This window comes from Hugonella massiliensis, assembly GCA_001486445.1.
Classification (GTDB): Bacteria; Actinomycetota; Coriobacteriia; order Coriobacteriales; family Eggerthellaceae; genus Hugonella; species Hugonella massiliensis.
In genome coordinates, this window is record LN908986.1 from 57,672 (window position 1) to 169,879 (window position 112,208).

A 112,208-nucleotide genomic window follows, 5' to 3' on the forward strand; every position below is an offset into this window, starting at 1 on the left:
GATGGGCACGCGCCCGGCTGCTTGTCCTGCGTCTTCCCCGCCGTGCCGGCGGCGGTACCATAGGCCGATCACCATCGCCGCCGGAGCCAGCAAGAGCACGCGCGAGAGCTTGGTGATGATCGCCACGTCGAGGCTTTCGGACCCCAGGGCGCTGCCCGCCGCCACCGCATGGGCGATTTCGTGCAGCGACCCTCCCGCCAGGACGCCGAACTGCGATGAGCTCAGGCCCAGCAGAGGGCCAAGTGCCACGTCCACCAGGGTGAACACGGTGCCCAGGATCGCGACGACGGCCACGGCGACCACCTTGTTTTCGGACTGACGCACACGGTCGCGCTCGGTGGCGCCTTCGGGCAGCTGGGAAGAGATGCCCATCACGGCGGCGGCCCCGCAAATGCCGCATCCCGATGCGGTGAGAATCGCCAAATGGGAATCGACGCCCATCTTGCGCGCCAGCTTGTAGGTGAGCGCGATAGTCCCCGCAACGATCGCGCAGGCGAGCGCGATGGTCCGTACGCCCGAATCGGCGAGCACGAGCAGGTTGAGGCGGAAGCCCAGAAGGATGATGCCCGCGCGAAGGAACTTGTTGGAGATAAGGGCGATGCCACGGCTACCGAAAGCCACCGGGCGCCGCAAGGCCTGCGCCAGCATGCCCAGCAAGAGCGATATCACCATAGCGCCCACCACCTGCAGGTAGGGCAGCTTGGCGAGCAGGCTGCCCGCAAGCGAGCAGGCGAAGGTGAGCGCAAGCGCCACGAGAAAGCCTTTGGAGAAGACGACTTCTTTCATGCACGGTCCTTTCGATTGAATGCGGACCAAGTGTAGCGACGTGCGGCTATAATCTTTCCCAATAGTATGTTATCGATGCATTAGCATTGCTTATAAGATGAGGCTTCCATGTTCAACCTGCTCGACCACCGCCTTGCAACCCTCGCGGTCGTGGCGCGCACGGGATCCTATACCGCTGCCGCCGAAGAGCTCTTCATCAGCCAGCCGGCGGTATCGCAGCACATCGCCTCGCTCGCTTCCGAGCTGGGCGTCCGCCTGGTCGAGCGGCGCGGACGCCGCATGGAGCTCACCAGCGCCGCGCTCGAGCTGGTGGGCTACGCCAACCGCGCGGGCATCGACGGCACCCGCCTGGTCGAGCGCCTCCAGCAGGGCGCGCCGCAGCCCCTGGCCCTGGGTGCCACCCTGTCGATCAGCCAGTTCCTCCTGCCGCACTTGATCACGCGGGCGGTGGCCGCCGAGCGGCCCTTCAGCGTACGCGTCCTCAACACGGCGGGCCTGCTCTCCGGCATCGACGAAGGCACGATCGACCTCGCCCTCGTCGAGGGAAACTTCGACCGAAGCGCCTACGACTTCATCGACCTGGGCGCCGAGCCCTTCGTCGCGGTGCTGCCCGCAGGCGCCCCGCAGCCGACCGGTTTCGAGGACCTCCTCGACACCCCGTTGCTCCTGCGCGAGCGCGGGTCGGGCACGCGAGCCATTTTCGAGGACATGCTTTCCGCGCGCGGGCTCGCCCTGGCCGATTTCCACCATGTCGTCGAAGTAGGCAATCCCGCCACCATCATTGAAATGCTCAGGCAAGGCTGCGGAGCGTCCTTCATGTACCGCGCGCTCGTGACCGACCAGCTTTCGAACGGCACGCTTTCGGAAGGGCGCGCGGCCTGCCTGCGCTCCGAGCATTTGCTTTCGGCCGTGTATTTGAAGGGGTCGTCCGACGCCGCCCGCTACCGGGCCTTTCTCGACCTGTAGCGGGCATGCGCCAAGAGGCGGACGCGGCAAATAACGCACATTTCCGAACGACTGTTCTTCAATTCGGCTCATATGCTTCGAAATTGTGCGTTATTTCGGACGCAACACCCCGGATGCGTCCTGTGCCGCGCCCCACACGCGCCGGGCAAAAGGCGCACCCCCGTTAATTCCCCGCTCGGCTTGACACGAAAGCGCCTTCTTGCGGTAGACTCATGCGCGTACTTTATCACTCTAGTTCGCTAAAGTGCGCGCCGGCAATTCGGGCGCGCTGCGGAAGGACACCCCATGGCAGAAGCCCTCGCCCCACAGAAAGGCCAGCTCAAGCGCATGTTTGGTATGCGCGAAGCCGTCACCATCGCCGCTGGATCGGTAATCGGCGTCGGTCTCTTCACCACCGGCTCCAACGTGGTGGGCGATCTGGGACCCTTCGTGATCTTCGCCACCCTGCTGGCGCTCGCGGTGAGCGTCTACCCCTCGCTGCTCTATGCCGAGATGGGCGCCGAGTTGCCCTACGCGGGCGGCACCTACCAGTTCGCATCGATGGGCATCGGCCGCTGGGCAGGGGTCCTCGCAGGCTGGAACTTCATCATCTCCCTCGTGTCGGTGACCGGCGGCGAGGCCCTCGCCTTCAGCTACTACTTCAAGACGATCTTTTTGGCCCTGGGCATCGACCTGCCCATCGACGACGCCGTGCTTGCCGCGCTCGTGGTGGCCGGCTTCACGATTGTCAACGTCTTCGGCGTGGGGCTTTCGGGCCGCGTGCAGAACGCGTCGATGTTCTTCTTCTGGGGCGTGGCCCTCATCTGGTTCCTCACGATGATCCCCAACGTGAGCCTGCCCACCTTCATCACCACGCCCGACTTCATTTCCCAGACCACGCCGCTGTCGTTCTTCGCGGCCATGTGCATGATCTGGTGGTGCTTCGCCGGCTTCGAATCGGCCGTGTCGATGGGCGAGGAAATCAAGTACCCCCATATCAACATCCCCCGCGCCATGTTCCTCACGCCCTTCGTCGTGTTCGCCGTGAACGCCCTGTTCCAGTGGTTCCTGGTAGGCATCACGCCGGTCGACGCGATGGGCGCCCTCTCCGACGCCGACGCGCCCTTCGCCGAAGCCATGATCTCGGCCGGCATCATGGGCTTCCCGCTCATCCTGCTCTGCATCGGCATCGCCTTCGGCGGCGACTTCTCCACTCTCAACGCCTCGACCGCCACCACGGGCCGCTACCTCTTCGTGATGGCACGCGACGGCGCGGTGCCCAAAGTGTTCGCGAAAACGAGCAAGCGCTTCAGCACGCCCTATGTGGCCGTCCTCACGCTCGGCGCACTTTCGATCCTTCTGATTCTCACGAACTCACTCGACTACATCGCCAATCTGTCGCTGTTCGCCGACCTGTTCTACTACGTGATCGGCATCATCGCCGCGCTCTGCCTGCGCCAGCGGTTCCCGCAGATGGCACGCGCCTACCGCGCGCCCGCCATCAAGATCGGCGCGCCGGTGAGCGCCGTGATCTACGTGCTCATGATGACCCAGCTCGAGCCCGACGCCTTCACCACGGGCATCGTGTGGTGCCTGGTCGCGCTCGTCGTGTACGCCATCTGCCGCAAGGTGTACGGAACAGGCGGGGAATTCACGCTCGACTTGGCCGCATCGGGTGCCAACGACGAACCCGATGACGAAGAGCGGGCCAAAATGGACCGCGAGTACCGCCTGTGGAAGATCGTCGTGGGCGCTGCCTGCGTCCTCGCCCCCGTGCTGTTTGCCTTCCCCTACCTGCTGGTGTAGAAGAGCGCAGCAGAGCGGGCAAAGGTGGCGGGCTCACGTGCCGCCTTTGCTCGCTAGCGCTTGACGCGCGCGACGCGCTTGTCCGCCCGCGCGGGCGCGCGAAATAGGCGAGCAGCAGCGAGCCGCCCAGGGAGTGTGCACTGGGGCACCATGTCCTCGCTCGCCCCCAAGAGGCGGGCGACGCTTTCCATACAGGCGAAACCCGCCAACGCAAGCACGGTGCCGGCGGCAAGCGTCACGTAGACGATCAATGAGAGCAGGGTGTTGCCCTCCCCGACCCGCCTCGAGCGAGAGCAGGCCCTCGCGCACCATGCGATGCACGGCGGAGTTGATGGTCTGCTTGCCGTCGAAGCAGCGCATCACGAGCGCACGCAATCGCCATGAGCGTCGCATACAAGGCGGACACGCGAACGGCCGGCGGCGCATCCGCGCGCCAGCCGGCCGTTCGTCTCATGAGGGGTTCGCCCTTTGGCTTCCGCCCTATCCCTTGTTGGAATCATCCTTCTTTTCGAAGGTCATCGAGACATCGCTCTCGCTCAGGGTGAGCTTGCCGTCTTTCAGCGTTGCAGGCACCGAATCGCCTTCGACGGTAAAGGTGGCTTCGGTTGCGCTCTTCGCTTCCCAATCGCCCTTCTGGGACTCGCCGAAGAAGGTCAGATTGAAGGTGCCGTCCTCGTTGACGGTCAAGTCGATCGTCATCCCCAGCGAGTCGAGCATGGCCATGTCGTCGGCGCTCACGGGCTCGCCGTTTTCGGTCATCTCGGTGAGCTTCCACTGCCCGATATAGGCTTTCTTGGCATCGGCGCTCGATCCGCTGCAGGCGAACAAGCCCAGGCACAGCAGGGCCAAGGCGCATACCAGGACGATGCGGCCCGCCATTTTCTTCGTCGTCTCCATTTGAATCCCTTCCTTTCTGTCACCGCACAGGTGCTATACGCCCATGGCGCCGCCGCAGTATTCGCAGCGCCCGTTCGCGTCCGGAATGGTGGTGGCCCCGCAGAAGGGGCAGGTCTGCGCAACCTTGGGCTTGGCCGCCTCGGCTGCGGCGTCGCGCGTCTCCTGTCGCACCGTCGCGAGGGCCTCGCGGATCTCGCCCGCCTGGCGTTCGGCCTCGCGGAATTCAACCGACGTACGCTCTTCGATGCGACAGTCGTTGATCTTGAAGGTGATCTCGTCGAAGTAGGGCGTGTTCACATGGATGGTGAGGTACATGTCGTAGTCGACGTCGTAGCGGGGCGGTTCGTAGGAATGCTCGTTACCGTCGTCGTCTCGCCAGTGCAGCTCGGTGCGCGATTCGCGGATTTCGGTATCGCACCCGGTCACCTGCGAGAAATCGAGCACGTCGGGGTTGGCGTCGCGCCAACGGCCGCCCTTGGTGACAAGGAAGCGATGGGCGTCCTCGTCGAGCAGGACCTTCGTGTCGTTGCCAAGCGTGCGCGTGACGTTGAACTGCGCGACCCGTTCCTTGTTGGCCTCGCGCCATGCCAGCTGGTCGGAGATTTCCGCCACCGTCGAATGCCGTCGCTCGCTGAAAAACGGGGAAAGCTTCGACGCGCATTCCTTGCAGAGGTTTCCGTCCTCGAGCTTGCGATTGCCCAACAGCCCGATTTCGCCGCCGCAGATGGCACACGTCTTCTTTTCGAACATTTTCCCGAACAGGCCCATCGTCGACCCCCTTGCCTCAAAGGTTGCTTCCTACGTTTATTGTGGCGAAAGGGGCCCATCGCCAGAAGCCACCTGCGTCCCATTTAGCGGCTCTGCAGCGCGCCATGCGGCTCGACTGGGTCCGCTGCGGGAGCAAGCGAACCGCACACGCGGGTGCCACCGCCAGCGCGAGCGCATGCGGCGCCCGTACGCGGGCGATCAGGAAACGGCAGGAGACTCTGGCCCGATGGGCTCATCGGGCGCAAGCTGGGGGACGATGAGGCCACTGGCGACGGCGTGCACTGCCAAGCGCAGAATGCTGTCGTAGCCGGTTTTGGCGAGGATCTCGGATATGCGCCGCTTGACGGTCCCCTCGCTCATGTAGAGGTCGCAAGCGATTTCCTTGCGCGACTTGCCCTCGCAGACGCAGCGCAGGATGGCGATTTCGGTATCGGAAAGCTTGGCCGCACCCGACAGCATGCTCGCATGCGCATGGGGGAAGGTCGAGTAGCCCTCGGCGGTCGACGTGATGATCGCGGCGAGCTCAGCGGTGCCCACGTTCTTGTACACGAAGCTGTCGGCGCCGGCGCTTTTGGCCTGGTCGATAAAGGTAATTTCGGGCATTCCCGTCATGATTACGACTTTGACCTGGGGAAAGTCCCTTTTGATAGCGCGGGTGGCGGAAATGCCGTTCGCGTCGTGTTCCGTGCACACGTCCATGAGGACGACGTCGACATCGTGGGCGCGCACGGCGGCAAGCGCGAGCTCGGCGTTGCCTATACCGGCCACCACCTGCATATCGGGGCGGGTGTCGAGCGCGGCGGAGAGCGACTCGCGCAAGATTACCTGGTCTTCAACGATGAGGATGCGAATCATGGGAAGCCTCCTTTGGGTCGAGGGAGCGATCGCGGGCATCGCGCGGGGAAAGCGGTAGACGCGCGCGTAGGGAGAAAGGCGAGGTGGAAACGATCTCGAAGGTACCGCCCACCTCCTCGGCGGCCGCACGCATGCCCGGCACGCCAAGGCCTTCGGTCAGATGCGACGGCGCAGGGGCGCCGTTGTTCGAAACCGTGAGCGTGCACGCCTCCGACGTGAGGGAAATCGCAACGTCAACGCGGGCTGCCTGCCCGTGCTTGACGGCGTTGGTCGCCGATTCGCGCACGATGTCGACGACTGCGCGCGCAAGGCGCCGCTCGCGGGGCAGCGTGCCTTCCACAACAAGAGCGCACCTCACGAGCGAGAAGGCGTCGACGATGGAGGCGAGTTCGGCTACGGGATCCACCTCGTCGGCGACGGCGATGTCGTGGGTGATGTCGCGCAGGAGCTCCTTCACCTGCGCGAGCTCTGCGGCCGTAGGGTCGCTCTTTTCCAGATAGCGGTGCAGAATCGAAAGCTTCTGCCCGATCGTGTCGTGCACGCGCGAACGCATTTTGCGCTCGGCATCGGCCCGCGCGACCGCTCGCACGTCGGCAAGGGAGGCGGCGAGCTCGCGATTGGCCGTCGCAAGCAGATCGTTCGTGCGCGCGATAGCCCGGTTGAGCGACTCCTCTTCCGTCACGTCGGCGGCGGTGACGCAGCGGCAGTGCCTGGCACGCAGCATGACATGGCAGACATCGAACAGCAGCGTCGAGCCGTCCGGCATGACGACGCGCAGCTGGCGCAGCGCCTCGTAGGGATCTTCCGGCTGGGCATCTTGCTCGCTGTCGGGAGCCCCGCGTCCCGCCTGCACGAGAAACGCGGCTATCTCGTCGGCGGACGAGAGGTCGGCAGGCGCCCCCAAGCCGTTTAGGCAAGAGCGCATGCGGTTGTTCATGAACACGATGCGTCCGTGCATGTCTGCATACAGCACGCCCTCGGGCAGCACGTCGAGCGCATCGACGCACGAGAGCGGCGAGGGCTGGCGCTGGAGCACGACCCGGTCGACCGCCAGGTTGCTGGCCGTGCGGAACAGAACGTAGCCGCACTCCACGATGACCAGAACCACATAGGAATCGCCGAGTGCAGACACGAACGGCGGGGTAAAGCAGAGGAGCAGCACCGCTTCCACGCTCTCCCAGACACGGTGGCAGCGCACCGCCACGAGCAGCGCGAGCAGCGCGCATGGCACGCTCACGTACAGCAGCAGATCAGCCGGCACCTTGAGCGCGAAGAGGTACACGAACCCGCTCACGTTGCCAGTCACCGACAGCTGGACGAGCGCAACGCAGACAAAGAGCTGCACGACCAGGGAAAACTCGTACGCGCATCGCAGCGGCGACGAATCGGCGCGCTTGGTGCACAGCAAAGCGTGCACGAATTGCCCGCACACGAGCAGAAACAGGCATGCGTAGAGCGCATGGGCGACGGGAGTATGCACCGACAGAACGTTCACGAGCCCGTTTCCTCCCGCACGAGCAGCTCGACGCGCACAGCTGCGTCCTCGAAGGAAACCGAGGCCGACTGCCCCGCTTCATCCGGCGACTCCAGCAGCCGGCACGCCTTCCCCAACGCCTCCGCGCACGCCTCCGCGCACTGGAGCACGCCGCGGATGCGGACATCGCCCGGGGCAGGCGCCTGCTGCACATAGAGCATCACGACGGCATCGTCGAGGCCGCACGCAACGTCCGCGAGCTCGTACAGGCAATCGTAGACCGCGCTTGCAGCGTGCGTCGAGACCGGTCGGGCAACATCAACGAGCGTGCCGCATTCGATGCCGACCCCGCGCATATCGCTTGCAATCTGGCCCAAGCCGAGCCGCAAGCTCTCTGGGGTAACCGCAGAGCCCTCCTCGCCTCCAAGCGCGAGCGCCCCCTGCTGTTTGCACCAGCTCACGAGCAACTTGGCTTGGGCGAGTTGGCCGCGCGCCAGGGCCGGGTCGTCCGGCAGCGCGTCGAGCAGGCTGTCGATGCGCGCGACCTTTTCTGCCAGGGTCTCGGTGATGTCGTCTGCAATCCGCGCTTCCTCGCGCTGGCGCGCGAGCGTGCGTTCGAGCTCGCTTTGGTGGGAAAGCGCCCGGTTGCGACGCTTGAGCTGGGCGCGCTGGCGTTCGAGCTGGGCGCGCTGCTCCACAAGCGACGAGACGTCCTTTCTGGCGAGCGCGTATCCGCCCAGCACCGCATACACCGTATAGCTGGACCTCGGCGTCTTGGAAAGGTGCAGCGTCACGGGGCCGTCGGAATGCCCCGCTACGCGGACAGCGCGTGCGGCAAGGTGCTCGGGCAGAGGCTTTGCCGCATCCGACTGCGCGCAGACGCGCCCCTTCCCGTCGAGCACGCGCACGTCGTAGGGCACGGTCTCGAACAGCGCTCCGTACCATGTGTACGAGGGGAGTATTCCAAGCTCGAGCGCGCACTCCATCCCGATCATGACGAGCAGGGACTGCACAACGGTCAAGTTGAGCGGAAAGCTCGCCCCAAGCACATAGAGAATGCTGTAGGCCGCGCCAACGGCCAAGAAGAACCCCACCACTGCCAGCGTCTTGCGCAGGTCCTTGCGTGCGTTGACGAAGGCGATGATGAGAAAGCCCAGGTACTGGACGATAATCCAGATGTAGAGGACGACATACGCGGGGGCATAGGCATACGCAGATCTCCACTCGGGGTCGGAAAAGTCAAAGTCGAAGACCGCATGGTGGAGGTTGTTCGTGAGCACGAGCACAAGGAACATGCCGTCGATGGCAAAGCACGCCGCCCGCGCCCAGCGCGCCCGTGGAGAAGAGCCCCATTTGGTCTGCGGGACGATGGAAAACAGCACGAACGTGGGGACGGCCAGCATCGGAAGGTAGTACAGGTACCACATGATGCTTACGGCGATGCTGCTCTGGACATTCCACTTTGCGACGGTGAGCGCGAGCCAGAAGAAGAGCAGCGCCGCAACGGCAAGCAGGCAGCGCATCGTCTCTGCAGAGGAACAGCGCAAGCGGACTGAGTAGCCCCACCCGGTCACGGCAAGCGCGCAGAGGACCATGACGAGCTCCCTGTTGATGCTGCCGTCCGTGGGATACCGGGGCTCGACCTGGGACGGTGGCGTCGCCACCTGGCAAATGCACAGCACGGCGACCAGCACGACGGCGCACGAAGCGGCGGCCAGGCGAATGATGCGGATGCGCTTGGCAGCCGCCTGCGGCGTCATGCCGGCAAGGCCGCGTGTTTGGTATGTGCTCCGCCTCTCCACCAGCCTGCCGCCTTTCGTCCGAAACGACCTGCATTGAAGTATACGCGACACCTGAAACGGAAAAATCGGCTGGGCAGCTGCCGGGCGGGATACAGCTGGGACATTCGGCTCTCTTTTCACGCGAGAGCTGGCCAGATGTCTCAGCGAAATGCAGGCAAGCGGGGCACGGGGGTGTCTATTTCGAGAGGACTACCAGCTAGGATTTACGTTGAGCACGATTGCAGCACTCTCGGAAAGGGGCCTGTCATGGGACTTCTGAAAGCCGGCATAGGCGCAGCGAGCGGCGTTTTGGCCGATTCGTGCCGCGACTACTTCTACTGCACATCACTCGATGCCGACACCCTTGTTGCAAAGGGAGAAAAGCGCACGTCGGAGCGGAGTTCGAACGTGCACGGCGAGCAGAACATAATATCGGACGGATCGATTGTGGCGGTCAACGAGGGCCAGTTCATGATCATCGTCGAGCAGGGCGCGATCGTCGAGGCCTGCGGCGAGCCCGGCGAGTTCGTCTTCGATTCCTCCACCGAGCCGAGCCTTTTCTTCGGCGAGTCGGGGTCGCTGGGCGAGCGCCTGCGCCAGACCTTCGAGCGCATGGGCGCGCGATTTTCCTTCGGCGGCGACACCGGCAAGGACCAGCGGGTCTACTTCTTCAACACGAAAGAGATCGTCAACAACAAGTACGGAACGGCCTCCCCGGTACCTTTCCGCGTCGTCGACGCCAACATCGGACTCGACGTGGACATCTCGGTGCGCTGCAACGGATCCTACTCCTACCGCATCGTCAACCCGCTGCTCTTCTACAAGAACGTGTGCGGCAACGTTGAAGAGCCCTACCGGCGCGACCAGATCGACGGGCAGCTGAAAAGCGAGCTGCTCACCGCCTTGCAACCGGCCTTCGCCCGCATCTCGGCGATGGGCGTGCGCTACAGCGCCGTACCCGCGCACACCAAAGAGCTCGCCCAGGCGCTCAACGAAGAGCTTTCCGACACCTGGTCCGACCTGCGCGGCATCGAGGTGGCGTCGTTCGGCGTGAACTCGATCGCCGCGTCGCCCGAAGACGAGGACATGATCAAGCAGCTTCAGAAGGCGGCGGTCATGCGCGACCCCACCATGGCGGCGGCGAACTTGGCGGCGGCCCAAAGCGACGCCATGCGCGCGGCGGCAGCCAACGAGGCGGGAGCCGCCGTGGGCTTCATGGGCATGGGAATGGCAGGCGCCATGGGCGGCATGAACGGCGCCGACCTGTACGGACGCGGGAGTGCCGGAGGCGCTGCGGCGCCGCAATCCGCCTACCAGCAGGCTCCGGGCGGGGGCTTTGGCGCGGCGGCGGGCACGGCACGCGGGGGCAGGTGCCGCAGCGGGAGCCAACGGCTGGACCTGTCCGGCATGCGGCGTGGCCAACACCGGCAAGTTCTGCTCCGAGTGCGGCGCCCCGCGCCCGGCAGCGGCGCAGGGCGCATGGCACTGTCCGGCATGCGGCGCGGCCAACACCGGCAAGTTCTGCTCCGAGTGCGGCACCCCGCGCCCGTAACGCACGACGAGCAACCGGCGGGGCCGCAAACGCAGGGCACGCGGCCCCGCCTTGCGTGCCCGAAGGCGTTCCAGAGGGGCTTCGGGTGCAGGGCGCGCGCCCGTTTTGCAAGCGGAACGCGACCCACGGGAGGATCGATGGCACACTTCTTCGTCCCCTCCGCGGCTGACCGCGTCCCCCGAAAAAGCGCAAGCGCAGCGCCTCGTCCCGCATGTTGAGCGACCCGGCATAAGCAGCGCACACGTCCCGACCGAGCGGAGGCAGAAAGCCCCTTCCACCGGAGACGCCCTCCACCGAATCGTCCCCCGTCACGCCCAGAGGACGAAAATGGCATGCCGATCAAGTTTTCGAGAGAAATCGGCTTCGATACCTAATCGAACGTCACGTTATTGAACGAAACATCAATAGACGTTCACTAATTTTTCCGAACGACTCTGAAATGGCTCGAAAACTTGATCGGCGTGCCATGGAGGCGCCCGTTTCGTTTCCAGGCGCGCAAAGGGGGCGTACAGCCGCAGCGGAAAGCAGGGGGGTGTGGAAAGAAACGGCGACCGAGGCGAGACGGGCGCAGCGGAACGCGCGCGGCCCAAGGCGGAACGCGAGCATCGTGAAGCACGCTGCCCGAGGCGAGACGGACACAGCGGGAAGCACGAGGCCCGGGGCAAGGCGCGCACGAGGGAAAGCGAGCGCTCGGAGCGCGCAACAGCCCCAACGGGCAGTGGGCGGGCACGGTCACCGCAGCGACGGGCACGCAGGGAGCCAAGAAATGACGTAAATGTCTCTAATTCGCGAGGCCAAAGGTCATGATCGTCAGGATAGTGAACGGATTGTTGAATATCACCCGTCAATGAAGCTCCCAAACGCAGGAACGAGCATCACCCGCGCTTGAAATCCGCGAATGAGCGATATTTACGTCAAAACTCCCCTTCTGGCGTGCAAATGAGACCAAAAGCACGCGGGCGGGCGGGCCGGCGCCCCGCCCCGGCGTGAGGATTTCCTCTGCCCGTAATGGGAAAGCTTCTCAGGTGGGTGTAGCATGAACCCCAAGAGAAGAAAGAGGCTCCCATGACCGACCCCATCAGCACGCCCGCGATCGACGCGTCCACCCCCACCCCGGACGCCATCCGCGCCCTCGCCGCCTCCTACGAGCAGCAGATCGTCGAATGGCGCCGCCACTTCCATCGCCACCCCGAACTGGGCGCCCATGAAGTGCACACCTCGGAATTCATCCGCGCCGAGCTCGCCCGCATCGGCGTGCCCTACCGCCTCGTCCGCGGCGAGCGCCCGCAACGGTTCCAGCAAGAGCGCACCGATTTCATCGGCACGGGCATCATTGCCACGATTGCCGGCACCGCGCCCGACGCCTACGACGACAACGGCACCCCCACCCACCGCATCGCCCTGCGCACCGATATGGACGCCCTGCGCGTTCAGGAACGCACCGAGCTGGCCTTCGCTTCCGAAGCCGAAGGCCTCATGCACGCCTGCGGCCACGACTGTCATATGGCCATGATGCTCGGTGCCGTCCGCGTGCTCTGGGCCCTGCGCGACCGCCTGCACGGCGAGGTCCGCGTCATCTTCCAGCCCGCCGAGGAAATCTCGATCGGCGCGCGCGACATGATCGCCGCCGGCGCGCTCGACGGCGTCGAAGCCATCTACGGCGCCCACATCTGGTCGGAAGTCGACGCCGGCACCGTGTCCTGCCAGCCCGGCCCCCGCATGGCCAACACCGACTGGTTCCGCATCGACATCCAGGGGGCGTCGGCTCACGGGTCGATGCCGCACAAGGGCGTCGACGCCATCGTCATCGCCTGCAAGATCGTCGATTCCCTGCAGGTGCTCGTCTCCCGCGACACCTCGCCCTTCGAACCGATCGTCGTTACCGTGGGCGAAATCCACGGCGGCACCGCCCGCAACATCATGGCCGGCAGTTCTTACCTCACGGGCACCCTACGTACGTGGCACAAGAGCTCGAGAAAAAACGCGATCGAGGAAATCGACCGGATTTCGCGCAAGGTCGCCCATGCGTTTGGCGCCGAATACAACTTCACCTTCGAAGCGGGCAACCCCAACGTCGTCAATGACGCCCGCTGCAGTGAAATCGCCGGCTCCGCCGTCGAGAAGGTGCTTGGCGCGGACGCCCTGGCCACCTACGAAGGCACGCTCGCCGGCGAGGACTTCGCCGAATACCTGCAGATCGTTCCCGGCGTCTTCGCCTTCATCGGCACGCGCAACCCCGCAGTGGGCGCAAAGTTCCCCCAGCACAGCTGCTACTACACCATCGACGAAAGCGTGCTGGCCAAAGGAACTATGGTCGCCGCCCAATGGGCCTGCGACATGCTCGCTTAAACGAGCCCACGCCCGGGCAAATTTTGACCAACTGTAAAAATCACCTGACCGCGAATGGATACACTGAAAGTCACGAGCTTTGGATTGTCTAAAGGAGGCGTTGCATGACCCACTTGAAGTGGAACCACGAACTGCAAGGCAAAAAAGACGTGCTCATGCCAGAAATCGAGCGCGATGACGCCGAAGGCGTCGCCCCGATCGAATCGCGTCTGCGCCACAACATCCTGCGCGTACCCAAGGAAATCGAGCAGGCAAGCGGCATTGTGGTCTACGGCCGTCGCATCAAGAGCCTCCTTTTCAGCACCGACATCGCCATCATCCGCAACTGCGATGCCGACGCCGTGTTCTGCGTCTACCCCTTCACCGCCCAGCGCGCGATCAGCTCTGCCGTGGTGAGCGCGGCCGCCGTGCCCGTCTTCTGCGGCGTGGGCGGCGGCACCACCCAGGGCATGCGCGCCACCTACCTGGCCATGGACGCCGAAAACCAGGGCGCCATGGGCGTCGTAGTAAACGCGCCTTTGCCCAATCGCGATCTGCGCATGATGGCCCGCATCGTCGATATCCCGATCGTTGCCACCGTGGTATCGGAAAATACCGACGTGGGACGCCGCATGGAGTTCGGCGCCACGATCTTGAACGTGGCCGCCGGCGCGAAAACCGCCGAAGTTGTAGCCAAAATCCGCAAGGAGCATCCGCGCGCCCCCATCATCGCCTCGGGCGGCAAGACCCCCGAATCGATCACGAAGACGATTGAAGCCGGCGCCAACGCCATCGTCTACACGCCGCCTTCGTCCTCGCAGCTCTTCAGCACGATGATGGACGATTACCGCGCGATGTAGGCGCAACCGCGCACCCAAGCGGGAAGACGGAACGATCCGCCTTCCCGCTTTTTTTCGCCCGCCTACCGTGCGGCCGCGATCCGCGCCAGGCGCAATGCCACGTCGAGCTGCTCCATGTCGACGGGCTCGCGCGGGGCGAGTCCGGTGAGGCGCTCTATCGCATCGAGCCGGTAGCGCACCGTGTTCTGGTGCTGGCCGAGCGCCTTTGCGGTGCGGGCCACGCTGCAGCCGCACTCCGCAAAAGCTTCGAGCGTCGCCAAGAGCTGTCCATTGTGGGCAGCATCATGTGCGCGCAAGGGCTCGACGATCGCACGCGTGAAACCGGTGAGCTCGGGTTCGTCGGCGAAAGGGAGAAGCACCTTGTCGATGCCGAGCGCATCGAAGCTCACCGGAGCCCCGCCATCGGAAACCGACCGGTCGGCCGCCCACAAGGCTTCGCGCACGCAACGACCGAACCACTCGAGCCCCACCTGCACCGAGCTCGCACCGATGCCGCCTATTTGGGCAGGAGTTTCCGCAGCGTCGAGGGGCGCCAGGACATCGCGCTGGAAGGTGGCGAGGATTGCGCTCGTATCGAGGGCCTGTTCAGGGTCGCAAGTCGCAACGAGCAGGATTCCCCCGCGATAGGAGAAGACGGCAGTTCCGGGGCGGTGAAGGGAGCTCGCCAAAAAGGCGCGGTCGACCGCGCGGGCGCACGCAGCGCCGACGGTTCCCCCTACCACCGCGTAGGCGCACACCAAGCGCTCGTCGAACGAGGGGTTCACGGCCAGTGCGCATGCCCGCACCTCTTCGGCGGGGCAGGACCGTCGCCGCGCCGCATCGACGCGCCCTTGCACGAACGTCGACGAACCCATGTCGCGCACGCGTTCGGACACCTCGACGATCACATGGTCGAAGAGGAACCCCCGCCCGCTGGCCAAGATGAGGGGCAGGTTGCGCGCGTTCGCGTAGCGCAGGGCCGCATCGGGAACCTGCAGGTGCAGAACGTTTTTCACCACGAGCGCGCTCGCCCCGTTCGCCACCAACGTGCGCACCGCTTCGGTGATGAGATAGGGGTCGTCTTTGGCATAGAGGAAGGTCGACAGCACGAGCTGGTCTTCGGCGAGATTGAGCCGTTCGTACTTGTCGCGCAAGCCGGGCATGAGCTCGTAATCTAAGATGCCCACCTCGGAGATGGGGCGCGCCAAACCGCCCGCGCCCGCAACGAGGCGCACGGAGTCGCGATAGACCTTCATGAAATCGGATACGGTGAACGGCATAGCTTTCCTTAGCGATACCTCTGATTCTTATAAGGCCATTATAGAGTGTTCTACAAGATGATTAGAAGAGTATCGAAATAACTGGAATTATATTCTTAAAGCGGCCGCATATTGTTGGAGTATTCTCCATTATTCTCCCCTCGCTTTCCCCCGCGTTCGACCCGTAAGATGGCCCCATCCCGCAGAGGAAAGGATCCCACATGACACAGTTGCTCGTTCTTTCATCAGACGACATCGCCCGGACGTTCACGATCGCCGATGCAATCGACGCCGTCGAAGACGCCTACGTGCAGAAAGCCAAAGGCACCGGCGTCGCATGGCCCATGGTCTACGAAGCGTTCACGCCCGGCGAAGCCGATATGGACATCCGCTCGGGCGAGCTTGCGGGCAGCGGCCTGTTCGGCCTGAAGCTCACCGCCTGGTTCGGCGCCAACCCCCAGCGCGGCCTGCCCGAAATCTTCGGCACCGTCCTGCTCTGCGACGACCGCACCGGCGAGCCGCTCGCTCTGGTCAACGGCAGCGCGCTCACGGGCATGCGCACGGGCGCCGCGGGCGCCCTGGGCATCGCCCACCTGGCCCGCGCGGACGCGCGCACCCTGCTCGTCTGCGGTGCCGGTCACCAAGCCGCGTTCCAAATCGCGGCAACCCTGATCCTGCGCCCCGAGATCGCGAAGGTCATGGTGTGGGACCCCCGTCACGCAACCGCTCCCCTCGCCCGCGTCGAGCAGATCGGCGCCCAGGTCGCCCGCCTGCTCGCCGATGCCGGCGCCTCTTCCGAAACGCACATCGAAGCCGTTGCCGACGGCAAGGCGGCGGTGGGCGCCGCCGACGCGATCGTCACGGTGACGCCGGCAACCGAGCCTTTCATCGAAGCGGACTGGGTGCGACCGGGCACCCACCTGTCGTGCGTGGGGGCCGACATGCCCGGCAAGCAGGAAATCGCAAGCGACCTGGCCGCCGCCGCCCGCCTCTTCTGCGACGACCGTGCCCAGTCGATTTCGTCGGGCGAGTTCGAAGTGCCCATCGCCCACGGGGCCTTCGCCGCCGAACGCATTGTCGAAATCGGCGAGGTGATTGCGGGCACCGCACCCGGCCGCACGAGCGAAAGCGACATCACCGTCTTCGACACCTCGGGTATCGCCGTGCAGGATCTAGCCTCCGCCAAAACCGCCTACGACCGCGCCATCGATGCCGGCTTGGGCACCACCGTCAACCTGTAAGCCCCGCACCCTGCACCGTCACCGCAAGAAAGGACTCTCATGAACATCAAGGACTTCGCCGTCGAGCAATGGATGAACGAATGGGAAACCAAATGCACCTACAACGTCGCCGAGACCTGCACCTACTCTCTCACGCTCGACCAGCTCTTCGAGGTCTGCGGCGGCGACCGCGCCCAATTCATGAACGACTTCGCCCAGCGTAGGCTCACCTACGGCGACATCGAAGGCAACCCGGCCTTCCTCAAAGGCGTCTGCAACCTCTACGAAACCGTCGAGCCCGGCCACATCATCCCCACTCACGGCGCGGCCGGCGCCAACTACCTGGTGCTTTCCACCCTGTGCGGTCCGGGCGACCACGTGGTGTCGATCATGCCCACCTACCAGCAGCTCTATTCGATTCCCGAAATGTGCGGCGCCACCGTCGACATCCTCCATCTGGAAAAAGACGCGCACTACCATGTCGACGCCGAAAAACTCGCCGCGCTGGTGACCGACGACACCAAAGTCATCTGCATCAACAATCCCGACAACCCCACCGGCGCCCTGCTCTCGCGCGAAGAGATCGAAACGATCGTGGATATCGCCCGCGCGCACGGGTCCTGGCTCATGTGCGACGAGGTCTACCGCCTGCTCACCCAGGACGACGACGGCTTCACCACTTCGCCTATCGACCTCTATGACAAAGCCGTCGTGACGAGCTCGATGTCGAAGGTCTGGTCGCTGGCGGGCATCAGGCTGGGCTGGGCCATCACCAAGAGCCCCGAGCTGCGCCACGACCTGCTCTCCCATCGCGACTACGACCTCATTTCCTGCGGCATGTTCGACGAAGCCGTAGGCGCCTACGCCCTCGCGCACGCCGACAAGATCCTTGCCCGCAGCCGCCGTATCGTCCGCCAGAACCTGGCCGCCCTCGAAGCCTGGGTCGATTCCGAAGCGCACCTGTCCTTCGTGAGGCCCGAAGCGGGCACCACGGCGCTCGTCTACTACGACTACGACCTCGATTCCTACGAGTTCTGCACGCGCATGATCGAAACGACCGGCGCGCTCGTAACTCCGGGCGACGCCTTCGAGGAGCCCAAGAGCATGAGGATCGGCTACGCCTACAGCGACAACGTCGACGACCTGAAAAAGGGCCTCGCCGCCATCAGCACCTTTCTGCGCACGCTCGAATAGCCCCGCACTGCGCCCCGCCGTCTGGCGTGCGGTGCGGCCCGCGCAGCGGTTGTGCCGCGCGGGCCGCCCCTCGGCACAAGGCACCCGGTCCACCCTCCCCAAGGAGCAGCCATGAGCACCTTCTTCAACGAACGCTACGCGGGCATCGTCCCCTACGTGCCGGGCGAACAGCCCCACGACCGGTCCTACGTCAAGCTCAACGCAAACGAGACGAGCGTGCCCCCGGCCCCGGGCGTGCGCGCGGCCGCAAACGACGGCCTCTTCGCCTCCCTCGGCCGCTACGCCGACCCTGCTGCCCTGCCCTTCCGTCGGGCCGTGGCGCGCCGCTTCGGCATCGATGCCAGCTGGGTCTTCGCCGGAAACGGCAGCGACGAGGTGCTCGCCTTCTTCTTCCTCGCCTGCTTCGGGCCCCACGACCCCGTCTGCTTCCCCGACGTCACCTACGGGTTCTACCGCACCTACTGCGACGCCTTCGGCGTACCGTGCCGTGAAATCCCCCTGAACGACGATTTCACTCTCGACGTCGACGCTTTCTGCGCGGCGCCCGAGCACGTGGTCATCGCCAACCCCAACGCACCCACGGGCCTGCGCATTCCCCCCGCCGACGTCGCGCGCATCTGCCGGGCCCATCCCCATCGACTCGTGATCGTCGACGAAGCCTACGTCGATTTCGGAAACCCCACCTGCGCGCCCCTCGTGCACGAGTTCGAAAACCTTGTCATCGTGCAAACCCTATCGAAGTCGCGCAACCTGGCGGGCGCCCACATCGGCTTCGCCATCGCCCGACCCAGCCTGGTCGACGATGTTCGGAAGGTGAAGATGTGCTTCAACCCCTTCAACATGAGCGCGCCGACGATGGCCTTGGGCATCGCCGCCCTCGACGACCAGTCCTACTACGACGCGTGCATCGCCCGCACGATAGAAGAGCGCGAGCGCACGACCGAAGAGCTCGCCCGTCGGGGCTTCACGGTCCTGCCCTCGCATGCGAACTTCGTCTTCGCCACCCGCCCCGACCTCTCCGCCGCCGACTGGGCGGATTCCCTGCGCCGTCAAGGGGTGCTCTGCCGCCACTACGACGCGCCCCGCATCGCCGACTGGCTGCGCGTCACCGTGGGCACGCATGCCGAGATGGACGCTTTCCTTTCCTGCACCGACACCTTCCTGGCCGGCCGTTAGCCCCCGGCCCCCTGTGGGGGTTGCTCCTGCGCTTGTGCGCCCCACGGGCACGCGGGGCGCACAAGATGCTAGACTACGTGCGCACAGAAAACGAAGGAGCACACGTGTCCAAGCTATCCGACGAAATATCCGCGCGCCGCACGTTCGCGATCATCTCGCACCCCGACGCCGGCAAAACGACCCTGACCGAAAAGCTCTTGCTCTACACGGGCAGCATCCAGACCGCCGGCGCCGTGAAGGGCAAAGGGGCCGCGAAGCACGCCGTGTCCGACTGGATGGACATCGAAGCCGAACGCGGCATCTCGGTCACCTCGTCGGTGCTGCAATTCACCTACGAAGGCAAATGCGTCAATATCTTGGACACCCCCGGCCACCAGGACTTTTCGGAAGACACCTACCGCACGCTCATGGCGGCCGACTCGGTGGTCATGGTGATCGACGGCGCCAAGGGCGTCGAAGCCCAGACCATCAAGCTGTTCAAGGTGTGCACCCTGCGCCACATCCCCATCTTCACCTTCGTCAACAAGCTCGACCGCGAAACGCGCGATCCCTTCGACCTCATGGAGGAGATCGAAGACGTCCTGGGCATTTCCACCTATCCGGTGAACTGGCCCATCGGCTGCGGGCGCAACTTCCGCGGCGTCTTCGACCGCGAAACGCGCCGCGTGATCGCCTTCCAGGGCGACGGGCATGCCAACGCCACCAAGAAAGTCGCCGAAATCGAAGCCGAGCTGGGCAGCCCCGAGCTCGACGAGCTTATCGGCGCCGACAACCACGCCACCTTGGTCGACGACATCGAGCTGCTCGACGGCGCCGACAGCGCCTTCGACCTCGACGCCGTGCTCGCCGGCAAGCTCACGCCCGTGTTCTTCGGGTCGGCGCTCACCAACTTCGGCGTCGAGCCCTTCCTGCGGGGCTTCCTTGCCATGTCGCCGGGGCCCAAGCCCTACACCGACGTGCTCGCCAATGAGCCGGTCGACCCGGTCGGCCGCGATTTCTCGGGCTTCGTGTTCAAGATCCAGGCGAACATGGACAAGCGCCACCGCGACCGCATCGCCTTCCTGCGCATCTGCTCGGGCAAGTTCGAACGCGGCATGGCGGCCACCCACGTGCAGAGCGGCAAGAAGCTCAAGCTTGCCGTGGGCACCTCGATGATGGCCGAAGACCGCGCGATCGTCGACGAGGCCTACGCCGGCGACATCGTGGGCCTGTTCGACCCGGGCATCTTTTCGATCGGCGACACGATCTGCGCGGGCAAGGACCTGGTGCAGTACCCGCCCATGCCCACCTTCGCCCCCGAGCACTTCGCCCGCATCACCCAGATCAACACACTCAAGCGCAAGCAGTTCATGAAGGGTTGCGAAGAGCTCTCGCAAGAAGGCGCCATCCAGCTGTTCCGCCAGGTCGGCACGAGCACCGAGAGCATGATCGTGGGCGTGGTGGGCGTCTTGCAGCTCGACGTGCTCGAGCGGCGCCTACAGACCGAATACGGCGTCGACGTGCGCCGGCAGGGGCTCGGCTACACCCAGATCCGCTGGATCCTGAACGATCGGTCGACCTACCGCCTGAGCGATTTGAAGCTCACCTCGTCGACCTGCCAGGTGGAGGACATGCGCGGCAACCGCCTGCTGCTCTTCAACAGCCCTTGGGACGTCAACTTCGCCGTGGAGCACAACCCCGACATCGAGTTCTCGGAATTCGGCAACATCTCCTTTTAGCAACGAGCGCCCCGCATGAGCGGGGCGCTTTTCTGCGGCAGGTGCTACGCGAGCGGAACGCGATGCGGATTTGCGAGCGCCGATGCGCACCCGTGTAGCACGCGTGCGAGGCCGCGCACTCAACAAACGGGTAACCCTTGGCCGACGAATCGCCCTTCCCCGAAAAACCTCTTCCAACGGGGCGCCAAGGGACTACGATAGCGACGTTGTCAGGTTCCCAGGAAAAAAGGAGTCGCCCATGTGCACGGCAGCAACCTACACCGCGAAAGACCACTATTTCGGCCGCAATCTCGACCTTGAATACTCCTACCACGAGCAAGTCGCAATCACCCCGCGCAACTACCGTTTCGCCCTGCGCAACCTGCCCGACATGGAAACCCACTACGCCATCATCGGCATGGCATTCGTCGTCGACGGTTTCCCCCTCTACTACGACGGCATCAACGAAAAGGGCCTGGGAATGGCCGGTCTCAACTTCCCCGGCAACTGCCAGTTCCGTCCCGTCGAAGAGGGCAAGGACAACGTGGCCTCCTTCGAGCTCGTCGCCTGGATTTTGGGCACCTGCGCCAGCGTCGACGAAGCCCGCGCCAAGCTTGCCCATGCCAACATCACCGACCAGAACTTCACCGATGACCTGAAGGCCAACCCCCTCCACTGGATCATCGCTGACAAGGAGTGCCAGATCGTCGTCGAGCAAACGGCCACCGGCCTGCACGTCTACGACGACCCGGTGGGCGTGCTCACCAACAACCCCACCTTCGATATGCAGATGACCATGCTGGCCAACTACCGCAATCTCTCCGTCGACCAGGGCGACAACCGTTTTGCCCCCGGCGTTGACCTTGCCGCCTACAGCCGCGGCATGGGCGGCATGGGTCTGCCCGGCGACCTTTCGAGCGCATCGCGCTTCGCCAAGGTGGCCTTCACGCGCATGAATTCGGTGTCGGGCGAAAACGAATCGGAAGCCGTGAGCCAGTTCTTCCATATCCTGGGCAGCGTCGAACAGCAGCGCGGGCTCTGCAAGCTCGGCGAAGACTCCTATGAGATTACGATCTACTCGAGCTGCTGCAACCAGGACAAGGGGATCTACTACTACACCACCTACGAGAACAGCCAGATCACCGCGGTCGACATGCACAAGGAAGACCTCGACGGAGATAAAGTCGTCGCCTACGACCTGGTCAAGGGTCAGCAGATCAACTATCAGAACTAAGCGGCCGCCGCAGAGGCAACCGCATGCAGCCGGGCCCGCGCACGCGCGCGGGCCCGGTTTTTACTCCCGCAGCAAGGCGGAGGGGCGGGCGGCCGCTCTAAACGAGGCACCGCTACACGCCCGGACGCACAAGGGCGCACTTGAGGAAGGCGTTGCCGAAGGGCGCCCCCGTTGCGCACGCAGTAAGGGCGGCAGACGCGTCGCCCACGATGCGACCGGCCAACACGTCGATGCCGTAATCGAACAGAACGGGCAGCATTGGCGTCGTGGGGCCGGTGACCAACACGGTTGCATCCTTTGCCAGCTCGAGCAGGCGCGGCATGGTCTTGTTGGTGAAGGTTGTGCCCGTCATGAGCACGAAGTCCGCTTGAGGCAGCACGTACTCGCAGGCGGCATCGGGCAAATCGCCCTCGCGCGGGCGGCGTTCGAGGACCGTAAGGTCGCTCGCGGCCGCAAGCTCGTCCATATGTGGGAAGTGCCCGATCACGCAAGCCTTGGGGCAGCCGCCGCGCGCCTTGATGCGGTCCATGACGAGGGAAAAGCCGTCGGATCCCTCTCCCGTGAGCAGGTCGGGACCTTCCAGCTTTTGAGGCGAAGCGTACCAGGCGTTGAGGGCCGCAGCGCCCAGCGACGCATCTTCAAAGCACCACGATTTCACGAGCGCCGCCACGTCGCGCAGGCGGACACCTGCCACGTCGCGCGCGACCGCAGGGGCCGTCCCGCCATGGAAGGTGTAGGCCACGCCCGCCCCCGATTCCGCAGACACGCAGGTCCAGTGCGACCCAACGCAGGCCTCGATCACCCGGACGTCGGCGGGCACCCCTTCGATAAGGCGGTCGTAGATCTCCCACGGGTTGCGCACACCGGCCATAGCGGCCTCCTTCCCCAGCGCGGACGGTCCGCGCCGCTGCAATCGAAACGATGCGCCCGCTTCAAGCCGGGCGCTCCCACCCCACTATACGGCACGAACCCGCATCTGACACGCTTCTCACCTGGCATTTCGGCTCGAGCGAATGCCAGCGTTCGCATTCCCGAAACGCCGTTTCGCTTGACGCGAACACCCCTGCGGCATAACGTAGCACCTGAACTTATTCCTACCTTGTTACTAGGCATTGCAAACTCTACCTAGGGCAGCAAAGAGAGAGAAGACACGCATGACTGTGAAGGCAATCACCCGCATCGATCAGCTGATCGGCAACACCCCGCTCGTCAAGCTCAACGTTTCCGACAAGGCTAACGTCTACGGCAAGCTCGAAAAGCAGAACCCCGGCGGCTCCGTGAAGGACCGCATCGCCAAGGCCATCATCGACGACGGCATCGCCAAGGGCCGCATCAACAAGGACACCCTGATCATCGAATCCACCTCCGGCAACACGGGCGTCGGCCTGGCCATGATCGGCGCCGCCTACGGCCTGAAGGTCATCATCTTCATGCCCAAGAGCATGTCGGTCGAGCGCCGCAAGCTCATCCAGGCCTACGGCGCCGAACTGCGCCTGGTCGACGGCGGCGTGCCGCTGGCCAACGAAGAGGCCGCCAAGCTGCTGGCTGCCACCCCCAACAGCTTCGCCCCCAGCCAGTTCACCAACGAAGTGAACGTCCAGGCCCACTACACCACCACCGGCCCCGAGATTTGGCGTGACACCGAAGGTGAAATCGACGCCTACATCGCCGGCGTGGGCACGGGCGGCACGCTCACCGGCGCTTCCAAGTACCTCAAGGAGCAGAACCCCGCCATCAAGTCCTTCGCCGTCGAACCCGAAGAGTCCCGCATCCTCGAGGGCGGCGAAAACCACCCGCACAAGATCCAGGGCATCATGGCCGGCTTCATCCCCGACATCCTCGACCAGAACTACTACGACGACATCATCCACGTCTCCACGGAAGAGGCCTTCGCTTACCAGAAGAAACTGGCCGCCGGCCAGGGCCTGTTCGTAGGCATTTCCGCCGGCGCTGCCGCTGCTGCCGGCGCCAAGCTGGCCGAGCGCCCCGAATTCGCCGGCAAGAACATCGTGGTGATCCTGCCCGACACCGGCGAGCGCTACCTGTCGATGCTCGACTTCGACGAAGAGTAATCGCGCAATCGCTTCATATTCATGCGAAGAGCCGCTCCTTCGGGGCGGCTCTTTTTCATATTCGCTAGAATAGACGCGAACGCCCTGCGGCACCCCTTTGCAACGCCGCACCTTGCACGCTAGAACATCAGGAGGTTTCCCCCATGTCGGAATCGAACGAGCGCTATCTTTCCCTGCTCGCGAAAGGACTCCCTTCGAAAAGCGCCGTTCAGGCTGAACTCGCCCGCATCGCCGGCGAGCGAGCCCTGCCCAAGCCCCCGGAAGTCTACGTGTCCGACGTCCACGGCGAATACGGGGCCTTCTCGCACGTGATCCGCAACGGCGCCGGATCGATCCGCCGCACGATCGACGCCCTCTTCCCCGACATGAAGGACGCCGACCGCGCCGAGCTCGCCACCCTTATCTACTACCCTAGCGAGAAGATCGCCCTGTGGACCGAACGAGGCGCCAACGTGCAGAAACGCTGCGCGGCCGCAATCGAGCCGCTCGCCCGCGTGCTGGCCTCCTTCGCGAGCACCTACACCCACGAGCACGTGCGCAGCATGATCGAAGGCGAGCTCGCCCCCGTGGTCGAAGAGCTCATCTGCATGCCCCATTCCGCCGCCACCGCGGCCATCGTCGCAAGCGCCGCTTCGACCGGATGCGCCGATGCCCTCGTGCTGGCCTTGGCACGCGCGATCAAACGGCTGGCCGTGGCCCGCATCCACTTGGTGGGCGACATCTACGACCGCGGACCCGCGCCCGAGCGCATTCTCGACGCCGTGGGCAGCCTGCCCAACATCGACATCGAATGGGGCAACCACGACGTCGTGTGGATGGGCGCCGCACTGGGCAGCGCGGGCTGCATCGCCCATGTGGTGCGCAACTGCGCCCGCTACGGCAACCTGTCGGTGCTCACCGACGCCTACGGCATCAACCTGATCACCCTGTCGCTGTTCGCGCTCGACGCCTACCGCGACGACCCCTGCGTCGCCTTCGGGCTCAAGGGAGGGCGAGCGGCCTACCCCGAGCTCACCGACGCCGAATACGACCTCACCGTTAAGGTGCAGAAGGCCATGGCCATCATCGAGTTCAAGGTCGAAGCCCAGATCATCGCCCGCAACCCGTCCTTCCGCATGGAGGACCGCAACCTGCTCGGCGCCATCGATTTCGCCCGCGGCACGGTTGAGATCGACGGCACCGTCTACCCCCTGACCGACACGGTTCTGCCCACGGTCGACCCGGCACATCCGCTCGAGCTCACGCCCGCCGAAGCCTCGGTGGTCGAAAGCCTGCAGAAGGCCTTCACCAGCTGCGAGCGCCTGCAAGGCCACATGCGCACCCTGCTCGACAAGGGCAGCATGTACCGCATCGAGAACAACGTGCTCATGTTCCACGCCTGCGTCCCCCTGAACCCCGACGGATCGCTTTTGGCGGTCAACCTGTTCGGGGCGTCCTACAAGGGTCGCGCCCTCTTCGACGCGATCGACGGCTACGTGCGCGACGCCTTCGCGGCCACCGACGCCCGCACCCGCCAACGCGGAGCCGACCTTCTGTGGTATCTGTGGCTCGGCCAGGGATCCCCCTTGTTCGCCAAGAGCAAGATGGCCACCTTCGAGATCTATTTCGTCGACGACAAGAACGCCAAGAAGGAAGCGCGCAACGCCTTCTACACCCTTTACGAGGACAAGAACGTGCTCGACGACATCTTCCGCGACTTCGGCATGGACCCACAGAGCGCCCGCATCGTGTGCGGCCACGTGCCGGTGAAGGTGGCGAGCGGCGAGAACCCGCTCAAGTGCGGCGGCGTGGTGATCGATATCGACGGCGGCATGTCCAAGCCCTACCAGAGCAAAACGGGCATCGCCGGCTTCGCCCTGGTAAGCGACGGACGCGGCCTGGTGCTCAACGCCCTCGACCCGCTCGAATCGACCGAAGCGGCCGTGCGCGACAACCTCGACGTGCACCCCACCCCCACCGTGGTGAGCGATGCGCCCGTGCGCGTGGCCGATACCGACGAAGGCACCGCGTTGGCCCAGTGCGCCGAGAACATCAAGGCCCTGTTGAGCGTGTAGCCGCCCCCAGCACGCGCAGTGCTCATTTCCAATGCGCCGTTCGTTTTGCACAGCTCTTGCGCGCGGAGTGCTCATTTCGCTCGACCGTTGCTACTTTACGCTCATCCTGCAGGCTTGTTGCAAGGGATTTCGAGATCGACCCCCGTATTCGGGGTTCTCTGCACATTTTGCAGGGAAATGTCACGTCAAACGGGAATATCCTGCTCATCTTGCACGGTCGTTGCACGATTCTGCTCAACATGCACAGCCGTGGCAGATTTCGCCTGCTATAACCCTGCAAAACGAGTTTCCAGGTGCCTCTTTCCCGTTCGGCCTGCAACACCCCTGCATTCTGTGCAGCTAAGAAGCGAGAGGGCGAGGCGGGGCAGGGGGATAAGGGAGCAAGAGAAGATAGAGCGCGCCTCCCCTGTGCCACTGAATGGGCACGTTGATGCCCACACCAAGAGAGCGAGAGAAGATGGAGTGCGTCCCCTGTGCCACACCTGGAGCTTGGCACAGGGGGGGGTGCGACCTCGCTCGCGCATGTGCCGCCCCGGGGCATGGCACGCTTCACGCTCCCGGGGCTTGGCACAGCCTTACCGCATGGGCGCACCGCCACCCCGTTAGCGGGCGAAGACGTAGCAGTCGTAGCGAACGGCCTTGCCCTGCAGGGAATACGACGGCGCCGCCTCCGCCAGGTGAGGCCCCTTGGGCGGTCGCTTCACAACGATTTTGCGCGGGCCGGCCGCGCGCGCCGCAGCGAAAAGGTCCGCTTCGTCGGCGCAGGGCCGCTCGAGCCGATGGATGAGCTGGAACTTCTTCTTCACCGCTGCGCTCTTGCGGCGCGCCGGGAACATGGGGTCGAGAAGGACGACGTCGGGCGCCGGCGGGTCCCACCCCTCGAGCGCCGCGATGCTGTCGCCTTCGATGAAGGCAATGCGCGCCGCGATGGGCGCCAGGCAATCGTCGAGAGCGGCGCGGGCAAGCGCATCGGACAAGAGCGCCGCGATAACCGGGTCGCGCTCGAAAAGGGTCACGCGAAAACCGGCGGCCGCGAGAAGGAAGCCGTCCTCGCCCATGCCCGCGGTCGCATCGACGACGTGCGGGGCGGCTACCCCCTTCACGCGAGACGCCCGCACGAGCAGCTCGCGCGGCAAGTTGGCCTGACGCAGGCGCTTTTCCATCGCGGCGAAATCGCCTCGCATGCGCATCCCGTCGCCTGCGAGGAAGAGCCCGTCGGCGTCAAGGGCGAGGGCGAGCTCATCGTCTGCCGGAACGCCCTCCCGCATGGGAACGCCCAGCGAGGCCGCTAGACGCTCCGCGTGCGCACCGTCGCCACCCGGCGCGCACCGCACGCACGCCACCTGGCCGCTCGCAGCTCCCGTATTGCCCATCGCCGCCCTTTCCTCGCGTACTGGTCTTCCCCACCATACAGGAAGACCGTCGCCCGCGCATGCAGGGGCCGAGAATGCCCGACCCGCAGCCGTCGCCCGCGCACGAGAGGGGCCGGCGCTGCACACGCCGGCCCCTCGTCATCCATTGCGTCGCGCCCGTAGGCACCCGCGCCTTTGCGTCGATCGCAGCGCGCCCCCGCTAGTCGCGCGGCATGCGGGCGAGCTCGGCTTCGGTGAACACCGGCCCTTCAAGGCAGATGAACACGCCGCCCACGTTGCAGCGGCCGCACTTGCCCACGCCGCACTTCATGCGCGCCTCGAGCGTCGTCACGATGTCTTCGGGCGCGAAGCCCAGCTTCAGCAGGCTCTCGCGGCAGGTGCGGAAGAGGCTCGGCCCGCCGCAGAGCACCGCGCAGGCGTTTTCGGTCGACAGCCCCTCTTCGGCGAAGACCTTTTCCAGGTAGGGGGCCGTGTACGACACCGCCCCGTCCCAACCGTCGCCCTCCTTGGCGTGGTAGACGCTCACGTGCACATGGGTGTCGGGCTCGTTGGGCCACACGTTGAACAGGTCGTCCTTGCACACCAAGTCGTCGTAGGTGCTCGCCGAGTACACGAAGTCGATGCGACCGTAGTCTTCGCGATGCTCTAGGCAATGGCGCAGGAAGGCCCGCACCGGGGGCATGCCGATGCCGCCGCCGATGAAGAGCATGTCGCGCCCCTTGGCGGACTCGTAGGGGAACCAGTTGCCGTAGGGGCCGCGCAGACCCACCTCGTCGCCCACCGACAGCTCGTGCAGGTGGTTGGTGGTGAACCCCACGTTCTTCACGATGAACTCGCAGTAGTCCTCCCCCACGCCGGCCACGGCGAACATGCACTCGCCGTAGGGAGGGTCGCTGAACATGCCCAGCTGGCCCGGCTCGCAGGCGAAGGGCCGCTTGCCGTCGAGGGTCTGCAAGCGGAAGGACTTCACGTCGTGGGTCTGCTCCTGGATGTCGATGACCCGGCACACCTGGGGCACGTAGGGCTCGCCGTTGTTGCGCGCGCAGCCATGCTGCACTTCGATGGGCGTCTTAGGCATGCGCCATCGCCTCCTTTTCCTGCGCCGGCTCGCTGGCCGCGATGCGGTCGATGATCAGCGAGATGTCCACCGCCGCCGGACAGTCGCGCATGCAGCGGCCGCAGCCCACGCACAGGTTCATGTCGTAGCGGTCGTTGAAGTAGGAAAGCTTATGCATGAAGCGCTGGCGCACGCGGCTCTCCTTCGAAGCGCGCGGGTTGTGGCCGCCGGCCATGGCCGTGTAGTCGGTGAACATGCACGAATCCCAGCAGCGGAAGCGCTTGCCCTCGTCTTCGCGCACGTCCTGGTCGATGTTGAAGCAGTAGCAGGTGGGGCACACGAAGGTGCAGGTGCCGCAGGTGAGGCACTGGTCGCCGATGTCGCTCCAGATGGGGTCGTCGAACATGCCCTTGAGCTTTTCGGGCACCGTTGCCATGTCCACCTTGAGCGCACATGTCGCCTTGACGGGCTCAGCGTCGCCCTCTTCAAGATACGGCGCCCACGCCGCCACGGCTGCGGTACCCTTTTCGGTCTGGGGGGTCACGACCCAGGCGTCGCCCGCGTCCTCGAGCAGAACGTCGGCAGCGGGCGCCTCATGCGGGCTCGTCGCAATCGAATCGCAGAAGCATTCGCGCCCCGGATGCGCGCAGGTCGCCACGACGAAGGTCGCCGCCTCGCGCTTGGCCTGGTAGAACTCGTCGACGTAGCCCTTGGTGAGGAAGACTGCATCCAGGCGGTCGACCGAGGCCATATCGCAGGGACGCAGCCCGAACACGCAAAAGGGGTCGCTTTCCGAAAACGCGCTGTCGATGGACAGGTCGGCCCCGTCGCGCGACCATCTATAGAGGGTCTCGGTCGCCGGGAAGAGCAGGTCCTTGGGCGGCAGCTTGGTGTTGATCAGGTCGAAGCGCGGCGCAACGCCCTCCTCGTAGGCCACGAAACGCGAGGTCCCGCGGTCGTCGGCGGGCACGAATACGCGCTCGTTGGCGGCGATCGCATCGAGCAGCGCGCCCACGTTGGCTTTCTTCAAAAGCATGGCAGGGCCTCCTTACATGAATTCTTCGATATCGTCGGTCTTGTAGGTGCGCAGGGGGTCGGGGCCGCTATCGGTAATCCCGCCGCCTTCGTAGGGGCCGAAGAGCTTGTCGATGTCGCGCACCTGCTGGTGCATGATCACCATAAGCGGCAGCCCCATGGGGCAGGCGCGCTCGCATTCGCCGCATTCGATGCAGCGGTCGCCGGTGTGGAAGGCGCGGATCATGCCGTAGTAGCGGGCCTCGTTGACGTTGAAGGCCTTGCCCTGCCAGCCTACCTTGTCCTGTTCCACGAAGCACTCGCGACAGGTGCAGCAGGGGCAGGCGTTGCGACAGGCGTAGCAGCGGATGCATTTGCCGTACATCTCGTCGAAGAAGGCCCGGCGCTCCTCGCGGCTCATGGCCTCGACGCGGTCGACTTCGGCGAAGCGGTAGGGCTTGGGTTCGGGCACGGGGTCGCCCACGAGCTCATCGTGCACGACCGGGTTGCGCACCTGGCATTCGGCGCACCGCTTGAGCGTCTCGCCGGTGGCCGGATCGACCATGCCCGGGCAGGGCACGCCGATCACGTACACCTGGTCGCGCGCGAGCTGGTGGTCGGCGATGAAGCGATTCACCGCACGCGACTCGCAGCCGCGGGCCACGAGCGCCACCTTGCCCTCGCCCGTATGCTCGAGCAGGCGCTTGGCGGTCATCTGCACGCACGAGGAATCGAACACGAGCTTTTCCGCATCTTCGGCACGCTTAATCACCAGGGGGAAGCGGACCTCGTCGAAACGGCCGGCTCCCCAACCGATCACGGCGCTCACCGTGCCTGCGGAAAGCAGGGCGGCGGCGCGTTCGCGTATGACGGCTTGCACATCGGCCATTTAGATCGCCTCCTTAGCGGCTGCGGAAAGCTCCGCGTCGGCTTCGGGGGACGCCACGGTCCCCGCCACCTTCTCGATCGCCGCGCGGCTCGGCGCGTCGTTTTCCATAGGGCCGAGCGCGCGAATCTGTTCGGAGACCTCCACCACGGTGTCGCGGAACTTGCCCGCTTCCGAACCCGAGATCCAGCGGATCTGGAACCGCTCGGGAGACAGCCCCGCGAATTCCACCATGCGCTTGAAGATCATCATGCGGCGCTTGGCGTAGTAGTTGCCCGTGGAGTAGTGGCAGTCGCCCGGGTGGCAGCCGCACACGAGCACGCCGTCGCAGCCGCTCTGCAGGGCCTTCAGCACGTACTGGGGGTTCACGCGGCCCGAGCAGGGCACGCGTAGGACCTTGACGTCGGCCGGATAGTTCATGCGGTTCAAGCCCGCCAGATCGGCGCCGGCGTAGGTGCACCAATTGCAGCAGAACGCCAGAATCTTGGGAGTGAACCCGTTCGTTTGCTCCTTATCGCATGGCATAAGCTTCCACCTCTCGCATGATTCCCTCGTCGTTGAAGCCAAGCAGGTCACTGGCGCCGGGACGGCAGGCCACCGTGCAGGCGCCGCAGCCTTGGCAGAGGCCTTCGTTGACCTGCGCCACCGTGCGCGTGACCTTCCGCGAGTTCTCGCGCAGGGTCTTTTCTACGAGCGTGACGGCCGAATAGGGGCAGATGTCGACGCAGGCGCCGCAGCCCGAGCACTTGGCATCGTCGACATGGGCGACCATGGGGTTCGATTCGATCGACTGCTTGCACAGAAGGCCGATGACCTTGGCCGCCGCGGCGCCCGCCTGGGCCACCGTGTCGGGGATGTCCTTGGGACCCTGGGCGGTGCCCGCCAGGTAGAGGCCGCCCGTGTTGGTTTCCACCGGGCGCAGCTTGGGATGGGCTTCGGAGAAGAAGCCTTCGGGACCCAGCTGAGTGTTCACCGCCTGCGCCAGCTTTTTTTCGCCTTCGGGCGGCACCATCGCGGTTTCGAGCACCACCAGGTCGGCATCGACTTCGACCACGTTGCCCGAAAGCGTGTCCTCGCCCAGGCAGACGAGCTTGCCGTCGGACCGGCGCGTGATTTTGGAAATGCGGCCGCGAATGTAGTGGGCTCCTTCGTGCAGGGTGTTCATGTAGAACTCGTCGTAGTTCTTGCCGGGCGTGCGCACGTCCATGTAGAAGACGAAGCACTTCCCGCCGGGGATCTTGTCCATGAACTGATGGGCATGTTTGGCGCCATACATGCAGCAGGCGCGCGAGCAGTAGGGCACGCCCTTGTGCGGGTCGCGGCTGCCCACGCACTTCACGATGACCATGGTCTTGGGCTCGGTGCCGTCGGAGGGGCGCAGGATATGGCCTTCGGTGGGACCCGAAGCGTTCACCAGGCGCTCGAACTGCAGACCGCTGATCACGTCGGCGTAGCGCCCGCCGCCGTATTCGCCGTAGAGCTTGGTCCAGTCGATCAGATCGTAACCGGTGGCCAGCACGATCGCGCCGTAGCGCTCGGTGGTGACGCGGTCGACGTCCTGGTAGTTAATCGCCCCCGTGGGGCACACCTTGGCGCACACGCCGCATTTGCCTTCGGTGAGCATACGGCAGTGGGCGGCGTCGATCGTGGGCTTGTTGGGCACCGCCTGCGGAAAGGGCTTGTAGATCGCCGTGCGCATGCTCATCCCCTGGTTGAATTCCGAGGGGATCTTCTTCTGCGGGCACTTGGTCTCGCACATGCCGCAGCCCGTGCAGGCGTCGTAGTCGATGTACTTGGCCTTTTCGCGGATGGTCACGTCGAAGTTGCCGATGTAGCCCTCTACCTTCTCGACTTCGGAAAGAGTCTTGATCTCGATGAGGGGGTGCGCCTCGCATTCGCTCATCTTGGGCGTGGAAATGCAGGCCGAGCAGTCGAGCGTGGGGAAGGTTTTGTCGAGCATGGGCATCTTGCCGCCGATTGTGGTCTTGCGTTCCACGATGGTGACGGGAAAGCCCGCGTCGGCGATGTCGAGCGCCGCCTGGATGCCCGCGATGCCGCCGCCGATGATGAGGGCGCGTTTGGTCACGGGAATCTCGTGCGTGAACAGCTGGGTGTCGCAGTCGGCCTTGGCCACGGCCATGGCCACGAGGCTTATGGCCTTGGGCGTGCCGATCTGCTTGTCCTTGTGCACCCAGGAGCACTGCTCGCGAATGTTGGCCACTTCGAGCAGGTAGGGGTTGAGGTCGGTCTTTTCGGCCAGAACCTTGCGGAAAAGGCGCTCGTGCATGCGCGGCGAGCAGGAGGCGATCACCACGCGGTCGAGGTTATGTTCCTTGACCAGGTCGACGATGTAGTCCTGCCCCTGGGCCGAGCACATGTACTTGTTGGTGCCCGCGTAGACGACGTTGGGCATCTGGCGGGCGGCTTCGGCAACCGCTTCCACGTCGACCGTGCCGGCGATGTTGGTGCCGCAATGGCAGACGAAGACACCGATCCTACTCATGTGCCGCCTCCTTCGCTTCCGCAGGCGCCGCCGCGGCGGCGGCCTGGGCGGCCTTGCGCGCGGCCGCCTGCTTCTTGGCCGCGGCGATGCGGGCCGCCTTCTTCTCTTCCGGGGTAAGTTCGACGACGACCTCGCGCGTCTTCGCTTCAGCGAGCAGGGCGCCGGCGGGCACGAAGTTGCGCGCGATGCCGGCTTCCGCGTCGCTTGCCCCCATGGCACTCGCAAGCAGCTGGGTGAAGAAGTAGACGGGGATGTCGAGGGGCGCTTCGCCGCGGGCGGCCCGGGCCTTGTTGATTTCGGCCTCGCGCATGTCGAGGTTCATGTTGCACAGGGGGCAGGCCGTGGCGATGGCTTCGGCACCCGCGTCGATCGCGTCGGCCAGGATACGCTCGACGAGCGGCTTCATGGCCGCGGGATTGCTCACATGGTGCGAGGCGCCGCAGCATTCGGTCTTGCGACCCCACTCCACCGGGTCGGCGCCGGCGAGTTTCACGACCGTCTCCATCGACTGCGGGTTCTCCTCGTCATCGAAATCGGTGAGCGCGCGGGGCCGCACCAAGGCGCAGCCGTAGTAGCACGCCACTTTCAGGCCGTTAAGCGGCTGGGTCACGCGGGCCTTCACCGCATGCGCCGTCTCGGGCTCGAGGAAGGGGTCGATGCCGCAGACCACGTCGGCCTTGGCCTCGTAGGGCTGGCCGATAAGGGCTTCGATTTGACGGCGGCGGTCCTCACTTTCGCGAGCGTGGACCAGGGCGCGGCGCAGGTTGGAATAGCATCCGGCGCACAGGGCGAGCACGGGTTCGTCGCCGAAGGCGGCTTCCGCGTTCGCAAGCGACCGGGCGGGCAGGGCGTCGCCCAAATCATCGCTCTGCAGGCGGCCGGCCGAAGCGCCGCAGCAGTTCCAATCGGGCACTTCGTCGATGTCGATGCCCGCGCGACGTGCCACGAAGGAGAAGGATTCGGTATAGGCCTTGCCCGTCGTCGAAGCCGAGCAGCCCGGGAAATTCGCGTACCTCATTTGGTTCCCCCTTCGCCCGCACGGATATCGTGCACGATGCGTTTGACGTCGGGACCACCCGCCGGCTTGTAACCGTTGCCCGACAGCAGGCCGCGCGAAAGCATGCGCGGCGAGTTCGCGACGTCTTGGAAAAGGTGGCCGGTCTGCAGGTTGTAGCGCATCGCGAGCATGGTTTCGTCGGAGACGCCCTTAGCTTCCACATTGTCCAAGAAGATGTTCATGAAGGCCTCGCCTTCGCGTTCGGCCGCGATGCCCCGCTTCATCTCGTAGCGGCAGATGGCCGTGTTGAGCGCCGGCAAGTCGATGCTCTGCGGGCAACGCGCCAGGCAGACGCCGCACCCCAGGCAGAGCCAGGGCATCTGCAGGGTGAGCACGCGATCGACGTCGCCGATCTGCAGAAGGCGGATGACGCCGCGGCAATCGACGTCGGCCGACGCGGCCACGGGGCACCCGGCCGCGCATTTGCCGCACTGGTAGCACTCCTTCACGTCGACGCCCGATTCGGCGGCGATTTCGGAAAGAGCGTCTGAAGCGGCTCGATCGAGTTCCGATAGATTGCAGAATCCCATTGTGCAACCTCCTATCCGGGCAGAGCCCGAAATTTCGTCCTCTTTCCTATATACCCGTTCAAGGAGCTACCAGGTGCGACAGTTTGGGCCAACGGATGTATTTTTGTCCTAATTGACCGCATTTTATTCACTACTAGTTAGTAGGATTTAGGATATATGCAGTTTTGTTTACCCACATTAGGGAAGTTGTCTATAGTCGTTTTCCCCTGATGAAGGCATGCGGAGCCATTTGCCGGGCGAACGGAGGCGTTGTCGCCCGCGCCGAACGAGTCAGAGAGATGTGGTCCCTCCGACTCATCGCCCTTCGGCTATTTCGTAAGGATGCGTCCCGCATCGCCGCCGACCGCGCTGAAAGCGTGTATCCTTAAGCCATACGCGCTGTGACTGACGGTTCATGTGGGTCACCACAGGGGAGCAGCGCGCCCAATCCGCCGACCGTCTGGGCAAGCCGCGCACACCAGAGGGGGCTTGTCTACCTACGGCTCCTTCCGCGCCGGCTCGAGAGAGCATCTGGAAGGAGATGCGCATGCAAGATTTGGCAGCTATTCTTCGAACCAACCCCTACCCGGGGCGCGGCATCGTGGTGGGCCACGACCGCGTGTACTACTGGATCATGGGCCGCAGCGCCAACAGCCGCAACCGCGTGTTCGTGCCCACCGACGACGGCATCCGCACCGAAGCCCACGACCCCGCCCTGCTCGAAGACCCCAGCCTGATCATCTACCACCCCGTGCGCACCATGGGCGACGCGCTCGTCGTGACCAACGGCGACCAGACCGACACGATCGTCGAAGCCGGCTGCTTCCACAAGGGGTGCAAACAGCGCCGCTTCGAGCCCGATGCCCCCAACTTCACCCCGCGCATCAGCGCGATCGTCAGGCCCGACGGCAGCTTCCAAATCTCGATTCTGAAGCATGCGGAAGGCCCCGCCGACCGCTGCACCCGCGAGTTCTTCGCCTACGAAGGCGTCGACGAAGGCCAGGGCTACTTCATCAGCACCTACCAGGGCGACGGCAACCCCCTGCCCAGCTTCGCTGGCGAACCCCAGCTCGTGACCGTGCCCGACCCCGCCGCGGTGTGGGACGCCCTCAACCCCGACAACAAGGTGTCCCTCTACGTCAACGTGGCCGGCGACGTAACCCTCTTCAACAAGAACCTGGGCGACTAGGCCGGCGCCCGACGCGCCGTCCCGCGCAGACGCGCATCCTCAACCGCCCCATCCCACCGCACAGAGGAGGACCTGTGAATTCCCTTGAACTGAAATACGGTTGCAACCCCAACCAGAAGCCCGCCCGCATCTTCATGAAGGATGGCTCCGATTTGCCCGTCACCGTCGTGAACGGCAAACCCGGTTACATCAACTTTCTCGACGCCTTGAACTCCTGGCAGCTCGTCCGTGAGCTCAAGGAGGCCACCGGCCTGCCCGCTGCCGCGTCCTTCAAGCACGTGAGCCCCGCCGGCGCCGCCCTGGGCCTGCCCCTTTCCGACGTCGAGCGCCAGATCTACTTCGTGGACGACGGCTTCGACCCCTCGCCCGTAGCCGCCGCCTACATCCGCGCTCGCGGCGCCGACCGCATGTCGTCCTACGGCGACTGGGCAGCCGTATCCGACATCTGCGACGCCGACGTGGCCCGCGTGCTCCAGCACGAGGTGTCCGACGGCATCATCGCCCCGGGCTACACCGACGAGGCTATCGAGATTCTGAAGACCAAGAAGAAGGGCAACTACAACATCGTCGCGATCGATCCCTCCTACGAGGCGGCCGAAATCGAGCAGAAGGACGTCTTCGGCATCACCTTCGAGCAGCGCCACAACGACTACAAGATCTCGGCCGACCAGCTCGACAACGTCGTGACCGATAACAAAACCATCCCCGACGCCGCCAAGACCGACTTGGTGCTCGCCCTCATCACCCTGAAGTACACCCAGTCGAATTCGGTCTGCTACACCAAGAACGGCCAGACCGTGGGCGTGGGCGCCGGCCAGCAGAGCCGCATCCACTGCACGCGCCTGGCCGGCAACAAGGCCGATACCTGGAGCCTGCGCCACCACCCCAAGGTCTTGGGCCTGCAGTTCGTCGACGGCATCCGCCGCGCCGACCGCGACAACGCCATCGACGTCTACATCTCCGACGAGCACGACGACGTCCTGCGCGACGGCGCCTGGCAGCGCGTCTTCAAGGTAAAACCCGACGTGCTCACCGACGAAGAGAAGAAAGACTGGATCGCCCAGCAGACGGGCCTGTCGCTGGGTTCCGACGCCTTCTTCCCCTTCGGCGACAACATCGAGCGCGCCCGCAAATCGGGCGTGACCTACGTGGCCGAACCGGGCGGGTCGATTCGCGACGATAACGTGATCGAAACCGCCAACCGCTACGGCATGGCCGTGGCCTTCACCGGCATGCGTCTCTTCCATCACTGATCCGGCGCCCCGCAACGCTTGCGCACCGAGACCCCCGACCTGCCGCGCGCGGGCCGGGGGTCTCCTCGTTTTCGCCGCCCGCTTCTGCTAGGATGCTGCCTGCTCGATAGAAGGGATTGCGCATGACCCGTACCGCTCGCTCGCGCAAGCACAAAGGATTCGATCTGGAAAAGCGCCTGGCCGCCGCCGCTACCGCCGTGGAACGCGACCCCGCCCGCTGGCGAGGGCGCTGGCATACCTGGCACGCTGCCGAAACGACCGCCGGCGCCCGCCCCTGGCGCCGGGTCGTCGTCGATTTAGGCTGCGGAAAAGGCGCAGCGACCGTGGCCCTTGCCGCCGCGTACCCCGACACCTTGTTCGTGGGCATCGACGCCGAACCGGTGTGCACCCTGCAGTCTGCCGAGAAAGCGGTGGCCGCTCACCTGTCCAACGCCGTCTTCCCCCTCTGCGCGGACCCGCAGCTGCCCGACCTGTTCGCCCCCGGGGAAATCGATCGGCTCGCGATGAACTTCCCCACCCCGCATCCCAAGAAGAAGCACGCGCCCCTGCGCTTGACCCACGTCGATCGGCTGATCGCCTATCGGCCTCTGCTCGCACCGGGCGCCGTGCTCGCTCTGAAGACCGATAGCGACCCCTTCCTGCAGTTCAGCTTGGAAGAACTCGCACTCGCCCGCTACCGCGTCGTGCAGACCGCGCGCGACTGGCGTGCCGCCCACCCCGACGAGCCGGCGACCGAATACGAAGAAAAGCTGGTGGCCAAGGGCGCGCCCGTGCTCGGCCTTCTAGCCCTGCCCACCACCGAGCCCGCACCGCACCCCGAGGACATCGTGCAGACAGCCCACCTGAGCCTCTACGACTACCTGCCCGCCAACCTCGACGAGCTCGCTTACGTGGCCCACGGGATGGAGGGCGCCGTGGAGAACATGCGCAACCACGCCCGTCACCTGGCCGAGAAGCGTACCCGCGCCTAGCGGGGGCGCAACCGTCGCGCCCCCGCGCGCCCCGCATGAAAAAGCGGGCGCAAGCTCGCCGCTCGCGCCCGCTTCCCTTCGCTTTTAATGCGCGCCCTAGAGGTCGCTGCAGACCTTGCCCGGGTTGAGGATGCCCTTGGGGTCGAACACGTTCTTGATGCCCGCCATGAGCGCAATGGCCTCGTTGCCGAGCGACTCGCGCAGGTAGGCCTTCTTGCCGAAGCCGATGCCGTGCTCGCCGGACACCTGCCCGCCGAACTCCTCGGCCTTGGCGTAAGCGTCGTGCATGACCTTAGCGACCTTTTCCTTGAACTCGCCTTCGTCGATGTCGTTGCCGGCGCAGTAGATGTGCAGGTTGCCGTCGCCGGCATGGCCGAACGAGCGGATGCGCACGCCGTACTTGACGCCCGTTTCGTGCACGAACTTGAGCATGGCGGCGATCTTGTCGACCGGGACGCAGACGTCCATCTCGTCGAGCAGGTCGGCCTCGTCTTCGATCACAGTGAGGAAGGCGCTGCGGGCGGCCCACACCGCTTCCTTCTGGGACGGTTCGTCGACGACGAGCACGTCGAAGGCCCCGGCTTCATCGGCCACTTCGGCCAGGGTTTCGGCGCGCTGCATGATTTCGTCGAGGTCGTTGCCGTCGAGCGTGACCAGGATATAGGCGCCCGCTTCCTGCCCCTGCACTTCGGTGGGGAACACGTTGTTGCCCGTGGCCGCCGCCGAAGAGTCGACGATATCGCGTTCCATGAATTCGAGCGACTGGGGGTTCAGGCCGGCCAGCTTGATCTTCGGCACGGCGCTGATGGCCTCGTTGATGTCGGTGAAGGGAAGGATGAAGCTGATGTTCTCCTGCGGGTTGGGGATGAGCTTCATCGTGAGCTCGGTAATCACCGCGAGCGTGCCCTCGGAGCCCACGAGCAGATGCAGCAAGCTGTAGCCCGACGAGGACTTGGCCACCGCGCGGCCGATCTTCATGATGTGGCCGTTGGGCAGCACGGCGGTGACGGCTTCGACGTAGTCGCGCGTGGTGCCGTACTTGACGGCGCGCATGCCGCCGGCGTTGGTGGACACGTTGCCGCCGATCGAGCCGGTCTTCTCGCCGGGATCGGGCGGATACATGAGGTCATGCTCGAGGGCGTCGGCAGCCAGGTCGCACAGGCGCACGCCGGGCTGAACGCGCACGTTGAGGTTGTTCATGTCGTAGCCGATGATCTGGTCCATATGCATGGTGCACAGGATCACGCCGCCGGCAAGCGGGGTGCAGCCGCCGGCAAGCCCCGTGCCCGCGCCGCGCACGGTGACGGGAATCTCATGCTCGTTGCAGACCGCCATGATCTCGGACACCTGTTCGGTGGTAGCGGGGAACAGCACGAGGTCGGGCATGCGAGACCCGTAGATCGGCATCTCGTCGTGCGCGTAGTCTTCGTTGATATCCTCGTACTCGTAATTGTCTTCGCCGACGATCGACTTGAGCTTGGCCGCAAGTTCGTCGGTGAGCTCGTTGTAATGGGGCATATCGTCCTCTTTCCCGAAGTTAGACGTTTTCGTTTGTACCATTGGCCCCGCCGCGCGGCAGCAAGGATTCGGGGAACGCGCAACAAGGTCCTTAAGCGGCGCGAATACGGGGGCGAACGGAAAGCGATGCGGCTTGGGCGCATTTGGTAACGACTGGCGCGCGCCCCTTCCCGCGGGCCGCATCAGGCGTACACTTCACTCGAACGCACCGATACGCAAAGGAGTTCCCATGGCCGAAACCAAGGGCCCGGTGAAGATCATCCTGCTCACCGGTTATCTGGGAGCGGGCAAGACCACCCTGCTCAACCACATTCTGGCGAACGACGAGGGCATCCGCGCCGCCGTGATCGTCAACGACATCGGAGAGGTCAACGTCGACGCCGGCCTCATCGCCAACGGCGGCTATTCTCAGGCCGACGACATCATTCCCCTGTCGAACGGCTGCATCTGCTGCACGCTCGCCGACGACCTGGCCCAGCAGCTTTCCGACATCGCCGATTCGGGCGACTTCGACTACATCATCATCGAGGCTTCGGGCATCTGCGAGCCCATCCCCATCGCCTACACGATCCAGGCCTTCTGCGACGATTCCCAGCACAACGGCCACGCGCCGCTCGCCTTGGACAACATCGTCGCCGTCGTCGACTGCGCCCGCATGTTCGACGAGTTCCAAGGCGGGCGCGACCTGCTCGCCGACGACATCGACGAGGACGACATCGAGGCCCTGCTCATCCAGCAGCTCGAGTTCTGCACCACGGTCGTCCTGAACAAGACCGACCAGGTCACGCCCGACCAGATCGCCGAGCTCAAGGCCATCGTGCGCAGCCTGCAGAAGGACGCCGTCATCGTGGAGGCCGACCACGGCAACGTCGACATGGGCGAGCTGCTCAACACCGGCCGCTTCGACTTCGAGCGCGCCTACGACTCCGCCGCCTGGATCGACGCGATGGAACACCCCGAAGAGCACGACGACCCCGAAGTGCTCGAGTACGATATCGCAACCTTCGTCTACCAGCGCCGCCGCCCCTTCGACATCGAGAAGCTTTCCGCCTACGTGGAAACCTGGCCCGACGCGGTCGTCCGGTCCAAGGGCATGCTCTGGTCGGCAGAAGACCCCGACACCTGCTACATCTTCGAGCAGGCCGGCCAGCGGGTCTCGCTGATGGAGAACGGTCTCTTCGTCGATTCGGCCCCCGAAGAGGAAAAGAAGAAGATCATCGCCGAGAACCCCGAGCTGCTCGACAACTGGGACGACGAGGTGGGCGACCGCATGAACAAGATCGTCTTCATCGGGCGCCACATGGACCAAGACGCCCTGATCGAAGGTCTCGACGCCTGCCTGACCGACTGGATCCCCGACGAATTCGACGAGAAGGCGTAAGAGCCCCCGACGGCGCCCCGTCCCCTGGGGCGCCGGCTTGCGAAAGCCCCTCATGTCAACTTCCCGCATCTTCGACAATTGGAAGGCCCTCGGCCGGTTCATCGGCCGGCATATGGCCGTCGCGATCCTGTTCTGCCTGGCGGCGGGCATCTCCTTCCCCCAGGCCTTTTCCCCGCTCACCCATGCGGTACCGGCGCTCTTCGCCTTCATGACCTTCCAGAGCTCGCTGGGCATCACCCTGCGCAGTCTGAAGGACGCCCTCGCCCACCCGGCCGCCATCCTGCTCACGCTCGCCTTCGCCCATGTCGTCGTCCCCCTGCTCGCCTTCCTCGCAGGCAACCTCTTCTTCGGGTTCGATCCCACCATCGTGTGCGGCATCGTGCTGGAATACTGCGTGCCCGTCGCGACGAGCGCGATCATGTGGGTGGCCATGTTCCACGGCAACGTGTCCATAGCGCTCGCAACCCTGCTCGCAAGCGTCCTTATCTCGCCCTTCTCGATCCCCTTCACCCTGCAGGTTCTGTTGGGCACGTCGGTCGAGATCGACGCGGCGGGAATGATCGCCTCGATGGCGGGGATGGTGGCCCTGCCCGCGCTCGCCGGGCTCGCGATCAACGAGGGCACGAAAGGCTGGGGGGAGCGCAGCCTTTCACCTGCGATCGCGCCGGCGGCCCGCATCGTGCTCGTGACGATCGTGGCCACCAACTCGTCGGCCATCGCCGATTACGTGCGCCACCTCACGCCCGAGCTCGTGGGCGTGCTCGTCTTCGTGGGGCTCTTCGCCGTCTGCACCTTCTTCGCGGGCATGGGAATCGCCTGGGTCACGCGGCAGAAGCGCGACCGCTTCATCCCGATGACCTTCGGCTGCGGCATGCGCAACATTTCGGCGGGCGCCGTGCTCGCGATGCAGTACTTCCCCGCCGCCACGCTCTTCCCCGTTATGGCGGGCACGCTCTACCAGCAGGTCCTCGCCGCCCTGTTCAGCAAGCTGATGACGCGCGTCCTGCGCCAGGTGGCCAAACGCGAGGCGGACGAGGGCAAGACGGGTTCGGAAGGCTAGCCGCGCGGGCGCGCCCTACGCGACGGCCGCGGGCAACTCGACGACGAACGAGGCGCCGCCCCATTCGCTTTCCTCCACATGCACCGTTCCGCCATGGGCTTCGGCCGCATGCTTCACGATGGCCAGGCCCAGGCCCGTTCCGCCCGTTTCGCGCGAACGGCTTTCATCGACGCGGAAAAAGCGCTCGAAGATGCGCTCGCGATATTCCTTGGGCACGCCCGGGCCGTCGTCATCGACGGCAAGCACGACCGTATCGCCCGACCGCGCGATACGGACGCGCACGCGGCCGCCGTCGACCGAATAGCGCGCCGCGTTGTCGAGCAGGTTGTAGACGAGCTGTTCGAGCAGTGCCTCGTTGCCGCGCACGAGCGCCTCTTCGGGATGCTTGGACTCTTCGAGCAGCTGGGTCGACAGATGCTTTTCCTCGAACTGAGGGCGTAGGCGCACGCTCACGCGAATGGCCACCTGCGACAGGTCGACCAGAGGAGCGTCGTCGCCCACCATGTTCCCCTCGTCCAGGTGGGACAGGGTAAGCACGTCGTCGACCAGCGAGCGCATGGTCCGCGATTCGGCGAGGATAAGGCCGGCAAAATGCTTGACGTCGCCGGGAGGCACCATCCCGTTTTCCATGAGCTCGGCATAGCCGCCGATGACCTGCAGAGGCGTTTTCATCTCGTGGCTCACGTTGCCGGTGAACTCGCGGCGCAGGTTGGCCGCCCGCCTCAGCTCCTCGTTGGACTTGACCAGCTGGCGGCGCTGTTCGTCGATACGGTCGACCAAGGGCTGCATTTCCTCGTAGTAGGAGCCGACCGAAGGGTGCTTGAGATCGATGGCATCGAAAGGCTTGACGATGCTGCTCACGAGCATGCGGGCGATCAGGTAGGCCACGACGAATTCGACGGCAGTTCCAAGGAGCAGGGCGGGCAACATCGAGCTCACGAAAGCCGGGAAAGACCGCTTGACCTCGCCCAGCCGCACGACCTGGCCGTCGTCGAGTTTGACCGCGGCGAACATGAGGTCCTCCCCCACCGTCGCCGATTGGCGCGAGGACACCGACGAACCCTCGGTGCGCGCCCCCTCTATTTCGGGCCGCCCGTTGTGGTTTTCCATCGTGGAGGCGTCGGCTTCGGAATCGTAGAGAACCACTCCATCGGGGTCGACGAGGGTGCTGCGCACGTCGCTCATCGCAAGGCCCCCCAAATCGCGCACACGGTAATCGGCGTCGACGGCATCGAGCGACGCCGCGACCGCCTCGGTGCGGTCGAGCAGAGAATCGCTCATGTCCCGTTCGTAGGTTTGGTAACAGACCGCTGTGATGATGGTGGCGATCACGAGCGCCGCCGCCACTGCGAAGAGGAATAACTCGAGGAAGAGGCGGCGGGAGAGGTTTTTGCGGGCCACGGCGGACGCCTAAGAATCGCTGCGGGCCCGATAACCCACGCCGCGTACCGTTTGAATCACGTCGCCCGCACCTTTTTCGACGTCGTTGAGCTTCTTGCGCAGGGTTTGGACGTGGGTGTCGACCGTGCGCGTTTCGCCGACGTAGTCGGTATCCCAGACCTCTTTGAGCAGCTGGGCGCGGCTGAGCACATGCCCCCGGTTCTCGACGAGGGTGTATAGGAGGCTGAACTCCTTCAGAGTGAGTTCGACGGGCGCGCCGTTGACGCGCACGTCATGAGCGTCGGTGTCGATTGCGATGTCGCCGCAGCGCACCACTGCGTCGCGCGCGGCCTCGCCGCGCGACGCGCGGCGCAAGAGGGCGTTGCAGCGGCTCACAAGCTCCATCATGCCGAAGGGCTTGGCCAAGTAGTCGTCGGCACCGGCGTCGAGCCCGGTGACCTTGTCGATTTCGGTCCCCTTGGCCGTGAGCATCATGACGGGGATGTTGGCCAGGCGCGCATCCTGACGCAGCTGGCGCAGAATGGTGAGCCCGTCGGTGTGCGGGAGCATGATGTCGAGCAGGATAAGGTCGGGCACCGCTTCCCTGCAGGCCGCGTAGAAGGGTTCCGCTTCAGGAAAGCCCTTGGCTTCGAGTCCCGATTGAGCGAGCGCGTAGAGCGCTAGCTCGCGTACGTTTGCATCGTCTTCAACGTAGTAAATCATAGCCGCATTCTACAATCGTGAAATTCTATCGAGCAAGTAGCCTTCGCGCACGCCGCACTTGTTTATCGTCATGCGCTGGGCGCCCGTGGCGCGGAAGACCTCGCGGATGATCGCACAGCCGGGCACGAGCGTGTGCACGCGCTGAGCGCACACGCGCAGAAGACCATGGGCGAAGGGTCCGGGCTCATCTTGGCAGGAAGCGATGATTTCGTCGACGTGAGCGGGCAGAAGCACGTTCGAGCGAACGCCGCCGTTGCACAAATCGCCCCAAACGCGCGCCGCCGCGCGCACCGAACCGCCCATGCCGAAGAGTTCCGATTCGCCGTGCACCGGCAGCCGGGCCTCGTCGAGAGCGAGGCGGAAGGAGGCGCCGATGCGTTTGATTTCGGCCTTCGTGGGAATCACGCAGTCGACGAACTGGCGGTAGGAGGACAGGGACCCCATGGGGATGCTCTCGCCCGCCACGCTGCCGTCTGCGAAGAGGCGGGTCACTTCGGTCGAGCCGCCGCCCACGTCGATGAGGACGCCCTCTTCAAGGGGGAAAGCCAGGCGCGCGCCCAGAAGGCCCAAGCGCGCCTCCTCCTCGCCGGAGAGCACCTCGACCGCAGCACCCGCTTCCTCTTCCAGCGCGGCGACGGCCATGGCGGAGTTGGTGCAGTTGCGCAGAGCGGCGGTGGCGAACACCCATACCTGGTCGGCGCAGACCACCTGGGCGCGTTTCACCTGACGCTTCACAGCCTTGGCGGCTGCGTCGATGCCCGCCTGCGTCATCGTGCCCAGACGGGACCCGTCCGTGGAGAAGCCGCCCGCAGGCGGCTCCACGAACGCGGACAGACCGATGGATTCCTTCACGTCGATGATCTTGCGCGGCTTCCCCCCGCGCACAGACTTCTTCTTCGGAACGTCGTAGGCGCATAGGCGCACTGTGTTCGACCCTACGTCGATAACCGCGTATCTGCCCACGATAACCGCCCTACGGTTGGGGAACGATGACGGTGGGCACGGCGATGTTCATGAGCACCGAATGGGTGACCGAGCCGAACACCACGCGCCCCAAGGTTGAACGGGAGTGCGTGCCCATGACCAGGTAGTCGAACTTCTTCGAATACTCCACGAGCGTGGCGGAAGGCGTGGGACCTTCGATCGATTCGCCCGAGACCGAAAGGTCGGGATAGGTTTCGCGCAGATGGTCGACCAGGGAGTTCAGGCGGCGCTGGAACTGCTCGCCCACCGGGTCGATGCCGCCGCCCATGGCCTCGGCGGGACGGGTGAGGTAGCTCGGCAGGCCCCACGCCGACACAAGGTCGATCGGCAGGTTGCGGGCCGCGGCATGGTTGGCCGCCCACACGATCGCGCTGTCGCTCGAATCGTCGGCCGCCACGGCAACCATGATTCCGCTCGTCATGTCTTTGGGCTCCCAGTCGAAGGGAACGACGACCGTGGGCACCGTGGTGGAAATCGACACGCGCAGCCCCTTGGCGCCTGTGATGGTCTCGCTCACCGTGGAACCGTGGTGGGTGCCCAAGACAACCGCATCGTGCTGATTGGCCTCGTCGACGATCGTGTCGATGACGGCGCCCGTCTTGGCAAGGGTCTCAACCTTCAGGTCGGGGTAGCGGGCAAGGACCTTTTCCTTGGCCGCCTCGAGAACGGCCTCGATCGAAGCCTCGACCTTTTCGGGAGCCACGCCCGCCTCCTTGGCGAAGTCGGGGTCGCCCACGCACAGGAGCGTGAGCTTGGCGTCCTGGCCCAGCACGTCGCGTGCGGCCCATTCCAAGGCCTTTTCGCCGCGCGAGCTGCCGTCAATGCCAACGAGAATCTTTTTCATGAGTACCGATGTCCTTCCCTATCGGTAGAAGCCTACGTAAAGCGTCTCTCGACAAAAAGAGCCGGACCCTTATGCGTGGCGGCGTTCGGCTCCCCTTCGGTGCTTAGTGGAACACCGGGATGATGAGGTAGAGGGCGTAGATGACAACCGCAACGCAACCGGCGAAACAAAGGTAGGCAAGAGCCTTTCGTGCGCTTCCCACCTGGTTCTGGCGGCCTTCGTCGCCCACGAGCAGACGCAAGCCGCTTGCAAACAGGAAGCCTACGCCACAGACGATGCCAGTGGCGACGGCGAGTACGAGGAAAAAGTTTGCTACCTGCATGACGTTCTCCTATCCCTAAGCCTGAGCAGCGGCATCGTTGGTAGGGTTGAGCTTCACGTCGGTGCCCTCGTTGACGTTGGTGGCGTTGACGGGGTTGCGGCGCGACAAGCGGAAGATGATGAAGGCGCAGGCCACGAAGAGGACGGCGACCGCGATCGTCCCGTAAATGCTCGTCTTCGCGAGAGCGCAGGCAAGAGCACCGACGAGGCCGGCGGCCGGGAAGGTGACGAGCCAGGCGATGAGCATCTTGCCGGCAACTTTCCAGTTGACCGCGTTGCCCTTCTTGCCGAGACCGCAGCCGATGATCGAACCCGAGCAGACCTGCGTGGTCGAAAGGGCGAAGCCCAGGTGGGAAGACACGAGGATGGTAGTCGTGGAAGCGGCTTCAGAGGCGAAACCCTGCAGGGGGGTCACTTCGGTGAGGCCCTTGCCGAGGGTGCGGATCACGCGCCAACCGCCCATATAGGTGCCCATCGCGATGGCGAGACCGCAGATGAGGACCACCCAGAACTGGGGGCCGGTACCCGACGCCTGCTCGCCGACGGCAATGAGGGTCAGCGTGATGATGCCCATGGTCTTCTGGGCATCGTTGGTGCCATGAGAGAGGGCCAGCAAGCACGCGGTGATCGTCTGCCCGTGACGGTAGCCCTCTTCCATCTGCTGCTCGTTCATCTTCTTTACTACCGCCGACATGACCCGTACCGCGCAGAATGCGGCGAATCCCGCAATGACCGGCGAGATGAGCGCCGGGATGAGAATCTTGTTGAGCACGGCCATGAAGTTCACGCCTTCGACGCCCGCGCCCACGATGACAGCGCCCACGAGGCCGCCGAAGAGGGCGTGGGAGGAACTCGACGGGAGGCCGACGAGCCAGGTGATAAGGTTCCACAGGATGGCGCCCACCAGGCCGGCGAAGATGAAGCCCGCCTGGATGGTGACCTGCTGTTCGTTGATAATGCCGCCCGAAATGGTCTTGGCGACTTCGGTCGACAGGAAGGCGCCGATCAGGTTGAGGGTGCCGGCGGCCATAACGGCGGTCTTGGGTTTCAGGGCCCCGGTGGCAATCGAGGTGGCCATAGCGTTCGCCGTGTCATGGAAGCCGTTCGTAAAGTCGAAGACGAGCGCAGTGGCGATAACGAGGATCACGACGGTGAGCGTTACTGGATCCATGCGAAATCCGATCCCTCCCGAATACCCTGCCGTTTACAGGCAAATTGCAAGACGGCATCAATAGTAAGAAACCTTTGTTAAATGTAGGTCAGAAACGACAAGCGGTCGTGTCAGGTTTTTAAGGCGGCTTTTGCGGATTTCATAGAGGAACTCACGCCCTTCACCTGGGAAAATACGCTACGTCTTGAATATAGCACCCCTCAGTTCACGGCGCAGCGCATACAGCGTAAGAACTTTGCAGAAACGTTGCTCGCCCGCAAAGCGATACACTGAAAGAGTTGACCGTCGGTAGGCACGAAGGAAGGGAACCATGCCCGACAAACGCAACAACGTCATTTCTTGGGACGAGTTCTTCATGAAGGTGGCCGTCGCGGCGTCGCAACGCAGCAAAGACCCCAACACGCAGGTGGGCGCTTGCATCGCCAACACCAACCACCGCATTCTTTCGGTGGGCTACAACGGCACGCCGAGCGCCTTGAACGACGACGACTTCCCCTGGGGCGCCTCCGACGACCCCCTGCACGACAAACACAGCTACGTGGTACACGCCGAAGCCAACGCCGTGCTCAACTATCGCGGGTCGCTCAAGGACCTCGAAGGCGCGACCGTGTACGTGACCCTCTTCCCCTGCCAGGAATGCGCGAAGATCCTCGTGCAGGTGGGCATCGGGGCAGTGGTCTACGCCGACGACAAATACAAGGGCACGATCGGCAATCAGATCAGCCGGCGCATCTTCGATGACTGCGGCGTGACCTACCGCAAGTTCGAAGGCGACGACGAAGCCTAGGGGACCCCGCCCTAAGGCCCAGTGCCGCAGCCGCCGAATCATCCCCATCGCCGCTTCCGCTGCCGTCGCCACATCCCCGCAGCCGCCGCCGCTTCCCCGTCGCAACCGCAGCCGCCGCTTTCGCCGCCCCAATCCTCGCAACCGCAGCCGCCGCTTCCCCGTCGCTGCTCCCCATCCGGCGTTTTCGGCAACAGACACGACAGAGGCCGAGAAATGACGTAAATATCTCTATTTCGCGAACGGTAGCTCAGTTATTGGACACTATCAGTTTTTTTGTTTAGAAACAGTCTTCTGCAGAAGGCCAACGGCCCGTTTTCTCCAAGGGAACACGCGAAATAGAGGTTTTTACGTCAAAATCCCCTTCCGCTCATGAAAGGGAGGGCAGCGGCGTATGAAGAACGCCCACTACACCGGGGCGCAGTCGCGGCGTGCGGCATGGACAACAAACCCTCGCAAGAGAGAACGAGCGTCAAACCAAGCGAGGCGCAGCCCTCGACACGCACGCCCGAAAACCCTTGATGGTCTGCCAATCAAGTTTTCGATGCAATTCGGTCTCTGAACCGTGGAAGAGTGCTTCGTACCTGGACATATATTGCAATGTTGTTCATTGTTAATGACCTGAGGAGCGCGAGGGCTCGAAAACTTGGCGGGAAAGCCATAGCGCCGCCGATTTCGTTTCGAGCAGAGGACAAAGCGCACCGCACGGATGAACCACACCAGCGTTCGAAGGCGGCGACACAGCATCCGCCCCGCCTTGCGAACAGATCGCAACCGGGACCGGGGGCGCGAGCGAATATCACGCGCCCCGTCCCGCGGGTCGAGCCAGCCGGTAGCAGGGAGCGCACGCACCCCGTCGCATGGGCGAAAGGTCATCGAGATGCAGACCGCAAGCGACCGCTATTCCGCTTAAGCCCACACGGAAACGAGGCGCGATGATCCGCTTCACGACACTCGGGATACGCCATCGGTTTCTCAGACGAGTTTTTCCCAAGAAGCCCCGACACCGGTTCTCGCATTGTATTGTTGGACATGATTTTCAGTATTGTTCGTTACGACGATTACGGTAAGGCACGATGTGCCGTACCGATTCTCACCAGCAGGGAAAAACTCGTCTGAAAGACCAAAATGACGATCATTTCATGATGTAAAGGTACAGCCAAACACCGGGGCGCAAGCGAAGCGCACGCGCCCCGTCCCGCAGGTTGAACCCGCCCCAAAACGAACCGATGCCGGGGCGGGCGGGCGCGGCGTCCCTCTACACGCGAATGAGCCCATGCGAGGCAGCGTAGTCGAACAACTCGGGTTTGGTATGCAGGCCCAGCTTCCCCATGATCTTGCTCTTCTGGCTTTCGACCGTTTTCACCGAGATATGCAGGTGCGCGGCGATGTCGTTGTTGGAATACCCCCGCACCGCCAGCGAGACGACCTCCGATTCGCGCGGCGTGAGCTCGACGGCCCCCGGCTTGGCCCCGTTGATCGCATCCTGGACGAAAGCGCCCAGAAGCTCGTGGCAGATATAGGTGTCGCCGCGCGCGGCAGTGCGAATCGCGGTGAAGAGAGCGTCGTCTTCCGAACTCTTCAACACGTAGCCCTTGGCCCCGCGCGACATGGCCTGGCGCAAATACTCCTGCTCGTCGTGCATAGACAGCATGACCACCGCAGTGGGCAGGCCCGATTCGACGACGCGTTCGCACAAGAGCAAGCCCGACTTCTCGCTTCCCATCGAGATGTCGGTCACGAGCACGTCGGGGCGGAGCGTGGCCACCATATCGAGCGCCTCTTCGGGCGACGAGGCCTCCCCCACCACTTCCATGTCGGGCTGCAGGCCCAGAATCATCTCGAACCCTTTGATGACGATCCGATGATCGTCGGCAAGCACGATGGTGATCATGCCTCCCCCTTCCTTCCCTGTCCCCCGAAGGGCACGCGAACGCGCACCGTGCATCCCTCGCCCGGCGCCGATTCCACGCTCACCTCGCCGCCGAAGGCGCCTGCCCGCTCCCGCATGCCGGCAAGCCCCAAACCGCCCCCGTGAATCTCGGGGCGATCGACGTTGAAGCCCACGCCGAAGTCGCGCACCGTCAGGCACACGCCCCCGTCGTCGGAAGCGAGCTCGACGTCGAGCGTGTCGGAACGCGAGTACTTGCAGGCGTTCGAAGACGCCTCTTGGAAAATGCGGTAGAGGGCCACTTCGGCATCGGGGTTGACGTTGCACAAATGCTCGATACGATCGGTCACGTGGATGCCGAAAGACCGTTCGATCTGACGACATTCTGCCTCGATCGCCGGTGCCAACCCCAATTCGTCGAGCGAAGCCGGACGCAGGTTCGACGCGATGCGCGACACGTGGGTAAGCACCTCGCGCAGCTCTTCGGACGCGCGCTTAATCGCTTCGGGCACCTCGTCTTCCGGCAGGTACTTGGCCTTGCGCAGCTCGATCTGCACGAGCAGGAGCTCCTGCGCCAAGCCGTCGTGAAGCTCGCGAGCGATGCGCTTGCGCTCGTCTTCCTGCGCTTGGATGATCTTATGGGTGGTTTCGGCGTACACGGGCGTCATACTTTCCGCGCGAAGGACGGAGGGCTCCACGGCCGAGGTTGAAAGCCCGGAAATGCGGGCTGCCCGCTCTTGCGCGGCCGCGTAGGCCCGAGCCGTCACCCGACGGTCGTCGCGATACGCGCATAAGACGACAAAGGCCAGGTCATCGCCTGAAAGCAAGGGGAAGGCGAGCATGCTCGTGAGGCCTTCCGAGGCGACGATCGGAAACTGGTACCACACATCGCGGGCGATGTCGATGCGGGTGTTGCCCACCACCAGGCCCCGCTTGGTAGCCGCCACCGTGCCCAGGGCGCCCACGCCTTCGGGCAGCCAGATGCGCCGGGTGCGCGGCGTAAGGCTCCCCGCCAGGCAGCTCCAGTTATAGAGGCCCCCGCGCTCCCGCGGCGCGAGCGAGACCCCCACGAAATCGAAATCGAAGCTGCTGCGCAAACCGTCGGCAAGACGGTCGCCCACCGTCACGGTGTTCTCCTCTGCAGGCATGGCAATCCTTCCCCAACGCCCCGCCCCCGCGATTCGGGAGCGGGGCCCTTTTGCAAGCTACTTCCTATCGAGGATGATAGCATCGGGGAATTCGAGGTCGCGCTCGCCATGGGCGCGCACGTCATGCATGCGAGCGCGATAGAGCACCGCCTTGCGGCGGGCATACTTGAAGGGCGCCGTGATCCCGCTGAACATATGCACGAGGCGCGTGAAGGGCAGCACCGCGAAGAGAATCATCCAGCAGCACATGTGAATCTTGAAGGCAAGGGGCACCTGCGCCATGAGCGCGATGTCGGGCTGGAAGGCAAACAGGCTGCGGAACCAGGGCGAAAGCGATTCGCGGTAGTTGAAGGCGCCCGACGCGTTCGAGAAGGTGGCCACAAGCCCCATGACGATCGTGGCGGTAAGCACTACGTAGAGGACCTTGTCGGACGTCGACGTGTTGGCCTTCATGCGCTCGTAGCCGCCGAAGCGACGGCGGATGAGCAAGATGAGGGCCAGGCCCAAAAGAACGCCGAACAGGCCGCCCATGCCGAAGGCCGCCATATGGTACATCTCTTCGGAAACGCCCAGGGCGTCGGTGGCCTCATGTGGGATGAGCACGCCGCCCACATGGCCGAAGAAGACGAAGAGGATCGACAGGTGGAAGAGGGGGTTGGCCACCCGCTCCTGCTTGCGTTCGAGGAACTCGCTCGACTTCGACGTCCAGGTGCGCGCGAAGAACACGCGGCGGATGGCCGTCACCACGATGAGCATCGTGAACGAGATATAGGGAGCGATGCCCCACAGAAAGATGTCGATGCCGTTCATGCGCGCACCGCCTCCTTTTCATAGGCGCCGGCGAGGGCAATCGCCGCCCTGACCACCTGCGCGTAATCGGAAAGATTGTGAGCTTCGAGGGCCGCCGCCAGCGAGGCGACGTCGGCGGCGGTCGTGCGAATCATCCGCGCGGCGCAGTCGGGCGCCGCCTGCGCGGCAAGCTCGAGCACCGCGGGCAGATAGTCGGGCGATTCGCTTTCAGGCTGAAAGCCGGCCTCGGTGAAGTAGACCGCGTACGAAAGCAGGTCGGTGCGGCGCTGGGCGTCGTCGCCGCGGTCGCGGCTCGTCAGGTAGAGGCTCGTGTCCTTGTTGAAGTCGAAGGCGTCGACGTAGCGCTTCTCGAATTCCTGCGCGTCCGCCGCACGCGCAGCCGCCACGAAGGCCGCAAGCTGGTCCGCCGGCTCGCCCGCAAGGCGTCGCCTACACGATCTTCACCGGGGTCTTTCCCGAAGGGCAGGGCATCGCGTCGGTGTCCCTTGAAACCGACGAGGTCATGAACGTGGGCTACATCAAACGGGCGGGGGCGCCGCTCACCCCCCTAGCCGACGAGTTCCTCGCCCTGGCGAGCGAGCGCATCTTCGCGCACACCGACATCGTCGAGCCCTCGTCGGTAGCCTTCGACTACCACTGTCGCCGCGCCGAAGGGAGCACACGATGAAACGCACGGGTTCCTCCCAGGTGCGCGGCGTCTTGCTCGCTCTGCTCGGAGGCATGCTCTGGGGCTTTTCGGCCTCCTGNCGCCCGCAAGCGTCGCCACGGCGGCATCGGCCTCGTCGAGGCCCGCGCGCCAGGCGGCGTCGGGATAGGAAAGCAGGAAGGCGGCCGTGCGCAGCCCGTCTTTCAGCTGGTCGGGAGTCATCATGCGTCGAAGCCCCCTTCGGCGCACGAGGTGCAGAAGCCGAACTCGCGCTGGGCCTGCAAGCGCTCGGCGCGCGTCATGTCGGCAGCCGCCGGGATGTTGAAGCGGTCGGGGCGCTTGGCAATCGCGAGCAGGCGGTACATCTCGTCGAGCACCTCGGGCGCGAATTCGGCCTCGGGCTCGGGAGCGCCCACTTCCTTGGCGCGCATGTGCGTGCGCACGGCCACGAGGCGGTTGATGACGGCGCGCACCGGTTCGGGATCGCCGGCGCTGAAGAGCTCGGCCAGGTAGGCGACTGGGATGCGCATCTCGTCGGCCTGCGCCAGATTGGCCGTCGCGGCCACGCGCGACAGGATGGGGCTCATGGGCGGGATGTACCAGACCATGGGCAGGGTGCGGTATTCGGCGTGCAGCGGCAGGGCCAAGCCCCACTCCTTGATAAGTTTGTAGACCGGCGAGTGCTGGGCGGCGTCGATCCAGGAGTCGGCCACCCCGTTGGCGCGGGCGCTTTCGATCACGGCCGGGTCGGTGGGATCGGCGAGCACGTCTTTGATGGCCCGCCAGATCTGGCGCGGGTCTTCCGTCGAAGCAGCGGCTTCCACCTTGTCCATGTCGTAGAGCAGCACGCCCATGTAGCGGATGCGGCCCACGCAGGTGTCGGAGCACACGGTGGGCATGCCCGATTCCAAGCGCGGGAAGCAGAAGGTGCACTTCTCCGACTTGTTGGTCTCCCAGTTGTAGTAGACCTTCTTGTAGGGGCAGGCCGGCACGCAGGCGCGCCACCCGCGGCAGGCGTCCTGGCTGATGACGACCACGCCGTCTTCGTCGCGCTTGTAGATGGCGCCCGACGGACAGGCGGCCACGCAGGCCGGGTTCAGGCAGTGGTTGCAGGTGCGCGGCAGATAGCGCATGAAGAGGTCTTCCATGTCCATCTTGATCTGGGCGCCCTGGGCGTTGGCCGCGATGAGGTCGACGTCGGCGCGGGCATATTGGGCGCCGGAAAGGTCATCGTCCCAGTTGGGGCCCCACGAGATGTCCATGCGTTCCCCGGTCACCAGCGACCGGGGACGGGCCACGGGCTGGTGCGCCTTGCGGCCCGCCGACGTGAGCTTGTCGTAGTCGTAGGTCCAGGGCTCGTAGTAGTCGTCCATGCCGGGCTGGTCGGGGTTGTAGAAGAGCTTGATGAAACGCTCGACCTTGCCGCCGGCGCGCAGCTTCAGGCGACCCTTGTCGTCTAAAGTCCAACCACCCTTCCACTCGTCCTGCTTTTCCCAGCCGCGCGGGTAGCCGACGCCCGGCCGGGTCTCGACGTTGTTGAAGTACATGTACTCGGTGCCCTTGCGGTTCGTCCATGCATTCTTGCAGGTGATCGAACAGGTATGGCAGCCAAGGCATTTGTCCAGGTTCATGACCATGGAGATTTGGGCTTTAATCCTCAAGCCAATCGACCTCCTCCATCTTGCGGACGACCACCATGATGTCGCGTTGGTTGCCCGTGGTTCCGTAGTAGTTGAATCCGTAGCTCAGCTGGCCGTAGCCGCCGATCATGTGGGTGGGCTTCACGTGGATGTGCGTGGGCCCGTTGTGGCCAGAGCCGCGCGTGCCCGAAAGCGGGGTGCCCGGCACGTAGATATGGCGGTCTTGCGCGTGGTACATGAACATGGATCCACGCGGGATGCGGGCCGTGGTGGCTACGCGGGCCGCGACGGCGCCGTTGCGGTTGAAGACCTCGAGCCAGTCGTTGTCGACCGCCCCGATCGCCTCGGCGTCCTTCTCGTTCAGAATGACCGTCTGCCCGCCGCGATAGAGGGTGAGCAGCTGCTGGTTGTCGAAGTACATCGAGTGCGTCGACCACTTGTTGTGGGGCGTGAGGTACTTGAGTGTGATCTCGCGGCGGCCCTGGGCGTCATGCTCGAGTTTGAGCGGCGTGAAGTCGAGGATGGGCTTGTAGGTAGCCAGCTGCTCGCCCCATTCCGCAATGAGCTCGTGGTCGAGGTAGAAGCTCTGACGACCCGTGATGGTGCGGAAGGGCACCTTCTGTTCGGTCGACAGGGTGAAGGGCGTGTAGCGACGGCCGGTGTTGGAACCGGTGAAGGCCGGGGTCGTGATCGTCTCGCGCGGCTGGACCTGGGTCGCCCGGTAGGTGATCTGCTCCTCTTCGCGACCGCGGGCCAGATCGGTCAGGCCCGAAAGGCCCGTCTTGCGCTCGAGGCCTTCGAAGGCCTTCACCGCCACCTTGCCGTTGGACGAGCTCGACAGGGCAAGGACCGCGTCGACCGCCTGTTCGGCCTCGACGATCGACGGCATGCCGAAGGAAGCGAGGTCCTCATCCTCGATGCGCCCGTTGCGGCCCGCAATCCACTCGTACTGGTCGGTGGCGTCCCAGCCGAAGTTCTTCGTGGGAACGTTGGGGCCCAGGCCCACGAACTTGTCGTAGGTCTTCGTGTAGTCGCGCACCACGTGCACCAGGTTGGGCATGGTCTTGCCCGGCACCGGCTCGCATTCTCCCTTGGACCAGTCGCGCACGCGCCCCAAAGGCTGGGCGAGCTCGCCGGCCGAATCGTGCTGCAGGGGCACGGCGACGATGTCGTCGAGCGGTTCGAGCTTGGCCTCCTTGGCCACCGAGCTCACGGCCGCAGCCAGGGTGCGGAAGATGTCCCAGTCGGTGCGGGACTCCCAACCCGGTTCCACAGCGGGGCTGAAGGGATGGATGAAGGGGTGCATGTCGGTCGAAGAGATATCGGTCTTCTCGTACCAGGTGGCCGTGGGCAGGACGACGTCGGAATAGAGCGGCGTCGTGGTCATGCGGAAGTCGAGGCTCACGAGCAGGTCGAGTTTGCCTTCGGTCACTTCGGGGCGCACCTTGATCTCTTCGGGAGTCGCGGCCATGCGCTCCTCTTCGACCACGCCGTTCTTGGCGCCCAGCAGGTACTTGTTGAAGTATTCCGAACCCTTGGCCGACGAGCCCAGCAGGTTGGCACGCCACACGATCAGGTTGCGCGGGAAGTTTTCCGGCGCGTCGGGATCGGCGTAGGCGAAATCGACCTGCTTGTTCTTCAGCTGGTCGACGAGGGCCGCCTTGATGGCCGCGTCGTCGGCCGCCCCGGCCGCCTTGGCTTCGGCGACGATCTGCGCGCCCGGCTTGTTGAAGGTGGGGTAAGCGGGCAGCCAACCCAGGCGGGCCGCCATGATGTTGTAGTCGCCCGAATGATGGTAGCGCGGCGTGCGCAGGGGGCTCGTGAGGTCTTCGGTGTCGATTTCGTCGCTGCGCCACTGGTCGGTCGCGAAGTAGAAGAAGGACGTGCCGTTCTGCAGGCGCGGCGGCATCTGCCAGTCGGTCGCCGTCATGACGGTCTTCCAACCTTCGGCCGGGCGCAGCTTCTCCTGGCCCACGTAATGAGCCCAACCGCCGCCGTTGCGGCCTTCGGTCGCGCAGAAGAGCAGGATGTTCAAGACCGTGCGGTAGATGTCGTCGGCATGGTACCAGTGGTTGATGCCGGCACCCATGATGATCATCGATCGGCCGCCCGTGGCGATCGAGTTGTCGGCGAACTCGCGCGCCGTGCGCACCACGAGCGCCGGGTCGACGTTGGTGATGGCCTGCTGCCAGGCCGGCGTGAAGGCCACCTCGGCGTCGTCGTAGGAAGCGGCGCACTCCCCGCCCAGGCCGCGGTTGATGCCGTACTGCGAGAGAAGCAAGTCGTGCACGGTCGTGATGCGGAAGACGGTGCCGTCGGGGGCGGTGACGGTGCGGACAGGAACGTTGCGCACGATCGTCGCCTTGCCGTCGGTGCCGAAGTAGGGGAAGGCGGTGGCCACGACGTCGTCGTGGCGGTCGATGAAGGACAGCTCGGGGTCGATCGCGTCGCCCGTGGCGCTGTCCTCGAGCTTGAGGTTCCAGTGGGCGGCATCGCCCCAGCGGTCGCCCATCGTGCCGTTGGGTACCACGAGCTTGCCGGCGATTGCGTCGGAAACGAAGAAGTTGAATTCAGGGTTGGCGCCTTCGACGCCCATGTCGGCAGCATTCAGGAAGCGGCCGGGTTCCCAATGGTCGCCGCGCTTCTCCATAATGACGGCGAAGGGCATGTCGGTGAACTGCTTGGCGTAGTCCAGGAAGAAGGGTTCGGGCTTCTTCCAGTAGTACTCGTTGAGGATGACGTGGCCCATGGCCATGGCCAGGGCGCTGTCGGTGCCCACGTTGGGTTGCAGCCAGGTGTCGGCAAAGGTGCAGAACTCGGCATAGTCGGGGCTCACCGCCGCGACCTTGGTGCCCTTGTAGCGCACTTCGGCCAGGAAGTGGGCGTCGGGGGTGCGGGTCTGCGGAACGTTGGACCCCCAGAGCATGAGGTAGCCGGCGTTGTACCAGTCAGACGATTCGGGCACGTCGGTCTGGTCGCCCCAGACCTGGGGGCTCGCCGGCGGAAGGTCGGCGTACCAGTCGTAGAAGGACAGCTGGGCCCCGCCCATGAGCTGGTTGAAGCGGGCACCGGCCGCGTAGGAGAGCATCGACATGGCCGGAATGACCGAAAAGCCGATGTTGCGGTCGGGGCCGTAGGTGTAGGCGGTGTAGAGCTCGCTCGCGGCGACGATTTCGGAAGCTTCCTTCCAGTTGGAGCGCACGAAGCCGCCCAGGCCACGGGCCTTCTTGTAGCGGGCCTTCTTTTCCGGGTCGCTCGCGATCGACGCCCAGGCGTCGTAGGGGTTCATGCCCTGGGCGCGGGCATCGCGCCACATCTCGGCGAGCTCGGCGCGCAGGTAGGGGTACTTGATGCGCAGGGGGCTGTAGAGGTACCAGGAGAAGGAAGCGCCTCTCGGGCAGCCACGGGGTTCGTGGTCAGGCATGCAATCGGGCGTCTCGGGGTAGTCGGTCGCCTGGTTCTCCCAGGTGACGATCCCGTTCTTCACATAGATGTTCCAGCTGCAGGAGCCGGTGCAGTTCACGCCGTGGGTCGAGCGAACGATCTTGTCGTGGGCCCAGCGGTCGCGGTACATGTGCTCCCAGTCGCGGCCGCCCTCGCGCAGCTCCTGATGGCCGCCTTCAGGCTGGCGCACCGGAGCCGGCGCGTCGTCGGCCTTCCTGATGTGGGAGTACTTCCTGAAAAGATGAGACATCTTCATCCTTCCTCGTCTTTTGCGGGGCCAAACGGCCCCGCGCTTCTCTACCTTCCGCAGAAACGGCGCGCGGCGCCTGCTTGCTGCGGGCAAGCTCTTAGGAAATGGGATAGAAGCGCCGCGCGTCGTCCCGCGCGGCGCGGACGGGGACGCGGCACGCGCCGCTCCCCCAGCAAAGGTCTAGCACTTCACTTCGGCGCCCTTGCGGGTGTAGACCACCCAGGTCAGCACGATCGTCGACAGGGTGAAGGCAGCGAGGATCACGAGTGCGGTGAAGTAATCGCTGCGGAAGAGGATCGGCACGATGAAGGCGCCGTAGGCGGCGATCCCGCCGGTGAAGCCCGTCACCTGGGCGGCCTGCTGACGGTCGTGGAAGATGTTGGGGACCATGCGGAAAGAAGCGCCGTTGATGAAGCCGGTCGTGGCAAAGAGGACGAGGAAGGACCCGAAGAAGAGGACGAAGTTCTGCGCCTGGATGCCCAGGATGACGGTGACCGTGGCGATGAACATGATGATGAGCGACACGAAGGTGACTTTGGCGCCCGAGTCGATCTTGTCAGACAGCCAACCGCCCACCGGACGGATGCCGGCACCGATCAGCGGCCCCAGAAACATCATGTAGGAGGCGTCGACGCTGGGGAAGACAACCTTGATGATGAGGGCAAGGGCCATCGAGTAGCCGATGAAGGAACCGAAGCCGCAGGTGTAGATCCAGGAGCAGAACCAGGTGTGCTTGTTCTTGAAGATGGCCGCCATGTCTTTGAAGCTCTGCTTGGGCATGGGCAGGTTGTCCATGAACAGTGCGACAAGCACCAAGGCTACAATCGTGGGGATGACCCATACGAAGCAGGCGTTCTGCAGATAGAGCTGGGTGCCGGCGGGCGTGGTGACGCCAGAACCGATTCCCAGGAAGGTGCCGAGCACCATAGGGGTCACGAAATAGGTGACCGCCACGCCCAGGTTGCCGATACCGGCGTTCAGGCCGTTGGCCGTGCCCTTTTCCGCAACCGGGTAGAAGAAGCCGATGTTGGCCATCGACCCCGAAAAGACCGAAAGCGCAAGGCCCAAGAAGGCGAACCAAGCGGCGAAGACGCCGAAGGGGGTCGTCGTGTCCTGCACCGCCATGCCGATGCCGATAAGGGGGATGAGCAGGATGCCCACCGTTACGAGCGTGAAGTTGCGCCCGCCCATGCGCGCGGGCAGGTAGGTGTAGACGAGGCGGCCGGTGGCGCCCACCAAGCCCGGCAGGGCGGTGAGCAGGAAGAGCTGGCCCGCATCAAAGGAAAAGCCCGCGTTGTTGAGCTGGGCGCTCACCTGCGCGGCAAGGGTGTTGATGCAAAACGTGATGAGCAGCGCGATGATCGAAACGACCAGGTTGCGCGTTGCCGTTTTCTTTCCATAGGCCTTCCAAAACGCTTCGTTTTCCGGATCCCAATGCGCGATGATCTCCTTGCGCGAGGGATGGGGGCCCAGCCCCACTGCAACCGCTGCGGTTTCTTGTGCCATATCTACCTTCTTCTCCTTCGACGCGCTCCCAGGGAGCGCAGGTGTCGGATTACCGATCTGCGGCCATTGTAGTTACCTGAAATGTGCAACTCGACGGGGATGTCCCCATCCGGGCATAGGGGTTTCTCCCTGGTGTGACGACGGGGCGGGCGCCGTCGTCACACGCACGCGCCCGGGGCCGCCGCCCCGCGACAGCGTTCCATGCCACCGCAAGACACATACGGAACGAAAATCGGGGTTCGGTGGCATGGCAATCAAGTTTTCGAGACGATTGCATGGTCTGCGACGTTCAATTCCGTATATTACTGAACATAATAAATGTATATGTTGACTACCGGTTCATTCAATCGAAACAATGAGCTCGTATTCCTCGAAAACTCAATCGACAAGCCATCGGGGCGCTGGGAGCGTTTCGCGGTCCCTGCACGCAGGTGGCGCAGGCCCGGCGAGGCTCGCATGGTAGAGCTTGTGCGCGCGGTTCCATCGCTCAGGCGGATGCAGGGCCGGTGGAGCCCGCATGGGTAGAGCTTGCGCCCGCGGATCCTGCACGCAGGCGGGCGCAGGGTCAGGCGGCCTGCCGATCGCCCCAGGCTCGGCGCTGATTCTGCATGCATATGTGGCGACATCGCCCGCCCCCGCCGTCACGGAATTGCTATAGAATGGGTAGCAATAAGGGAAGGAGACCCGCCCATGATGGACAAAACCCTCTTCGAGCTACCGGGAATGCGCGGGGCCCTCGCGCTTCTGGGCCTGGGTACCCTGGCCAAAGCCGCCTGCATCGTCGTCATGTCCCTTGCGCTGGGCGCCCTGCTCACGGGCCTGTGGGAGGGCGGGGCCTTGGCTGGCCTGATGGGCCTTGTGGTCGCCTTCCTCGCCGGGTTCTTGGGGCAGCAGGCCGTGACCGCCGTCGAAGACGCCCGGCTTTCCTCCTGGGCGCAGGGGCAGACCGCCCGCCTGCGCCGCAGCCTACTCGAGCGCGTCTTCGACACGCGCGGCCGGCTCGTGCGCGATGAGGGGACGGCCGCCGTCACCTCCGGTGCGCTCGAGGGCATGGACCAGATCGACAACTACCTGCGCACGATCCTGCCCAAGATGGTCGAGGTGGTCGTCGTGCCCCTGGCTTGTCTGGTTGCCGCCGCTTGCTTCGACGGGCTGTCGGCCGCGATTCTGGCGGTCAGCTTTCCGGTGATCATCTTCTTCATGATCCTCATCGGCAACGAGGCCCGCGATCGGGCCGAAGCCCAGTTCGGCGTCTACCAGCGCATGTCGAACCACTTCATCGACACCCTGCGGGGCATCGACACCCTGGCCGCGTTCGGCGCAGCGAAAAGCTACGAGGACACCGTCTGGCGGGTGAGCGAGCGTTTCCGCGTCGCCACGATGGGAACCCTGAAGGTGGCCACCCTTTCGGGCGCCGTGCTCGACCTGATCGCCACCCTGGGCGTGGCGGCCGTGGCCGTGATGCTCGGCTTCCGCCTGGTCGACGGGTCGGTTTCCCTGCTCACCGGGCTCACCTGCCTCGTGCTCGCGCCGGAATTCTACAAGCCCGTTCGCGCCTTCGCGTCCGACTTCCACGCCTCGCTCGACGGCAAGACCGCGCTCGCCCACGTGATGGCCCTCGTGGCCGCCCCCGCTCCGGCCTCTTATACACATCTAGATGTGTATAAGGGACAGGGGAAGGCGGTCGCCGGGTGCTCCCCGGCGGGAGCGGCTTGACCGACGTGACGGCGACCCTGCACGGGTTCGAGCGCGTGGGCATCGTGGGCGCGAGCGGGGCGGGCAAGTCGACGCTTGTCAACCTTCTCGCCGGCTTCGCCGACCCCACCGGCGGGGTCATCGCCCTGGACGGCACGCCGGTCGCGACCCTGTGCACCGAAGCCTGGCAGCGCCAGGTCCTCTACGTCCCCCAGGACCCCTACCTCTTCCACGCCAGCCTCGCCGACAACATCCGCTTCTACACCCCCGACGCCTCCGACGAAGACGTCGCAGCCGCCGTTGCCGCCCTGGGGCTCGACGAACTCGTGAGCTCCCTGCCCCGCGGCCTAGACACCGTCATCGGCGATGCGGGACGCACGCTCTCGGGCGGGCAGGCCCAACGCATCGCCCTCGCCCGCGCCCTGCTCGACCCCACGCGCCGCGTGCTCGTCCTCGACGAGCCCACCGCCCACTTGGATATCGAAACCGAACGCGAGCTCAAGGAGCGGATGCTGCCCCTCTTTTCCGACCGTCTCGTGGTGCTCGCCACCCACCGGCTCCATTGGCTGCCCGACATGGACACCGTCCTCGTGCTGGAAAACGGCGCGCTTGTCGAAGCCGGAAGCTACGAAGGGCTCATGGGGAAAGGCGGCGCACTCGCCCGCTTCGTGGACCGCGTGAGAGGAGGCGATGCCGCATGAGAACCACTCGTCCCCGCATCGACGGACGCCGTTGGATCGCGCCCTACCTGGCCCTCTACCGACCGCAGCTCGTGCGCGCCCTCGGGATGGGCGTCATCGCCTTCGCGTGCTCGTCGCTCATGATGTTTGCCGCCGGCTATCTGATCAGCTGGACGGCCACCCTGCCCGGCAGCATCTTCGTGTCGGTGCTGCCGCTCGTCGCCGTGGAAGTCTGCGGCCTGGGCAAACCGATCGTCCACTACCTCGAGCGCCTGGCCAACCACGACTGGGTCTTCCGCATGACCAGCGACCTGCGCCGCCGGCTCTACCGGGTGCTCGCCGCGCGGGCCGCTTCCACCGCCGCTCCTCTGTCGACCGGCGACGTGCTCGGCTACATCGCCGATGACATCGGGCATCTGCAGAACCTCTTTCTGCGCGTGATCTTCCCCACCGCCGTCGCCTGGATCCTGGCCCTCATCGTAGCCGCCGCTTGCGGCCTGTTCTCCCTCTGGCTGGTGGGCATCATGCTCGTCACCTTCGGCGTCACCGGCGTCCTTCTCCCTTACGTGTCGCTTCTGGTGAATCGGGCCCGCGAAGCCGAGCGCAAAGCTCTCACCGACGAGCTCTACGCCGTCCTCACCGACGATATCCTGGGCTCAGCCGATTGGATACTGGCAGGCCGCGCCGAGACCTGCATCGACCGCTTCGAAGAGGCCCAGCGCGCCCAAGCCGCCCTTGCGCGCGACCTCGACGCGCGCGACCGCCGTTTCGCGCTCGTCCTGCAGGTCGTCTTCGGCGCGGGCGCGGTGGCCACGATCGCCTGGGCTGCCGGGTATTTCGGCGCCCAGGGCGGAGCGGCCCTCAACTTCGTGGCGGCCTTCGTGCTCGGTTTCTTCCCCCTCACCGAAGCCTTCGCCCCCCTGCCCCAAGCCGCCAAGCAGGCGACTAGGTTCGCCCAGTCGATCGAGCGTTTGAACGACCTCGACGAAGAGGGCGCCGAAGCGGCAGCGTGCGACCGCACTGCCGTCGCGCACGGGTCCCAGATCAACTTGCGCGACCTCGTCTTCTCCTACCCGGGAAGCGCGCGGCCGGTCATCGACGGCGTCACGCTTTCGATCGCCCCCGGCGAGCACGTGGCCATCCTGGGGCGCAGCGGTTCGGGAAAATCGACCCTGCTCTCGCTCATCCACGGCGATGTGGCACCCACCCGCGGAACCGCGACCACAGGCGGCGTCCCCGCCGCGCACCTGGCCGCTCCCGAGGCCAGCTTCAGCCTCATGCAGCAGCAGCCCTACCTGTTCAACCGCAGCTTGCGCGACAACCTGCGCCTGGGCGCGCCGCACGCGACCGACAGCGAGCTCCTGGACGCCCTGTCCGCCGTGGGATTGGGCGACCTTGCAGGCGACCTGCCGCAGGGGCTCGACACCATGGTCGACGAAGCCGGCCGACGCTTTTCGGGTGGCCAGCGCCACCGCATCGCCCTCGCCCGCGTTCTGCTCGCGCAGGCGCCCGTGGTCCTGCTCGACGAACCGACGATTGCCCTCGACCCTCTCACCGAAGCGGATTTGCTCGACACCCTCTTCTCCGTCCTTTCCGACCGCACGATCGTCATGGTCACCCACCACTTGCAGGGCATCGACCACTTCGACCGCGTGATTTTCCTGGAAGACGGCCACATCCAGATGGACGGAGCGCCTTCCGCACTCGCCCGCACAAACGAGCGGTTCCGCACCCTGCTCGCCTTCGACCGCGGCATGGGGTCGCTACAATAGGGGCATGAGTTCAGCCTCGCGGAAAGAAGGGCCCCATGTTCGAAGAGCTGCGCGCCGACGCCGATGCGATCGTCGCCTCGTGCATCCAGGACGTCCTGCCCGACGCCGCCGTTGAGGGCGCTCTCGAATACTTCTACCCCGGCGCGGGACGCACGATCGTCGTCGCCGTGGGGAAGGCCGCCTGGCAGATGGCCGCGGCTGCACTTCGGGTGCTCGACCACATCGACGCGGGCATCGTGATCACCAAGTACGGGCATGCGCGCGGGCCGCTCGCCGGCTTCGACGTCTACGAGGCCGGCCATCCCTTGCCCGATGCCAACGGCGTGGCCGCCACCGCCCGGGCCCTGAAGCTGACCGATGGGCTTTCGGAAGACGACACCGTGGTCTTTTTGGTGTCCGGCGGGGCAAGCGCCCTCTTCGAACGCCCTTACCTCCCCATCGGCGAGCTGCGCGACATCACCGCCCAGCTGCTCGCGAGCGGGGCCGACATCGTGGAGGCCAACACGATCCGCAAGCGCCTGAGCATGGTGAAGGGCGGTCGTTTCGCCGAGCACTGCGCCCCGGCGCAGGTGGTGGGCATCGCCCTTTCGGACGTCATGGGCAACCGCCCTGACATGATTGCGAGCGGGCCCATCTCGCCCGACCCGAGCACCTGCGAAGACGCGCTCGCAGTGGTGCGCCGGCGCGGGCTGAGCCTGTCGCCCGAAGCCCTCGAGCAGCTGCAGATGGAAACGCCCAAGGACATTGACAACGCCACCCTGCAGGTGGCGGGCAGCGTCGCCCAGCTTTGCCAGGCAGGTGTGAAGGCGGCGCGCCAGCTGGGCTACAAGCCCCTCGTCCTCACCGACCGGCTCGACTGCGAGGCGCGCGAAGCCGGCCGCATGCTGGGCAGCATCGCCGCCACCCAGGCCGAGCACAACCGCAAGCTGGCCCTTTTCGCCGGCGGTGAAACCGTTGTCCACCTTGCGGATGCCGGCACGGGCGGCCGCAACCAAGAGCTCGCCTTGGCCGCCGCCGGCGTCCTCGACGGCAAGCGGGCGGCCGTCTTCTCCTTCGGCAGCGACGGCACCGACGGACCCACCGACGCGGCGGGCGGCTACGTCGACGGCCACACGGCTCTTGCCCTACGGCAGGCAGGCATCGATGCGGCCGCGGCCCTGGCCGCCCATGATTCGCACCCCGCCCTCGCCGCCGTGGACGGTCTCATCGTCACCGGTCCCACCGGGACCAACGTCTGCGACCTCGCCTGCGCCCTCATCGGGTGATCTGACGGCGCCAACGAAGCGCGGGGCGTGCGGGCACGTTCCGATGGCCCCTTCCGCGCTGCCGCCTTCGACCACCTGCACAGCCTTGGTCTCGACCGGCCCTGCCCATTCTGCAGGGCCGGTGCGCGGTTCCGCCCATTCCACAGGGCCGGCGCAATCCCCGTGCTCGTTTCGCAGGGCTAGCGCAATCGCCTGCTCATTTCGCAGGGCCTACGCAATCCCCCTGCTCGTTTCGCAGGGCCGGTGCAATCGCCTGCTCGTTTCGCAGGGCCGGCGCACGGGGTTGCGCTCGTGACCCCCGCATGCGGGGCCCTCTGCTCAGAACGCAGGGGGATGTCGCGCCGAACGGGCAAATCCCGCTCATCCCGCAGGGCCCTTGCACGGTTCCGCTCATAACGCAGGGCCGTGACGGGTTTCGCGTGCCTTACCCCTGCGAAACGAGCTTTGGAAGCGCCATTTCCCGTTCGGCGTGCAAGGGCCCTGCATGTTGTGCAGGCGGGCACAGGGGATAGGGCGATGGCGCGGAGGGCCAGGGGAAAGGGATAGGGCGATGACGAGGAGATGCGGGCAAGGGTAAAGCCGCGGGGCGCGGGCGCGGGCGCGGGCCTCTGCCGCGGCGCATGAGCGAAGACACCGCCAATCGGCAAGGGTAAAGCCGCGGGGCGCGGGCGCGGGCCCCTGGCACGGCGCAGGAGCGAAGGCACCGCCAATCGGCAGCATGGCGCCCCTCGGTGAGTCAAAGGAGTCGCACGTGGTCGACTCGACCGCTCCCCGAAGCTGCGCTAGGCGGTGGCGGTGGGCAGCTCGTTCACGGCGCTTGCGCGCAGGGCCTCGCTAAGCGCGCGCTTCTCCTCTCCCCTGCGAACCCTCGACCGATTCATTCCGAGTCCCCGCATCCCTGACTTTCCCATCGACGTATTAGAGCAGTGAAAAACGGGTCGGAGAGGAACATTTCTCCGACCCGTTTACCGACAAATACGCCCTCTGCAAGCAGGCCGCTTAGGCCAGGTCCTCCTGACGCAGGGCTTTAAAGCCCGCCTCTTCGAGCTTGAAGGTGGCCTCTGCTGTATGGGCATGGCCCGAAATCTTGAAGACGTCGACGGCCTTGTCGCCCTTCGAGCTGAAGCAGTAGCCGTACTCGATGTTCATGTTCAAACTGGCGAGCGTATCGAGCAGGTCGGCCAGGCCGCCGGGGCGGTTGGGCACCTCGATCGCGCTCACGTTGGTTTCCGTGGCGCGGAAGTCTTCGGCGCGCAGGGCCGCAAGGGCGGCATCGGGATCGTCGCAGATGATGCGCACGAGCCCGTAGTCGCTCGTTTCCGAAATCGTGAGCGCATGCATGTTGACGTTGGCCCGGCGCAAGGTGTGGGTGAGCGCCGCAAGACGGCCTTCGGTGTTTTCCAGGAATACCGTGATCTGCTTAATCATTGTAGATGCCCTTCCTCAAGTCGATGACGCGCTTGGCCTTGCCCTCGCTGCGCGCAATGCTCTTGGGTTCGACGATGCGCACGTTGATCTTGATGAGCAGCTGCTCCTTCAGGCGCTTCTGGATGGCGGCCTGGAGCTTTTCGATCGCGCCGATGTTGTCGAAGTCGAAATCGGGGTTGATCTCGACCTTGAGCGTGACGTTGTCGAGCGAGTTCTTGGTCGTGAGCTCGATCTGGTACCACGATGACACCTCGGGGAAGGTTTCCATAACGTCTTCCACCTGACTGGGGAAGACGTTGACGCCGCGCAGAACGAGCATGTCGTCGGTGCGCCCGTGCAGGCGGTCGATGCGGCGATGCGTGACCCCGCAGGCGCAGGTCCCCGGCAGGATGCGGGTAATGTCGCGCGTGCGATAGCGCACCACCGGCGACGCCTCGCGGTCGAGCGTGGTGATCACAAGCTCGCCCCATTCGCCGTCGGGAAGGGTCTCGCCGGTCGCCGGGTCGATGATTTCGCAGTAAAAATGGTCTTCGGCGATGTGGAGGCCCTTCTGCTCGAGGCATTCGATGGCCACACCCGGGCCCATGAGTTCGGTGAGCCCGTAGACGTCGAGCGCCTTGATGCCGAGCTTTCGCTCGAGTTCGGCGCGGAAATTGTCGCTAAAGGGCTCGGCTCCCAAGATGCCGGCGCGCAGTTTGAAGTCCTGCGCCGGGTTCATGCCCTTTTCGATCGCCACGTCGGCCAGGTGCATGGCGTAGCTGGGCGTGCAGGCGATGATGGTCGAACCCATGTCGCGCATAACGCGCAGCTGGCGCTCGGTAGAACCCGACGACATGGGAATGACCGTGCAGCCGGCGGACAAGCCGCCGTAATGGGCGCCCAGGCCGCCGGTGAAAAGGCCGTAACCGTAGCAGACGTGGAAGACGTCGTCGGCGGTGCCACCGGCGTAGCGAATACCGCGCGCGAAGCAATCTCCCCAGAACTGCAGGTCGTGTTCGGTGTAGGCACCCACAGTGGCGATGCCCGTCGTGCCCGACGACATGTGGATTTCCTTCACCTCGGAAAGCGGGCGGGCGAGCATCCCGTAGGGGTAGTTGTCGCGCAGGTCCTGCTTGGTGACGAAGGGGGCCGCCTTCAGATCGTCCAAGGTTTCGACTGCATAGGGGTTGAACCCTGCATCGTCGAAGGACTTCTTGTAGAAGGGGACGTTCTCATAGCAATCGACCACGGTTTTCTTGATGCCCTCGAGCTGGATCTTCTCGATCTCGTCGCGGGACAGGTGCAGCACGTCTGTCTGCGCTCCCATACGTTCACCTTTCACTCGCGCCTGCGGGGCCGGCCGCCCCGCTCATGTGCCCACCTTACGACGTCGGCGACAGGCAGGCGAGAGGAACAGGCGTACTCTACTTCAATTCGAGTATTTGCTTTAAAATTCTCTTATCTATTCGCGTTAGGAGGATTCGTGACGCTCAGTAAGGAACATCTCGGGCGCACCCTGGCGCAACTGCGCAAAGGGGCGGGCCTGTCCCAGCGCGCCGTGGCCGCGCGCGCCGGCGTGAGCGACCGGGCCGTGTCGAAATGGGAAACGGGGGCCGCCTTCCCCGGCATGGACACCCTCGCGCACCTGGCCGACCTTTATGGCATGCCCCTCGCCGACCTCATCGCCCAAGCGGAAGACACGGGGCGGCGCCCGCGCCGCATCGCCTTCGTGAGCGGCGCCCGGTCGGTCGTCGCGACCCTTGTGCCTCTCTGCGCCCGCGCCCTCATGCTCAAGGGCTTCGACGTGGCCGTCGCAGCTCCGCGCGATGACGAGCCCGTACCCGGCCAGAATCCCTGCCGCACGGATAGCGCCCGCGCCGCCTGTGCGCTCGCGCTTGCCCGCGAGGACGCCGCTGCCGCCGGGCTCGACCCCGAGCGCGGCATCGTCCTCTGCGCAGGCGGGCTGGCCGACGCCGCAGTGGGTCTCGATCCCTTCGAAGCCGAACGCCTCCTTTCCGCTGCAGGATACGACCCCGCCCGCGCGGCCGGTCGCTACGACGTCGCCCTCCTCGTCGCAAGCGATGACGGCGCAGACGATGAGCGGGCACGCGCCTGGCGCGCAGCTGGACAGGTCGTCTCCGTCGACGCCTGGACCCACGATGCGGGAGCAGCGGCCGGTACCGCTCTCCTCGCCGCCCTTGCTGCGGGCGCGCCCTTCACCGCCGCCCGCACCCTGCTCGTGCGGCGCGCTTCGCGCCTGGCCCTCGACGCCCTGCCCGGCGTGCGCACCGCGACCGTGGAAACGACCTTTACCCGGACGCCCCACGCGGGCCTCAGCCAGCTCGACGCCATCGAGCACGGAACACGCACCGTCTACCTCGCCGACGGCCTCCCTATCGGCCGCGACCGCTTTTCCTGGATGCTTTCGTGGGCCGACCCCGCCCTCGCCCGCCTGCGCGCCGAACGCTGGACCCTCTGCGACGCGAGCGCCTGCCTCGCGGTCGACCGCTTCCCCTTCATGCCCTACACCGACCTCGTGCGCGCCCACCTTCCCGAAGGCGCGCCCGTGCGCCTGCCCCACGGCATCGAACTCGTGCGCGACGTCACCGAAAGCCCGAGGTTCAGCCTGCCCACGCTCGCGCGGGACCGGGCGCTCGGCCGCCTGTAGCCCGTCAGTTTCAGCCAAATGTCCGGGGTCGGCATTCCGCACCGTAGGGGCGTCGGCTGCATGGGAAGGCCCTTCTTTTCCACCGGGACCGCATGAGGCGGCCCCCTCTATGCGCACACGCTGCATGACCGGCGCGTCATCCCTTTCCCCAGGCTTGGATAATTCGACGAAACCGCACGTCAGAGCCCGTATGCATGCGCTACACTGGCCGCATGCGAAGCCTTGTCCCAAAGGGGGATACCATGGACCACGAAGCCGTCGCCGCGAGCACCGCCCTGCTCGATTTCATCGCCCAGTGCCCGACCGCCTTCCACACGGTGGCCACTATGCGTCGCTCCCTCGACGAAGCCGGCTTCACCTACTTGCCCGAACAGGCAGAGTGGAACATCGAGCCCGGCGGCGCCTACTACACGGTACGCAACTCTTCGAGTTTGGTGGCCTTCAAGATCGGCCTCGAGGTCTTCCCCCATACGATGAGTTTCCGCATCGCCGCCGCCCACAGCGACGCGCCCGCCTTCAAGCTCAAGGCCAACCCCGTTCTCGAAGGCCCCGACGGCTACCTGCGCCTTAACGTGGAAGCCTACGGCGGCACGATCGACGCAAGCTGGTTCGACCGCCCGCTCACGATCGCCGGCCGCGTGATGGTCGCCCGCAACGGGGGCGTCGAGAGCCGGCTCGTGTACATCGATCGCGACCTGCTCGTCATTCCCCATGTGGCCATCCATATGGACGCATCCGTTAACACGGGCTTCGCCCCCAACCGCCGCATCGATCTGTGCCCTCTCTTTTCGGCAGGCGTCCTTTCGACCGCCGATTTCGACCGCATGATCGCCGAAGCCGCCGGCGCGCGCGCCGACCAGGTGGTTGCGCGCGAGCTTTTCCTGGTCAGCCGCACCCCCGGCAGCCTCTGGGGCCAGGCCGGAGAATTCGTCTCAAGCGCTCGCCTCGACGACCTCCAGTGCGCCTTCGCTGCCCACAAGGCCTTCTGCTCTGCCGAAAACGAAAGCGCCATCAACGTGCTCGCCGTCTTCGACAACGAAGAGGTAGGGTCGAACACCAAGCAAGGGGCGCTTTCGACCCTGCTTTCCGACGTGCTCGCGCGCGTCAACGACAAGCTCGACGGGTCGAAGGAGAACCTCTATCAGGCGATTGCCCGGTCCTTCCTCGTGAGCTGCGACAACGCCCACGCCGTCCACCCCAACCACCCCGAGCTCGCAGACGAGGGCAACCGCGTCCTGCTCAACCGGGGCATCGTGGTCAAAGAGGCCGCCAACCAGAAGTACACGACCGACGCCTTCAGCCGCGCCGTCTTCGAAGAGATCTGCGCCCGCGCCCAGGTGCCCGTGCAGCGCTTCGCCAACCGCAGCGACAAGAGGGGCGGATCGACTTTGGGCAACCTGTCGAATATGCAGGTGAGCATGCACGCCGTCGACGTGGGCCTGCCCCAGCTCGCCATGCATTCCGCTTGGGAGACCGCCGGCGCCGCCGACACCGCCTGGGCCATCAAAGCGCTCGAGGCCTTCTGGCGCATCCCGCTTGCCCTCGACGGGGCCGACCGCGCGACGATCGGGACGCTCTAGGATGAGCACGGCGACAAAGGAACGGCCCAGCTGGGAAGATGCGACCCTGCCCCGGTGCTCCTGGCTCAAGCTGAGCAATCCCGCCTACGTGCGCTACCACGACGCCGAATGGTGCCGGCCCCACCACGACGAAGGCTCCCTCTACGAGTTGTTCGTGCTCGAGCTCTTTCAGGCGGGCCTTTCGTGGGAGACGATCTTGAACAAGCGGGACGCCTTCCGCAGCGCCTACGCGAGCTTCGACGTCGACGCCGTAGCCAGCTGGGGCCCTTCAGACATCGATCGGCTCATGCAGGCCCCGGGCATCATCCACCATCGCCGCAAGATCGAGGCGAGCATCGGCAATGCCCGGGCCTTCAAAGCGATTCAGCGGGAGTACGGCAGCTTCGATGCCTACCTGTGGGGATTCACCGATGGCACGCCCCTCCGTTGTGCGCCGAACGTGACGCGCAACGAACTCTCCGACGCGCTTGCGACCGACCTTAAAGGCCGCGGAGTCGCCTTTGCGGGGAGCGTCACGATGTTTTCCTACCTCCAGGCCGCAGGCGTCGTGAATTCCCACGACCCCGCCTGTTTCTGCGCACCGGAACGGATGCAGCCAACCGACGCGCACGCGTAAGGGCACGTGAGCCCACGCGACGGTCCTCGGCTGTCCCTAGCCTTCCGCAGCGTGCAGGACGTCGGTGAGGCGGTGGACCGCCCGCGCCGTCGCACCCCACACAAGCGGGTCGGTACCCCGATAAAAGGGCAAATCGAAGCGACGGCGCAGCCGACCGCCGTCTTCGGCGCCCGGCACCAGGTCGAAGGGGAAATCGGCAGGCGGGTCTTCGACCAGATGCGAATCGTGCAGCTCGGGTTCGTGGGCCATGAACCAGTCGAGCGGAACGGTGAAGGTACCCTCGACTTCGTCGGCCGAAAAGGTGCCCGCGTAGTCCGAAAGAAAGCCCACGTAGGCGTAGAGAGGCAGCCCCGCAGGCCCCATGAGCATCCCCAGGCTGCCGACAATCTCGATTTGTCCGGGCGCGACGAGCAGCTCCTCGCAGGTTTCGCGCAGGGCGGCCTCGCGGGGGCCTTCGGGCAGCTCGACCTTACCGCCTGGGCAGCAGACCTCGCCCGGCTGGGTGCGCAAGCGCGGCGAACGCACTTCGAAGAGGATTTCGAGCCCCGCAGGGCCCTCTACCAAGGGAATGAGGATCGCCGCCCCCGCACGCGGGTCGGCAAGACGGGCCAGCCCCCTTTGAAAGCTGTCGACGAATGCGCGGCGTTCTTGTTTCATGGCGTCCCTTCCCCTGTCCTTCCGTACGAAAAGGGGCGGACCGAAGCCCGCCCCTTCAACGTATCTCGTAGCGACTACAGGTCGAGCTTCTTGATGCGCTCGATAGCCTCTTTCGTCGCGTCGGCATCGCCGAACGCCGTGAGGCGGATATAGCCTTCGCCCGACGGGCCGAAACCCGCGCCCGGGGTCGTGATGATGTTGGCCTCGGTGAGCAACTTGTCGAAGAATTCCCAAGAGCCCATGCCCTCCGGCGTCTTGCACCAGACATAGGGGCTGTTCACCGCACCGTACACGGTGAAGCCGGCCGCTTCGAGACCCTCTTTGATCACGCGGGCGTTGGCGCGGTAGTAGTCGAGCGTCTCTTCGATCTGCTTGTCGCCCTCGGGCGTGTAGACGGCTTCGGCGCCGCGCTCGATGATGTAGGACGCGCCGTTGAACTTGGTCGTCTGACGGCGCAGCCACATAGCGTTGAGGCTCTGGCCCTGACGCACGAGCTCCTTGGGCACCACGGTGTAGCCGCAGCGGGCGCCCGTGAAACCGGCGGTCTTGCTGAAGGAGCGGAACTCGATCGCGCAGGTCTTGGCGCCTTCGATTTCGAAGATCGAATGGGGGATGCCCTCTTCGGTGATGAAGCGCTCGTAGGCGGCGTCGAACATGATGATCGACTCATGGGCGTTGGCGTAGTCGACCCAGGCTTTCAGCTGGTCGCGGTTGAGCACCGTGCCCGTGGGGTTGTTGGGCGAGCACAGGTAGATGACGTCGACCGTCTCTTCCGGGATGGCCGGGCAGAAGCCGTTTTCCGCCGTGGTGGGCATGTAGTGGATGTTCGACCACTCTTCCTTTTCGGGATCCCAGTCGCCCGCACGGCCGGCCATGGCGTTGGTGTCGACGTAGACCGGATAGACCGGGTCGCACACGGCGATCTTGTTATCGACCGAAAGGATATCGCCGATGTTGCCGCAGTCGCTCTTGGCGCCGTCGGACACGAAGACCTCGTCGGGCTCGATATCGACGCCGCGCGCCTTGAAGTCATGCTCGACAATCGCGTTGCGCAGGAAGTCGTAGCCCTGTTCGGGGCCGTAGCCGTGGAAACCCTCGACGGTGGACATGTCGTCGACGGCCTTGTGCATGGCTTCGATCACCACGGGGGCGAGCGGGCGGGTAACGTCGCCGATGCCCATCTTGATCATCTTGGCATCGGGATGCTCGGCCGCGTACTTCGCGCTGCGACGCCCGATTTCCGCGAACAGGTAGCTGCCGGGGAGTTTCTGATAGTTCTCGTTGACCTTGGCCACTGGAATCCGCCTTTCAGCTGAGTGTATGTCCTTGTGGGTACGTGTGACTTCACAGGATAGCGCACCGCGCGGGGCCGCACGGGTTGTATGCTGAAACGCACGCGAATGTAACATTGGGGAGCGGGACGCCCGCTGGCCCGCGACGTCGGACGCCTGCCCGGCCCGCCCGCACAGGCCGGGTGCCTTGCTCCCTCCCGCAAAGGACCCCATGCTCAGCCTGCTGCTTGCCCAGAAGATACTTTCCCTGTTCATCATGATCGCGATGGGCTTCGCCCTCGTGAAATCGGGCGTGGTGAAGGCGCGCGACAGTTGGGGCATCTCCAACGTGGTGCTCTACATCGTGTCGCCTTGCTGCATCATCGCGGCCTTCCAAGTCGACCTCACCGACGACGTGCGGACGGGCTTCCTGCTTGCGCTGGGGGCGGCCGTCGTCATCCAGACCGGCTACCTCTTCCTATCGTGGCTCGCGGGACGCACGCTCAAATTCGATGCGGTGGAAAAGGCCTCGGCCGCCTACCCCAATGCCGGCAACCTGATCATCCCCCTGGTGGCGGGGCTCTTCGGCTCGGAGTGGGTCATCTACTGCACGGCCTTCATGGCCTTTCAGACCATGCTCCTGTGGAGCCATGCGCGCAGCCTGCTCATGGGAACCTCGGGCATCGACTGGCGCGCGATCGTGACCAACGTCAACATGGTGGCCATCGCAGCCGGGCTCGTGCTCTTCTTCACCGGCCTGCGCTTCCCCGCCCCGGTGGCCGACGCGATTGCGGGCATCGGGCAGATGATCGGGCCGCTGTCGATGCTCATCATCGGCATGGTCATGGGCAGCATGGACTTCGCGTCGCTGAAATCGTTCAAGCGGCTGCCCCTCGTCGTGGGAGCGCGCCTCGTGGCCTTCCCGCTCGTGGCCCTCGTCTTCCTGAAGTTTACGGGCTTCACGGCGCTGTCGCCCATCGGCGGGCAAATCGCGGTGATCGTACTCTTGGCCGCAGCGGCCCCCTCGGCGTCGACGATCAGCCAAATGGCGCAAATCTACCACCACAACGCGAAATACGCCAACGCGATCAACGTGGCCTCGATACTTCTCTGCATCGCCACGATGCCCCTGATGGTGGCCCTCTTCCAAATGTAGCGAGGCCCGGGCCGAAAGCCGGGGCGCGCGCCGATGGGCATGTCCGTCGCTCGATTAACGCACAATTTCGTTCGATTATTCGAAAATCAAAGAGTAGACTGTCGAAATTGTGCGTTAATTGCGGCCAGAATGCGTTTGCGGGCAGTGAGTCTCTCGCGACTAGAGGACTTTCGCGGGCGGGCGCCCCTTGCGACCGAGGGCGTTTCTCGACGGCGCGAGCTCGTACGCGCGAGGGCCGAGCTTTCGCCCGGCCCTCGCCTACGCCGTCTGAAAAGCTACAGCCCCAACTCGCCGGCCACGGCAGATGCGCACTGAAGGCCGTCGGCAATCGAGCTCGACACGAGGGTCGACCCCGTGCGGCAGTCGCCCGCAACGAAAACGGGCACGCTCGCCGCCGCCGTGCGGTAGCCCTGCTCGACCGGCAGAGACCGTTCGCCCACGCTCACGCCGAAAGCGTCGAGCAAGGGGCGTTCGGGTCCCGTGAAGCCCTTGGCGATAAGGACGAGTTGCGCGGGAATCGCGCGCTCGGTGCCTTCGACGCGATGGCGGCCGCCTTCGTAGGAAAGGTCCTGTATGCGCACCCCCGCCACAGAGCCCTCGCCCGTAAAGCCGATCGTGTCGGTGCTCCACACGCGAGGGTCGGCCCCGAATTCGTCTTCGGCTTCCGCCTGGCCGTAGGCCTGGGTGTAGACCGACCGATTGCCCGGCCACACGGCGAACACGTTGACCGTATCGGCCGGACGCTGGGCGCGGATGACCTGGGTCACGCTCGAAGCCCCCTGGCGCAGGGCCGTCGCGATGCAGTCGACGCCCGTGTCGCCGCCGCCAACGACCACGACGTCCTTGCCGGCGGCGGTGATCGCCGGCGCTTGCCCGCCCAAGAGGGCGCGGGTCGCCTCTGTCAGGTAGTCGAGCGCATAGACGACGCCGGGCAGGTCGACGCCCGGTACGTCGACGGCGCGCGCCGCCCCGGCACCGCTCGCGATGACCACGGCCGCCGATGCCTGCTGGATTTCGGCCGCGCAGGCTGCGGCGTCCATCGACGTCTTGAAGACGATTCCGCTCTCTTCCATGAGTTCGATGCGGCGGGCGACGACGTCCTTGTCGAGCTTCATGTTGGGAATGCCGTACATGAGCAGGCCGCCCGCGCGATCTGCGCGCTCGATTACCTGCACGCGCGCCCCGCGTCGGGCGAGCTCCCAGGCAGCCGCCAAGCCGGCCGGCCCCGACCCGATCACGCTCACGAGCGGCGCTTGAGCGCGCGGAGCGGTCAGGGGCTTCACCAGGCCGTGGGCCCACGCGTAGTCGCTCACGGCACGCTCGTTGTCGTGGATGGTCACCGGCTGTTCGTGCAGGCCCAGGTTGCAGGCCACTTCGCAGGGAGCCGGGCACACGCGCCCCGTGAATTCGGGGAAGGGATTGGTAAGCGACAGGCGCTCGTAGGCGTCCTTCAAGCGGCCGCGGTAGAGCAGGTCATTCACTTCGGGCAGACAGTTGTGCAGGGGGCAGCCGGTCGGGCGGCGCTCGCCCGAAAAGACCATGCCCGTCTGGCAAAAGGCCACGCCGCAGGCCATGCAGCGGCTCGCCTGGGCCTCCTGCGCCTCGAGCGGCAGCGGGACGACGAACTCGTCGAAATCGGCTACCGTTTCGGCGCTCGCCCGCACCCCGTGGTCGACGCGGTCAAGGTTGAGATACGCTCCAGGTTTGCCCATCCTACTCACCTTTCCTCATGGTTTCGAAGGCGATTTCCACCGCTTCGTCGTGCGATTTGCCCGCGGCTTCGGCCTGGGCCGTGAGCTCGAGCGCTCGTTCGTATTCGTCGGGCAGAACCTTCACGAAGTTCTGCGCCACGTCTTGGAACCGGTAGAGCATCATGATGCCCAGGGGGCTCTTGGTGCGCTGCACGTGCTCTTCGATGAGCCCGTGAATCTCATCGATCTCCGCGCTCGTCGGTGCGCACAGGTGCACCATGTCGAGGTTGCAGCGTTGAGCGAGGGTATGCTCGGCGTCGTAGACAAAGGCCACGCCGCCGCTCATGCCGGCAGCGAAGTTCAGCCCGACCTCGCCCAGCACGAGCACCGTGCCGCCCGTCATGTACTCGCAGCCGTTGTTGCCGCAGCCTTCCACCACCAGCGTCGCGCCCGAGTTGCGCACGCCGAAGCGCTGGCCGGCCAGGCCGTTCACGAAGCCCTTGCCGCTCGTGGCGCCGTAGAAGGCCACGTTGCCGATGGAGATATTCTCTTCGGGACGGTAGGTAGCGTTCCTGAAGGGGTGCACCGAAAGGATGCCGCCCGAAAGGCCCTTGCCGAAGTAGTCGTTGGCCTCGCCGGAAATCGTCATCTCGATGCCGCGCGGCAGGAAGGCGCCGAAGCTCATGCCGCCCGACCCGATGCAGTCGATCGCAATCGACCCGTCGGGCAGGCCCTCGCGATGCTCGCTCGTCACCTTGCTGCCGAGCATGGTGCCCACACAGCGGTTGACGTTGGATATGTAGGCCTTGAAGCGCTGGGGCTCGAGGCGGGCGCGCCCGCGCGCCGTATAGGGAATGAACAAGGTGGCGTCGAGGGTCTTGGGCAGGGCGTCTTCCGGCGCCGCTTCGGGCAGCCAATGGCGGCAGCTCGCCCAGGGGATGTCCGTGCCGAACTCGGCGCGCGCCTCGAAGAGGACCTGGGACAGGTCGACGAGCTGGGCCTTCCAGCTCTTGGGGGCCGCCGTCTGCTTGAGGCGCTCGGGGTGGCCCACCATCTCTTCGATCGTGCGGTAGCCCAGGCGCGCCATGATGCGGCGCATCTGCTCGGCCACGAACAGCATGTAGTTGACCACATATTCGGGTTTGCCGCAGAAATGCCCGCGCAAGCGACAGTTCTGGGTGGCCACGCCCACCGGGCAGGTATCCTGCTGGCAGTCGCGCTGCATAAGGCAGCCCATGGCGATGAGGGGCATCGTGGCGAAGCCGAACTCTTCGGCGCCCAGCAGGCAGGCGATCGCCGCATCGCGGCCGTCCATGAGCTTGCCGTCGGCTTCGAGCTTCACGCGGCTGCGCAGCCCGTTCTGCAAAAGGGTCTGCTGGGTTTCGGCCAAACCCAGCTCGAGCGGCAGACCGGCGTGGTAGATGGAATCGCGCGGAGCGGCGCCCGTGCCGCCGTTGGCGCCCGAGATGAGAATCTTGTGCGCCCCGCCCTTGGCCACGCCGGTGGCGATCGTGCCGACGCCGGTCTCGCTTACCAGCTTGACCGAGATATCGGCCGCGGGATTGGCGTTCTTCATGTCGAAGATGAGCTCGGCCAGGTCTTCAATCGAGTAGATGTCGTGGTGCGGCGGCGGCGAGATGAGGCCCACGCCCGGGGTCGACCGCCGGGTGCGCGCGATCCACGGGTAGACCTTCTTGCCGGGCAGATGGCCGCCCTCACCGGGCTTGGCCCCCTGGGCGAGTTTGATCTGGATTTCCTTGGCGCTCATCAGGTAGCGGCTCGTGACGCCGAAGCGGCCCGAGGCGATCTGCTTGATGGCCGAAAGCTTGCTGTCGCCGTTGGGCAGGGTGACTTCGCGGGCCGGGTCCTCGCCGCCCTCGCCCGTGTTCGACCGGCCGCCCAGCCGGTTCATCGCAATGGCCAGGCACTCGTGCGCCTCCTGCGAAATCGACCCGTAGGACATGGCACCCGTCTTGAAGCGCTTGACGATCTCGCTGGCCGGTTCCACTTCGTCGAGCGGGATGCCCGCCCCCGAGAAGTCGAAATCGAGCAGGTCGCGCAGGGTGACGGTGCGACCCGCCGGATGCACGGCCGCGCTGTACTGGGCGAAGAGTTCGGCGTCGTTGGCGCGCACGGCCCGCTGCAGCAGGTTGACGACCATGGGGTTGATCAGATGGTCCTCACCGTCGATCGGGCGCCAGTTGGTGATGCCCGAAGAGCGCAGCTGGTCGGGCGCCGGCGTCTTATCGAGCGCAAGCGCGGCGTCGTAGCGCTCGTCGCACTCGCGCTGGACATCGTCGATTTCCAAACCGCCCACGCGGCTCACCGTGCCGGCGAAGTGCTCGTCGACCAGGCCTTCTCCCAAGCCCACGGCTTCGAAGACCTGGGCCGAATGGTAGCCCTGCATCGTGGAGATGCCCATCTTCGACATGATCGACACGATGCCGCTCGTCACGGCCTTGTTGTAGTTTGCGATGCCCGTTTCCGCATCGACCGAAAGCGTACCCGCTTCGGCCATGGCGCGAATCGTGTCGTGGGCCATATAGGGGTAGATGCCCGAAGCGGAATAGCCCACGAGCGTAGCGAAGTCGTGGGCCGACACCGCATCGCCGGCTTCGACGATGATGTCGGTGCTCGTGCGCATGCCCTTGCGGAGCAGGTGGTTGTGGATGCTCGAAACGGCGAGCAGGGAGGGCACGGGCACCTCGCCCGCAGCCGCGCGGTCGGACACGACGAGGATGTTAGCCCCGTCGCGCACGGCGCGTTCGGCTTCGCTGCGCAGGCGCGTGAGCGCGTGCTCGAGTGCATGGGGGCCGCCGTCGCGGTCGTAGACGGCGCGCACCGACACGGCCTTGAAGCCCTGGCGGTCGACATGGGACAGCGAATCGAACCCGCGCTCGTCGAGGATCGGCGTCTCCAGCTTGATGAGGCGGCAGTTCGATCGGGCGTCTTCGAGCACGTTGCCGTGGTTGCCCACGTAGAGCAGGGTCGAGGTGATGAAGGATTCGCGCAAAGCGTCGATCGGCGGGTTCGTGACCTGCGCGAACTTCTGGTTGAAGTAGTCGAAGAATCGGCGCGGATGGCTCGAGAGCACGGCCAGAGGCACGTCGGCGCCCATTGAGGCGAGGGGGTTCTTGCCCTGCTGGGCCATGGGGACGATGGCCTCTTCCACGTCGTCGTAGAAGTAGCCATGCACGGCCTGACGACGCGTGAGCGTCTCACCGGCGTCGGGCTCCGCTTCCTCGCTTTCCCGCGCCGTGTCCTCCACGTCGGCCAGGGTGAGCATGTTCTGGGTGATCCACTCGCGATAGGGCTTCTCGTTTGCGAAGGCGTCCTTGATCTCGTCGTCGAAGAGGACGCGGTCCTTGGCCGGGTCGACGAGCAGCATCTGGCCGGGGCCCAAGCTGCCCGACACCAGGATCGTCGCCGGATCGACGTCGAGCACGCCCACCTCGCTCGAAAGGAGGAGGCGGTCGTCGCTGGTGATGTAGTAGCGAGCCGGGCGCAAGCCGTTGCGGTCGAGCACAGCGCCGGTCACGCGGCCGTCGGAAAAGGCGATCGCCGCCGGGCCGTCCCAGGCTTCCTGCACCATCGACTGGTAGGCGTCCCAGGCGCGCCGGCGCGGGGGCAGGGCCTCGTTGTGGTCCCAGGGTTCGGGCAAGACCATCGAAATCGCGCGCGGCAGGCTGCGGCCGTTCATGACCAAAAACTCGAGCACGTTGTCGAGCATGGCCGAGTCGGAACCTTCGCGGTCGATTACGGGCAGGACGTCGGCCAAATGGTCCTGCATGACGGGCGAATAGAGGCGCGGTTCGCGGGCGCGCACCCAGTTCACGTTGCCGCGCAGGGTGTTGATCTCGCCGTTGTGAACGATATAGCGGTTAGGATGGGCGCGCTCCCACGAAGGAGTGGTGTTGGTGGAATAGCGCGAGTGCACGAGGGCGAGGGCCGTTTCGGTCGACGCGTCGTCGAGGTCGCGGAAGAAGCCGCGCATCTGCGTGGCTACGAGCATACCCTTGTAGACGATCGTACGGGAGCTCATCGAGCAGATGTAGAAGATCTTGTCGGCGAGCTCGGGAGCCGCATGCCCCGCCTTCTCGATAGAGCGGCGGCACACGTAGAGGGCGCGTTCGAAGTCCATGCCCGCCGGCACCGCATCCGGGCGGCCGATGAAGGCCTGCTTCATCGTGGGCATGCAGGCGAGCGCCGTGGCGCCCAGGCCGTGGGTGTCGACCGGCACGTCGCGCCAGAAGAGCAAAGGGATGCCCGCATGGGCGCACCCTTCTTCGAAGATGCGCATGCCCGCTTCCACCCCTTCGTCATCTTGAGGGAGGAAGAGCATGGCCACGCCGTAATCGCCTTCGGCGGGCAGCAGATGGCCGTAGCTCTGCGCTTCCCGGCGGAAGAAGCGATGGGGGATCTGGAAAAGGATGCCGGCGCCGTCGCCGGTGTTCTTCTCCAAACCGGCGCCGCCGCGGTGCTCGAGGTTGATGAGCGCCGAAAGCGCGTCGTCAAGCAGCTGGTGCGAGCGTTCGCCCGAAAGGTGGACGAGCGCGGCGATGCCGCAGGCATCGTGTTCGAATTCGGGGCGCCACAGACCGCGCGCGCGCTGGTCGCCGGTGTCCTGCAAGGTGGTTGCGTCTGCCATTCCGTTCCTCCCAATCTAGCTAAAACGGGCCGGGCGCATCGAACCGATTGGGGAAGCCCGATGTGCCCGGCCCATCCAACCGGCGCCGCAAAGCAGTGCGCGAGCGCCAGGTTGATTGGCAGGTTACGGCGCAGGAACGTCGGTTTCGTTACGCACATGTTTCAAGCGCGTTAAATGGTGGGACGGCGCCCTCCGTCCCCGTTGTCCCACGGCGGGTGGGACGACGCCCTCCGTCCCCGTCGTCACGGCGGGTGGGACGACACCCTCCGTCCCCGTCGTCACATTCGTCCCCGTCGTCACATTTGAAAGTCGCACTTGCGTATTATCCTCGGATGAGTATAATGGCAAGCAGTTCGAGAGCCCTCTCCAAGCCAGCTCAAATGAGAAAAAGGGCACTTCCCCCCTTCTTCCACTTCTCTACCCGAAAGAGCACCGTCGTCCCGGTGCTCTTTCACCTTTTCAAGGGCTTTTCGTTCGCCATGACGTCCCGGCCGAGCACACCGGCAGGGGCGCTCGATCGCATCGGCTCGCGAAGCCCGTCCCGTCCCCAACAAAAAAGGCGCCGGAGCCTGCCGCTCCGGCGCCTTTTCAGCAGTTCAGCGCACGCGCGCTACATGATCTTGACGACCCAGCCTTCGGGACCTTCGATTTCGCCGTCCTGAATGGAGGTGAGCGTCTCGCGCAGCTTCTTCATCACGGGGCCCACCTGCTCCATGCCGCTGGCAAACACGATCTTCTCGTCGCCGTTATCGACTTCGCCCACCGGCGAGATGACGGCGGCCGTGCCGCACATGCCGCATTCGGTGAATTCCCCGTCTTCGACTTCCTGGAACTTCACCGGGCGCTCGACCACCTTCATGCCGAGCATCTTGGTCGCCACGTCGACGAGCGAACGACGGGTGATCGAGGGCAGAATCGAATCGGTGAAGGACTGGGGCACCACCAAATCGCCGGCCTTGTCGACGAAGAGGAAGTTGGCGCCGCCGGCCTCTTCCACATAGGTGCGGGTCTGCGGGTCGAGGTACATGTTGTCGGCATAGCCCTGCTCGTGCGCCTCGACGCCGGCCTTCAGGCTCATAGCGTAGTTCAAGCCAGCCTTGATGTTGCCGGTGCCGTGCGGCGCCGCGCGGTCGTATTCGGAAATGCGCACCTTGACCGGCTTCACGCCGCCCGAATAGTAGGGACCCACCGGGGTAACGAGGATGCGGAACTGGTATTCATCGGCCGGCTTCACACCGATCACGTTGCCCGTGGCAAACATAAGCGGGCGCACGTAGAGCGTGGCACCCGAACCGAAGGGCGGCACCCAGGCCGCGTTGGCCTTGACGACCTGCTTCACGGCGTCGATGAACTTGTCGCGCGGGAAAGACGGCATGACCAAGCGGGCGGCTGAATCGTACATGCGGTCGGCGTTCAGGTCGGGGCGGAAGCAGACGATGTCGCCGCTCTTGGTGGTGTAGGCCTTCAGACCTTCGAAGACTTCCTGGCAGTAGTGCAGGATGCCAGAGCATTCGGAAAGCGTGACCGTGTGGTCGGTCGTCAGCCCGCCTTCATCCCAAGCGCCGTTCTTGTAGTTGCACACGTAGCTGTAGTCGGTAGGCTGGTAGGCGAAGCCGAGGCTGCCCCAGTCGATATCCTTCTTTTCCACGATGTCATCTCCTGAAGATGAGGTCCAATGCGTAGGGGTATCGTAGCACTATAGCCGACTGGAGTACAAAAGACCGCGGAAAAGAAAGGGAGCGGGTACCCTCCCCCTGGGAAAGGTACCCGCTCCCTAGCGATGCGCAGGCGGCTAGGCGCGTGCGGCGAGCTCCTTGAGAGGATCGCCCTCCAGGTGGAAGAGGGTCCACCCGTTCAGCTGCTCGGCGCCGAGGACGTAGTAGAGGCCGCTCGTCCGCGCGTTCCAGTCGGGGCTGCGCCATTCGACCCAACCGTAGCCGCGCTCTTGGGCGATGCGGGCGGCTTCGGCGAAAAGCCGGCGCCCCAAGCCGTGGTTGCGATGGGCTTCATCGACGTAGACGCAGGAAAGGCTAAGGCCGGGAACGCCGCTGAAGGGGTTGAAACAGGAGGAGAACACCACCATGCCCACATCGACCCCGTCTACCTGTTCGAACACGGCTTCTGCCTCGCCCCGTTCGAAGATCCAGGTGCGCACGCGCTCTTCAGTCGCCGTGAACTCGTCTTCTACCTTGTTGAACGCGGCAAACGCGCGCATGTACGAAAGAACCTTGGCAGCGTCGTCGACTGTCGCCTTGCGGAATGTGACTTCCATCGTCTTACCTCCTTCTTCTTCCCCAACCATACTGAATGGTCTCCGAAATATCCAAATACATTTTTCTATAGGTTCGAGAACGAACCGGTTCGTGGGAAAACCCGCAGTTGCACGGCCCCGGACGCAGAGCCCTCGCGGCGCGCCCGGGCGCTTGCAACCGCACCGACAGGCCTCGGCGGTCGTTCCTTGCGCCGCCCACCGAAACGCAGGCTCGCCCAAGGCAAAGCCCCGGGCGAGCCTGCATCCGCAAGGATGCGCGCCTTAGCCGCGGCGCTCCTTGATTTCCGCGGTGATGTCGGCGATGAAGTCGTCAAGGTCGCGCTGCACCGTTTCGTTCGAACGGTCGCGCACCGAAATGTTGCCCGCTTCCTCTTCCTTTTCACCCAGAATCAGCATGTAGGGCACGCGGTCGATGCTGCGCGCCTCGCGGATCTTGTAGCCGATCTTCTCGTCGCGCATGTCGACCTTCACGCGCACGCCGGCCTCGCGCAGCTTCTGGGCGACGGCCTGCGAATAGTCGCGGTGCTTTTCGGACACGGGAAGCACCTTGACCTGGCAGGGCGACAGCCAGGTGGGGAACTTGCCCGCATACTGTTCGGTGAGCATGCCGATGAAGCGCTCGAAGCTGCCAAAGCCCGCGCGGTGAATCATGATCGGCTGCTTCTTGGACCCATCGGCGTCGGTGTACTCCAGCTGGAAGTTGTGGGGCAGCTGGAAATCGAGCTGGATGGTGCCGCACTGCCAGGTGCGGCCCAAGCAGTCCTGCAGGTGGAAGTCGATCTTGGGGCCGTAGAAGGCGCCGTCGCCTTCGTTGAGCGTGTAATCGACGCCCATCGATTCGAGCGCGGCCTTCAAGCCGGCCTCGGCGCGCTCCCAGTCTTCGTCGGAGCCCATCGAGTCTTCGGGGCGCGTGGACAACTCGACCTTGTAGGGGAAGCCGAACTGATGGTAGTAGGCCGTGATCAGATGGGCCGTGTCGGTCACCTGTTCGGTGATCTGGTCGGGGCGAATGAAGAGGTGGGCGTCATCCTGGGTGAAGGCGCGCACGCGGAAGAGGCCGTGCAAGGCGCCCTTCAGCTCGTGGCGATGGTCCTTGCCGGCTTCGGCGAGCTTAAGGGGCAGGTCGCGGTAGCTGCGCGGCTTGCTCTTGTAGATCAGGCAGGCGCCCGGGCAGTTCATCGGCTTGATCGCGTAGTCTTCGTCATCGATCGTCGTCGTGTACATGTTGGCCTTGTAGTGGTCCCAATGGCCGCTCGTCTCCCACAGCTTGCGGGATAGGATGATCGGGGTGTCGACCTGCTCGTAGCCGTAGGCATCCTGCATTTCCATCCAATACTGCATGAGGGCGTTCTTCAGGCGCATGCCGTTGGGCAGCCAGAAGGGGAAGCCGGGGCCGGCGTCGTCCATCATGAACAGTTCCATTTCCTTGCCGATCTTGCGGTGGTCGCGCTTTTCGGCTTCTTCGAGCATGCGGAAGTGCTCGGCCATTTCCTCCTTGGTGCGGAAGGCCACGCCGTTGATGCGGGTGAGCATCTTGTTGGAGGCGTCGTTCTTCCAGTAGGCGCCGGAGACGGCGGTGAGCTTGAAGGCTTTCAGGGCCTTGGTGTAGCAGATGTGCGGGCCCACGCACATGTCGATGTAGTCGCCCTGCTGGTAGAAGGTGATGCGGGCGTCTTCGGGCAGATCGCCGATATGCTCGACCTTGTAGGCCTCGCCGCGCTCTTCCATGAGCTTGACGGCTTCTTCGCGCGGCAGTTCGAAGACCGAGAACTTGAGATTCTCTTTGACGATCTTCTTCATCTCTTCTTCGATGGCGCCAAGGTCGTCCTCCGAGATCTTGGTGTCGCCAAAGTCGATGTCGTAGTAGAAGCCGTTTTCGGTGGCCGGCCCGTAGCCGAAATCGGCTTCGGGGTAGAGGCGGCTGACCGCCTGAGCCATGATGTGCGCGGCCGAATGACGCAGAACGTGCTCTTCTTCCTCTTCAGGGCACACGTCGACGTGACCGTCGTTGTAGAGAATCTTCATTCCAACCTCTTCGCAGAAACGATTGCGGTATCAAACGTCCACATGCTACCCCGCCGCGCGCCCCTGCGCCACCGAAATGGCGCATCATCACGGTTTGGACGAAAACAAGAAAGCGGGCGCCCGGCGGCCTTGCCGCGCGAGCGCCCGTTTCCCCTGCCGAAAAGAGCCCCCGATTAGGCGCGCACGATGACCGAAATGCCGTTGGGCACCACGGTGATCTTGGCATCGGCCCCCGCGAGAGCACGCGCCTGATCGAGCGCATCTGCCAGCGTGGGCGCCCAGGCCATCTTCATCTCTTCGACGGTCGCCCGCATTTCAGGACGGGTCACGTAAATCACCGGATGGTGCATGAGGATGCGGGCCTGGATCTGCACCTCCCACTGGTCGGGCGCGGTTTCGTTCTGCGGAACGGCGAGAATCTCGTCCATGAGCGAAGCAGCGTCGGTGCAGTCGCGCAGGGCGGCATGAAAGCCCTCGCCGCCCGTGCCGTCGGCACATTCGGCGCAGATGACGATCGGCGCGCCGTCCTTGGCCGTGGCTTCGGCGGCCGTCTGGCTCTTCACGCACTGGTACATGTTCTGGTCGAGCGGCGCCCCGCCGTTGCCGGTGACCACGATGTCACCGGGGATAGCGGGCACCTCGCAGTAGCCGCGCAAAAACTCGGTTCCGGCCTCGTGGGCGGCGAAGGGGTCGCCGGCGAAGGCGGCCACCGTGCGCTTGTCCTCGTCGATCACGACGTTGACGATGTAGGCGAGCCTGGCCTGGCGGGCGGCGTCGACCATATCCCGGTGCAGGGGGTTGCCCGCGAGCACGCCGGTACGGGCGTGCGGGCTCGCGATGAAGGCCGAGCAGTGGTTGCCGAGCACGGTGACGCGGTCGCAGACACCCGGCAGCACGCTCTTGCGGCCCCCGGAAAATCCGGCGAAGAAGTGGGGCTCGATGAAGCCTTCGGACACCAAGAGGTCGGCGTCGGCGGCGATGCGGTCGATCACGAGGTCGGCCCCGCTGGGCAGCACGCCGATCTTCACGTTCGAGGCGGCGTTGAAGGCGTCGTGCACGGCGATCTTCTCGTGGTCGACGATTTCATCGCCGAATTTGGCCCGCAGCTCGGCGTCGGTGGTGAGACGGTGGAATCCCGTGGCGATGAGCAGGGTGACGTCGATGTCGGGGTTGCCCTGGCGCAGCTCGGCGAGCATGAAGGGGATAATGTGCCTGCTGGGCACGGGGCGCGTGTGGTCGCTGCAGATGATCGTGCAGGTGCGCTTACCGCGCGCGAGGTCGGCGAGCGTGGCGCCCCCGTAAGGGGCGGCCATGGCCGCGCGGACGATGTCGTCTTCGGACCCGTGCGCCTTCATCGCGCCGATGCGGCTTTCGAGCACGCCGGCAATCTGGTCGTCGGGAACGATTGCGGTTTGCGCGAAACGGCCGTAGGGAATGGAGATTTCCATGCTTGTCACCACTTTACGAGGGAAAGGCGGATGTGCTCTTGGCCATTGTAGGCTCCGGCGGCACAACGCGGCCGTGGGCACCGTGCGCATTCTGGCGAACGGACGCCTGGGCGGTGGTAGGGTAAAAGGCGATGAAACGAAGCGCCCGCGTGGGCGCGCCAACGAAAGAGCAGCATATGACCCAGCCGTTACCCTCGCCTACCAGTCGTACCTACGAAGACGAATTCGCCCAGATCGCACGCAGCTTGGGCGGCGACGCCGCCAGCCGCGACGAGGCGGGCGCCTGGCTCGCCGCCGGACCCGCCAACTACCACGGAGCAGAGCCCAGCTGGGACCTGATCCCCAAGATCTTCGACCGAGCAGCGACCGCCCGCCTGGCCTGCGCCGCCGAAACCATGGGACGCATCATGGAAAAGGCCACGCGCCGCTTCATCGCCGATCCCAGCTACCGGTCCCGCTACCGCTTTCCCGCCCGTCTCAACGAGCTCGTCTGCGCGCCCACCGGCTACCCCTACCAGGTGCCCTGCGCGCGCGTCGACCTCTTCTACCATGAGGACACGGGCGACTTTCGCTTCTGCGAGATCAACACCGACGGGACCTCGGGCTTTTTGGCGACCGAAGCGGTGACGCGCGCGATCATGCGCACCGAAACCTTCCGCCGCTTCGCGAAACGCCACCCGAGCGCCCATCCGGCCGACGTCTTCGGCGCCTGGATCGACGCCCTCATCGCCACCTGGGAGGCCTGGGAAGCGCCCGCCGACGTGCGCAAGCCCGCCCTGCCCGCGCTCGCCGTGGTCGACTACGGGGAGAGCGTGAGCGGCGAAGAGGTGGGCGCCTTCTGCGAGCGCTTCGCCGCGCGCGGCATCGAGGCGCATTTCACCGACGTGCGCGCCCTGCGCATCGAGCACCGAGGCGGCCGCGACCGGCTCGTCGACGACCACGGCCCCATCGACTGCGTGTGGAAGCGGGCCGTCACCGGCGAGCTTGCAGAAAAGCCCTGCCCCGGCGCGGACGCCCTGGCACGCGCCCTGGAAGGCAACCTGGCCTGCCTGGTGGGCAGCCATCGCACCTGGGTCACGGCCACCAAGACCTTCTTCGCCCTGCTCTGGGACGACACCTTGGAATCGTGTCTTTCCGCCGAGGAGCGGGCCTTCGTGCGCGCCCATGTGCCCGAAACTCACTTCCTCTACCCTGATACCGACGTGAGCGCCTTCGCCGACCGCGCCCGCTGGATCGCCAAGCCCGCCGCCGGCTACAACAGCGTGGGCGTGGTGGCCGGTCTCGACGCGACGGCCGCCGAGTGGGACGAGGCTCTGCGCACGGTGGCCCGCCAGGGCGGCATCGTGCAGGCCTACGCGCCCCAATACGACGCGCCCACGATTCCCAACGGGGGCGATCTGCCGCACTTCGACGAAGACCCGCTCGATTTCCCACCGGCCCACAACATGGAGGGGCTCTTCCTGTTCAACGGGAAATTCTGCGGCACCTTCAACCGCTGCGGCTTCGGCAACGTGATCGGCGAGTTCCAGGGCCGTCTCAACCAGGGCGCGCTCTACTTGGACGAATAACGGCCGGCACCGCCCCGCCCACCCGCACACGCAAGGAGAACCATGGAAGATACCGACGAACTTACCCGAGCGCAGGCCGACGGACGCGCTCCCTACGCGGTCAAACGCCTCTACAACGCCGACGGGTCGGTAGGCAGCCACTTCCTGTCGCGCGAGCTCTACACCTTCGTCGAAAGCTGGGAGACGGCCATGCGCGACCCCCGCTTCGCCGAGATCATCGACAACGAGCTGGCGATCGAGCGCATCGCCGACGAGCCACTCGGCCACCTGGCCTTGCAGGCCACGAGCGAGCGGGCGCGGGCCCTCTTCCTGGCCTGGCTCGCCTTCATCAACGTCGACCTCGAGCCCTGGACCACGGGTGGGTCGATCCACTTCCGCCCCCATTGGGCGCGCGTGCTCCTGCTGTCCCAGGCCTTGGCCGATGCGGAGGGCCTCTCAGATGCCGACGCCTGCGCCCTCGCCTGCGCCGCCGCCTTCCACGACTCTCGGCGCGACAACCCCTACCTGGATACGGGCCACGGGGCGCGGGCAGCCCGCTACTATCGCGATTTCTGTACAGACGGCGCCCACGGGGTGCCCCGCGCCACGCGCGCAGGAGCCGCCCTGCGCTTCGACGCCCGCGTCTACCTGGCGATTCGCTGGCACGACCGCGATGATGCGGAAGGCGAGCAGGCTATTCGATCGGCCTTCGACGCCGATTGCTCGGCCGAGCTCGGCGACCGCTCGCTTGCCGCAACCGTTCCGGCGGGAGCCGCGACGACGCCCGTCGACCTCTACCGCCTCTTCAAGGACGCCGATGCGCTCGACCGCGTGAGACTGGGGCCCCACGGGCTCGACGAGCGTTACCTGCGCAGCCCCCACGCCGGCGAGCTCGTCCCCTTCGCGCGCGACCTCATCGCCCGCACACGGGCTCGCGACTAACCCGGAGCGCGCGTGCGCTCCGGGCGCGGCGCTGGGCGCTCTATTCCTGCTTGGAGTCTTCGTCGCGCCTACCGAAGTAGTGCGCTCCCTTGTCGGCGTACATGAGGCGGTCGACCCGCGACACGACCGCGTCGACGTCGGGGATGGGCGTCGCATAGCGGGCGGCGCCAAGGGCCACGCTCGCCCCATGCCGCGCGAACCCGCGGCGCAGCTCGTCCACGAGCGCGTCGAGGTCGCGGGCGGCAGCGTTTTCTACGACCATGAGGAACTCGTCGCCGCCCATGCGGAAGACGTTCTCGCGCCCCACGAAGGCGCTCATCACCTGCGCCACCGCCTGAATCAGCTCGTCGCCGCGCTGGTGGCCCCGCTCGTCGTTGGCCCGCTTCAAGCCGTTGATGTCGCCGAAAACGATCGCGATATCGCGCCCCGCGGGAAGACCCCGCAGGCGGTCGATGAGCGCGCGGCGGTTCATCACGCCGGTCAACTGGTCGGTGGTACTCAACTCCTTCAGATGGGCTACGATATCGCGGTTGCGCAACATGACTTCCAAGAAGCGCGTGAGGGTGGTGAGCAGCAGGCTCGCTTCGCGGAAGGTGTCGGGCGACGGGTTAACCACGAGCGAATAGCCCGCACGGCCGCAGGAAAGGTTCAGATGCCCCGACACGATGCTCTTGACGCCGTCGACGTGCACCACAAAACCGGGGTGCGCGGCCCTGAAGGCGTCGATGTCCTCGATCAAGGTCACCGGGGTCCTGTCGAACTCGTCGAGCAGGGCGCGCACTTCGCTTGTCGGGATGTGCACGAGTTCGGGCAGAAGCTCCGGGGCATCGTCGTCGCGGCGCCATTCGAAGGTGGCGTTCACCGTGCCGTCGCCCGCCTCCTCGAACACGTACAGGCGCTCGGCGTCGAGGATGCGCCCCACGCGCGCCAAAAACCGGCGGATGCCCGTGCTCGGGTCGGCCTCCTGCATGCCCACCGCGATGGCGTCGTTGGCCGCCGCCTCGCGGTAGATGAACTCGTTGCGGCTTCGGTCGTTCTCGACGTAGGAGCTCAGGTTCACCGATAGGCTGAAGACGCGGTTCTTTCCCTGCCAGGGAATGAGCGTGTCGCAGACAAGGTAGTCGATGCCCGCTACGTGGTTGTGATGGGACCGGCAGTCGAACCGATCGCGCCGCAGGCCGCTCTTCCTGCAGAAGGGACAGGGCACCTTGTTGCCTTCGATAAGCTCGTGGCAGGTCTTTCCCTGATAGGCGAAATCGGCGGGAAGGCGCAGGTCGCGCAGGTAGGCCGCGTTCATGTAGAGGATCTCGTAGGTATCGGGGTCCCAGATGGCCACCGGGTCGTCGAGGTGGTCGAACTTCTCGCGGTCGAACAGGAGGCGGTCGCCCACGAGCATCGCCCTGCCGTAGGACTGTTCTTCCGATTCGCTCAGGCGCTCGATCATGAGGCGGATGAGCCCGTCGAAGCTGCGGGCTTCCGACCCGCTGCCCAGGGCGTACTGCATGAAGAGGGTGCAGGGGCAGCCGTCGACCTCGGTGATTGCGTGCACGGCCCCGGCAATGGCGAGCACCTTAGAGCGCAGCGCCGCCGCGTCCGTGCCTTTTTGCAGGTAAACGAAGCAGCAGGAGCCGATATGGGCGATCGAACCGCCCGGCGCGCAGATGCGGCCGACCTCCTTGTAGATGCGGGCAAACAGGTCGCGGCGGAAGGTAGCACCGCAGGCCGAGCTCAGCCGGTCGAATTCAGGCACGTCGACCAACACCATCAGGTAGTCCTCGCCGTGCTGGCGCAGGCTGTCGGATAAGCGCAGGCCCGTCATGATCATGCTGCGGAAGCCGGGCAGGCCCGATTCGTGGTTGGCGAGTATCGCCTTTCCATCGGATTCCTCCTGCACCTGCACCTCTTCGAGCATGCGAAAGCCGCCCACGAGCCCCACGATCCGCTCGTTTCGATAGACGGGGTATTTGCTCGCCACCACCGTGCGCGGGCAGCCGCGCACGGCGCAGGACACGGTCACGTCGCGCAGGGGCGTGCCCTCCTCGAGCACGGCCCGCTCGTCGGCGGCCTCCTTCGCAAGGTCGCCGTTCCAGCCCAGATCGTCGTCGGTCTTGCCCACGATATCCCCCACGGAATCCAGGCCGAAGGTCTCGAGGAAAGCGCGGTTGACCCCCAGGAAGCGACGGTCGGCGTCCTTCCAGAAAAGGGGATGCGCAGAGAAATCGGCGAAGGACTGCCAGAGGCTGGCGCGCAGGTCGTCTGCCTGTTGGCCGGACCCCAAGGAGATGCCGAAGGAGGCCGCGAGCGCCGGGAGCAAGGTGCCAAGATCGCGCCGGCGCTCCATAACGTCGTCGCGCATGCAGAGCAGCACGTCCCCCCGCTCGGTGCGGGTGAGCACGACCGCATCGAAGACCACCCATCGATACGACCCGTCGGGGTGCTTCATGCGAAAAAGGTTGGTCGCCTCTGACCGTTGGGATTTCTTGGCAAGGGCGTGAATGGCGTCGATGCGCGCGAAGCGAACGAAGCGCGACAGGTCGTCGGGGTGGATGCGGGCGCGCGCCCAGTCCCTGAAGGTGCGCTCGATGCCGGAGAAGCGCCTGCCAACGGCGATGCGCGTATCCATGGTCTCGACGGCTTCCAACTCGTCGGTATCCGCGTGCAGGTAGTAGATGCCGTCGTAGGTGAGCACCACGCTGCGCACCATCTCGTCGAAGCGCTGAGAGGTCCCCTGGTCGTCGTCGCGCGTGATGTTGGCAAGCGACACGCGCAGCACGTTCGCTTCGCCCACATGGGCCACGAGCCAACCGCGCACGCGCAGGTACTGGCCGTTGTCGACGTACGTCATCGTCTGCTCCTCGCCGCTTGCGATGACCTTGCGCGTGAAGGCGAGAAACTTGTCGTGCAGGGCGAGGTCGCGCGTGGCGAGAATCCTGTTGGTCTGCTCGATCGTAGCCGAACCGATTTCCTTGAGCACGGCGCGATAGGCCTGGTTCTCGCAGAGAAACTCCATTCGGTCACCCTCGACCCGAACGACGGCCACCGGGGCATCGCCCGAAATGTCCACCGATCCCGCTCGGTCGAACAGCTGGCCCTCGAAACGGTTCTCCCCCCTCATGCCCAACCGCTGGCAGCGCGCCAAGAGCGCGGAAGCGATTTGCGGCTCGCCGTAGTAGAAGCCCTGCACCACCTCGCAGCCGATAGACTTGAGGAAAGCGGCCTGGTCGGCCGATTCGACCCCTTCGGCGATCGTGTGAATACCGAGCCCCTTCGCCATGCGGACGATCGACGTCACGATGATGCGCGCGCTCTCGTTGAAGTTGCGCAAGAACATGAGGTCAATCTTCAGGCCGTCGACTTCGTAGTCCTTGAGCATGTTGAGCGAGGACATGCCGCTGCCGAAGTCGTCGATCCATACCCGGTAACCGTTGGCCCGGAAGCGCTTGATCGTGTCGCTCACCGCTCCGGCGCGCTCGGCGATGGCGGTTTCGGTCACTTCGATGCGGAGCAGGTCGCGCGGGATCTCCAAAGAGCGAGCCGCCCGGTCGACCACCTCGAAGACGTCGACGAGGTCGAAATCGACCCGCGAGACGTTGAGGGACACCGGTACCACCGGGTTGCCGGCATCAAGATCGGCCCGCAGGGAGCGCACGACGAAATCGATCACGTGGGCGTCGAGCTTATGGATGAGCCGGGCGCGCTCGAGCACGGGGATGAATTCGTCGGGCCGCAGGCGGTCCCCCTGGGGCGTGTCCCACCGCGCCAGCGCCTCGACGGCGCATACGTTGCCGGTGAAGGCGCGCACCAAGGGTTGGACGAACACCTTGATGCTGCCGTCTTCCAGGGCGTCTTCGAAATGCTCGAGCACGAAAGCCCGCGTTTTCATCCGACGGCCCATCTCTTCGGTGTAGACCGCCCAGCAGACGTCGGCGTTCTGTTTGATGCTGTCGCAGGCGACCTGCGCGCAATCGACGGTGTCCGCCGAGGGGATGGCCCGCAACGCCGCGCTGTTGGCGATGAAGACGCCGGCCTTCGCGCGGATGCGCGGGTTGCCCATGTGGGCGTCGATCGCCGCGCAGGCCGCCTCGATCCGGTCGAAGAGCCCGTCGCCGTCGGGAGCGAGCACCACGAAGCTGTCGGCCGCAAGGTGGGCGACCATCGCGCGGGGGAAGTGCGACCGCAACTCATTGGCGACCATGCGCAGGCAGACATCGCCCGCCTCGATGCCGTGGGCGCGGTTGTAGGCCTTGAAGTTGGCGATGTTGAAGAAGACGGGGAACCGCGTGCCGTACACGCCGCGCTCGCGGTCATCGGCGGCAATCGCGCCGGACTCCTCGAAGAACTCGTGCATGCCCATGAGGCCCGTGACGGAGTCCTTTTCGACGCCCACCGTGCGCTGGCGCATGTCCACGATCAAAAGCGACCAGTAGTCGCGCCCCTCGAAGCTCACGCGCTTGGCCGAGCCCTCCACCTGCACGAAATGACCTTTGGCCCCGCGCAAAGAAAAGGATAGGTACCGATAGTCGCTCGCTTCCGCTTCCGCATCATCGCTGCGCAGGCGGGCTGAAAGGGATTTCGCGAACCCGTCGACCGCCATGCCGCGAAAGCGGCCGCCCGTGAGGCGGTCGAAGGCGGCGCGGTCGTCGCACTGGTACAAGGCGAGCGCTTCCCGATTGACGAAGGCAACGCGCTCCTCGCTATCGGCGGTAATCAGGCATAAGGCCCCGGGAACGGCGTCGAAGCATCCATTGAAATCCCCTTGATCGCTCATGGCTCCCCACAATCGCTCGCGGTACCCCCCACGTTTTCCCAGTGTAGCGTTTCGCAGGCATGCGTCAAAAAGGCTCTAGGGCCAGTTGACAACAAAGGGCAGCCGGAATCGGTCCGACTGCCCTCACGAACCCTCGCCCGCGCGCGCCGCCACGCTACGGCCGTGCAATCGCGCCGTTATTCCTTGGCAGCAGGCTCTTGGGCAAGCTCGCCCTTGCGCCGCGCCTCGCGCCGGCGGGCGAACTCTTCGAGCATGCGCTCGGTGCGCTCGTCTTCCTCCTTCTGCAGGCGCTTGCTTTCCCGATAGTCGCCCTTGATCTTGTCGTTGTCGGAAAGCAGCAGGTAAAGGCCGATGCCGGCGATGAGGCCGATGCCGCCGCCGCGCGCCAGGATGAAACCCGCGATCATGCCGGCGATGCCCTGGTCGAGCTTGTCGCGCGCCAAATCGAAGCAAATCTGGGCACAGACGAAGCCCTGGATGCAGAGGACCACTACCAGCATGGCCGCCGCCGACGCGGCCGCCGCCTCGTAGAGCGGGTAGATGAACAGGCCCACGACCGTGAAGATTAGGTTGGTGCCCGACCCGTCGTAGATCGAGTCCATGCCCTGGCGCCCGCCCTGCTTGTAGCGCTGGTAGGTGGCCACGCAATAGGGGGCCGAAAGCGGGCCGGCAAGGGCAGGATAGGGAGCGAACAGAGCCAGGATCAGGTTGCGGATGCCGCAGATGACGTTGGTGCGGTTGGGGTCGAACTCGATGTACTCGTCTTCGCGCTGGGCCTGCAGGCCAAGCTGCTGCACGGTGACGAAGTCGCCGTAGGCGATTACCCAGGCCACCACCGCCATGGGCAGGGCCGAAAGCCACACCTGGGGGGCCGCCCAGCCGATGAAGAAGGGCGATACCTGCATGATCATGGTCCCGAAATCAGGCACTTTGAAGATCTGGCCGGAGAAGTGGTAGTCGAACTCGCCGGAGATGCCACCGGCGATGAGCATGGCGAGCACGGCCCACAAAAAGCTGTAGTTGCCGAGAACCTGCAGGAAGCGGCTCGTGCCCATGTACTTGCGGATGCGCTTGCTGAACATGAGGAAGAAGACCACCAGAAGGCCCGCCATGCAGCCCACGGTCACCGTGTCGAGGGCGCCGCCCTGCTGGAGTCGGACGTAAACGGCGTTCACGCCGGCGCCGAGCACGATGCCGGCCTTCACCGCCGGCGGCATGAGGGTGTTGAGCTTCTTCGAAAGGCCGGTCATGCCCAATAGGATGAACATGAAGGCCAATTCCAGCTGCACCGCCGTCAAGGCCTGCAAGCGCGCGACCCCGGGGTCGAAGCCTTCCAGATAGACGATGATGATGGCCATAGCCGGGGTGATCCAGCCGCAGATCGACGGCTCGCCTAAAAGCCAGTTGAGCGTGTAGCACATGGTCTCGAAGCACACGAGGGCCCAGGCCACTTCAGGGTCGAGGCCGAGCGTGGTGATGAGCACAGCGAGAGCGCCGTAGGACGTGCAGGCGTTCATGAGACCGGTGACGATTTCCGGCGGCGAGATCTTGAAGTGGATGAAAGGCAGGCGAATGCGCAAAATGCCGCAAGGAATGTAGGGCTGGACCCCACCGTAGGATCTCTTCATGAAAGCCATGCGAACCCCCTCGATGATTGCTCGTCATGCGGGAACCCGCAGAGCAACGAGGCCGGCATCTCCCGTGCCAACCACTGATGAATACCGCCAAGTTTATCACATATTCCGATGATTCCCGTGGCCCGTGAGGGGCATCGAGGCGCACGAAAAATATTCGAATGGATTCTTCTGAAATACATAGATTTTATGTTGTTGGGACAAAATATGCATATTGAGTGGACGAACTGCCGTCATACGCACATCGAAACGTGTGTTGCGCCGTTCGCCGGAAACGACGCCGACGAAATGCGGCTCGACACGTAGCATAAGCCCACTGCCTGGGCCCGCAGCGCCCCGCGCACGCCCGACGCCCAGGTTTCCCATCCGCTCCCGTTTTTTTTGGAAGGAACCGGTATGTTCCAAGCCGAACTTGCCCCCATCGCCGGCAACTTGGGGCTTTCCGCCCTCGTTGCCTGCGTGCCGCTGCTCACCTTCTTCATCATGCTGATGGGCGTGAAGGCCAAGGCCCACGTGTCCGCCGCCGTAGCCCTCGTCGCCGCCCTTCTCGTTGCCATCGTGGGCTGGAAGATGCCCGCAGGCTACGCCCTGCTTTCGGCCACCCAGGGCGCCGCGTTCGGCGCCTTCCCCATCGCCTACATCATCATCATGGCGGTGTGGTTCTACGCAGTCACCCAGGTTTCGGGCCGTTCCGAAGACCTGCGCCGTTTCTTCGATAAGGTTGGCAACGGCGACATCCGCATCCAGGCCATGATGATCGCCTTCTGCTTCGGCGGCCTGCTCGAAGCCCTCGCCGGCTTCGGCGCCCCGATCGCCGTGACTGCCACGATGATCCTCGCCCTGGGCGTGAGCGCCCCGCGCGCGGCCCTCGTTGTCATGCTCGCCAACACCGCGCCTGTGGCCTACGGCGCCGTGGCCACGCCGATCACCACGGCCGGCAACATGGTCGCCGGCGGCGATGCGGCCGTCGCGGCCCAGACCGCCCAGCATGTCGCCGCGATTGTCGGCCACCAGGCGCCGATCTTCGCCGCCATCATCCCCTTCCTCATCATGATCATCCTCGACGGCAAGAAGGGAGCCCGCGACTGCTGGCCGCCCGCGCTCGTGTGCGGCCTCACCTTCGCCGCGACCCAGTGGTGGTGCTCCAACCACTTTGCTTACGAGCTCACCGACGTGATCGCTACGCTCGTGTCCCTGGCGTGCGTGGTCGTCTTCATGCGCCTGTGGAAGCCCAAGAACGTCGACGAGATGCGCGCTCGCTTCGGGCTCGACCCCTACAGCGCCGACACCCATTCCGAGCTCACCGCCAACCGCACGGTGATGGCCCTCGTCCCCTACGCGATCGTGGTCGTCGTGTTCGCCGTCTGCAAGCTGGGCATCCCCAAGATGCTCGCGGCCACCGACATCAAGATTCCCTGGCCGGGCATTTCGGGCGGCGTGATCGCGAACGCCATGGGCAAGGACCCGGGCACCACCTTCACGCTCAACCTCCTTTCGACCCCCGGCACCATGCTGCTCGTGGCCGGCCTGCTTTCGGCGCTCGTCTACTCGCTCTACACCGAAAACGGCCGCTACGCGATGACCGTCGGCGCCGCGGTCAAGCAGATCGGCAAGACCGCCCACGGCATGCGCCTGTCGAGCCTGACCATCATCTTGGTGCTCTCGCTGGCCTACGTGATGAACTTCTCTGGGCAGACGCTTTCGATCGGCCAGTTCCTGGCCGGCTCCGGCGCCGCCTTCGCCGTGATCAGCCCGATCCTCGGTTGGGTGGGTACCGCCGTCACCGGTTCCGATACCTCGGCGAACGCCCTGTTCAGCGGCTTGCAGCATAGCGCCGCAACGGCCAACCCCGCACTGGCCAACGTCACGCCCGACCTCTTCCTGGCCTCGAACACCATGGGCGGCGTCGTGGGCAAGATGATTTCCCCGCAGTCGCTCGCCATCGCGGCCGTGGCCACAGGCGAAAAAGAATCGGACATCATGAAGATGGTCCTGCCCTGGTCGATCACCTTCCTCGTGGGGCTCTGCGTGCTCGTGGGCCTGCAGGCTTCCGTGCTCGCCTTCACCCTGCCCTAACGCAGGCGGCCGCACGCAACGCGCACCGAAAGCGCCCGCCAACCCGGCGGGCGCTTTTTTTGCAGGCGGGCGCCCTGCGCCTGTCTCTTATCCACCTCTATGAAGAAGGGCGATACCTGCACTCTACTGGTCCCGAACACAGTGACTTTGAAACGGTGGCCGGAGAAAGGGCCGTCGGACCGCCCGGGGCGGCACCCGGCAGTGGCAATGCCGCCCGCCCCGGGCCTTCTGCGCTTCTCGTGGGTAGTCTCCCCACCTCGCGCGCGCACGGTAGAATGGCCCTACCGCATTTCAGACCCCACCCCCCGCAAGGAGCAACATGGCTGAATTCATTTACACGATGCACGACGTGCGCAAAGCCCACGGCGACAAGGTCATTCTCGACGACGTCACCATGGCCTTCTACCCCGGCGCGAAGATCGGCGTGGTCGGCCCCAACGGCATGGGCAAATCGACCCTGCTCAAGATCATGGCCGGCATCGAAGACATTTCCAACGGCGAAGCCCGCCTGTCCCCCGGCTATTCGGTGGGCATCCTTCTGCAGGAACCCCCGCTCGACGATACGAAGACCGTCAAGGAAAACGTCGAGATGGCCTTCGGCGACATCATCGCCAAGGTCAACCGCTTCAACGAGATCGGCGCCGAAATGGCCAACCCCGACGCCGACTTCGACGCCCTCATGGACGAGATGGGCACCCTGCAGAACGAAATCGACGCCGCCAACGGCTGGGACCTCGACAGCCAGCTCTCGCAGGCCATGGACGCCCTGCAATGCCCCGACCCCGACGAGAACGTCGCCCACCTTTCCGGCGGCGAGCGCCGTCGCGTGGCCCTCTGCAAGCTTCTGCTCGAAGCCCCCGACCTGCTCTTGCTCGACGAGCCCACCAACCACCTCGACGCCGAATCGGTGCTCTGGCTCGAGCACTTCCTGCACACCTACGAAGGCGCCGTGCTCGCCGTCACCCACGACCGCTACTTCCTGGACAACGTGGCTGAATGGATCTGCGAGGTTGACCGCGGCACCCTCTACCCCTACAAGGGCAACTACTCCACCTACCTGGAAACCAAGGCCGCCCGTCTCGCCGCCCAAGGCCAGCAGAACGAAAAGCGCGCCAAGAAGATGAAGGCCGAATTGGAATGGGTGCGCTCGTCTCCCAAGGCCCGTCAGGCCAAGAACAAGGCCCGTTTGGAACGCTACGAGCAGATGGCCGCCGAAGCCGAGCGCGACAAGAAGCTCGACTTCACCGAAATCCAGATTCCCGTGGGCCCGCGCCTGGGCAACAAGGTCATCGTGGCCGACCACCTGCACAAGGCCTTCGGCGACCGCGTTCTCATCGACGATTTGTCCTTTGATTTGCCGCGCAACGGTATCGTGGGCGTCATCGGCCCCAACGGCGTGGGCAAATCGACCCTCTTCAGGATGATCATGGGCCAGGAAGAGGTCTCGGGCGGGTCGCTGGAAATCGGCTCGTCGGTGAAGATCTCCTACGTCGACCAGATGCGCGCGGGCATCGACCCCGACAAGAAGGTATGGGAAGTCGTCTCCGACGGCCTTGACTACCTCACGGTCGGCGAAACCGAAGTGCCCACCCGCGCCTACATCTCTGCCTTCGGCTTCAAAGGCTCCGACCAGCAGAAACCGGCCGGCGTCCTTTCGGGCGGCGAGCGCAACCGCCTGAACCTGGCGCTCACCTTGAAGCAGGGCGGCAACCTCCTCCTGCTCGACGAGCCCACCAACGACCTCGACACCGAAACCATGGAAAGCCTGGAAGAGGCCCTGCTGCGCTTCCCCGGCTGCGCCGTGATCACGAGCCACGACCGCTGGTTCCTCGACCGCATCGCCACCCATATCCTGGCCTGGGAAGGCACCGACGAAAACCCCGGCTCCTGGTACTGGTTCCAGGGCAACTTCGCCGACTACCAAAAGAACCGCGAAGAGCGCCTGGGCCCCGACCTGGCCCAGCCCCATCGCATCCATCGCAAGCTCACGCGCGACTAGCGCACCGGCACGCACACGGCATGAGAGCGCCCCGTCTCCCCAGGAGGCGGGGCGCTTCGCGTATCGGGATGGGAGGCAGATGCGAACAGGGCGGCCGCCCCATCTGCGCGGGGCATCCCGTCCGTCAGTCAAGGGACGGCGCCTGCGGCACCCCTCCGTCGACGAAATAGACCCAATACCATTCGAGGAAGGAGAACACGATCCAGATCTTGCGGCTGTTATCGGCCACGCCCGCCCTATGGCCGTCGAGCAGCGACAGCAGCATGTTCACGTCGAAGAACTCCAGAGCGGCGGGGCTCGTGAAGGCATGGCGCACGCGCCGGTACCAGTCGTCGTCGCACAGCCAGACGGCGATCGGCGTGGGGAACCCGAGCTTCTGCTTCTGGGCCCAATCGCTCGGGATCGCGCGTTCCGCCGCCTTGCGCAGGGCGATCTTGGTCTGGTCGGGCGAGACCTTCTGGCTCACGGGCAGCGTTGACGCCAGTTCGAAGACCTTCCTGTCGAGGAAGGGCACGCGGCTCTCGAGCGAATGGGCCATGGCCATCTTGTCGGTCTTCAGCAGGATGTCGCCGGCCAGCCAAAAGGCCATGTCGACGCGCTGCATGCGGGTCACGTCGTCAAGTTCGGCCACCTCAGCGTAGGCGGGTGCCACGATGCGCTGGGGGTCGGGCGCGTGCACGTCGCGCCTCAGCAGGCGGTCGCGCTCGGCCGCGGTGAACGCCACGTCGTTGGCGTTGGTATGGTACCAGTCCTCCACCCGGCCGCTCGCGCGCTCAAGGTAGTTGGCCCCGCGCAGACCGACGGCCCGTGCCGCCCGCGACGCCGCTCGGCGCCCATGCCAGACGGCGGCTCGCCAGCGGGGCCTGGTAGACGCGATAGCCGCCGAAGAGCTCGTCGGCCCCCTCGCCCGAGAGCACGGCCTTCACCTGCCGAGCGGCCAGCTGGTCGACGAAGTAGAGCGACACGGCGCTCGGGTCCGCCGACGGCTCGTCCATATGCCACTGCACGCGCCGCAGAGCGGCCCCGAACGCTTCCTTGTCGATGTAGCGGCTCTCGTTGGCGACACCCAGCCGGCGAGCAAGCTCCTCGGCCCAGCTCACCTCGTCGCGATTGCCCTTGTAGAGCGAAAAGCCCACGGTGAAGGTATGGATTGAGGGGTTCTCCTCGGCCAGGCAGGCCGCCAGGTAGCTCGAATCGATCCCGCTCGACAGGAAGGATCCCACCTCCACATCGGCCACGTTGTGGTAGCGCACGCTCTCACGCATGGCCGCGTCGATCGCATCGACGGTCTCCTCTTCCGAACGGCTGCCGTCGACAGCGTACGTGGGCCGCCAGTAACGCCGCTCGCTCAGGGTTCCGTCGGCGTGCACGCGCAGGCAGTGGCCCGGGAGCAGCTTGAACACGCCCTTGAAGAAGGTTTCGGGCAGCGCCGAGAACTGGAAGCAGAGGTATTCCGCCAAAGCTTGCTCGTTGAGCGCGCGCTCGTAGGCGGGATGCTCGAGGATACTCTTGATTTCCGACGCGAAGATGAAGCGCCCCTGCTGCTGGGTGTAGTAGAACGGTTTGATGCCGAAGAAATCACGGGCACAGAACAGCTCGCGGGTCGTCCGGTCCCAGATGGCGAAGGCGAACATGCCGCGCAGGCGGTCGAGCACGGCCTCGCCCCAGGCCAGATAGCCCACGAGCAGCACTTCGGTGTCGGAATCGGTGGAGAACTCCCATCCGTCGGCGACGAGCTCCTCCCGCAGGTCGCGGTAGTTGTAGATCTCGCCGTTGAAGACGATCGCGTAGTCCCCGCGCGTCGCGGTGCCGCACGCATCGGCGCAGGGAGCGCAGGCTGCCGTGCGGGCCGGCGAGGACACGTGGGCCGCCCGAGCGCCGGTCGAGCGCACCATGGGCTGGCTGCCGCCCGCAAGGTCGATCAGCGCGAGCCGGCGATGCCCCAACGCGATGCCGTCGGCCACGTAGAGCCCTTCCCCATCGGGGCCCCGGTGCGCCATGACCGTGCACATGGCCGAAAGGATCGCCTCGTCCCCTGCGCTTGCCTTCGTGAATCCGCAGATGCCGCACATAGCGAAAACCTTCCTTCGCTCATCCCCGCCCCTAAAGCGAAACGGCTGCCGCCGTGTGCAGCGCCGCATCCTTCTTCGCACGCTGCGCCCCTCGAGCGAGATGCCACCGGCACCCCACCATACTCGTGTTCCACGGCATGCCAGCACATGACACAACATCGGTACATCTGAGGCACTTGGAAGCGCCCGTTCGGCACCGCCGCACATGGCCCGGGAACCCGGCCAAGCGGCCGCCTGCCGCCTGCGGTCTGCTACCCTGTGGGGCACGACCCGAACAACCGCCGCATGAAGGAGCTCCGCCGTGAACCCTGCCCGCATTGCCGATACCGACGTCGCGCACGAGCCGCCCGCCCCCAAGAACCTGCGCCCGATAGGCGTCCTCTTCGTCTGCCACGGCAACATCTGCCGCAGCGCCATGGCCCAGTGCATCATGCAGAAGCTCGTCGACGACCGGGGCCTGGCAGACCGCTTCCGCATCGATTCGGCCGCCTGCCGCACCGACGAGATAGGCTCTCCCCTCTACCCGCCCGCCGCCCGCGAGCTCGCCCGCCACGGCGTGCCCGATCTGGGCCATCGAGCCTGGCTGATTACCGCTGCCGACGGCGACGCCTGGGACTACATCGTCTACATGGATGCCGAAAACGAGCGCGACCTGGCCCGCATCTTGGGCCCAGCCCCCGCCGCCCGCGTCTGCCGGCTCATGTCCTTCACCATGCGCTGCGGCGACGTGGCCGACCCCTGGTACACGGGCGATTTCGCTGCCACCTACGACGACGTGCTCGAAGGCTGCACCGCCCTGCTCGACCTGCTCGCCTAGCAGGCACCGGCCCGCGACTCAGCGCCGGCGCTTGCCGCATACGAACGGATGTACTAATATATGCGGTCATGACGATGCAGGGGGAACATAGCGAACCGGCCGACGCGCTCGAAGGGCTCAACGAGGCCCAGCGCGCGGCAGTCACCGCAACCGAAGGCTACGTGCGCGTGATCGCCGGCGCCGGCAGCGGAAAGACGCGGGCGCTCTCCCGCCGGTTCGCCTACCTGGTCAACGACCTGGGTATCATGCCCTCGCACATCCTGTGCGTTACCTTCACCAACAAGGCCGCCAACGAAATGCGCCACCGCATCCACCTGCTCACCGGCGACAACGACACCGCCTACGTGAACACCTTCCACGGCTTCTGCGTGAGCGTCCTGCAGGAAGACGCGAACGCCGTGTCCTACCCCAAGAGCTTTTTGGTGCTCGACAATTCCGACATCAACGCCATGCTCGACATCATCTACGCAGAGCGCGGCCTCACCCTGCGCGACATGACCTACGGCAAGGCCCGCGACATGATCGAAGTGCGCAAGACGATCACGCAGCCGCATTACTACTACGACCTCATCGCCGCTTCGCCCGACCTCGTGCTAAAGAAGTATCGCGCCGCTACCGACGCGGCCGACATCATCTTCTACGGCTACCTTTACCAGGAAAAGAAGTGCTTCGGGCTCGACTACAACGACCTCATCGTCCTCACCCTGCACATCTTCGATACCTGCGAGGACGTGCGCTTGAAATGGCAAAAGCGGCTCGAGTACGTGATGATCGACGAGTTCCAGGACATCGACCCTCTGCAGTACCGGCTTATGGAAGCCCTCTGCGCCTACCACGGCAACCTCTTCGTCGTGGGCGACCCCGACCAGACCATCTACACCTGGCGCGGGGCCAACGTGCGCTTCCTGCTCGATTTCGACAAGAAGTTTCCCGGCACGCACACCGTGCAGATGAACGAAAACTACCGGTCGACCCCGCAGATCACGGCTGTGGCCAACGCCCTCATCGACAAGAACAAGCTGCGCATCAAGAAAGACCTCGTGTCCCAGCGGCCGCACGGGCCCAAGGTGGCCTGCTACCACGCCGAGGGGCAAGAGGACGAAGCGGCGTGGGTGGCCGGACGGCTCGCGCGCCTGCACGAGGCGGGCGCCGCCTGGAAGGATATGTGCCTGCTCTACCGGGCCCACTACGTCACCCGGTCGCTGGAAGACGCGCTCGCCGCCCGCAAGATCCCCTACACCATCTACAGCGGCGTCGCCTTCTTCGACCGCGCCGAAGTGAAGGACGCCCTCTCCTACCTGCGCATGGTGGCCTTCAAAGACGACCTGTCCTTCGCACGCATCGTGAACGCCCCCAAGCGCAACATAGGCGAAAAGCGGATGAAGTTCCTGCGCTCCTTTGCCGACGGCCAGCAGATCTCCCTCTACCAGGCGCTCGTGCGGTCGATCGACGACCCCCTCTTCAAGGGCACCAAGGCACGGGAATTCGTGCGCCTGGTCGAACGCTACAGCGCCGAAGCGGCGAACCGGCCGGTGAGCGAGCTGCTGGCCGTCTTGCTCGACGAAAGCGGCTACGAGCGCGCCCTGCGCACCGAAGGCAGCCAGGAGCGGCTCGACAACCTGGCCGAACTGCGCCAATCAATCTACGAGTACGAAACCACCTGCGGCGAGGAAGCCACCCTCGACCAGTACCTGTCCCACGTGTCGCTGTTCAGCAACCTCGATGCGGGTACCGGCGACGACAAGGTGAAGCTGATGACCATCCACGCCGCCAAGGGGCTCGAGTTCCGCCACGTCTTCGTCTGCGGCATGGACGAAGGCATCCTGCCCTCCCGCAAGACGCAGACGATGGAAGCCATGGAAGAAGAGCGCCGCCTGGCCTTCGTCGCCTTCACACGCGCCCAGGACACGCTTGCGCTCACCTGCGCCGAAGGCACCGCCCACGACGGCATGCCCCGCTATCCCTCGCGCTTCATCCTCGACGTGAACCCGGCCCTCCTCGACTTCACGACCCCGCTTTCCGACTCGCTCATCGCCGAGGCGCGGAAGTTCTACCGCTACAAGGACCGCCTGCTGCACGCAGCCAACGAAGGGCCCGCCTTCGAAATCGGCGATACCGTACGCCACGCCGTTTTCGGCAGAGGCACAATCGTCGCTATCGACGTCGACGAGGGCAGCTACCGCATCGCCTTCGACGGGATGGACACGCCGCGCACCCTGTCGATACGCGCCAAGCTCGAGAGTGCTTAGCCGTTAAGCAAAACGCTCGTGCGGTTGGCCGCCGTGTTGTCGACCAGCGAGAGCGGCACTTCTTCCTGGGTGATGGCCTTTACCGCCGCATCGTAGGTGTCCCAGTCGACCGCTTTGTCGTCGACCGAGACGTCGGTTACGCATATATCCAAGCCAGAATTGTCGAGATAGTCGTTGCCCACGTCCGTGCCCCTATGCAAAGGCTCAGTCGATCCGTGCTCGACCTCATAGATGTCTTCGTCTTCTCCAGCATATGCGGCATGCTGTTTTATCGTGGAGCCCTCGAAATTGAAGTACGCACCCTCATGGTTGCCTACACCCATGTAAGAAGACAGTACGTATCCGCTCGAATAGACAGTAAAGCGCTCAGCGACGCTCACCAACTTTACGTCACCGTCCACATAGGTGAGCAATTCCATGTAGCCATCGACATGAGCGGTTTGATCCGACTCAATCATCAGGTCCGGCACCCCGTCATTGTTGGCATCGACCAAGCAGAACGTCAGGCTGCTCGTAGGAACCGTCTTTCCCGAATCGCCCCAGGGCACCGCGTATTGGGTCAGCCAGCCGGCATAGGCCTTCTTGGCCGCTTGGGCGGTCGAGGCCTGGGAATCGCGGGCGTCGCGCACGTTCTGGCAGAGGTTCTGGGCCTTGCCTTGGTCGTTGGCGTCGTCCTGGGCGTAGCGGGCAACCGCATCGAGGTCGTCGTCGGTCACCTGGGAAGCGGGCACTTCGGTGAAGGTGACGTCCTGGGAAAAGGTCGCATGGGGTCCCTGGTCGGTGTCCTCCACGGTCACCGTCACCTGCGTATCGTCTGCAGGCGCAACGAAGGTGCCGTCCGAAAGGATGGCCCCCGCCGGGAAGGTGAGCGTGAAATCGCCCACGGGAAGCGCGAGCCCCGCGCCCTCGGCATCGAGGTAGCTTACCGTCTCGTAGGAAGCGCCGTCGACCGTGCCGTCGACCTTGACGGGAATCGAGGTGGCCCCGTCGTCGTAAGCTGCGCCCGACGCCGTCCTCACCTGAATGCCCCAGGCGCTCTGCGCCGTGCCGGCATCGACGCCTTGCGACGTCGTGCTGTTGGCGACGCCCACCGCGATGGGATGGGGCTCCTTGGCCTTGGAATCCTGAGCGAACAGGAACGCGCCGCAGACCACGGCCACAACGGCCGCCGAGCCAAGGACGAGCGCCAGGATGCGGCCCGTGCGGCCCTTCCGCGAGGCGCGCGCAGCCGCAGCGGAGCGGCCGGCGAATGCGGGCGCGACAACCGCCGGATCACCAGCGCCTGAACGCGGGGCGCCCTCAGGGCAGGGAGCGGGCGCGCCCGCAACCGGTTCGGGCGCCGGGGCGGCTACCCCCTCGCCAGGGTCGGGCACCCGATAGCCGCAGTTCCCGCAGAAGCGGGCGTTTTCGGGAAGGGGCTGGTGGCACCGAGGGCACTGGGACATGGGGGGGTTCTCCGTTCGTGGCGGGCAGATTTCGCATGGGGAAATCATACCATCCGCCCGCGGTCCCGCTCACCTTCGGTCCATCGCCGCCAGGTCGTCTGCCGTGCGCGCGATTTGCTCGTCGCGCGAGATCGTCGGCGCCCCGTCGCCGTCCTGCAGGCCGTAGTCGCCGAAATAGGAATGGCAGCCGCCCTCGATCGCATCCTCGACCGCCTGGGGGATGTTGCCCCGGTTCTTCGCGTAGGCGTCGCGGTTGAGCACGCCATCGTCCGTGCCGTAGACCGACGTCACCGCAAGGCCCGAGGTGCCCAGGTCCTTCGTCGCGTACGCCCCGCACAGCAGAAGCCCGCGAAAGTCGCCCGCATGATCGGCCGCATAGACGGCCGCCATGGCCCCGCCGAGCGAATGCCCACCGATGTACCAGCGCTCCACCTGGGGAAAGGCCTTCTGTTCCCCGCTGGCGGCGTTGGGGTCGAAGACCGCCAGGTTGAAGGGAAAGCGAACGAGCACACAGGTAAATCCGCGCTCGGCGGCTGCGCGCATAAGGGGCGCATAGGCCCGGGGGTCGACCTTGCCGCCCGGGTAAAAGATGAGCCCCGCCCCGTTAGCGGCCCCTTCGGCCGGCTCGAAGACCAGGTCGCCGTCGTCCTGCACGGTCAGCTGCACCGCCGCGTCACTCGTCAGCGCCACATGCGCCTCGTCGCCTGCCGCATACGACGTGTTCAGGTAGACCGCCGCCGCGACCAACGCGACGGCGAGAGCAACCGCAAGGGCCCAGCGCATCTTCCGTATGCACCCCGCGGAACGCGCACCCGTCCGGCCCACACTACATCAGCTTCGTTTCAGCAAGCTTGCGATCGGCATAGCGCATGAGCCGCATGATGGGCTTGCGGATAACGAAGGCAAGGACGAGGGAAATGGCCACGAGCGACGAAACCGCCACCATCGCAAAGGCCCATTCGTGCCCGTAGGCGCCCGCTATGCAGGCCTGCATGGCCCGCATGCCGTGCACGAAGGGCAGATAGGGATAGAGGCTCTGGAAGAAGGGCGCTGAAAGCTCTATGGGGAAGATACCGCCCGCTCCCGCCACCTGCATGACGAGCAGAATGACCGAAATCGCCTTGCCGATGTTGCCGAAGGACAGCACGAGGGTGTAGACGAACAGGCCGAAGCACTGCCCCACGATCACGCCCGTGAGCACGAAGCGCACCGGGTCGACGCATTGGATCTGCAAAAAGTAGACATCGCCCAGGCAGACGGTGAGGCTCTGGCCGAACAGAAGCAGCGAGAAGATGCCGAACCGGCCGAAATAGGCCTCCCGCGGTTTAAGGTTGGGATAGAGGACCCGACGAGCAGGCGACAGGTGGGTCTGCAGCATGACCGCCAGGATGACCGCCCCCACCCACAAGGTGAGCATGGTGTAGAAGGACGCCATCGACGAACCGTTGTTGGCCATCGAGTAGACGGCGTTGCGCTCCATCTGCACCGGCGCCGCCAGGAAGTTGGCGATAGCCGTGGAGTCGGTTCCCACCAGGTCCTTCACCTTCGAAAAGTCGCCGGCGGCCACGGCGTCGCGCAGGGCGTCGCGCTCGCCTGCGAGCTGGTCGGCCAAGCCGTCGAGTGTGGCAGCCGCCCCATCGAGCGCCGACTTGGTTGCGCCCAGTTGATCGGAGAGGGACCCGGTCGCCGTGGAAAGGGAGTCGGCCGTCGCGGAAAGCTGTTGGCTTACGTCATCGGAAGAGGACGCCACGGTGGAAAGAGAGCCCTTCAGAGCATCCACCTGTGACTTCAGGTCGTGCTCGTAGGAGCCCTCAAGCTGGGTCACGCCGCCCTTCGCCGCGTCGACCGCGTCGCGCACCTCTTGCTTGGAAGCAGACGCGTCCGTCACGCCCTCATCGATGCGGTCGGCGCTTTGCGAAAGCGCACTCGAAGCCGTATCGAGGCTCGAAATAACCCCATCGATCTCGTCGGTGGCGAGGCCCAGGTCGGCCATCGCATCGCGCACCTGCTTGAAAGCCGCGCGCTGGTCGTCCACCTTGCCCGACACCGTACGCAGGGCCGTGCTCGCATCGCCCGCCGACGTGCCGAGCGCGTCGAAGGCTGCATCGCTCTGATCCCGCAGGGCATCGAAGCTGTCGGAACTCGCCGACAGGGCGTCGTTCACGCGGTCGGTCACGCCGTCGAGGCTCTGCGTCGCGTCTCCCAACGAGCTCGAGGCATCGGAAATGGTGTCTTTGGCCGACTGGGACGTCGCGCCCGCGCCCTCCATCACCGAAGACGAGGAATCGACGAGGGTGTGCACCGCGCCCACCAGGTTGCCCAGGGCCCGCACGCTGTCGGCCGCGCCGCGCGCGTCCTGCACCGAGGTGTCAATGCGGGCGCCCACGCGTTCGGCGTAGGCCTGCAGGTTGCCGCTCGACCCGTAGGCCGACAGCTGGTCGAGCAGAGACAGGCCCACGTCGGCCACCGTGCCCGAAAAGGCCGTGCGAATGCTCTCCTGCACCGTATCGGCGCCCACGTCGGTCACGTGCGAGGCGATCGGGTTGATCTTTTCATTCACGTAGTAGTCGATATGAGCGGTTTGGGCGTTCTCGTTGAAGACCGACATCATGTCGGAGCTGAAGGTGGAAGGCAGCACGAGGGCGGCATAGTACTTCCCCGACTTCACCCCTTCTATGGCATCGTCGCTCGAAACGAACTGCCAGTCGAAGCTGCTATTGGACCGCAGTTCCGATTCGACCATGTCGCCGATGTTCACCGCGACGGGCAAGAGGTCGCTTTTGTAACCCTCGTCCTGCGTGGCGACGGCGACTTTAAGGCCTTCGGTGTGATGATAGGGGTCCCAGCTGGCGGCGTCGTTGAACCAGGCGTACATGGCGGGCAGGAGCATAAGGCCCACGAGCACCACGACGGCCAGGGAATTGCCCACGCCGTGCTTAACGTCGTCGACGAAGATGCGCAAGACGTTCTTCATCGGCGATCACCCCCTTCCCTACCAGAACGCCGGGCCTCGCGGCGGTCGAGGACCGCGCGGACGCGCGCCTCGTGGCCTTCGGAAAAATCGTGGTGGCGCAGGGGCACATGGTTGAGCGCTTCGGCTTCCATGCGGTCTTGCGACTGGGAAACCAGCTCGAGTTGGCCGTTCCAGTATTCGTGCAGATATTCGATCGCGATAATCGCGCCGTCGACGACCACCACCGACACCACGAACAGCACGAGCAGCTCGACTTTGGTGTTGGGGTCGGGATCGACCTGTAAGATCGACATGAGCACGATGACTCCGATAGGCAGTAGGAACACGATGAGCTGGCCGATGCCTTCGAGCGCCCGGTAGCTCTTTTCGAAGGCGGCGGCCCGCGCCGCGATCTTCGGGCGAAACTGGTCGTTGTCGTAGAGGGCGCGCAGGACGTTGCGAGACCGGTAGCGCTGTTCGAAGACGCCGTGCTCTTCGGTGATCATGAAGGTCGTTTCGGCCAGACGCTTGTCGAACAGGACGTTGAGGTTCTGGAAGTAGGGGCGCAGGACCATGCCCACGAAGAAGGCGGCGGGCACCATGAGCAGGAGCACAACCAAATCGTGAACGAGCTCGCCCCCGTAGATGCCACCGATGGCCTGGCGCATGGCGTCAATGCCGTAGGTAAAGGGCAAAAGCGGATGGATGGCCTGGAAGAAGTCGGGCATCATCTCTATTGGGTACATGCCCGACGACCCGGGAATCTGCATGATGAGCAGGACGACCGCAAGGGCCTTTCCGATATGGCGGAAGGAGATGGCGAGCATGTAGACGATGCTCACGAAGGCCAGGCTCGTCACCCAGGCGCTCACGAGCAGGGAAACGGGGTCGGCCACGCCGAAACCGAGCAGGAAGATCTCGCCGAGCACGATGACCGTCGCCTGGACCAGGTTCACGAACAGGTAGAGGAAGAAGCGGGCCAGATAGGCCTGAGAGGGCGATATGCCCTCGTAACCCTCGCGGTCGATTTCAAGCTTGATGATGGCCACGAGCATGAAGCAGCCGATCCAAATGGCCAGATTGGTGTAGAAGGGCGCCACGGCGGCCGCGTAGTGGGAAATCGGATAGATCGATTGGGTGTTGATGGCGAGCGGCGAGGACATGAACGAACCCACCTGCGAGGCATCGAGATGCTCGATGTCGACGACGCTCGACAGGTCGAGGGAACCCGCAAGCGCCGACAGGTCGGTGACGGTGGTGGAAAGACCTTTGCTCACGCGCGACAGCGTGCCGCTCGCATCGGAAAGCGACGACTGCATCTGGCCGATCACAGAATCCACCTGGCCGAGCAGGCCCTTCACCTGGTCGATCTGAGGGCCCAAGCCCGCAACGCTGCCCGAAAGCGTACCCAAGGTGGTGGACACGACGTCGGCGCTCGAGGAGAGCTGGGGCAGGACGTCGACGTTGAAGCTCTTGGTGGCGGCGACCATGGCTTGCGCCCCCGAGGCGGCACCATCGTTCATGGAAGTGATCAGACCCGATACGGCCAGGACCGACTTGCCCAGGTTGTCGCTTGCCGTCTGCAGCGAGTCGATGCTCTGCCGCAGGCTGTCGTTGCGGGCCATAAGCGGGGCTAGTACGCGGTTCTCGATATCGGCGCGCACGGAAGAGTCGGCGGGCAGGCTCGACGCGTCGAGGTGCTGCTGCACCGTATCGATCGCATTCTGGTTGCGATCGGCCACCGTGCGCAGGTCGGCCAGGGCGCCGTCGACCTGCGCCTTGGCGCTCATCGTGCGCTCGCGATAGTCGGCAACCTTCTGGTTGGCCGTAGAAGAGGCCTGCGTGAGGGCCGCAGCCGAATCGGTCAAGCCGCCGGTAAAGGCCGTGTTGAAGTCGCTCGAGGCGGTGCGCACCGTCGCGAGCGTGGATTGGGCGTCGGAAAGGGACTGCTCGATGCCGGGCAGGGCTTCGCGCATGGCGTCGAGCGCACCCTGGGCGTTCGCAACCGTGTCGTGCCAGTCATCGAGCCCGCCCGACGTGTCGTCGATCAGAGAAATGACGTCGTCCACCTGGGCCTGCGCATCGGAAAGCGATTGGCCGGCCGAAGAGGCGCGAGCGTTGACGTCGCTTTTGAGGGAGCCGGCCGCCTGCTTGAGGATCTCGGCCATGGCCTGCGACACGCTTCCGGTGAAGGAATCGTTCACCGCGTTGCCGATCGTCGACGACCCCGTGTCGGTCACCTTCACGGCCGTACCGCTGTACTTCTCGTTGACAAAGTACTCGATTTTCGGGTTGTCGGTGCGCCCGTCGAGGACGCCCGCCAAATCGGAGCTGAAGTTTTCGGGAATGATGAAGGCGGCGTAGTATTTGCCCGACTCAACGCCTTCGCGGGCTTCGTCTTCCGACACGAACTCCCACGTGAACGCATCGTTTTGCTGAAGCTGGTCGACGATCTGGTCGCCGACGTTGACTTCGCCCATGCCGTCGACCTGGGCGCCGGCGTCGTTGTTGACCACGGGGATGTGCATGTTGGCCGTGAGCTTGTAAGGGTCCCAGTTGGCCTCGATGCAGTACCAGGCGTACGCCGCCGGAAGCACGCACATGCCCAAGATGACACCGAGCGCGAAGGGGTTCTTCACGATGCGCTTGACATCGCGCCAGAACACGCTCAAGGCTGTTTTCATGGGATGGCCCCCTTCATTTCGCTCATACCGAGCTTATGAATATAGGAAAATTTCAGAGAGCCTACAGGGAAAGCGCGGAAGGCGGCAGACAGTATCTGCAGAGTCTCCACAATGCGGGGCACGCCGCGGACCTGCGCATCCAAGCCCCGTCAACCGCGACGACCTAGATGAGGATCCCCTTGGTATGGTCGACCTCGTGCTGGATGATCTGGGCCGTCCAACCCGTGAAGTCCTCTTCCCGCCAGACGAAATCGAAATCCTGGTAGCGTACCGTAATGCGCTTGTAGCGGCGGGTCGGACGGGTACCCGCAAGCGACAGGCACCCCTCTTCGGTATCGAAGGGCTGCGCGCGCTTCACGATTGCGGGGTTGAACATCACGCGTGCGCCCTCGCCTTGCGCGAAGACGATCGCGCTCTTGTTGACGCCGATCATGTTGGCTGCCATCCCCACGCATTCGCTGCGATGGGCGGCCAGGGTATCGAGCAAATCGTGACCCACTTCCACGTCTTTGGGCGTGGCGGGCTCGGCCGCGCGCGCGAGCATGAGGGGCATGTGCACGATGGGACGGATCATCGCATCCTCCTGAAAACAAGGTAGGCGTTCATACGGCCCGTGCGGCCGTCGGCGTCGAAGCGGGCGACGACCTGCGCCCGGGAGTCGCAGGCGGCAAGCGCCGCAAGGTCGGCATCGGAAAAACTGTGGCAATAGCGTATCGCATCGGTGTCGCGCCAGCCGCTGTCCCTTATACAAATCCCGCACGCCGTTCTTCATCCGCGCTCACCCCCTTCCCTACCCGACCACCGGGCCTCGCGGCGGTCGAGGACCGCGCGGACGCGCGCCTCATGGCCTTCCGCTCCCTCGCCGAGCCGCCCGGGACCATCGCTGCGCCCTCCGGCCGCCCTGCGGTCTGTCGCCTGGGC

81 protein-coding genes, 1 pseudogene and 1 riboswitch (1 of these 83 only partly in view) are annotated in these 112,208 nt (G+C 65.1%); of the genes and pseudogenes, 33 read left to right on the forward strand and 49 right to left on the reverse strand.

What is annotated here, in order from left to right; genetic code table 11:
* Nucleotides 1-786: the 5' portion of a YeiH family protein gene (locus tag BN3270_RS02880; protein ID WP_058985693.1), read on the reverse strand. Its footprint begins 246 nt before the window's first position; 786 of the gene's 1,032 nt are visible here — the first part of the coding sequence; its start codon is at nt 784-786; its stop codon lies beyond the left edge, outside the window.
* 108 nt (nt 787-894) lie between these two features.
* Here BN3270_RS02880 and BN3270_RS02885 point away from each other — a divergent pair, with 108 nt between their 5' ends.
* Nucleotides 895-1,752 carry a LysR family transcriptional regulator gene (locus BN3270_RS02885; RefSeq protein ID WP_058985694.1) on the forward strand — a complete coding sequence of 286 codons (858 nt, stop codon included), beginning with the start codon at nt 895-897 and terminating at the stop codon, nt 1,750-1,752.
* Nucleotides 1,753-2,037: 285 nt separating this feature from the next.
* The gene (locus BN3270_RS02890; RefSeq protein WP_271711901.1) at nt 2,038-3,537 is read left to right on the forward strand and encodes an APC family permease; all 1,500 of its coding nucleotides are present in this window, start codon (nt 2,038-2,040) and stop codon (nt 3,535-3,537) included.
* Between the two features lie 480 nt (nt 3,538-4,017).
* Here the strand turns inward: BN3270_RS02890 and BN3270_RS02900 are convergent, their stop codons facing one another.
* From BN3270_RS02900 to BN3270_RS02920, 5 genes are all read right to left on the reverse strand, one after another.
* Nucleotides 4,018-4,434 carry a lipocalin family protein gene (locus BN3270_RS02900; RefSeq protein ID WP_058985696.1) on the reverse strand — a complete coding sequence of 139 codons (417 nt, stop codon included), beginning with the start codon at nt 4,432-4,434 and terminating at the stop codon, nt 4,018-4,020.
* Between the two features lie 33 nt (nt 4,435-4,467).
* Nucleotides 4,468-5,184, reverse strand: a complete 717-nt coding sequence (locus tag BN3270_RS02905) for a DUF4428 domain-containing protein (RefSeq protein ID WP_271711902.1) — start codon at nt 5,182-5,184, stop codon at nt 4,468-4,470.
* A gap of 216 nt (nt 5,185-5,400) precedes the next feature.
* Nucleotides 5,401-6,057 carry a response regulator transcription factor gene (locus BN3270_RS02910; RefSeq protein ID WP_058985698.1) on the reverse strand — a complete coding sequence of 219 codons (657 nt, stop codon included), beginning with the start codon at nt 6,055-6,057 and terminating at the stop codon, nt 5,401-5,403.
* On the reverse strand, nt 6,035-7,552 hold the full coding sequence (locus tag BN3270_RS02915; protein WP_058985699.1) for a sensor histidine kinase: 1,518 nt from the start codon (nt 7,550-7,552) through the stop codon (nt 6,035-6,037). Before BN3270_RS02915 ends, BN3270_RS02910 begins: the two co-directional genes overlap by 23 nt.
* A complete protein-coding gene (locus BN3270_RS02920) occupies nt 7,549-9,333 on the reverse strand; it encodes a hypothetical protein (protein WP_167551315.1) in 1,785 nt (594 codons plus the stop codon). The genes BN3270_RS02915 and BN3270_RS02920 overlap by 4 nt, the downstream gene beginning before the upstream one ends.
* Nucleotides 9,334-9,579: 246 nt before the next feature.
* Between BN3270_RS02920 and BN3270_RS02925 the strand changes: the two genes are divergently transcribed.
* The 3 genes from BN3270_RS02925 (at nt 9,580) to BN3270_RS02935 (ending at nt 14,052) form a co-directional block, all read left to right on the forward strand.
* Nucleotides 9,580-11,082: an SPFH domain-containing protein gene (locus BN3270_RS02925; protein ID WP_271711903.1), complete on the forward strand. Its 1,503-nt coding sequence runs from the start codon at nt 9,580-9,582 to the stop codon at nt 11,080-11,082.
* Between the two features lie 847 nt (nt 11,083-11,929).
* Entirely contained in the window at nt 11,930-13,213 is a 1,284-nt protein-coding gene (locus BN3270_RS02930) for an amidohydrolase (RefSeq protein WP_058985701.1), read from the forward strand.
* Nucleotides 13,214-13,317: 104 nt separating this feature from the next.
* A complete protein-coding gene (locus BN3270_RS02935; protein WP_271711904.1) occupies nt 13,318-14,052 on the forward strand; it encodes a dioxygenase in 735 nt (244 codons plus the stop codon).
* A gap of 62 nt (nt 14,053-14,114) precedes the next feature.
* Here the strand turns inward: BN3270_RS02935 and BN3270_RS02940 are convergent, their stop codons facing one another.
* Nucleotides 14,115-15,311 (reverse strand): PucR family transcriptional regulator, encoded by a 1,197-nt coding sequence (locus BN3270_RS02940; RefSeq protein WP_058985702.1) that lies wholly within the window; start codon nt 15,309-15,311, stop codon nt 14,115-14,117.
* 200 nt (nt 15,312-15,511) lie between these two features.
* Here BN3270_RS02940 and BN3270_RS02945 point away from each other — a divergent pair, with 200 nt between their 5' ends.
* The 5 genes from BN3270_RS02945 (at nt 15,512) to bsh (ending at nt 21,811) form a co-directional block, all read left to right on the forward strand.
* Nucleotides 15,512-16,531 carry an ornithine cyclodeaminase family protein gene (locus BN3270_RS02945; protein WP_058985703.1) on the forward strand — a complete coding sequence of 340 codons (1,020 nt, stop codon included), beginning with the start codon at nt 15,512-15,514 and terminating at the stop codon, nt 16,529-16,531.
* 39 nt (nt 16,532-16,570) lie between these two features.
* Complete coding sequence (locus tag BN3270_RS02950) at nt 16,571-17,704, forward strand: aminotransferase class I/II-fold pyridoxal phosphate-dependent enzyme (RefSeq protein WP_058985704.1); 1,134 nt, start codon at nt 16,571-16,573, stop codon at nt 17,702-17,704.
* A 111-nt stretch (nt 17,705-17,815) separates the two neighbouring features.
* The gene (locus tag BN3270_RS02955) at nt 17,816-18,880 is read left to right on the forward strand and encodes a pyridoxal phosphate-dependent aminotransferase (RefSeq protein WP_058985705.1); all 1,065 of its coding nucleotides are present in this window, start codon (nt 17,816-17,818) and stop codon (nt 18,878-18,880) included.
* Nucleotides 18,881-18,984: 104 nt separating this feature from the next.
* A complete protein-coding gene (locus BN3270_RS02960; RefSeq protein ID WP_058985706.1) occupies nt 18,985-20,598 on the forward strand; it encodes a peptide chain release factor 3 in 1,614 nt (537 codons plus the stop codon).
* Between the two features lie 238 nt (nt 20,599-20,836).
* On the forward strand, nt 20,837-21,811 hold the full coding sequence (gene bsh / locus BN3270_RS02965; protein WP_058985707.1) for a choloylglycine hydrolase: 975 nt from the start codon (nt 20,837-20,839) through the stop codon (nt 21,809-21,811).
* A 112-nt stretch (nt 21,812-21,923) separates the two neighbouring features.
* Here the strand turns inward: bsh and BN3270_RS02970 are convergent, their stop codons facing one another.
* A complete protein-coding gene (locus BN3270_RS02970; protein WP_058985708.1) occupies nt 21,924-22,682 on the reverse strand; it encodes a Rossmann-like domain-containing protein in 759 nt (252 codons plus the stop codon).
* 283 nt (nt 22,683-22,965) lie between these two features.
* On the opposite strand from BN3270_RS02970, the gene cysK reads away from it, so the two are divergent.
* Both cysK and BN3270_RS02980 read left to right on the forward strand, forming a co-directional pair.
* Nucleotides 22,966-23,883, forward strand: a complete 918-nt coding sequence (gene cysK, locus BN3270_RS02975; protein ID WP_058985709.1) for a cysteine synthase A — start codon at nt 22,966-22,968, stop codon at nt 23,881-23,883.
* A gap of 143 nt (nt 23,884-24,026) precedes the next feature.
* Nucleotides 24,027-25,937 (forward strand): fructose-bisphosphatase class III, encoded by a 1,911-nt coding sequence (locus BN3270_RS02980; RefSeq protein ID WP_058985710.1) that lies wholly within the window; start codon nt 24,027-24,029, stop codon nt 25,935-25,937.
* A gap of 602 nt (nt 25,938-26,539) precedes the next feature.
* On the opposite strand, the gene BN3270_RS02985 is transcribed toward BN3270_RS02980, so the two are convergent.
* From BN3270_RS02985 to BN3270_RS03020, 8 genes are all read right to left on the reverse strand, one after another.
* Entirely contained in the window at nt 26,540-27,310 is a 771-nt protein-coding gene (locus BN3270_RS02985; RefSeq protein ID WP_058985711.1) for a class I SAM-dependent methyltransferase, read from the reverse strand.
* 199 nt (nt 27,311-27,509) lie between these two features.
* Nucleotides 27,510-28,388 (reverse strand): FAD/NAD(P)-binding protein, encoded by an 879-nt coding sequence (locus BN3270_RS02990; protein WP_058985712.1) that lies wholly within the window; start codon nt 28,386-28,388, stop codon nt 27,510-27,512.
* Complete coding sequence (locus BN3270_RS02995) at nt 28,381-29,403, reverse strand: 4Fe-4S dicluster domain-containing protein (RefSeq protein ID WP_058985713.1); 1,023 nt, start codon at nt 29,401-29,403, stop codon at nt 28,381-28,383. Before BN3270_RS02995 ends, BN3270_RS02990 begins: the two co-directional genes overlap by 8 nt.
* Before the next feature lie 12 nt (nt 29,404-29,415).
* Nucleotides 29,416-30,270, reverse strand: a complete 855-nt coding sequence (locus BN3270_RS03000) for a 4Fe-4S dicluster domain-containing protein (RefSeq protein WP_058985714.1) — start codon at nt 30,268-30,270, stop codon at nt 29,416-29,418.
* Complete coding sequence (locus BN3270_RS03005; protein ID WP_082673305.1) at nt 30,271-30,792, reverse strand: hydrogenase iron-sulfur subunit; 522 nt, start codon at nt 30,790-30,792, stop codon at nt 30,271-30,273. It abuts the gene before it with no gap.
* Nucleotides 30,779-32,770, reverse strand: a complete 1,992-nt coding sequence (locus tag BN3270_RS03010) for a CoB--CoM heterodisulfide reductase iron-sulfur subunit A family protein (protein ID WP_058985715.1) — start codon at nt 32,768-32,770, stop codon at nt 30,779-30,781. Before BN3270_RS03010 ends, BN3270_RS03005 begins: the two co-directional genes overlap by 14 nt.
* Complete coding sequence (locus BN3270_RS03015; protein ID WP_058985716.1) at nt 32,763-33,788, reverse strand: CoB--CoM heterodisulfide reductase iron-sulfur subunit B family protein; 1,026 nt, start codon at nt 33,786-33,788, stop codon at nt 32,763-32,765. The genes BN3270_RS03010 and BN3270_RS03015 overlap by 8 nt, the downstream gene beginning before the upstream one ends.
* Nucleotides 33,785-34,357, reverse strand: a complete 573-nt coding sequence (locus BN3270_RS03020) for a 4Fe-4S dicluster domain-containing protein (RefSeq protein ID WP_058985717.1) — start codon at nt 34,355-34,357, stop codon at nt 33,785-33,787. Before BN3270_RS03020 ends, BN3270_RS03015 begins: the two co-directional genes overlap by 4 nt.
* A 370-nt stretch (nt 34,358-34,727) precedes the next feature.
* Nucleotides 34,728-34,809: riboswitch (ZMP/ZTP riboswitch) on the forward strand.
* 74 nt (nt 34,810-34,883) lie between these two features.
* On the opposite strand from BN3270_RS03020, the gene BN3270_RS03025 reads away from it, so the two are divergent.
* The 3 genes from BN3270_RS03025 (at nt 34,884) to trmB (ending at nt 37,749) form a co-directional block, all read left to right on the forward strand.
* Entirely contained in the window at nt 34,884-35,525 is a 642-nt protein-coding gene (locus tag BN3270_RS03025; RefSeq protein ID WP_082673306.1) for an IMP cyclohydrolase, read from the forward strand.
* 74 nt (nt 35,526-35,599) lie between these two features.
* Nucleotides 35,600-36,778 (forward strand): phosphoribosylaminoimidazolecarboxamide formyltransferase, encoded by a 1,179-nt coding sequence (locus tag BN3270_RS03030; RefSeq protein ID WP_058985719.1) that lies wholly within the window; start codon nt 35,600-35,602, stop codon nt 36,776-36,778.
* A gap of 122 nt (nt 36,779-36,900) precedes the next feature.
* On the forward strand, nt 36,901-37,749 hold the full coding sequence (gene trmB / locus BN3270_RS03035) for a tRNA (guanine(46)-N(7))-methyltransferase TrmB (protein ID WP_058985720.1): 849 nt from the start codon (nt 36,901-36,903) through the stop codon (nt 37,747-37,749).
* A gap of 96 nt (nt 37,750-37,845) precedes the next feature.
* Here trmB and BN3270_RS03040 read toward each other — a convergent pair whose 3' ends face one another.
* Nucleotides 37,846-39,267, reverse strand: a complete 1,422-nt coding sequence (locus BN3270_RS03040) for an FAD-binding oxidoreductase (protein ID WP_058985721.1) — start codon at nt 39,265-39,267, stop codon at nt 37,846-37,848.
* Nucleotides 39,268-39,496: 229 nt separating this feature from the next.
* Here BN3270_RS03040 and BN3270_RS03045 point away from each other — a divergent pair, with 229 nt between their 5' ends.
* Both BN3270_RS03045 and BN3270_RS03050 read left to right on the forward strand, forming a co-directional pair.
* A complete protein-coding gene (locus BN3270_RS03045) occupies nt 39,497-40,648 on the forward strand; it encodes a CobW family GTP-binding protein (protein WP_058985722.1) in 1,152 nt (383 codons plus the stop codon).
* A 52-nt stretch (nt 40,649-40,700) separates the two neighbouring features.
* Complete coding sequence (locus BN3270_RS03050) at nt 40,701-41,708, forward strand: bile acid:sodium symporter family protein (RefSeq protein ID WP_082673307.1); 1,008 nt, start codon at nt 40,701-40,703, stop codon at nt 41,706-41,708.
* A gap of 15 nt (nt 41,709-41,723) precedes the next feature.
* Here the strand turns inward: BN3270_RS03050 and BN3270_RS03055 are convergent, their stop codons facing one another.
* From BN3270_RS03055 to BN3270_RS03080, 6 genes are all read right to left on the reverse strand, one after another.
* The gene (locus BN3270_RS03055) at nt 41,724-43,109 is read right to left on the reverse strand and encodes a sensor histidine kinase (RefSeq protein ID WP_058985723.1); all 1,386 of its coding nucleotides are present in this window, start codon (nt 43,107-43,109) and stop codon (nt 41,724-41,726) included.
* A 9-nt stretch (nt 43,110-43,118) separates the two neighbouring features.
* On the reverse strand, nt 43,119-43,811 hold the full coding sequence (locus BN3270_RS03060) for a winged helix-turn-helix domain-containing protein (RefSeq protein WP_058985724.1): 693 nt from the start codon (nt 43,809-43,811) through the stop codon (nt 43,119-43,121).
* A 9-nt stretch (nt 43,812-43,820) separates the two neighbouring features.
* Nucleotides 43,821-44,696, reverse strand: a complete 876-nt coding sequence (locus BN3270_RS03065; RefSeq protein ID WP_058985725.1) for a Ppx/GppA phosphatase family protein — start codon at nt 44,694-44,696, stop codon at nt 43,821-43,823.
* Nucleotides 44,697-44,784: 88 nt separating this feature from the next.
* Nucleotides 44,785-45,639 (reverse strand): universal stress protein, encoded by an 855-nt coding sequence (locus BN3270_RS03070; protein ID WP_058985726.1) that lies wholly within the window; start codon nt 45,637-45,639, stop codon nt 44,785-44,787.
* A gap of 103 nt (nt 45,640-45,742) precedes the next feature.
* Entirely contained in the window at nt 45,743-45,961 is a 219-nt protein-coding gene (locus BN3270_RS03075) for a hypothetical protein (RefSeq protein WP_058985727.1), read from the reverse strand.
* A gap of 15 nt (nt 45,962-45,976) precedes the next feature.
* Nucleotides 45,977-47,131 (reverse strand): inorganic phosphate transporter, encoded by a 1,155-nt coding sequence (locus BN3270_RS03080; protein WP_058985728.1) that lies wholly within the window; start codon nt 47,129-47,131, stop codon nt 45,977-45,979.
* A gap of 310 nt (nt 47,132-47,441) precedes the next feature.
* Between BN3270_RS03080 and BN3270_RS03085 the strand changes: the two genes are divergently transcribed.
* Complete coding sequence (locus BN3270_RS03085; RefSeq protein WP_058985729.1) at nt 47,442-47,918, forward strand: deoxycytidylate deaminase; 477 nt, start codon at nt 47,442-47,444, stop codon at nt 47,916-47,918.
* Nucleotides 47,919-49,173: 1,255 nt separating this feature from the next.
* On the opposite strand, the gene BN3270_RS03090 is transcribed toward BN3270_RS03085, so the two are convergent.
* The 4 genes and pseudogenes from BN3270_RS03090 to narJ all read right to left on the reverse strand — a co-directional run.
* The gene (locus tag BN3270_RS03090) at nt 49,174-49,809 is read right to left on the reverse strand and encodes a response regulator transcription factor (RefSeq protein ID WP_058985730.1); all 636 of its coding nucleotides are present in this window, start codon (nt 49,807-49,809) and stop codon (nt 49,174-49,176) included.
* On the reverse strand, nt 49,806-50,954 hold the full coding sequence (locus BN3270_RS03095) for a GAF domain-containing sensor histidine kinase (RefSeq protein ID WP_058985731.1): 1,149 nt from the start codon (nt 50,952-50,954) through the stop codon (nt 49,806-49,808). The genes BN3270_RS03090 and BN3270_RS03095 overlap by 4 nt, the downstream gene beginning before the upstream one ends.
* Before the next feature lie 57 nt (nt 50,955-51,011).
* A complete protein-coding gene (narI, locus tag BN3270_RS03100) occupies nt 51,012-51,764 on the reverse strand; it encodes a respiratory nitrate reductase subunit gamma (RefSeq protein WP_082673309.1) in 753 nt (250 codons plus the stop codon).
* A pseudogene (gene narJ / locus BN3270_RS03105) lies at nt 51,761-52,177 on the reverse strand (nitrate reductase molybdenum cofactor assembly chaperone); the annotation flags it as partial. The pseudogene narJ and the gene narI, both read right to left, overlap by 4 nt.
* A 65-nt stretch (nt 52,178-52,242) precedes the next feature.
* Between narJ and BN3270_RS03110 the strand changes: the two are divergent.
* Nucleotides 52,243-52,431: a hypothetical protein gene (locus BN3270_RS03110; protein WP_058985733.1), complete on the forward strand. Its 189-nt coding sequence runs from the start codon at nt 52,243-52,245 to the stop codon at nt 52,429-52,431.
* A gap of 200 nt (nt 52,432-52,631) precedes the next feature.
* Here the strand turns inward: BN3270_RS03110 and narH are convergent, their stop codons facing one another.
* From narH to BN3270_RS03125, 3 genes are all read right to left on the reverse strand, one after another.
* A complete protein-coding gene (gene narH, locus BN3270_RS03115) occupies nt 52,632-54,071 on the reverse strand; it encodes a nitrate reductase subunit beta (RefSeq protein WP_058985734.1) in 1,440 nt (479 codons plus the stop codon).
* Complete coding sequence (locus BN3270_RS03120) at nt 54,061-57,744, reverse strand: nitrate reductase subunit alpha (protein WP_058985735.1); 3,684 nt, start codon at nt 57,742-57,744, stop codon at nt 54,061-54,063. Before BN3270_RS03120 ends, narH begins: the two co-directional genes overlap by 11 nt.
* A gap of 180 nt (nt 57,745-57,924) precedes the next feature.
* Complete coding sequence (locus tag BN3270_RS03125) at nt 57,925-59,250, reverse strand: MFS transporter (protein ID WP_058985736.1); 1,326 nt, start codon at nt 59,248-59,250, stop codon at nt 57,925-57,927.
* Between the two features lie 690 nt (nt 59,251-59,940).
* On the opposite strand from BN3270_RS03125, the gene BN3270_RS09230 reads away from it, so the two are divergent.
* Genes BN3270_RS09230 through BN3270_RS03140 form a run of 4 tightly spaced genes read left to right on the forward strand, consistent with a single transcriptional unit; the run spans nt 59,941 to nt 64,662 of the window.
* Nucleotides 59,941-60,966 carry an ABC transporter transmembrane domain-containing protein gene (locus tag BN3270_RS09230; RefSeq protein WP_082673310.1) on the forward strand — a complete coding sequence of 342 codons (1,026 nt, stop codon included), beginning with the start codon at nt 59,941-59,943 and terminating at the stop codon, nt 60,964-60,966.
* Nucleotides 60,967-60,971: 5 nt separating this feature from the next.
* Nucleotides 60,972-61,646: an ATP-binding cassette domain-containing protein gene (locus BN3270_RS09235; protein ID WP_271711981.1), complete on the forward strand. Its 675-nt coding sequence runs from the start codon at nt 60,972-60,974 to the stop codon at nt 61,644-61,646.
* On the forward strand, nt 61,643-63,397 hold the full coding sequence (gene cydC, locus BN3270_RS03135) for a thiol reductant ABC exporter subunit CydC (RefSeq protein ID WP_058985737.1): 1,755 nt from the start codon (nt 61,643-61,645) through the stop codon (nt 63,395-63,397). Before BN3270_RS09235 ends, cydC begins: the two co-directional genes overlap by 4 nt.
* A 35-nt stretch (nt 63,398-63,432) precedes the next feature.
* Entirely contained in the window at nt 63,433-64,662 is a 1,230-nt protein-coding gene (locus tag BN3270_RS03140) for a glycerate kinase type-2 family protein (protein ID WP_058985738.1), read from the forward strand.
* Between the two features lie 999 nt (nt 64,663-65,661).
* Here the strand turns inward: BN3270_RS03140 and BN3270_RS03145 are convergent.
* Both BN3270_RS03145 and BN3270_RS03150 read right to left on the reverse strand, forming a co-directional pair.
* Entirely contained in the window at nt 65,662-66,090 is a 429-nt protein-coding gene (locus BN3270_RS03145; RefSeq protein WP_058985739.1) for an ACT domain-containing protein, read from the reverse strand.
* Nucleotides 66,083-67,396, reverse strand: a complete 1,314-nt coding sequence (locus BN3270_RS03150) for a phenylacetate--CoA ligase family protein (RefSeq protein WP_058985740.1) — start codon at nt 67,394-67,396, stop codon at nt 66,083-66,085. Before BN3270_RS03150 ends, BN3270_RS03145 begins: the two co-directional genes overlap by 8 nt.
* A gap of 156 nt (nt 67,397-67,552) precedes the next feature.
* Here BN3270_RS03150 and BN3270_RS03155 point away from each other — a divergent pair, with 156 nt between their 5' ends.
* From BN3270_RS03155 to BN3270_RS03165, 3 genes are all read left to right on the forward strand, one after another.
* Nucleotides 67,553-68,737: a helix-turn-helix domain-containing protein gene (locus BN3270_RS03155; protein WP_058985741.1), complete on the forward strand. Its 1,185-nt coding sequence runs from the start codon at nt 67,553-67,555 to the stop codon at nt 68,735-68,737.
* Nucleotides 68,738-68,979: 242 nt separating this feature from the next.
* Complete coding sequence (locus BN3270_RS03160; RefSeq protein WP_058985742.1) at nt 68,980-70,317, forward strand: M18 family aminopeptidase; 1,338 nt, start codon at nt 68,980-68,982, stop codon at nt 70,315-70,317.
* A 1-nt stretch (nt 70,318) separates the two neighbouring features.
* Entirely contained in the window at nt 70,319-70,933 is a 615-nt protein-coding gene (locus BN3270_RS03165; protein ID WP_058985743.1) for a DNA-3-methyladenine glycosylase I, read from the forward strand.
* Between the two features lie 36 nt (nt 70,934-70,969).
* Here BN3270_RS03165 and BN3270_RS03170 read toward each other — a convergent pair whose 3' ends face one another.
* The gene (locus BN3270_RS03170; RefSeq protein WP_058985744.1) at nt 70,970-71,590 is read right to left on the reverse strand and encodes an NUDIX hydrolase; all 621 of its coding nucleotides are present in this window, start codon (nt 71,588-71,590) and stop codon (nt 70,970-70,972) included.
* A 74-nt stretch (nt 71,591-71,664) separates the two neighbouring features.
* Nucleotides 71,665-72,885, reverse strand: coding sequence for an LL-diaminopimelate aminotransferase (locus BN3270_RS03175; protein WP_058985745.1), 1,221 nt, complete (start codon nt 72,883-72,885; stop codon nt 71,665-71,667).
* 208 nt (nt 72,886-73,093) lie between these two features.
* Between BN3270_RS03175 and BN3270_RS03180 the strand changes: the two genes are divergently transcribed.
* Complete coding sequence (locus BN3270_RS03180; RefSeq protein ID WP_058985746.1) at nt 73,094-74,017, forward strand: AEC family transporter; 924 nt, start codon at nt 73,094-73,096, stop codon at nt 74,015-74,017.
* A gap of 275 nt (nt 74,018-74,292) precedes the next feature.
* Here BN3270_RS03180 and BN3270_RS03185 read toward each other — a convergent pair whose 3' ends face one another.
* The 6 genes from BN3270_RS03185 to larA form a co-directional block, all read right to left on the reverse strand.
* Nucleotides 74,293-75,729 carry a glutamate synthase subunit beta gene (locus tag BN3270_RS03185; protein ID WP_058985747.1) on the reverse strand — a complete coding sequence of 479 codons (1,437 nt, stop codon included), beginning with the start codon at nt 75,727-75,729 and terminating at the stop codon, nt 74,293-74,295.
* 1 nt (nt 75,730) lies between these two features.
* Complete coding sequence (gltB, locus tag BN3270_RS03190; protein ID WP_058985748.1) at nt 75,731-80,356, reverse strand: glutamate synthase large subunit; 4,626 nt, start codon at nt 80,354-80,356, stop codon at nt 75,731-75,733.
* 610 nt (nt 80,357-80,966) lie between these two features.
* Nucleotides 80,967-82,004: a branched-chain amino acid aminotransferase gene (locus tag BN3270_RS03195; RefSeq protein WP_058985749.1), complete on the reverse strand. Its 1,038-nt coding sequence runs from the start codon at nt 82,002-82,004 to the stop codon at nt 80,967-80,969.
* Between the two features lie 144 nt (nt 82,005-82,148).
* On the reverse strand, nt 82,149-82,628 hold the full coding sequence (locus BN3270_RS03200; RefSeq protein ID WP_058985750.1) for a GNAT family N-acetyltransferase: 480 nt from the start codon (nt 82,626-82,628) through the stop codon (nt 82,149-82,151).
* 261 nt (nt 82,629-82,889) lie between these two features.
* Nucleotides 82,890-84,653 (reverse strand): threonine--tRNA ligase, encoded by a 1,764-nt coding sequence (gene thrS, locus BN3270_RS03205; protein WP_058985751.1) that lies wholly within the window; start codon nt 84,651-84,653, stop codon nt 82,890-82,892.
* A 173-nt stretch (nt 84,654-84,826) separates the two neighbouring features.
* Nucleotides 84,827-86,101, reverse strand: coding sequence for a nickel-dependent lactate racemase (larA, locus tag BN3270_RS03210; RefSeq protein WP_058985752.1), 1,275 nt, complete (start codon nt 86,099-86,101; stop codon nt 84,827-84,829).
* A gap of 176 nt (nt 86,102-86,277) precedes the next feature.
* On the opposite strand from larA, the gene BN3270_RS03215 reads away from it, so the two are divergent.
* On the forward strand, nt 86,278-87,669 hold the full coding sequence (locus tag BN3270_RS03215) for a glutathionylspermidine synthase family protein (RefSeq protein ID WP_058985753.1): 1,392 nt from the start codon (nt 86,278-86,280) through the stop codon (nt 87,667-87,669).
* A 42-nt stretch (nt 87,670-87,711) separates the two neighbouring features.
* Entirely contained in the window at nt 87,712-88,590 is an 879-nt protein-coding gene (locus BN3270_RS03220; protein ID WP_058985754.1) for a hypothetical protein, read from the forward strand.
* A gap of 40 nt (nt 88,591-88,630) precedes the next feature.
* On the opposite strand, the gene BN3270_RS03225 is transcribed toward BN3270_RS03220, so the two are convergent.
* Both BN3270_RS03225 and BN3270_RS03230 read right to left on the reverse strand, forming a co-directional pair.
* The gene (locus BN3270_RS03225; protein WP_058985755.1) at nt 88,631-93,358 is read right to left on the reverse strand and encodes an EAL domain-containing protein; all 4,728 of its coding nucleotides are present in this window, start codon (nt 93,356-93,358) and stop codon (nt 88,631-88,633) included.
* A gap of 176 nt (nt 93,359-93,534) precedes the next feature.
* Nucleotides 93,535-94,995 carry a solute carrier family 23 protein gene (locus tag BN3270_RS03230; RefSeq protein ID WP_058985756.1) on the reverse strand — a complete coding sequence of 487 codons (1,461 nt, stop codon included), beginning with the start codon at nt 94,993-94,995 and terminating at the stop codon, nt 93,535-93,537.
* Between the two features lie 393 nt (nt 94,996-95,388).
* On the opposite strand from BN3270_RS03230, the gene BN3270_RS03235 reads away from it, so the two are divergent.
* Complete coding sequence (locus tag BN3270_RS03235; protein ID WP_058985757.1) at nt 95,389-97,068, forward strand: L-lactate permease; 1,680 nt, start codon at nt 95,389-95,391, stop codon at nt 97,066-97,068.
* A gap of 319 nt (nt 97,069-97,387) precedes the next feature.
* The gene (ettA, locus tag BN3270_RS03240; RefSeq protein ID WP_058985758.1) at nt 97,388-99,067 is read left to right on the forward strand and encodes an energy-dependent translational throttle protein EttA; all 1,680 of its coding nucleotides are present in this window, start codon (nt 97,388-97,390) and stop codon (nt 99,065-99,067) included.
* 124 nt (nt 99,068-99,191) lie between these two features.
* On the opposite strand, the gene BN3270_RS09635 is transcribed toward ettA, so the two are convergent.
* Nucleotides 99,192-99,824 carry an asparagine synthase C-terminal domain-containing protein gene (locus tag BN3270_RS09635; RefSeq protein WP_271711905.1) on the reverse strand — a complete coding sequence of 211 codons (633 nt, stop codon included), beginning with the start codon at nt 99,822-99,824 and terminating at the stop codon, nt 99,192-99,194.
* A 16-nt stretch (nt 99,825-99,840) separates the two neighbouring features.
* Nucleotides 99,841-101,139, reverse strand: coding sequence for an asparagine synthase (glutamine-hydrolyzing) (asnB, locus tag BN3270_RS03245; RefSeq protein ID WP_271711906.1), 1,299 nt, complete (start codon nt 101,137-101,139; stop codon nt 99,841-99,843).
* A 301-nt stretch (nt 101,140-101,440) separates the two neighbouring features.
* Between asnB and BN3270_RS03250 the strand changes: the two genes are divergently transcribed.
* Nucleotides 101,441-101,956 carry a low molecular weight protein-tyrosine-phosphatase gene (locus BN3270_RS03250; RefSeq protein WP_271711907.1) on the forward strand — a complete coding sequence of 172 codons (516 nt, stop codon included), beginning with the start codon at nt 101,441-101,443 and terminating at the stop codon, nt 101,954-101,956.
* A gap of 68 nt (nt 101,957-102,024) precedes the next feature.
* The gene (locus BN3270_RS03255) at nt 102,025-104,205 is read left to right on the forward strand and encodes an ATP-dependent helicase (protein ID WP_271711908.1); all 2,181 of its coding nucleotides are present in this window, start codon (nt 102,025-102,027) and stop codon (nt 104,203-104,205) included.
* On the opposite strand, the gene BN3270_RS03260 is transcribed toward BN3270_RS03255, so the two are convergent.
* The 5 genes from BN3270_RS03260 to BN3270_RS03280 form a co-directional block, all read right to left on the reverse strand.
* A complete protein-coding gene (locus BN3270_RS03260; protein ID WP_058985759.1) occupies nt 104,202-105,650 on the reverse strand; it encodes a zinc ribbon domain-containing protein in 1,449 nt (482 codons plus the stop codon). The genes BN3270_RS03255 and BN3270_RS03260 overlap by 4 nt on opposite strands.
* A 69-nt stretch (nt 105,651-105,719) precedes the next feature.
* Nucleotides 105,720-106,433 (reverse strand): alpha/beta hydrolase, encoded by a 714-nt coding sequence (locus tag BN3270_RS03265; protein WP_148335473.1) that lies wholly within the window; start codon nt 106,431-106,433, stop codon nt 105,720-105,722.
* A 43-nt stretch (nt 106,434-106,476) separates the two neighbouring features.
* The gene (locus tag BN3270_RS03270) at nt 106,477-108,624 is read right to left on the reverse strand and encodes a YhgE/Pip domain-containing protein (RefSeq protein WP_058985761.1); all 2,148 of its coding nucleotides are present in this window, start codon (nt 108,622-108,624) and stop codon (nt 106,477-106,479) included.
* Nucleotides 108,621-111,287: a YhgE/Pip domain-containing protein gene (locus tag BN3270_RS03275; protein WP_058985762.1), complete on the reverse strand. Its 2,667-nt coding sequence runs from the start codon at nt 111,285-111,287 to the stop codon at nt 108,621-108,623. The genes BN3270_RS03270 and BN3270_RS03275 overlap by 4 nt, the downstream gene beginning before the upstream one ends.
* Nucleotides 111,288-111,450: 163 nt before the next feature.
* A complete protein-coding gene (locus BN3270_RS03280) occupies nt 111,451-111,861 on the reverse strand; it encodes a peptide deformylase (RefSeq protein WP_058985763.1) in 411 nt (136 codons plus the stop codon).
* Nucleotides 111,862-112,208 lie beyond the last annotated feature (347 nt).

Coding starts and splice junctions, on each gene's coding strand:
- BN3270_RS03140 (WP_058985738.1), top strand. CDS start 63,433: ATGTTCGAAGAGCTGCGCGCCGACGCCGATGCGATCGTCGCCTCGTGC.
- BN3270_RS03225 (WP_058985755.1), bottom strand. CDS start 93,358: ATGAGCGATCAAGGGGATTTCAATGGATGCTTCGACGCCGTTCCCGGG.
- BN3270_RS03145 (WP_058985739.1), bottom strand. CDS start 66,090: ATGATTAAGCAGATCACGGTATTCCTGGAAAACACCGAAGGCCGTCTT.
- BN3270_RS03255 (WP_271711908.1), top strand. CDS start 102,025: ATGACGATGCAGGGGGAACATAGCGAACCGGCCGACGCGCTCGAAGGG.
- BN3270_RS03185 (WP_058985747.1), bottom strand. CDS start 75,729: ATGGGCAAACCTGGAGCGTATCTCAACCTTGACCGCGTCGACCACGGG.
- BN3270_RS02925 (WP_271711903.1), top strand. CDS start 9,580: ATGGGACTTCTGAAAGCCGGCATAGGCGCAGCGAGCGGCGTTTTGGCC.
- BN3270_RS03020 (WP_058985717.1), bottom strand. CDS start 34,357: ATGGGATTCTGCAATCTATCGGAACTCGATCGAGCCGCTTCAGACGCT.
- BN3270_RS03075 (WP_058985727.1), bottom strand. CDS start 45,961: ATGCAGGTAGCAAACTTTTTCCTCGTACTCGCCGTCGCCACTGGCATC.
- BN3270_RS03025 (WP_082673306.1), top strand. CDS start 34,884: ATGCAAGATTTGGCAGCTATTCTTCGAACCAACCCCTACCCGGGGCGC.
- ettA (WP_058985758.1), top strand. CDS start 97,388: ATGGCTGAATTCATTTACACGATGCACGACGTGCGCAAAGCCCACGGC.
- BN3270_RS02905 (WP_271711902.1), bottom strand. CDS start 5,184: ATGTTCGAAAAGAAGACGTGTGCCATCTGCGGCGGCGAAATCGGGCTG.
- BN3270_RS03045 (WP_058985722.1), top strand. CDS start 39,497: ATGGCCGAAACCAAGGGCCCGGTGAAGATCATCCTGCTCACCGGTTAT.
- BN3270_RS03170 (WP_058985744.1), bottom strand. CDS start 71,590: ATGAAACAAGAACGCCGCGCATTCGTCGACAGCTTTCAAAGGGGGCTG.
- asnB (WP_271711906.1), bottom strand. CDS start 101,139: ATGTGCGGCATCTGCGGATTCACGAAGGCAAGCGCAGGGGACGAGGCG.
- BN3270_RS03000 (WP_058985714.1), bottom strand. CDS start 30,270: ATGGCCGATGTGCAAGCCGTCATACGCGAACGCGCCGCCGCCCTGCTT.
- BN3270_RS02970 (WP_058985708.1), bottom strand. CDS start 22,682: ATGGCCGGTGTGCGCAACCCGTGGGAGATCTACGACCGCCTTATCGAA.
- BN3270_RS02885 (WP_058985694.1), top strand. CDS start 895: ATGTTCAACCTGCTCGACCACCGCCTTGCAACCCTCGCGGTCGTGGCG.
- BN3270_RS03270 (WP_058985761.1), bottom strand. CDS start 108,624: ATGAAGAACGTCTTGCGCATCTTCGTCGACGACGTTAAGCACGGCGTG.
- BN3270_RS03050 (WP_082673307.1), top strand. CDS start 40,701: ATGTCAACTTCCCGCATCTTCGACAATTGGAAGGCCCTCGGCCGGTTC.
- BN3270_RS03005 (WP_082673305.1), bottom strand. CDS start 30,792: ATGCCATGCGATAAGGAGCAAACGAACGGGTTCACTCCCAAGATTCTG.
- BN3270_RS02910 (WP_058985698.1), bottom strand. CDS start 6,057: ATGATTCGCATCCTCATCGTTGAAGACCAGGTAATCTTGCGCGAGTCG.
- bsh (WP_058985707.1), top strand. CDS start 20,837: ATGTGCACGGCAGCAACCTACACCGCGAAAGACCACTATTTCGGCCGC.
- BN3270_RS03125 (WP_058985736.1), bottom strand. CDS start 59,250: ATGGCACAAGAAACCGCAGCGGTTGCAGTGGGGCTGGGCCCCCATCCC.
- BN3270_RS02890 (WP_271711901.1), top strand. CDS start 2,038: ATGGCAGAAGCCCTCGCCCCACAGAAAGGCCAGCTCAAGCGCATGTTT.
- BN3270_RS03150 (WP_058985740.1), bottom strand. CDS start 67,396: ATGGGAGCGCAGACAGACGTGCTGCACCTGTCCCGCGACGAGATCGAG.
- BN3270_RS03040 (WP_058985721.1), bottom strand. CDS start 39,267: ATGCCCCATTACAACGAGCTCACCGACGAACTTGCGGCCAAGCTCAAG.
- BN3270_RS02935 (WP_271711904.1), top strand. CDS start 13,318: ATGACCCACTTGAAGTGGAACCACGAACTGCAAGGCAAAAAAGACGTG.
- BN3270_RS02945 (WP_058985703.1), top strand. CDS start 15,512: ATGACACAGTTGCTCGTTCTTTCATCAGACGACATCGCCCGGACGTTC.
- BN3270_RS03095 (WP_058985731.1), bottom strand. CDS start 50,954: ATGCCTGCAGAGGAGAACACCGTGACGGTGGGCGACCGTCTTGCCGAC.
- BN3270_RS02940 (WP_058985702.1), bottom strand. CDS start 15,311: ATGCCGTTCACCGTATCCGATTTCATGAAGGTCTATCGCGACTCCGTG.
- BN3270_RS03220 (WP_058985754.1), top strand. CDS start 87,712: ATGGAAGATACCGACGAACTTACCCGAGCGCAGGCCGACGGACGCGCT.
- BN3270_RS03260 (WP_058985759.1), bottom strand. CDS start 105,650: ATGTCCCAGTGCCCTCGGTGCCACCAGCCCCTTCCCGAAAACGCCCGC.
- BN3270_RS02950 (WP_058985704.1), top strand. CDS start 16,571: ATGAACATCAAGGACTTCGCCGTCGAGCAATGGATGAACGAATGGGAA.
- BN3270_RS09230 (WP_082673310.1), top strand. CDS start 59,941: ATGATGGACAAAACCCTCTTCGAGCTACCGGGAATGCGCGGGGCCCTC.
- BN3270_RS02900 (WP_058985696.1), bottom strand. CDS start 4,434: ATGGAGACGACGAAGAAAATGGCGGGCCGCATCGTCCTGGTATGCGCC.
- BN3270_RS03275 (WP_058985762.1), bottom strand. CDS start 111,287: ATGAAAACAGCCTTGAGCGTGTTCTGGCGCGATGTCAAGCGCATCGTG.
- BN3270_RS03070 (WP_058985726.1), bottom strand. CDS start 45,639: ATGAAAAAGATTCTCGTTGGCATTGACGGCAGCTCGCGCGGCGAAAAG.
- BN3270_RS03265 (WP_148335473.1), bottom strand. CDS start 106,433: ATGCGCTGGGCCCTTGCGGTTGCTCTCGCCGTCGCGTTGGTCGCGGCG.
- BN3270_RS03230 (WP_058985756.1), bottom strand. CDS start 94,995: ATGGCTTTCATGAAGAGATCCTACGGTGGGGTCCAGCCCTACATTCCT.
- BN3270_RS02990 (WP_058985712.1), bottom strand. CDS start 28,388: ATGCCTAAGACGCCCATCGAAGTGCAGCATGGCTGCGCGCGCAACAAC.
- BN3270_RS03080 (WP_058985728.1), bottom strand. CDS start 47,131: ATGGATCCAGTAACGCTCACCGTCGTGATCCTCGTTATCGCCACTGCG.
- BN3270_RS02980 (WP_058985710.1), top strand. CDS start 24,027: ATGTCGGAATCGAACGAGCGCTATCTTTCCCTGCTCGCGAAAGGACTC.
- BN3270_RS02930 (WP_058985701.1), top strand. CDS start 11,930: ATGACCGACCCCATCAGCACGCCCGCGATCGACGCGTCCACCCCCACC.
- BN3270_RS03280 (WP_058985763.1), bottom strand. CDS start 111,861: ATGATCCGTCCCATCGTGCACATGCCCCTCATGCTCGCGCGCGCGGCC.
- BN3270_RS03120 (WP_058985735.1), bottom strand. CDS start 57,744: ATGTCTCATCTTTTCAGGAAGTACTCCCACATCAGGAAGGCCGACGAC.
- cysK (WP_058985709.1), top strand. CDS start 22,966: ATGACTGTGAAGGCAATCACCCGCATCGATCAGCTGATCGGCAACACC.
- trmB (WP_058985720.1), top strand. CDS start 36,901: ATGACCCGTACCGCTCGCTCGCGCAAGCACAAAGGATTCGATCTGGAA.
- BN3270_RS03010 (WP_058985715.1), bottom strand. CDS start 32,770: ATGAGTAGGATCGGTGTCTTCGTCTGCCATTGCGGCACCAACATCGCC.
- BN3270_RS02955 (WP_058985705.1), top strand. CDS start 17,816: ATGAGCACCTTCTTCAACGAACGCTACGCGGGCATCGTCCCCTACGTG.
- larA (WP_058985752.1), bottom strand. CDS start 86,101: ATGGAAATCTCCATTCCCTACGGCCGTTTCGCGCAAACCGCAATCGTT.
- BN3270_RS02985 (WP_058985711.1), bottom strand. CDS start 27,310: ATGGGCAATACGGGAGCTGCGAGCGGCCAGGTGGCGTGCGTGCGGTGC.
- BN3270_RS03060 (WP_058985724.1), bottom strand. CDS start 43,811: ATGATTTACTACGTTGAAGACGATGCAAACGTACGCGAGCTAGCGCTC.
- BN3270_RS03215 (WP_058985753.1), top strand. CDS start 86,278: ATGACCCAGCCGTTACCCTCGCCTACCAGTCGTACCTACGAAGACGAA.
- BN3270_RS03085 (WP_058985729.1), top strand. CDS start 47,442: ATGCCCGACAAACGCAACAACGTCATTTCTTGGGACGAGTTCTTCATG.
- gltB (WP_058985748.1), bottom strand. CDS start 80,356: ATGGCAGACGCAACCACCTTGCAGGACACCGGCGACCAGCGCGCGCGC.
- BN3270_RS03015 (WP_058985716.1), bottom strand. CDS start 33,788: ATGAGGTACGCGAATTTCCCGGGCTGCTCGGCTTCGACGACGGGCAAG.
- BN3270_RS03160 (WP_058985742.1), top strand. CDS start 68,980: ATGGACCACGAAGCCGTCGCCGCGAGCACCGCCCTGCTCGATTTCATC.
- BN3270_RS03090 (WP_058985730.1), bottom strand. CDS start 49,809: ATGATCACCATCGTGCTTGCCGACGATCATCGGATCGTCATCAAAGGG.
- BN3270_RS03165 (WP_058985743.1), top strand. CDS start 70,319: ATGAGCACGGCGACAAAGGAACGGCCCAGCTGGGAAGATGCGACCCTG.
- BN3270_RS03200 (WP_058985750.1), bottom strand. CDS start 82,628: ATGGAAGTCACATTCCGCAAGGCGACAGTCGACGACGCTGCCAAGGTT.
- BN3270_RS03235 (WP_058985757.1), top strand. CDS start 95,389: ATGTTCCAAGCCGAACTTGCCCCCATCGCCGGCAACTTGGGGCTTTCC.
- BN3270_RS03180 (WP_058985746.1), top strand. CDS start 73,094: ATGCTCAGCCTGCTGCTTGCCCAGAAGATACTTTCCCTGTTCATCATG.
- cydC (WP_058985737.1), top strand. CDS start 61,643: ATGAGAACCACTCGTCCCCGCATCGACGGACGCCGTTGGATCGCGCCC.
- thrS (WP_058985751.1), bottom strand. CDS start 84,653: ATGAAGATTCTCTACAACGACGGTCACGTCGACGTGTGCCCTGAAGAG.
- BN3270_RS02995 (WP_058985713.1), bottom strand. CDS start 29,403: ATGCTTTTGAAGAAAGCCAACGTGGGCGCGCTGCTCGATGCGATCGCC.
- narI (WP_082673309.1), bottom strand. CDS start 51,764: ATGAACGGCATCGACATCTTTCTGTGGGGCATCGCTCCCTATATCTCG.